At 70.5% G+C, this 114507-nt stretch carries 97 protein-coding genes, 2 tRNA genes and 1 riboswitch (2 of these 100 running past the window's edge); of the genes, 53 read left to right on the plus strand and 46 right to left on the minus strand.

The window, feature by feature from the left end; genetic code table 11:
• Positions 1–49: the start of a TetR/AcrR family transcriptional regulator gene (locus tag Acy02nite_RS11445; protein ID WP_203739938.1), read on the minus strand. The gene continues 521 nt to the left of window position 1, outside the view; 49 of the gene's 570 nt are visible here — the first part of the coding sequence; the start codon lies at positions 47–49; the stop codon falls past the left edge of the window.
• 66 nt (positions 50–115) lie between these two features.
• On the opposite strand from Acy02nite_RS11445, the gene Acy02nite_RS11450 reads away from it, so the two are divergent.
• Complete coding sequence (locus Acy02nite_RS11450) at positions 116–646, plus strand: hypothetical protein (protein ID WP_203739939.1); 531 nt, start codon at positions 116–118, stop codon at positions 644–646.
• Positions 647–722: 76 nt separating this feature from the next.
• Here Acy02nite_RS11450 and Acy02nite_RS11455 read toward each other — a convergent pair whose 3' ends face one another.
• Together Acy02nite_RS11455 and Acy02nite_RS11460 are read right to left on the minus strand one after the other, a co-directional pair.
• Positions 723–1994, minus strand: a complete 1272-nt coding sequence (locus tag Acy02nite_RS11455) for a L,D-transpeptidase (protein WP_203739940.1) — start codon at positions 1992–1994, stop codon at positions 723–725.
• 144 nt (positions 1995–2138) lie between these two features.
• Entirely contained in the window at positions 2139–3371 is a 1233-nt protein-coding gene (locus Acy02nite_RS11460) for a L,D-transpeptidase (protein ID WP_203739941.1), read from the minus strand.
• A 133-nt stretch (positions 3372–3504) separates the two neighbouring features.
• Here Acy02nite_RS11460 and Acy02nite_RS11465 point away from each other — a divergent pair.
• From Acy02nite_RS11465 to Acy02nite_RS11485, 5 genes are all read left to right on the plus strand, one after another.
• A tRNA-Lys gene (locus Acy02nite_RS11465) sits at positions 3505–3580 on the plus strand.
• Positions 3581–3735: 155 nt separating this feature from the next.
• Positions 3736–4689, plus strand: coding sequence for a helix-turn-helix domain-containing protein (locus Acy02nite_RS11470; protein ID WP_203739942.1), 954 nt, complete (start codon positions 3736–3738; stop codon positions 4687–4689).
• A 2-nt stretch (positions 4690–4691) separates the two neighbouring features.
• On the plus strand, positions 4692–5165 hold the full coding sequence (locus Acy02nite_RS11475; RefSeq protein ID WP_239174582.1) for a cupin domain-containing protein: 474 nt from the start codon (positions 4692–4694) through the stop codon (positions 5163–5165).
• A 102-nt stretch (positions 5166–5267) separates the two neighbouring features.
• The gene (locus Acy02nite_RS11480) at positions 5268–6236 is read left to right on the plus strand and encodes an SEC-C domain-containing protein (RefSeq protein WP_203739943.1); all 969 of its coding nucleotides are present in this window, start codon (positions 5268–5270) and stop codon (positions 6234–6236) included.
• A gap of 53 nt (positions 6237–6289) precedes the next feature.
• Positions 6290–6362 (plus strand) — tRNA-Lys (locus Acy02nite_RS11485).
• A 42-nt stretch (positions 6363–6404) separates the two neighbouring features.
• On the opposite strand, the gene Acy02nite_RS11490 is transcribed toward Acy02nite_RS11485, so the two are convergent.
• The gene (locus Acy02nite_RS11490; protein ID WP_203739944.1) at positions 6405–6605 is read right to left on the minus strand and encodes a hypothetical protein; all 201 of its coding nucleotides are present in this window, start codon (positions 6603–6605) and stop codon (positions 6405–6407) included.
• 197 nt (positions 6606–6802) lie between these two features.
• Positions 6803–8608, minus strand: coding sequence for a glycoside hydrolase family 9 protein (locus tag Acy02nite_RS11495; RefSeq protein WP_203739945.1), 1806 nt, complete (start codon positions 8606–8608; stop codon positions 6803–6805).
• 159 nt (positions 8609–8767) lie between these two features.
• Between Acy02nite_RS11495 and Acy02nite_RS11500 the strand changes: the two genes are divergently transcribed.
• The 3 genes from Acy02nite_RS11500 to Acy02nite_RS11510 all read left to right on the plus strand — a co-directional run bounded on the left by Acy02nite_RS11500 (position 8768) and on the right by Acy02nite_RS11510 (position 11675).
• On the plus strand, positions 8768–9397 hold the full coding sequence (locus tag Acy02nite_RS11500) for an NADPH-dependent FMN reductase (RefSeq protein WP_203739946.1): 630 nt from the start codon (positions 8768–8770) through the stop codon (positions 9395–9397).
• A gap of 432 nt (positions 9398–9829) precedes the next feature.
• On the plus strand, positions 9830–11053 hold the full coding sequence (locus Acy02nite_RS11505; RefSeq protein WP_203739947.1) for a cytochrome P450 family protein: 1224 nt from the start codon (positions 9830–9832) through the stop codon (positions 11051–11053).
• Between the two features lie 28 nt (positions 11054–11081).
• Positions 11082–11675: an FIMAH domain-containing protein gene (locus tag Acy02nite_RS11510; protein ID WP_425548134.1), complete on the plus strand. Its 594-nt coding sequence runs from the start codon at positions 11082–11084 to the stop codon at positions 11673–11675.
• Positions 11676–11741: 66 nt separating this feature from the next.
• Here the strand turns inward: Acy02nite_RS11510 and Acy02nite_RS11515 are convergent, their stop codons facing one another.
• From Acy02nite_RS11515 to Acy02nite_RS11525, 3 genes are read right to left on the minus strand one after another with little or no spacing between them, the layout of a single operon-like run.
• On the minus strand, positions 11742–16625 hold the full coding sequence (locus Acy02nite_RS11515) for a DNA repair ATPase (RefSeq protein WP_203739949.1): 4884 nt from the start codon (positions 16623–16625) through the stop codon (positions 11742–11744).
• Complete coding sequence (locus tag Acy02nite_RS11520) at positions 16622–18577, minus strand: SPFH domain-containing protein (protein WP_203739950.1); 1956 nt, start codon at positions 18575–18577, stop codon at positions 16622–16624. The genes Acy02nite_RS11515 and Acy02nite_RS11520 overlap by 4 nt, the downstream gene beginning before the upstream one ends.
• Positions 18577–19140, minus strand: a complete 564-nt coding sequence (locus tag Acy02nite_RS11525) for an OB-fold-containig protein (protein ID WP_203739951.1) — start codon at positions 19138–19140, stop codon at positions 18577–18579. The genes Acy02nite_RS11520 and Acy02nite_RS11525 overlap by 1 nt, the downstream gene beginning before the upstream one ends.
• A gap of 135 nt (positions 19141–19275) precedes the next feature.
• Here Acy02nite_RS11525 and Acy02nite_RS11530 point away from each other — a divergent pair, with 135 nt between their 5' ends.
• Complete coding sequence (locus Acy02nite_RS11530) at positions 19276–20094, plus strand: helix-turn-helix transcriptional regulator (protein WP_203739952.1); 819 nt, start codon at positions 19276–19278, stop codon at positions 20092–20094.
• A 31-nt stretch (positions 20095–20125) separates the two neighbouring features.
• The gene (locus Acy02nite_RS11535; protein WP_203739953.1) at positions 20126–20848 is read left to right on the plus strand and encodes an SDR family NAD(P)-dependent oxidoreductase; all 723 of its coding nucleotides are present in this window, start codon (positions 20126–20128) and stop codon (positions 20846–20848) included.
• Between the two features lie 295 nt (positions 20849–21143).
• On the opposite strand, the gene Acy02nite_RS11540 is transcribed toward Acy02nite_RS11535, so the two are convergent.
• Positions 21144–21794, minus strand: coding sequence for a DUF305 domain-containing protein (locus Acy02nite_RS11540; RefSeq protein WP_203739954.1), 651 nt, complete (start codon positions 21792–21794; stop codon positions 21144–21146).
• Between the two features lie 106 nt (positions 21795–21900).
• On the opposite strand from Acy02nite_RS11540, the gene Acy02nite_RS11545 reads away from it, so the two are divergent.
• Entirely contained in the window at positions 21901–23319 is a 1419-nt protein-coding gene (locus tag Acy02nite_RS11545; RefSeq protein WP_203739955.1) for an LVIVD repeat-containing protein, read from the plus strand.
• Between the two features lie 93 nt (positions 23320–23412).
• On the opposite strand, the gene Acy02nite_RS11550 is transcribed toward Acy02nite_RS11545, so the two are convergent.
• Positions 23413–25227, minus strand: coding sequence for a sensor domain-containing diguanylate cyclase (locus Acy02nite_RS11550; protein ID WP_239174630.1), 1815 nt, complete (start codon positions 25225–25227; stop codon positions 23413–23415).
• 229 nt (positions 25228–25456) lie between these two features.
• Between Acy02nite_RS11550 and Acy02nite_RS11555 the strand changes: the two genes are divergently transcribed.
• Together Acy02nite_RS11555 and Acy02nite_RS11560 are read left to right on the plus strand one after the other, a co-directional pair.
• Positions 25457–25786 (plus strand): hypothetical protein, encoded by a 330-nt coding sequence (locus tag Acy02nite_RS11555; protein ID WP_203739957.1) that lies wholly within the window; start codon positions 25457–25459, stop codon positions 25784–25786.
• A 90-nt stretch (positions 25787–25876) separates the two neighbouring features.
• On the plus strand, positions 25877–27145 hold the full coding sequence (locus Acy02nite_RS11560) for a hypothetical protein (RefSeq protein ID WP_203739958.1): 1269 nt from the start codon (positions 25877–25879) through the stop codon (positions 27143–27145).
• A 339-nt stretch (positions 27146–27484) separates the two neighbouring features.
• Here the strand turns inward: Acy02nite_RS11560 and Acy02nite_RS11565 are convergent, their stop codons facing one another.
• The 3 genes from Acy02nite_RS11565 to Acy02nite_RS11575 form a co-directional block, all read right to left on the minus strand.
• Complete coding sequence (locus Acy02nite_RS11565) at positions 27485–28309, minus strand: S1 family peptidase (protein WP_203739959.1); 825 nt, start codon at positions 28307–28309, stop codon at positions 27485–27487.
• Between the two features lie 244 nt (positions 28310–28553).
• A complete protein-coding gene (locus Acy02nite_RS11570) occupies positions 28554–28769 on the minus strand; it encodes a DUF397 domain-containing protein (RefSeq protein ID WP_203740113.1) in 216 nt (71 codons plus the stop codon).
• A gap of 41 nt (positions 28770–28810) precedes the next feature.
• Entirely contained in the window at positions 28811–29659 is an 849-nt protein-coding gene (locus Acy02nite_RS11575; protein ID WP_203739960.1) for a helix-turn-helix domain-containing protein, read from the minus strand.
• Between the two features lie 242 nt (positions 29660–29901).
• Here Acy02nite_RS11575 and Acy02nite_RS11580 point away from each other — a divergent pair, with 242 nt between their 5' ends.
• The 3 genes from Acy02nite_RS11580 to Acy02nite_RS11590 are packed head-to-tail and all read left to right on the plus strand — an operon-like array spanning position 29902 to position 32788.
• A complete protein-coding gene (locus Acy02nite_RS11580) occupies positions 29902–30552 on the plus strand; it encodes a GOLPH3/VPS74 family protein (protein ID WP_239174584.1) in 651 nt (216 codons plus the stop codon).
• A 59-nt stretch (positions 30553–30611) separates the two neighbouring features.
• Positions 30612–32156, plus strand: a complete 1545-nt coding sequence (locus Acy02nite_RS11585) for an APC family permease (RefSeq protein WP_203740115.1) — start codon at positions 30612–30614, stop codon at positions 32154–32156.
• Positions 32157–32167: 11 nt separating this feature from the next.
• Complete coding sequence (locus Acy02nite_RS11590) at positions 32168–32788, plus strand: GNAT family N-acetyltransferase (protein WP_203739961.1); 621 nt, start codon at positions 32168–32170, stop codon at positions 32786–32788.
• Positions 32789–32792: 4 nt separating this feature from the next.
• Here Acy02nite_RS11590 and Acy02nite_RS11595 read toward each other — a convergent pair whose 3' ends face one another.
• The 4 genes from Acy02nite_RS11595 to Acy02nite_RS11610 all read right to left on the minus strand — a co-directional run bounded on the left by Acy02nite_RS11595 (position 32793) and on the right by Acy02nite_RS11610 (position 38668).
• Positions 32793–33347, minus strand: a complete 555-nt coding sequence (locus Acy02nite_RS11595; RefSeq protein WP_203739962.1) for a hypothetical protein — start codon at positions 33345–33347, stop codon at positions 32793–32795.
• A 558-nt stretch (positions 33348–33905) separates the two neighbouring features.
• Positions 33906–34316, minus strand: a complete 411-nt coding sequence (locus tag Acy02nite_RS11600) for a hypothetical protein (protein ID WP_203739963.1) — start codon at positions 34314–34316, stop codon at positions 33906–33908.
• 177 nt (positions 34317–34493) lie between these two features.
• Positions 34494–37403: a glycoside hydrolase family 3 protein gene (locus tag Acy02nite_RS11605; RefSeq protein ID WP_203739964.1), complete on the minus strand. Its 2910-nt coding sequence runs from the start codon at positions 37401–37403 to the stop codon at positions 34494–34496.
• Between the two features lie 203 nt (positions 37404–37606).
• The gene (locus Acy02nite_RS11610; protein WP_239174586.1) at positions 37607–38668 is read right to left on the minus strand and encodes an ROK family transcriptional regulator; all 1062 of its coding nucleotides are present in this window, start codon (positions 38666–38668) and stop codon (positions 37607–37609) included.
• Between the two features lie 238 nt (positions 38669–38906).
• Between Acy02nite_RS11610 and Acy02nite_RS11615 the strand changes: the two genes are divergently transcribed.
• From Acy02nite_RS11615 to Acy02nite_RS11625, 3 genes are all read left to right on the plus strand, one after another.
• Positions 38907–40565 carry an extracellular solute-binding protein gene (locus Acy02nite_RS11615; protein WP_203739966.1) on the plus strand — a complete coding sequence of 553 codons (1659 nt, stop codon included), beginning with the start codon at positions 38907–38909 and terminating at the stop codon, positions 40563–40565.
• A 62-nt stretch (positions 40566–40627) separates the two neighbouring features.
• Positions 40628–41554: an ABC transporter permease gene (locus tag Acy02nite_RS11620; protein WP_239174588.1), complete on the plus strand. Its 927-nt coding sequence runs from the start codon at positions 40628–40630 to the stop codon at positions 41552–41554.
• Complete coding sequence (locus Acy02nite_RS11625; protein ID WP_203739968.1) at positions 41551–42492, plus strand: carbohydrate ABC transporter permease; 942 nt, start codon at positions 41551–41553, stop codon at positions 42490–42492. The genes Acy02nite_RS11620 and Acy02nite_RS11625 overlap by 4 nt, the downstream gene beginning before the upstream one ends.
• 374 nt (positions 42493–42866) lie before the next feature.
• On the opposite strand, the gene Acy02nite_RS11630 is transcribed toward Acy02nite_RS11625, so the two are convergent.
• A complete protein-coding gene (locus Acy02nite_RS11630; protein WP_203739969.1) occupies positions 42867–45077 on the minus strand; it encodes a glycosyl hydrolase family 95 catalytic domain-containing protein in 2211 nt (736 codons plus the stop codon).
• A gap of 45 nt (positions 45078–45122) precedes the next feature.
• Between Acy02nite_RS11630 and Acy02nite_RS11635 the strand changes: the two genes are divergently transcribed.
• Positions 45123–47141: a beta-galactosidase gene (locus Acy02nite_RS11635; RefSeq protein ID WP_203739970.1), complete on the plus strand. Its 2019-nt coding sequence runs from the start codon at positions 45123–45125 to the stop codon at positions 47139–47141.
• A gap of 10 nt (positions 47142–47151) precedes the next feature.
• The gene (locus Acy02nite_RS11640; RefSeq protein ID WP_203739971.1) at positions 47152–47709 is read left to right on the plus strand and encodes a hypothetical protein; all 558 of its coding nucleotides are present in this window, start codon (positions 47152–47154) and stop codon (positions 47707–47709) included.
• Here the strand turns inward: Acy02nite_RS11640 and ftrA are convergent.
• Complete coding sequence (ftrA, locus tag Acy02nite_RS11645; RefSeq protein WP_203739972.1) at positions 47676–48653, minus strand: transcriptional regulator FtrA; 978 nt, start codon at positions 48651–48653, stop codon at positions 47676–47678. The two genes, Acy02nite_RS11640 and ftrA, sit on opposite strands and share 34 nt — an antisense overlap.
• Positions 48654–48724: 71 nt before the next feature.
• Here ftrA and Acy02nite_RS11650 point away from each other — a divergent pair, with 71 nt between their 5' ends.
• Complete coding sequence (locus tag Acy02nite_RS11650; RefSeq protein ID WP_203739973.1) at positions 48725–49147, plus strand: rhodanese-like domain-containing protein; 423 nt, start codon at positions 48725–48727, stop codon at positions 49145–49147.
• A 65-nt stretch (positions 49148–49212) separates the two neighbouring features.
• On the opposite strand, the gene Acy02nite_RS11655 is transcribed toward Acy02nite_RS11650, so the two are convergent.
• Positions 49213–50436, minus strand: a complete 1224-nt coding sequence (locus Acy02nite_RS11655; protein ID WP_203739974.1) for an FAD-binding protein — start codon at positions 50434–50436, stop codon at positions 49213–49215.
• Between the two features lie 105 nt (positions 50437–50541).
• On the opposite strand from Acy02nite_RS11655, the gene Acy02nite_RS11660 reads away from it, so the two are divergent.
• From Acy02nite_RS11660 to Acy02nite_RS11670, 3 genes are all read left to right on the plus strand, one after another.
• Complete coding sequence (locus Acy02nite_RS11660) at positions 50542–51090, plus strand: PadR family transcriptional regulator (protein ID WP_203739975.1); 549 nt, start codon at positions 50542–50544, stop codon at positions 51088–51090.
• A gap of 89 nt (positions 51091–51179) precedes the next feature.
• Positions 51180–52055, plus strand: coding sequence for a response regulator (locus Acy02nite_RS11665; RefSeq protein ID WP_203739976.1), 876 nt, complete (start codon positions 51180–51182; stop codon positions 52053–52055).
• 286 nt (positions 52056–52341) lie between these two features.
• Positions 52342–53211: an MHYT domain-containing protein gene (locus tag Acy02nite_RS11670; RefSeq protein WP_203739977.1), complete on the plus strand. Its 870-nt coding sequence runs from the start codon at positions 52342–52344 to the stop codon at positions 53209–53211.
• A gap of 31 nt (positions 53212–53242) precedes the next feature.
• On the opposite strand, the gene Acy02nite_RS11675 is transcribed toward Acy02nite_RS11670, so the two are convergent.
• Positions 53243–53575, minus strand: a complete 333-nt coding sequence (locus Acy02nite_RS11675; RefSeq protein ID WP_203739978.1) for a PRC-barrel domain-containing protein — start codon at positions 53573–53575, stop codon at positions 53243–53245.
• A 213-nt stretch (positions 53576–53788) separates the two neighbouring features.
• On the opposite strand from Acy02nite_RS11675, the gene Acy02nite_RS11680 reads away from it, so the two are divergent.
• Positions 53789–54427, plus strand: coding sequence for a hypothetical protein (locus Acy02nite_RS11680; protein ID WP_203739979.1), 639 nt, complete (start codon positions 53789–53791; stop codon positions 54425–54427).
• Positions 54428–54512: 85 nt separating this feature from the next.
• Here the strand turns inward: Acy02nite_RS11680 and Acy02nite_RS11685 are convergent, their stop codons facing one another.
• The 4 genes from Acy02nite_RS11685 to Acy02nite_RS11700 all read right to left on the minus strand — a co-directional run bounded on the left by Acy02nite_RS11685 (position 54513) and on the right by Acy02nite_RS11700 (position 58898).
• Positions 54513–55757, minus strand: coding sequence for a hypothetical protein (locus Acy02nite_RS11685; RefSeq protein ID WP_203739980.1), 1245 nt, complete (start codon positions 55755–55757; stop codon positions 54513–54515).
• 192 nt (positions 55758–55949) lie between these two features.
• Complete coding sequence (locus tag Acy02nite_RS11690) at positions 55950–57164, minus strand: magnesium and cobalt transport protein CorA (protein ID WP_203739981.1); 1215 nt, start codon at positions 57162–57164, stop codon at positions 55950–55952.
• A gap of 88 nt (positions 57165–57252) precedes the next feature.
• Entirely contained in the window at positions 57253–57990 is a 738-nt protein-coding gene (locus Acy02nite_RS11695) for an ABC transporter permease (RefSeq protein WP_203739982.1), read from the minus strand.
• A 2-nt stretch (positions 57991–57992) separates the two neighbouring features.
• Positions 57993–58898, minus strand: a complete 906-nt coding sequence (locus Acy02nite_RS11700; RefSeq protein WP_239174590.1) for an ABC transporter ATP-binding protein — start codon at positions 58896–58898, stop codon at positions 57993–57995.
• A 61-nt stretch (positions 58899–58959) separates the two neighbouring features.
• Between Acy02nite_RS11700 and Acy02nite_RS11705 the strand changes: the two genes are divergently transcribed.
• From Acy02nite_RS11705 to Acy02nite_RS11720, 4 genes are all read left to right on the plus strand, one after another.
• The gene (locus Acy02nite_RS11705; protein WP_239174592.1) at positions 58960–59916 is read left to right on the plus strand and encodes a helix-turn-helix transcriptional regulator; all 957 of its coding nucleotides are present in this window, start codon (positions 58960–58962) and stop codon (positions 59914–59916) included.
• A gap of 155 nt (positions 59917–60071) precedes the next feature.
• Positions 60072–60914 (plus strand): LLM class flavin-dependent oxidoreductase, encoded by an 843-nt coding sequence (locus tag Acy02nite_RS11710; protein WP_203739983.1) that lies wholly within the window; start codon positions 60072–60074, stop codon positions 60912–60914.
• Between the two features lie 52 nt (positions 60915–60966).
• Complete coding sequence (locus Acy02nite_RS11715) at positions 60967–61464, plus strand: sigma-70 family RNA polymerase sigma factor (RefSeq protein WP_203739984.1); 498 nt, start codon at positions 60967–60969, stop codon at positions 61462–61464.
• 5 nt (positions 61465–61469) lie between these two features.
• On the plus strand, positions 61470–62078 hold the full coding sequence (locus tag Acy02nite_RS11720; RefSeq protein WP_203739985.1) for a hypothetical protein: 609 nt from the start codon (positions 61470–61472) through the stop codon (positions 62076–62078).
• A gap of 15 nt (positions 62079–62093) precedes the next feature.
• Here the strand turns inward: Acy02nite_RS11720 and Acy02nite_RS11725 are convergent, their stop codons facing one another.
• Complete coding sequence (locus Acy02nite_RS11725; protein ID WP_203739986.1) at positions 62094–62627, minus strand: GNAT family N-acetyltransferase; 534 nt, start codon at positions 62625–62627, stop codon at positions 62094–62096.
• A gap of 25 nt (positions 62628–62652) precedes the next feature.
• Here Acy02nite_RS11725 and Acy02nite_RS11730 point away from each other — a divergent pair, with 25 nt between their 5' ends.
• The 3 genes from Acy02nite_RS11730 to Acy02nite_RS11740 all read left to right on the plus strand — a co-directional run bounded on the left by Acy02nite_RS11730 (position 62653) and on the right by Acy02nite_RS11740 (position 67090).
• Positions 62653–64044, plus strand: coding sequence for a beta-N-acetylhexosaminidase (locus Acy02nite_RS11730; RefSeq protein ID WP_203739987.1), 1392 nt, complete (start codon positions 62653–62655; stop codon positions 64042–64044).
• A 92-nt stretch (positions 64045–64136) separates the two neighbouring features.
• Entirely contained in the window at positions 64137–66323 is a 2187-nt protein-coding gene (locus tag Acy02nite_RS47185) for a M48 family metallopeptidase (RefSeq protein ID WP_203739988.1), read from the plus strand.
• A 272-nt stretch (positions 66324–66595) separates the two neighbouring features.
• Positions 66596–67090 (plus strand): hypothetical protein, encoded by a 495-nt coding sequence (locus Acy02nite_RS11740; RefSeq protein ID WP_203739989.1) that lies wholly within the window; start codon positions 66596–66598, stop codon positions 67088–67090.
• Positions 67091–67215: 125 nt separating this feature from the next.
• Here the strand turns inward: Acy02nite_RS11740 and Acy02nite_RS11745 are convergent, their stop codons facing one another.
• Positions 67216–68367: a hypothetical protein gene (locus Acy02nite_RS11745; RefSeq protein ID WP_203739990.1), complete on the minus strand. Its 1152-nt coding sequence runs from the start codon at positions 68365–68367 to the stop codon at positions 67216–67218.
• A gap of 12 nt (positions 68368–68379) precedes the next feature.
• Positions 68380–69069 carry a hypothetical protein gene (locus Acy02nite_RS11750; protein ID WP_203739991.1) on the minus strand — a complete coding sequence of 230 codons (690 nt, stop codon included), beginning with the start codon at positions 69067–69069 and terminating at the stop codon, positions 68380–68382.
• A 343-nt stretch (positions 69070–69412) separates the two neighbouring features.
• On the opposite strand from Acy02nite_RS11750, the gene Acy02nite_RS11755 reads away from it, so the two are divergent.
• The 7 genes from Acy02nite_RS11755 to Acy02nite_RS11785 all read left to right on the plus strand — a co-directional run bounded on the left by Acy02nite_RS11755 (position 69413) and on the right by Acy02nite_RS11785 (position 85777).
• Positions 69413–72193 carry a sensor histidine kinase gene (locus Acy02nite_RS11755; RefSeq protein WP_203739992.1) on the plus strand — a complete coding sequence of 927 codons (2781 nt, stop codon included), beginning with the start codon at positions 69413–69415 and terminating at the stop codon, positions 72191–72193.
• The gene (locus tag Acy02nite_RS11760) at positions 72190–72609 is read left to right on the plus strand and encodes a roadblock/LC7 domain-containing protein (RefSeq protein ID WP_203740118.1); all 420 of its coding nucleotides are present in this window, start codon (positions 72190–72192) and stop codon (positions 72607–72609) included. The genes Acy02nite_RS11755 and Acy02nite_RS11760 overlap by 4 nt, the downstream gene beginning before the upstream one ends.
• A 22-nt stretch (positions 72610–72631) precedes the next feature.
• Positions 72632–72982: a DUF742 domain-containing protein gene (locus tag Acy02nite_RS11765; protein WP_203740119.1), complete on the plus strand. Its 351-nt coding sequence runs from the start codon at positions 72632–72634 to the stop codon at positions 72980–72982.
• Entirely contained in the window at positions 72963–73556 is a 594-nt protein-coding gene (locus Acy02nite_RS11770) for a GTP-binding protein (RefSeq protein ID WP_203739993.1), read from the plus strand. Before Acy02nite_RS11765 ends, Acy02nite_RS11770 begins: the two co-directional genes overlap by 20 nt.
• Before the next feature lie 36 nt (positions 73557–73592).
• The gene (locus Acy02nite_RS11775) at positions 73593–74165 is read left to right on the plus strand and encodes a type 1 periplasmic-binding domain-containing protein (protein ID WP_203739994.1); all 573 of its coding nucleotides are present in this window, start codon (positions 73593–73595) and stop codon (positions 74163–74165) included.
• A 102-nt stretch (positions 74166–74267) separates the two neighbouring features.
• Positions 74268–85163 carry a LamG-like jellyroll fold domain-containing protein gene (locus Acy02nite_RS11780; RefSeq protein WP_203739995.1) on the plus strand — a complete coding sequence of 3632 codons (10896 nt, stop codon included), beginning with the start codon at positions 74268–74270 and terminating at the stop codon, positions 85161–85163.
• Entirely contained in the window at positions 85163–85777 is a 615-nt protein-coding gene (locus Acy02nite_RS11785; protein ID WP_203739996.1) for a DUF416 family protein, read from the plus strand. The genes Acy02nite_RS11780 and Acy02nite_RS11785 overlap by 1 nt, the downstream gene beginning before the upstream one ends.
• A 27-nt stretch (positions 85778–85804) precedes the next feature.
• Here the strand turns inward: Acy02nite_RS11785 and Acy02nite_RS11790 are convergent, their stop codons facing one another.
• Complete coding sequence (locus tag Acy02nite_RS11790; protein WP_239174597.1) at positions 85805–86866, minus strand: LacI family DNA-binding transcriptional regulator; 1062 nt, start codon at positions 86864–86866, stop codon at positions 85805–85807.
• 195 nt (positions 86867–87061) lie between these two features.
• Positions 87062–87259 (minus strand): hypothetical protein, encoded by a 198-nt coding sequence (locus Acy02nite_RS11795; RefSeq protein WP_203739997.1) that lies wholly within the window; start codon positions 87257–87259, stop codon positions 87062–87064.
• Positions 87260–87367: 108 nt separating this feature from the next.
• Between Acy02nite_RS11795 and Acy02nite_RS11800 the strand changes: the two genes are divergently transcribed.
• Together Acy02nite_RS11800 and Acy02nite_RS11805 are read left to right on the plus strand one after the other, a co-directional pair.
• A complete protein-coding gene (locus tag Acy02nite_RS11800; protein WP_203739998.1) occupies positions 87368–88423 on the plus strand; it encodes a lactonase family protein in 1056 nt (351 codons plus the stop codon).
• 296 nt (positions 88424–88719) lie between these two features.
• Complete coding sequence (locus Acy02nite_RS11805) at positions 88720–90387, plus strand: VWA domain-containing protein (RefSeq protein ID WP_239174599.1); 1668 nt, start codon at positions 88720–88722, stop codon at positions 90385–90387.
• A gap of 97 nt (positions 90388–90484) precedes the next feature.
• Here Acy02nite_RS11805 and Acy02nite_RS11810 read toward each other — a convergent pair whose 3' ends face one another.
• On the minus strand, positions 90485–91564 hold the full coding sequence (locus tag Acy02nite_RS11810) for an ROK family transcriptional regulator (RefSeq protein ID WP_425548133.1): 1080 nt from the start codon (positions 91562–91564) through the stop codon (positions 90485–90487).
• A gap of 125 nt (positions 91565–91689) precedes the next feature.
• On the opposite strand from Acy02nite_RS11810, the gene xylA reads away from it, so the two are divergent.
• The 4 genes from xylA to Acy02nite_RS11830 all read left to right on the plus strand — a co-directional run bounded on the left by xylA (position 91690) and on the right by Acy02nite_RS11830 (position 97290).
• The gene (xylA, locus tag Acy02nite_RS11815) at positions 91690–92874 is read left to right on the plus strand and encodes a xylose isomerase (RefSeq protein WP_203740000.1); all 1185 of its coding nucleotides are present in this window, start codon (positions 91690–91692) and stop codon (positions 92872–92874) included.
• Positions 92875–92876: 2 nt separating this feature from the next.
• Positions 92877–94277, plus strand: a complete 1401-nt coding sequence (gene xylB, locus Acy02nite_RS11820; protein WP_203740001.1) for a xylulokinase — start codon at positions 92877–92879, stop codon at positions 94275–94277.
• Between the two features lie 140 nt (positions 94278–94417).
• Positions 94418–95845: a pectinesterase family protein gene (locus tag Acy02nite_RS11825; protein ID WP_203740002.1), complete on the plus strand. Its 1428-nt coding sequence runs from the start codon at positions 94418–94420 to the stop codon at positions 95843–95845.
• Between the two features lie 2 nt (positions 95846–95847).
• On the plus strand, positions 95848–97290 hold the full coding sequence (locus Acy02nite_RS11830; RefSeq protein ID WP_203740003.1) for an RICIN domain-containing protein: 1443 nt from the start codon (positions 95848–95850) through the stop codon (positions 97288–97290).
• Position 97291: 1 nt separating this feature from the next.
• Here Acy02nite_RS11830 and Acy02nite_RS11835 read toward each other — a convergent pair whose 3' ends face one another.
• The gene (locus Acy02nite_RS11835; RefSeq protein ID WP_203740004.1) at positions 97292–98449 is read right to left on the minus strand and encodes a glycosyltransferase; all 1158 of its coding nucleotides are present in this window, start codon (positions 98447–98449) and stop codon (positions 97292–97294) included.
• 84 nt (positions 98450–98533) lie between these two features.
• Between Acy02nite_RS11835 and Acy02nite_RS11840 the strand changes: the two genes are divergently transcribed.
• Complete coding sequence (locus tag Acy02nite_RS11840; RefSeq protein ID WP_203740122.1) at positions 98534–99994, plus strand: MFS transporter; 1461 nt, start codon at positions 98534–98536, stop codon at positions 99992–99994.
• Here Acy02nite_RS11840 and Acy02nite_RS11845 read toward each other — a convergent pair.
• The 7 genes from Acy02nite_RS11845 to Acy02nite_RS11875 form a co-directional block, all read right to left on the minus strand.
• Complete coding sequence (locus Acy02nite_RS11845) at positions 99908–101512, minus strand: glycoside hydrolase family 13 protein (RefSeq protein WP_203740005.1); 1605 nt, start codon at positions 101510–101512, stop codon at positions 99908–99910. The two genes, Acy02nite_RS11840 and Acy02nite_RS11845, sit on opposite strands and share 87 nt — an antisense overlap.
• 69 nt (positions 101513–101581) lie before the next feature.
• The gene (locus Acy02nite_RS11850) at positions 101582–102322 is read right to left on the minus strand and encodes an HD domain-containing protein (RefSeq protein ID WP_203740006.1); all 741 of its coding nucleotides are present in this window, start codon (positions 102320–102322) and stop codon (positions 101582–101584) included.
• Positions 102323–102364: 42 nt separating this feature from the next.
• Complete coding sequence (locus Acy02nite_RS11855; RefSeq protein WP_239174601.1) at positions 102365–103741, minus strand: MHYT domain-containing protein; 1377 nt, start codon at positions 103739–103741, stop codon at positions 102365–102367.
• A gap of 175 nt (positions 103742–103916) precedes the next feature.
• A complete protein-coding gene (locus Acy02nite_RS11860; RefSeq protein ID WP_014688232.1) occupies positions 103917–104060 on the minus strand; it encodes a GPGG-motif small membrane protein in 144 nt (47 codons plus the stop codon).
• 48 nt (positions 104061–104108) lie between these two features.
• Positions 104109–104861, minus strand: a complete 753-nt coding sequence (locus tag Acy02nite_RS11865) for a metallophosphoesterase family protein (protein WP_203740007.1) — start codon at positions 104859–104861, stop codon at positions 104109–104111.
• Positions 104858–105106 carry a hypothetical protein gene (locus tag Acy02nite_RS11870; protein ID WP_203740008.1) on the minus strand — a complete coding sequence of 83 codons (249 nt, stop codon included), beginning with the start codon at positions 105104–105106 and terminating at the stop codon, positions 104858–104860. Before Acy02nite_RS11870 ends, Acy02nite_RS11865 begins: the two co-directional genes overlap by 4 nt.
• A 1-nt stretch (position 105107) precedes the next feature.
• Positions 105108–105686: a nucleotidyltransferase gene (locus Acy02nite_RS11875; protein ID WP_203740009.1), complete on the minus strand. Its 579-nt coding sequence runs from the start codon at positions 105684–105686 to the stop codon at positions 105108–105110.
• 196 nt (positions 105687–105882) lie between these two features.
• On the opposite strand from Acy02nite_RS11875, the gene Acy02nite_RS11880 reads away from it, so the two are divergent.
• Positions 105883–106602, plus strand: a complete 720-nt coding sequence (locus tag Acy02nite_RS11880) for a dTMP kinase (RefSeq protein WP_203740010.1) — start codon at positions 105883–105885, stop codon at positions 106600–106602.
• Between the two features lie 99 nt (positions 106603–106701).
• Here the strand turns inward: Acy02nite_RS11880 and Acy02nite_RS11885 are convergent, their stop codons facing one another.
• Positions 106702–107385, minus strand: coding sequence for an SDR family NAD(P)-dependent oxidoreductase (locus tag Acy02nite_RS11885; RefSeq protein ID WP_203740011.1), 684 nt, complete (start codon positions 107383–107385; stop codon positions 106702–106704).
• Positions 107386–107946: 561 nt separating this feature from the next.
• On the opposite strand from Acy02nite_RS11885, the gene Acy02nite_RS11890 reads away from it, so the two are divergent.
• Positions 107947–108948 (plus strand): sigma-70 family RNA polymerase sigma factor, encoded by a 1002-nt coding sequence (locus Acy02nite_RS11890; RefSeq protein WP_203740012.1) that lies wholly within the window; start codon positions 107947–107949, stop codon positions 108946–108948.
• Between the two features lie 91 nt (positions 108949–109039).
• Here Acy02nite_RS11890 and Acy02nite_RS11895 read toward each other — a convergent pair whose 3' ends face one another.
• The 3 genes from Acy02nite_RS11895 to Acy02nite_RS11905 all read right to left on the minus strand — a co-directional run bounded on the left by Acy02nite_RS11895 (position 109040) and on the right by Acy02nite_RS11905 (position 111147).
• Entirely contained in the window at positions 109040–110011 is a 972-nt protein-coding gene (locus tag Acy02nite_RS11895) for a C40 family peptidase (protein WP_239174603.1), read from the minus strand.
• A 14-nt stretch (positions 110012–110025) separates the two neighbouring features.
• Positions 110026–110157, minus strand: a riboswitch (cyclic di-AMP (ydaO/yuaA leader).
• 199 nt (positions 110158–110356) lie between these two features.
• Positions 110357–110698: a DUF3817 domain-containing protein gene (locus Acy02nite_RS11900; RefSeq protein ID WP_203740013.1), complete on the minus strand. Its 342-nt coding sequence runs from the start codon at positions 110696–110698 to the stop codon at positions 110357–110359.
• A 17-nt stretch (positions 110699–110715) separates the two neighbouring features.
• Complete coding sequence (locus Acy02nite_RS11905) at positions 110716–111147, minus strand: hypothetical protein (protein ID WP_203740014.1); 432 nt, start codon at positions 111145–111147, stop codon at positions 110716–110718.
• An 86-nt stretch (positions 111148–111233) separates the two neighbouring features.
• Here Acy02nite_RS11905 and Acy02nite_RS11910 point away from each other — a divergent pair, with 86 nt between their 5' ends.
• The gene (locus Acy02nite_RS11910) at positions 111234–111479 is read left to right on the plus strand and encodes a DUF6158 family protein (protein ID WP_203740015.1); all 246 of its coding nucleotides are present in this window, start codon (positions 111234–111236) and stop codon (positions 111477–111479) included.
• A gap of 34 nt (positions 111480–111513) precedes the next feature.
• Positions 111514–112029, plus strand: a complete 516-nt coding sequence (locus Acy02nite_RS11915) for a DUF1360 domain-containing protein (RefSeq protein WP_203740016.1) — start codon at positions 111514–111516, stop codon at positions 112027–112029.
• A 4-nt stretch (positions 112030–112033) separates the two neighbouring features.
• Here Acy02nite_RS11915 and Acy02nite_RS11920 read toward each other — a convergent pair whose 3' ends face one another.
• Positions 112034–112225, minus strand: a complete 192-nt coding sequence (locus Acy02nite_RS11920; protein WP_239174605.1) for a hypothetical protein — start codon at positions 112223–112225, stop codon at positions 112034–112036.
• 505 nt (positions 112226–112730) lie between these two features.
• Between Acy02nite_RS11920 and Acy02nite_RS11925 the strand changes: the two genes are divergently transcribed.
• Positions 112731–113567: a GAF and ANTAR domain-containing protein gene (locus tag Acy02nite_RS11925; protein ID WP_203740018.1), complete on the plus strand. Its 837-nt coding sequence runs from the start codon at positions 112731–112733 to the stop codon at positions 113565–113567.
• 306 nt (positions 113568–113873) lie between these two features.
• On the opposite strand, the gene Acy02nite_RS11930 is transcribed toward Acy02nite_RS11925, so the two are convergent.
• On the minus strand, positions 113874–114176 hold the full coding sequence (locus tag Acy02nite_RS11930; protein WP_203740019.1) for an antibiotic biosynthesis monooxygenase family protein: 303 nt from the start codon (positions 114174–114176) through the stop codon (positions 113874–113876).
• 216 nt (positions 114177–114392) lie between these two features.
• On the minus strand, positions 114393–114507 hold the 3' portion of the coding sequence (locus Acy02nite_RS11935; RefSeq protein WP_203740020.1) for an MDR family MFS transporter. The gene runs 1547 nt beyond the window's last position; 115 of the gene's 1662 nt are visible here — the last part of the coding sequence; its start codon lies beyond the right edge, outside the window — the gene reads right to left on this strand; the stop codon is at positions 114393–114395.

The raw sequence follows: 114507 nt of genomic DNA on the forward strand, positions 1-114507 counted from the left end.
CTGCCGCCAGTTCGCGGCGGCGCTGGTCATGGTCGACGGTCTTCGGCACCCGGCCATCATCGCACAGTCGTGTTATAAAAGATAAAACACGATCGTGCGAAAACGGGGAGTGATCATGATCGGTCTGATCGTCGCGTGTGAGATCGGCTTCTGGGTCTTCCTGCTCGCCGGGCTGGCCACCCGCTATCTGCTGCGCCGCCGCCGAGCCGGTGCGATCCTGCTGATCGGCGCGCCGGTGCTCGACGTCGTCCTGCTGGCCGCCGCGGCCATCGACCTGCGCCGCGGGGGAGAGGCGAGCCTCGCGCACGGGCTGGCCGCGATCTATCTCGCCGTGACCGTCGTCTCCGGCCACTCACTGATGCGCTGGGCAGACGTCCGGTTCGCGCACCGGTTCGCCGGTGGGCCCGCGCCGGTCCGGCCGCCGCGCGCCGGTCGGGCCCACGCCGCCCACGAGCGCCGTCAGTGGCTCCTGCACCTCCTGACGTACGTCGTGGCCGGCGCCCTGCTGCTCGTCTTCACCCCACTGGCCGGCGGATTCCAGGCGGCCGCCCCGCTCTGGCAGGTGATGGTGCCGTGGACCATCGTCCTCGTGGTCGACTTGGTGATCTCGTTCAGCTACACGTTCGCCCCGCGCGCCGAGCGCTGACCATCGGCGTACGGGAAAAGAAAACGCGGGCCCGGTCGTGAAAGACCGGGCCCGCGCCGAGCGGGGAGATCGACCGTCAGGACAGGGCACTCAGCTGCTTGAACGCGGAGTAGCTCATGTTCCAGTCGGTCCAGCCGTTGCCGTTCTTCAACTTCTCCTCGGTGCCGGAGACGGTGATCACGTCACCCATCATGGTGCGGGAGAAGAGCCAGGCGCCCATCGCCTCGGAGACGTTGACGCAGCCGTGCGAGACGTTGCGCTTGCCCTGCTGGCCCTCGGACCACGGGGCGGCGTGGATGAACTGGCCGCTCCAGGTGATCCGCTGCGCGAAGTCGATGTTGGTCTTGTAACCGCCGGTGGGGTCGGTGTCGGTGGTGTCGAAGACGGTGTGCTCCTTCTTCTCGATCACCACCATCGTCCCGCTGGAGGACGGCGTGCTCGCCTTGCCCAGGCTGACCGGGAGCGTCTTGACGACCTTGCCGTCCTGGGTGACCGTCATCTTCTTGGTCTTGTTCGAGACCGTCATGATCAGCGAGCGGCCGGTCTTCAGGTTGACGGAGAGGTCGGACTTGCCATACCACCCGTCACCCAGCTTCACGCCCTTGAGCTGGACCTTGTAGTCGATCTTCGAGTTGGCCTTCCAGTACACCTTCGGCCGGAAGTGCACCTCGGTCGGGCTGATCCAGCCCCACGTGCCCTCCTGCGCGGGGGTGGCGGTGACCACCATGTTCTTCTCGACTGTCGCCCGGTACTTCTCCGGGATCGAGCGGCCGAACTTGATGATCAGCGGCATGCCGACGCCGACCACGTTGCCGTCGCCGAGGAAGCTCGTGACCCGCACCAGGTTCGCCGGCTTCTTCATCACGGTGAAGTCGCTGGAGGTCTGGTTGTTCTTGCCGTCGACCGCCGGGGTGCTGACGGTCACGGTGTACTTCGAGCCCCAGTCCATCGACTCGGCCGGGTGCCAGACCTTCGCGTCCTTGTCGACGGTGCCCTTGACCTCGGTGCCCTTGGAGTCGGTCACCTTGACGGTGGTGTTCTCCGGGTCCTCGCTGGTGAACTTCACGTCCGACCAGGCCTCGACGCCGGTGGCGGCGGCCAGCGGCGAGGTCACCGCGACGGTGCTCAGCGTGGGCTCGGGCGAGGGGGTGGCGGACTCGGCGGTGCCCGCGGCGCCGTTGCTGCCGCTGCCGTTGCCCCCGCCCTGCCAGCTCGGTGACTTGCTGTCGCTGCAGGCGGCCGTGAACAGCAGACTGCCCGCGAGCAGCGCGACCAGCGTCGCGCGCACCCGGCGTCCGCCGCCGGCCGGCTGACTCAGCCCTGCCTGCCGAACTCGAAAAATCTCCATGGTCCCCTCACGGCGTCATTTCTCCCCGGCGCCCAATACTGCCCCTGAAAAGCCAGTTGACCAATCCCGGATTCGTGCCGCGAACGCCACACCGGACCTATCGGTGTGTCGCGGCGAACCCTGACACGCCGGCCGGGCACGGTCTCAGCCGAGTTCCGCGGGCACCGGGAGCGCGCTGCCCTCGGCGAACTTCTTCCAGCTCACGTCCCATGGCGTCCACCCGTTGCCGTAGTCGAGGGCGTCGCCGGTGCCCTTCACCGTGACCGGGTCGCCGACGAGCGTCTTGGCGAACAACCAGCTGGCGTTCGACGGGCCGACGTTGACACATCCGTGGGACACGTTCGTGCGGCCCTGCGAGCCGGTGGACCACGGCGCCGAGTGGATGTACTGACCGCTCCAGGTGAGCCGCTGCGCGTACTGGATGTTGGTGCGGTAGCCGCCGGCGCCGTCGGTGTCGGTGGTGTCGAAGACGGTCGACTCCATCTTCTCCATGACGACCATGTGCCCGCTCGACGAAGGGGTGCTCTTCTTGCCGAGGCTCACCGGCATCGTCTTGATCGTCTTGCCGTCCTGCACCACCGTCATCTTCTTGGTGGCGTTGTCGACGTTCATCTCGAACTTCCGCCCGATCTTCGAGGTTGCCGAGCGATCCCTGTCGCCGTAGATCCCCTTGCCGGTGGGCAGGCCGCCGACCGCGATCCGCACCTTGATCGTGGTGCCGGTCTGCCAGTACTCCGGGGCGCGGTAGTACGCCTGCGTGCCGCTCGACGTCCACGACCAGGTGCCCGGCTGCGACGGGGTGGTCTCGACGAACATGCGCTTCTGCACGGCGGCGCGGTCGGCCTTCTTGATGCCCGGGTTGAACTCGACGACGACGGGCATGGCCACGCCGTACGTCTGATTGTCGAAGAGGTAGAGCCCGGTGCCGGTCCGCCTGCCGGGGGCGCCCATCGTCGTGAAACTGGTCTTCGCCGTGGTGGTGGTGCCGTTCTCCGCGGTGGCGGTCACCTCGGCGGTGTAGGTCTGCTCGGTGGCCAGCGTCCTACCCGGCACCCAGGACGAGTTGTCGTCGCGGAACTCTCCGGCGACCGCTTTGCCCTTGGCGTCGGTGAGCTTGACCGACGTCACCTTGCCGTTGCTGACCTGCAGGCCGATCTCGGTGCTGACCGGCACGCCCTTCTTCCCGGCGGCCGGGGTCAGCGACAGGGTGGCCGGCAGTGCGGCGGTGGTGCTCTCCGGCACCGCGGAGGTGGCGGGGGCGGCGGAGGCCGCTTCGGCCGGGCCGGTGAGGGCCGGCTTGTCGTCGCTGCAGGCGGCGAGCGGCACCGTCACCGCCAGCGCGAGCAGCATCGCCACACAGCGGCGCAGGTCAACCATCGTCGGGCCCCGTTCTGGAGTTCTCGGCGCAGCCATCCTTGCGCATGAAAGCAAATCCAGGGTCCCCCTTACGGAGGTACGGAGGCGATTTCGAGGATCTTCCGAGGCCGTGCTAACGTTTTCTCGTTGCCGGGCGCCGCTAGCTCAACTGGCAGAGCAGCGGACTCTTAATCCGCGGGTTGTAGGTTCAAGTCCTACGCGGCGCACCATGCATCACAAGGGCGTATAGCTTCCGGGCTATACGCCCTTTGGTCTTGTGGGACGTCGGCCGCCGGTGCGACCGAGCGTCCACCGCCTGGAAGCGCCGCTGCGACCCCGGCCGAACGCCGTGCCCGTGCAGAAAGTGCCGCCGTATCGTTGGTCGATGATCGGCAACCTCGAGACGTTCCAGGACGAGCTGGCCGCCAGCGGATTCCCGCCGCTGGTCAACAAGCTTGCCGGGGCCGGCTTCCGGGGCCGGATCGCCACCCGTGACCTCGGGCCGCTGCGGCTGGTCTCCCTCGAAACGCCCGCGAGCGTCTGCACGGGGCGGGAGCGCGACGCCACCGACGGCGAGAACCTGGCGGTCAAGGTCATGACCCGGGGCCGGACCCGGATCGAGCAGGGGCGCGGCGACGCCGATCTCGGGCCGGCCGACCTGGTGCTGCTCGATCCTGCCCGTACCTTCCGGTTCGAGAGCACCGCCGCGGCGCACGTCACCATCCTGGTTCCGCGCCGGGAGCTCCGGATCCGGCCCGCGCAGCTCGACCGGCTCATCGGCGTACGCGTCGACGGCAGCCACGGCCCCGGCGCTCTCGTCTCCGTGCTGGCCCGGGAGTCGGCGCGATCGGCGACCGGGTTCCGCGAGGCGGAGGCGCTGCGGTCGGCGGCGGCCGTCATCGAGCTGATCGCGGTCGCGCTGGAGGCCCGGCTCGGCGACGAACAACCGGCCCCGGACGAAGGGCTGCGGAACCGGATCACCGGCTACATCGAGGCCCGGCTGGCCGATCCCGATCTGTCCCCGACCGGCATCGCCGCCGCCCACCACATCTCCGTACGCCGGCTGCACAAGCTGTTCGAGGACCAGCCGCTCACCGTCGCGGCTCTGATCCGCCGTCGCCGCCTGGAGCGCTGCCGGGCCGAGCTGACCGGAAGCGGACGTACGGTCACCGCCGTGGCCGCCCGGTGGGGATTCTCCGATCCCACCCATTTCAGCAAGCTGTTCAAGGCGACGTACGGCTACAACGCGCGTGCGCTGACAACCAGCAACCGTGCGCGGACGACCAGGACGCGCACTGCCGGCCCGGAACAGGATGGTGGTCGTCAAGGCAGGCAATGAGCATGGGAGAAGTCGTGGCGAAGGTGAACATCGTCCGGCCCGGTGAGGGCGAGATCCTCGGCAGCGGGGCGCACCGGATCCGGATCCTGGAGAGCGGCGAGCACACCGACCACCGGCTGGGGTTCGCCGAGGTCACCATTCCGCCGGGCACCCCGAGCCCGTTGCAGCACCGCCACGCCCAGCACGACGAGGGCTTCTACGTGCTGGCGGGAACGTTCCGGTTCACCGTCGGCGAGGAGCAGTACGACGCCGGGCCGGGCACCTGGGTCATCGTGCCGACCGGGGCGCCGCACACGTTCGCCAACATCGGCGACGAGAACGCGGTCATGCTGAACACGTTCACGCCGGACCTGTACGTGCAGTACTTCCGCGACTTCAAGGCCATGATCGATTCCGGGCAGCCGGTCAACGCCGAGACCATGGAACCGCTCTGGAAGAACTACGCCACCGAGATCTCGGACGAATACGCCTCGTGAGCCGGCGTCGAACCGGTCGTCCTGCGCGCCGTACCGGACACGAGGGCCGCACACCGTTCCGCCTGTGCGACCCTCGCCGTTCTGTCCGCGTTAAGGTGGCGCGTGCCTTCTGAGACTCTGCTCACCATCGACGACATCGACGCCATGGCTTATCCGGCTCAGGCCCTCGACGACCCGTCGCCGGTCGTCGCCGAGCTGGTCGCCGCGGTCGAGCAGGGCCGGGTCGCCGACGACGAGACCGCCGCCCACGCCTATCTGCTGTCGGCCGAGATCACCGAGCGGGCCGGCGACCTCGCCGGTGCGCTCGCCTACGCGGAGAAGGCCGCCACCGTTCCGGGTGAGGACGGCCTGTCCCGTGCCTGCTATGCGGAGCTTCTGGTCAAGTCGGGACGCGAGGAGGAGGGGCGAGCGGTCTTCGAGGCGCTCCGGCCCGAGCTTCTGGAAGATCCACATGCTTGCTCGTACGTCGGTGAGGCGCTCGAAGCCTGCGGGCTGGCCACGGTGGCGCAGGAGTGGCTCGCCGAGGCCGCGCGCACGCTCGCCGAGCGGACCGCGAAGGGCGACGACGACTTCACCGCGGTCGACACGCTCTTCGCGGTGCTCACCGAGCGGCACCGCATCCGCGAGGACCTGGAGCTTCCGCACGACGATCTGGACGGCCTCTACCACGAGATGGAGGCGGTGGCGGACGCCCCGGAGCTGCAGGGTCAGGCGCTTCTCTACTGGCCGGAGGCGGAGCTGGCGCAGGTCCTGCAGCGCTGGCCCGAGCGCGCCGACATCTACGGCCTGGACTGGCTGGACCACCGGACGAACGTGGAGCGCACCCTGGCCGGCTGGTCGTCCTCCGGGGTGATTCACATCGCCCTGATCCCGGGGTCGATGGCGGGCCTGCTGGCCTTCGCCACGGCCGAGGAGCTGGACCCGGCCGACCCGGAGACCCACGCCGACTACGCGGAGCAGGTCGGCGAGACGACCGACGGCGTGGAGTGGCCGCCGCAGCGCAACGCGCCCTGCTGGTGCGCCTCCGGCGTCAAGTACAAGAAGTGCTGTCTGCCCCGCTCCCGGGCCTGACCCGCGGTTCGGGGACGCCCCGCGGGTGTGCTAACGTTCTTCCTCGTTGGCAAGCGCTGCTAGCTCAACTGGCAGAGCAGCGGACTCTTAATCCGCGGGTTGTAGGTTCAAGTCCTACGCGGCGCACAACACCCGGAAGGGCCCCGTTCGCGGGGCCCTTTCCGCATGTCAACCCTTGATCAGGACGCGGTCGAGCGGGTTCAGGCAGACCACCGCCACCCGGCTGCAGTAGTCGTCGCACTCGGCGTCGTGCCGGGCCAGCCACGCCGTGCCGGCCAGGGTCTCGCCGCACATCGCCGCGGTGTAATCGACGGTGCGGGCCGGTTCGCCCCGCCCGTCGATCTCCACGGTGAGTTCTGATGGCGCCATTGCGGATCACACTCCCGAACGTCGGTCAGCCGCCGCTCGCATCGACGGCACACCCGGGGATACGCCTACGGTCGGTAATCGGTTCACCGAACCGGCCACTGTGGCATGTCGCCGGGATGCTGGGCGGATCCACAAGCAGCCGGTTGACGAGTGACTACACACTGCGACCGAAGATCAGCTCGCGGGGTCGGCTCCGATCAGCCGGCGGCGGCCAGCGCGAAGGCCAGCATCCCGGTCGCGGTGAAGTCCAGGGACGGCTCGTTCGTCGCGGAGACCCGCATGTCGTCGAGGTACTGCGCGTCCTCGCGGTCGAACTCCGTGTAGGACCCCTCGGAGCAGAACGAGTCCGTCGTCTCCCCCTCCAGCGACTCGACCCGGTCCGCCACGTTCGGGCCGTTGACCACGGCACCGGTCATCGACGTGCGGGTCAGAGTCCCGATCTGGTCGTGCGGGCACCTCGGGTACTGCGCACCGGCGCCGATCACCATCGACACGCCCCAGCCGTTCGCGCCGAGGGTCACGCCGCGCTGGGCGGTGGCGAACGCGTCGTACCGGCCGTCGCCGGTCATCCGCCGGTAGAGCGACGCGGTCGCCGCCCAGCCGAGCTGCCGCGCCGCGTAGTCCGCCCCGCCGGCGCCGGACGTCGCGCGCATCGGGTCGCCGGCCGCGGCCTTCACCGCGCTGTCCAGGCGGGTCCGCAGGTCCTGGACGAGCGCGTTGGCCGGCGCCAGCCGGTACATCTCGGCGTCGGCGAGCGCGTCGACGTCGTAGATGGTCAGCCCGTCGTCGCCGCCCTCGGTCTCGTCCGCCCAGCGCCGCGCCTGGTCGGTCCAGGCCGCGGTTCGCTGATCGCCGAGCGCCTTCCCGGCCAGCGCGAGCTCGGCCCAGCCCAGCGCCAGGTCGTCGGCGAAACTCTCCTCCGGGTAGAAGGACCGCGGGACCGTGGTGACCAGCTCGTCGCCGCTCATGCCGGTGTCGGCCTGCTCCAGCAGCCGCGTGGCACTGTCCAGATGCGACCTCGCGCGCGCCGGGTCGGTGTGCGCCTCCAGCTGCGCGCCCAGGGCGAAGGCGGCCGCGACCCGCCCGGCCAGGTTGGGGCTGATCGGATCACCCGGGTCGGCGGCCCGGAACACCGGCCGGTACCGCTGGTAGTAACGGCGGTCGCCGGGCTGCACGTCCAGCCCGTCGTCGGCCTGCGGCAGCCGCCAGGCGTCATGATCGCCGAGGTACTGATCGTTCCCGGCCACGCCGACCTGGGTGTAGAGGACACCGTCGTGGTACATCCGGGTCAGCCAGTCCAGCCCGTGCCGGATCTCGGCGGGCAGTGCGGCCGGCGCCGGGCCGTCCCGCTGCACGAGCTGCATGACGATCAGCGCGTACGCCGTGGTGTGCGTGAACTTGAGGTAGTCGCCCGCGTCGTACCAGCCGCCCTCGACGTCGAGCCGGGTGCCGGTGGACTCCAGCGCGCTGTCGTCGTCAGCGGGCGTGCGGTGCACCGTCGCCGTGCGGTCGTCCAGGTGGGCGGGGCTGCGCCGCCACGTGCCGCCGACCTGGTCGGCGCCGTCACGGTGGGCCTGGAAGTACTGAACCGTGTCGGCCACCACCGGGGTGTAGAGCTTTCCGGCGGCGTCGATGCGGAACGCCGGGGACTCGGCGCTGATCCGGTCGTGGATCCGTACTCGATAAGTGCCCGGTGTGCGCAGGGCCGTCAGATCCAGCGGGTTGACCGCGCGGTAACGCGTGTTCCACTCGCCCCGGCTGGGCCCGGCGGTGATCGTGAGCACCGGATCGTCGTGGCCGTCGACCACTGTCGCCGTCACACCGGCCGCGTCGGAGGGGGCCATCAGCAGCGCGACCTTCGTCTCGCCGGGGGTCCAGCCGACCTGGTCGACCCGGATCCGCGCGGCCGGCAGCGCGGGCCGGGGCGCTGGGCGCGGCGCGGTGCACGAGGTGGTGAGGAGGATCAGCAGGATCAACGGTACGCAGTGCGGGCGGTGCTTCACGATGCGCAAGCTTCACCGGGCGTGGTCGTGTCCGGACGTACCCGGTGTGCGGCAAAGATCTGACAGTTCGCTGTGAACGAGCGACGAGCGGGCCCGTTCCGCACCGCGCCGCGGCCCTCGCGACCCACGAGCCGGGGCCCGACACCGTATGGTCTCGGCATGACCTGCGTCCTGCTGATCTCGGGCAGCACTCGCGACGGCTCCCTGCACTCCGCCGCCCTGCGCACCGCGAGCCGGCTCGCCCCGCCGGAGGTCGACGCGACCCTCTACACCGGACTGCGTGACCTGCCGGCCTTCGTGCCGGGCGACCCGGCCCCGCCGCCATCGGTCGTCGACCTGCGCACCCGGGTCGCCAGAGCGGACGCGGTGCTGTTCAGCACCCCGGAGTACATGGGCTCGCTCCCCGGCAGCCTGAAGAACCTGCTCGAATGGCTCATCGACGGCGGCGTGCTGAACGGCAAGGCGGCCGCGTGGCTGTCGGTGGCCGCGGCAGGGCAGGACGAGGATGCCCGGGCCGGTCTCGAGTCGGCGCTCGGGCACGGCGGCGCACGCCTGCTGCGGGCCGCCTGCGTGCGGATCCCGCTGGACATGCGGGCCGTCGACGAGCAGGGGCTGGTCACCGATCCGCAGCTGCACCAGGCGTTGCAGGACATGCTGCGGGCGCTGGTCCGCACGATCGCGATGGCCCGGCCCGCGCCGTCGTGGCAGGTGCACTCCAGTGTCTACCCGGTGATCACCCGGTCCGACGCGCCGACCTTCGGCCACCGGCCCGACTTCGACACCCGTTAGGCGTACGGCATCGGCCACCTCGCCGCCCGCAGTGGCAGCGGCGAGGATTCGGATCCTCGCTCACAGTGATGATCTTTAAAAGAACTTCAAGTCTGGGTCACTTCCGGCATCGGTGACGCATAGTGGACACCCGACCCGCTCCCTCCGGAAGGGATCATCGCCGTGGCCAGCACAGACCCGTTGCACCCCCGTATCATCGTGGTCACCGTGTGTGACTGCTCCTCAGTGGAGCCTGTCGTCCGCCCGGCCACCCGGCGACGCCGCCTCCCGGTTCGCCCGCCCCGCTTCTCCCGCCGTCACGGCGGTTGAGACTCGAGCCCTCAGGCCCGGCGCCGCGCCCCCCGCGGGTGGAGATCCGTGCCCGAGTGACTGATATGTCCACCCGAGCGCCGGTATTGTCGGTAGTCGATTCCGGCATTCGGGGGAGGACCCATGACGCAGGAGACAGTCGACCTGGGCGGCACGACGTTCCAGGACGACCCGCACGCGGCCTATGCGGACTGGCGCCGCACCGGGCCGGTCCGGCGCGCTGTCCTGCCCAGCGGGGCGCACGCCTGGATCGTCACCCGCTACGAGGACTCCCGCCGGGCCCTCACCGATCCACGCCTGTCGAAGCAGGCCACCCCGGCGCCGGAGGGCCAGTCCGCCGGCGGGTCGCGGACGGCGGGCGCGGCCCCGACCTCCCCGGGCATCGGCGCGGCCATCTCCCGGCACATGCTGGCGGTCGACCCGCCGGACCACACCCGCCTGCGCCGCCTGGTCTCGGCGGCCTTCACCGCCCGCCGGATCGAGGCGCTGCGCCCGCGGATCGAGCAGATCGCCACCGAGCTGCTGGACGGTTTCGACGGCCGGGACCGGGCCGACCTGATCGACGAGTTCGCGTTCCCGCTGCCCATCCAGGTCATCTGTGAGCTGCTCGGCCTGCCCCAGGAGGACCGTGACGACTTCCGCGAGTGGTCGGACGCGGTGGTCGCCGGCGCGGCGGCCGGCCCGAGACTGGCGCCGGCGATCGAGGCGATGGTCACCTACATCCACGCCCTGCTCGCCGAGCGCCGCAAGTCACCCGGCGACGACCTGCTCTCCGGCCTGATCCAGGTCCGTGACGCCGAGGACCGGCTGACCGAGGACGAGCTCTCCTCGATGGTTTTCCTGCTCCTGGTGGCCGGCCACGAGACCACCGTCAACCTGATCGGCAACGGCGCCTACCTGCTGCTGCGGGACCGCACGGCGTGGGAGCGGGTGCGCGCCGACCGTGCGCTGCTGCCGAGCGCCATCGAGGAGTTCCTGCGGTACGAGGGTCCGCTCAAGACCTCCACGTTCCGCATCGCCACCGAGGACGTGGAGCTCGGCGGGGTGACCATCCCGGCCGGCGATGCCGTGATCATCGGCCTGCTGTCGGCGAACCGTGACGACGAGCGGTTCCCCGACGCCGGCGAGCTGCGCCTGGACCGCGTGCAGAGCCCCGGGCACCTCGCCTTCGGGCACGGCATCCACTACTGTCTGGGCGCCCCGCTGGCCCGGCTGGAGGCGCAGGTCGCGTTCACCGCGCTCTTCGATCGGCATCCCGGCCTGCGGCTCGCCGTTCCGGCCGGCGACCTGACCTGGCGCCCCGGCCTGCTGCTGCGTGGCCTGCAGGGATTGCCGGTCTTTCTCTGAAGGGGGCATGATGTCGGCCGTGTCCGACATGCATGATCCCCGGCCGTCGTCGCCGCACTGGCCGACGACGGTTCTGCCGACCGTGCCCGAGCCCGACAAGTACCGGCGGGCCGGCCGCATCCGTCTGATCGTGCTCGGCTCGGCCGGCGCGTTCCTCGCGATCGCCGTCGGTTACTGGGCGCTCGCCGACCCGGGCGCCGACGACAGCCAGGTGCCGGTGGCCGTCGCCAGCACTCCCGTCCAGGTGCTCAAGACGCAGAGCATCGAGCCGCTGGAGGAGTCGAGCACGACGCCGCTCACCACGCCGCCGACGAGCAAGCCGGCCACCAAGCCGGCCGCCGCGCCGGTCAAGGTCGGTCAGGTGCTCGGCGCGATGCAGCGCGAGCTCGTGGTGCTGGTGCGCACCCGGCAGCTGGAGCGCGACGAGGCCCGTTCGCTGAGCCAGCGGCTGCGCAAGATCTCCGAGTCGGTGCGCAAGGACGACGAGGACAAGGCGCAGGACCGGCTGGAGGACTTCACCGACAAGCTGGACGACCTGCGCGACGACGAGAAGATCAGCGAGGCCGGCTTCAACGCCCTGACCGGTCGGGCCGCCCAGATCGACGCCGCCCTCGACGAGTAGATCGACCGGTTCTGAGGGGGCCCGCGTCAGCCACCACCTGGACCTCGCCTCGCTCCCGGGACAGAACTAGTCGCTCTGCCTGGTGAGCCGGCCGATCGCCGCCTCGATCCCGGCGATCCGGTCGGCCACCAGCGTGACCGCCCCGGCCGCCCGGATCATCGGGTCGGCCTCGCTGCCGCCGAGCGCCTGCTCCCGCAGGAAACCGGCCTTGACCTCGGCCCACCGCCGCTCCCGTGCCGGGTCGAGCCGCCCGCGCAGCTCGGCGAGTTTGAGCAGGTTCGCCTCGGCGCCCCCGGTGAGGGTCTGTGCCTCACCGAGGTAGTGGTCGTCGAGCACCTGCTCCAGCTCGTCGTCGTTCATGGCCGGCACGATCCGCTCGGCCAGCTTGTTCATGTTGCGGTAGGACCCCTGCAGCTTGAACGGCGGTTCGGTCCGGCTCGAGTCGGCCTGCGCCGCGGAGGCGATGTAGGCCTGGTTGACCCGCAGCACCACCCGTTGCGCCTGTCGCATCCGGCGCAGCACGGCCAGGATCTGGTCGAGCTCGGCCGCGGAATAGGGGTACGACAGCCGGTCCGCCCGGGCGCCCTCGTCGCCTTCGGCCAGCCGCAGCAGCAGCGGCAGGTCGGCGGTGTCCCGCGCGGCGAGCGGCGCCAGCACGGGGTTCGCGGTCAGCGCGTTCTCCAGATAGGAGAGCTCGAACAGGTCCTCACGACCGGCGAGCACATCGCCGAGGTTCCACACGTCAGCGCGGTTGGCGAGCATGTCCGGCACCCGGAACAGACGACCGCTCTCCGTGTACGGGTTCCCGGCCATACAGACCGCGAACCGCTTGCCCCGCAGGTCGTACGTCCGGGTCCGGCCGTTCCAGACGCCCTCCATCCGGCGCTGCGCGTCGCAGAGGGAGATGAACTTCTGCAGCAGCTCAGGGTTCGTGTGCTGGATGTCGTCGAGGTAGAGCAGCACGTTGTTGCCCATCTCGAGGGCGAGCGAGATCTTCTCCACCTCCTGCCGCGCGGTGGCGTCCGGCGCGTCGGCGGGATCGAGCGAGGTCACACCGTGTCCCAGCGCCGGCCCGTTGACCTTGACGAAGACCAGGCCGAGCCGGTCGGCGACGTACTCCATGAGGGTGGTCTTGCCGTAGCCGGGCGGCGAGATCAGCAGCAGCAGCCCGGAGCGGTCGGTCCGCTTGCCGTCGCCGGTCGCGCCGATCTGGCGGGCCAGGTTGTCGCCGATCAACGGCAGGTAGACGTCGTCGAGCAGCCGGTTGCGGACAAACGTGGTCATCACCCGTGGCGTGAACTCGTCCAGGCGTAGCCGGTCCCGCTCGGCGGCGGCGAGGGCGGCCCGCTGCTTCTGGTAGTCCCGGTACGCGGGCATCCGCTTCTCCCGGAAGTGCCGGGCGCTGGACAGCAGCAGGTCGAGGCGGACCACCAGTTGTCCGTCCTTGATCCGCGGATGCGTGCCGAGCAGCCCGGTGACCGTCTCGCTGACGGCGGCGGCCACGTCGTAACGGGTCAGCTCGCTCCCGGTCAGCTCGACCCCGACCGCCTCCAGCATGTCGTTGAGGTCTCCGGCGTCCGGCTTGGCGTGCTGGAACGCCTCGAGCCAGGCGTACACCAGTTGCTGCCGCAGGGCCGGTTCGCCGGCGAGGGCGTGCAGGTCGTCGGTGTACTGCCGGGCCGCGGGCGACTGCGCGCCGCCCAGTTCCCGGTGGAAGCGGTCCAGGAACGTCCGTGCGCCGGCGCTGGTGACGAAACCGGCGGGAGTGCCGGCCAACTCCTCGATCAGGTACTCGCCGATCTCCGGTTCGCCGGTGGCCACCCCCGGGACGGAGAGGCCGGCCGCGATCAGGTAATCGGTGGCCGTGCCGGTCAGTTCGCTCCGCAGGTCGTCGAGGGCCTGACCGGCCGAGCCGAACGTGGCCCGGACCCGGACCAGCGACGCCGCCCGCAACTGCCACTCCCGGCGCTGCCCGGCGGTGGCGCCGTACGCCCAGAACAGCTGGGCGGCCACCCGGATCCGGGGCTGGTAGCGCAGCAGGCCGGCGGTGGCGTACTGGCGCAGCAGCGCGTCCAGGATCGCCGCGGCGTCAGCGTCGTGCACGCCCCGTTCGTACCCCTCGTCGTACCGTTCCTCGGCGGCCCGGCGCACCAGATCCCGCAGCGTGCCCTCGGTCAGTGCGGCCGCCGCGGCCGCGGGATCCGCGTCGAGGATCGTCGCGGCCAGATGCTCGGCCCGGTAGAGATGCCGGTATTCGGAGATCAGCGGCTGATTCCAGAAGTCCCTGGTCAGCTCGAAGGCCGGGTCGGTGATCGGCGCGCGGTAGTCAGTGCCGGTGATCGCGTACGCCAAGCCGCCGTCGTGCGGCACGAGCGTCAGGTCGACCGCCTGCCCGTTGACCGCGAACGTGTGCCGGCCGAGCCGGATGCCACCGTCGCCGAACAGGTCGAGCCGGTCCCGCAGCGCCCGCCCGGCTTCCTGGCGAGCGGCCTTGAGCTGCCCCTCCAACTCCTCGGCGCGCACCGTGTCACCGGTCGCGCGCAGCTCGCCGGCGACCGTCCGGACCTTGGCCACCATCGGGTCGGTGGCGAAGTACGTGTTGACCTCGTCCGGATCCGCGAGGGTCGTGATCCGCCGGTGCACCGCGTCCAGGATCCGGCGGGCGGAATCGGCCAGCCGGTCGGCGCGGCGGGCCCGCTCGTCGAGCAGAGCCTGTCGCCGCCCGGCGATCGCCTCGTAGACCTCGGTGCGTCTGGTGGCCAGCCGCTCGCCGAAGTCGTCGACGTCGCCGAACCGGGTCTCCAGGGTCTCCACCTGCGCCATCAGCCGGGCCAGGTGCTCGTCGCAGCGTTCCGGGGTGTCCGCGGCGGCGAGCGCGGCCGACACCGACTGGCCGAGGAGCGCGAACTCGGCGGCGAACGCGGCCCGACCCTCCACAGCGGACAGCTCGCGCCGTTTCGCGTCCAGGGTGGCGCGGGCCCGGTTGAGCCCGCCGAGCACCGTGCCGATCCGCTCCAGAATGGACACCCGGACGGTCGCGTCGGCGATCTCCAGGCCGCCGACCACTTCGGTGACCACCTGCAACCCGTCGGACTGCTCGGTTATCCGCGCGGCGACCGGCTCCGCCGCGGCGACCGTGGCGATGCCCGCGGCCTGGGCGGCCAGCTCCTGCACGCCGGTCTGGTAGTCGGCGAACGCGTCCGGCCGGCGCAGGAACTCCACCGCGCGCCGGGCCGTCTCGTCGGTCGCCGCGACCAGGGACCCGGCGATCTCGTCGAGCCGGGCGACGTCGGCGTAACGCATCTCCCGCAGCCCGGCCAGCTTGCCGCGTTCCCGGCGCAGCTCGGCGAGCCGGCTCACCCAGCCGTCAGTGGTCGTCGGCGCCTCCGCCTCGGCCCTGCGGATCAGCGAGACCGCGGCGGCCTCCGCCTCGGCGAGCGCCTGCGCGGCCTGCCCGGTGAGCGCCTGCACCGACGCGAACTCGTCGAGCACCTGCTTGGCGGCGGCCCGCACCTCGGCCAGCGGCTCGGCGAGGTTCTCCAGCTCCTCCTCACCCAGCCAGTGGTAGGTGTCGAAGGCCCGGGTGCAGGCCGCGATGATCGCCTCGAAGACCGGCCCGGCCGCTGACATCTCGTCGACCATCCGGGTCACCGACAGTGCGTCGGCGATGCCCCGCACCAGGTCGGCGTTGCCGACCCGATCGAGCGGTCCGGTTCCGGCGGGCTGGGCCGCGGCGTGGGCGTCCGAGACGTACGACGTCTGCCACACCTGCACCGGATGCACGCGCGCCGGCTCCTCGCCGGGACTGCGCAGCACGACGAGGGTGCCGTCGTCGAAGATCGCGTAGCCGTGGCCCGTGATCGGCGTCGCGACCTCCTTGCGGATCACGTTGTAGGGCAGCAGCAGATAGCGCCCCGACCCCGCGTCGTGGAAGACGTGCAGCACGTCCTCGCCGTTGACCGATCTCACCACCCGCTCGAACGCCAGCCCGGTGGTGTCCTGGTCGAACGTCTTCGCGACCCCGGTGGCCAGGTAGTACCCGCCGGGGAAGATGACGCCCTGGTCCTCCGGCAGCCGACGGCACGCCTGACCGATCCCGTCCAGGCGCCGCACGTCCCGGGTGCGGGTGTTGAAGACCAGATGACGATGCGTCGTCTCCTGGTAGGGCAGGACCCGGAGCAGGATCAGAGGCCCGACCCGCGCGTACGCGATCTCGGCATCCGCCAAACTCTGCAGCGGCTCGTCGACGGGCTCGGACCAGATGCCCTCCCCGTCCTCGGTGTTGTCCTCCACCTTGACCGTCAGCGTGCCGCCGACCGCCTCGACGAACACCTCGTCCTCGATCGAGACGTGCGGGTGCCGCCCGAGCACATGCTGCTCGCGGGTGGTGACCGTCCAGGTGAAGTCGTGCGTCGGCGGCAGCACGTGATCGCGCTCGCCCCGCGCGTCCTGGTACGCGATGGTCCCGTCCACGCCGATCCGCCAGCGCAGCACCTTCAGGTCGTCGGCCCGTGCCCCGGTCTGGAAGACCGCCAGCAGCAGCCCCTCGACCCGGCGCAACTGCCGCAGGCGGGTCTCCTTGTAGTACCGGTACAGCTCGGCGAAGTCCCGCCGGAAGCCCGGGTCGTCCAGCAGCCCGGGCACCTGGGCCGGCTGGAACTGCCGGTCGACCACGGTGAACACGTCGTCCACCGCGGTCTCGGCCTTCATCCCGAGGAACGCGTTCGCGCCGAAGAGCAGCGCGTCCCCGGCCGGGGCGACGTCGGCCGGCACGCAGTTGTTGCCGGTCCGGATCCGCTCGGTGCCCAGCAGTTCGGTCTGCTGGGCGCCGAAGACCCCGACCCGGCGCTCGTTCAGCGCTTCAGCACGGTCGGCCAGCTCGCGGGCCTTGGCGCCGAGCCGGGCCCGCAGCACCTCGTAGGTGCCGGCGTCGATGGTGGACGCGGTCACTCAGCCTGGTCCTTCTTCAGCTGGCTCGCGACGGCGGCGGCCACGCTCAGGTTCGCCACGTCCGCCGTCGACACCGAGCTCGCCAGCTTGTGCAGGTCGTCGGCGATGTCTGCCTCGCCGTTGAGGTAACGGGCGCCCAGACCCTGGACGACCGAGCTGTGCTCGACGAAGCTGTCGATCCCCTTGCCCAGCGTGATCGAGCCGATCAGCTTGTCGAAGAAGACCGAGTCGCCGCCGACGATGTCGATGTCCGCCTTCTCCAGGCCGGCCGCGACCACCATGGCCTGCGACTCGGCGATCTCCTTGTGCACGTTGATGCCGGCCAGCCGGATCTCCTTCTCCATCTCCAGCCGCAGGCGGTACTCCTCGTGCGCGCGGGTGACGTCGTCGAGCGTGGCCATCGCGCCGGCCTTCTGCTCCAGGCCCTCGGCCTCACCCTTCAGCTTCTCCTTGATCGCCTCGGCGGCGACCAGCGCCTTCTGCCGCTCGACGGCGGCCTCGGCCAGCCCGGTCTTCTCGATCACCTCGGCCTCGGCGCGGCCGGTCTTCGCGATCACCTCGGCGTTGCGCTCGCGGACCTGCACCTCGGCCAGCCCGAACGCGGCCGACTCGGCCTGCTGACCCTCGGCGAGCCGGATCTTCGCGCGGGCGTCCAGCTCGGCGGCCTGCTGCCGGGCCTCGGCCAGCAGCAGCTGCTCGCGGGCCTTGAACTTGGCCGCCGCCTCCGATGCCTCGGCCGCCTTGATGTCCTTGACCAGCGCCTCCTGCGCCTCCGCCTCGGCGTTGATGATCACCGCCTGGCGGGTCCGCTCGGCCTCCTCGACGGTGCGCAGGCGCTTGATGTTCTCCTCCTGCTCGGCGACCGTCTTCTCCACCGCGATCCGCTCCCGGATCACCTCGGCCATCGACCGCTTCTCCGTCTCGACCTCCTTGTCCTTGGAGATGGTGGACAACTCGGTCTCACGCTGGCGGCCGATCACCTCGAGCATCCGGTCCTTCTCGATGCGCTCGGTCTCGATCGCGATGACCCGCTCGCGGTTCTTCTCGGCGACCGCGATCTCCCGGCTCTTGTTCTCGGCCTGCACGCCGAGCTGCTGTTCGGTCTTGATCCGGGCGGTCTCGGAGCGGAGCGTCTCCTCGGCCCGAGCCAGCGCGATCTCGGCTTCCTCGCGGGCCCGGATGGTCTCGATCTCCCGGCGCTGCTTGATCTCCGCGTCCGTCCGGCGGCGCTCCAGCTCGAGGATCGCCTCGCGGGCGTCCACGTCCTGGCGGGTGATCTCCTTCTCCTCGTTGCGCCGGAAGTCGTTGGTGCGCACCGACTCGATCGCGGTCAGCTCGGTGATCTTCCGGATGCCCTGCGCGTCCAGGATGTTCTTGGGGTCGAGCGAGGTGAGCGGGGTCTGCTCGAGGAAGTCGATGGCCGCGTCCTCCAGGCTGTAGCCGTTGAGGTCGGTGCCGATCACCTCGATGATCTGATCCCGGAAGTGGTTGCGCTTGGTGTAGAGGTCGACGAAGTCGAGCTGCTTGCCGACGGTCTTCAGGGCCTCGGAGAACTTCGCGTTGAACAGCTCCTGCAACGTGCTCTCACTGCTGGCCCGGGTGGTGCCGATCGCCTGGGCGACCTTGATGACGTCCTCGGTGGTCTTGTTGACCCGTACGAAGAACGTGATCCGGATGTCGGCGCGGATGTTGTCCTGACAGATCAGGCCCTCACGCCCCGTACGGGAAATCTCGATGGTCTTGACCGAGATGTCCATGATCTCGGCCTTGTGAAGAACGGGAAGCACCACCGCGCCGGTGAAGGTGACGTCCACACGGCGCACCTTGGAGACGATCAACGCCTTGCCCTGTTCGACTTTCCGGAACATCCGGCTGAGGAAGAACAACACGCCGAGCGCGATGAGTGCGACAACGGCGACAAGGACACCGAAACCGGTGGAGACAACGTCCATCAAAGGCCTTTCTTGGCGATATCGGCGGGGACGACCCAGAAGAACTCGCCTTCGGAGTCGACGTCGTAGATGAGGGCGATCGTGCCGGCGGAGAGCTGATCCGCGCCGGCCTGACGGACCTGGATGATCGCCGACGACCCGTCCGCGGCGTGCACCTCGGCCTGACCGAACGTGCCGGTCACCCGCCCGGTGCGGATGACGCAGGTCAGGCCCACGAAGTCGGCGCGGGACGCGTCCGGCCCGTCCGGCAGCAGCCTGCGCAGCGGAATCGCGATCAGGCGGGTCACGACGGCGGCGGCGAGCAGGGCGGCGATCGGGACGATCCAGAGCGGCAACCGGGCGTGCCATTCGCTGCCGGCCAGGGTGCCGAACCAGGCGAGCGCCACCAGCAGCGACACGAACAACGGCAGCGGAACACCGAGCAGTGCGGTGTCGCCGGGACCGTGTTCCGGATCGGCGCCGCCGGCGATCACGACGATCCAGTAACCGATCACGAGAATGAGCAGGGGAGTGAGGAGAACGGTGGGGAAGCTCAACGCGGCTTCGATGAATCCGTCCCCCATGAATTGACCCGTCCCCCGTTGTTCGTCAGCGGTCAACAGGGTGACAGCCCGCGTCAAACGGCTCTGTCCCCGGATAAGTGATCCCTGGATGAAGACGCCCTTCATCCGGAGATCCGGGCACGGCAGACTTGGCTCATGGATCGGGAACAACTGGCCCATTTCCTTCGGACCCGGCGTGAGGCGCTGCAACCGGAGGACGTCGGTCTGCCGCGTGGCCCGCGGCGGCGCACCGGCGGGCTGCGGCGGGAGGAGGTGGCGGCGCTGGCCGGCATGTCGGCCGACTACTACGGGCGGATCGAGCAGCAGCGCGGCCCGCTGCCGTCCGACCAGATGCTCGCGGCGCTGGCCCGGGCACTGCACCTGAGCCTGGCCGAGCGGGACCACCTGTTCCAGCTGGCCGGGCACCCGGCGCCACGGCGATCACTGCGCGACGACCACATCAGCCCCGGCATGATGCGCGTCCTCGACCGGCTGAGCGACACCCCAGCCATGATCCTGTCGCGGTACGGCGACACGCTGCGCCAGACCGCGATGGCCGTCGCCCTGTTCGGCGACGAGACGCGGCACACCGGGCTGGCCCGGTCCACGGTCTACCGCTGGTTCACCGACCCGTCCAGCCGCAACGTCTATCCCGAGCGGGACCATCCCCGGCACGCGCGGTACTTCACGGCGAGCCTGCGGCGGGCCTACGCCGCCGACCCGGGGAGCCGGGCCGGCGAGATCGTCAGCGCGCTGCTGGCGATCAGCCCCGAGTTCGCCGCGATCTGGGACGAGCACCAGGTCGGCCTGACCCACACCGACCGCAAGACGCTCGTCCACCCGCAGCTCGGTGAGCTCGAGCTGTGGTGCCAGAACCTCTACGACCCCGAGCAGGAACAGGCCCTGCTCGTCTTCACCGCGGCGCCCGGCTCCGAGAGCTACGAGAAGCTGCACCTGCTGGCCGCCGTCAGCTGACCCCCACCAGAAGTCGTTGAAAGGGATCACCATGCCCAGAATCGCCCTGATCACCGGCGGCAACCGCGGACTCGGCCGGGCCACCGCCCTGGCCCTGATCGACGCCGGTGTCGAAGTCGTCTACACCCACCGCGGCGACCCCGGCGAGAAGATCGACGCGGTTCCGCTGGAGCTCACCGTCGGCGCGCTCGACACGTACGACGCCTTCGCCGGCGAGCTGCGGCGGGTGCTGCGCGACCGGTTCGGCCGCGACGACTTCGACTTCCTGGTCAACAACGCCGGCGTCGGCGTGCACGCCTCGATCGCCGACACCACCGTCGACGCGTTCGACCAGTTGCTGAACGTGCACTTCCGCGGCGTGTACTTCCTCACCCAGAAGCTGCTGCCGCTGATCGCCGACGGCGGCCGGATCATCAACATCTCCACCGGGCTGGCCCGGTTCACCGGCGACGGCTACGCGGCCTACGCCGCGATGAAGGGCGCCGTCGAGGTCTTCACCCGTTACCTGGCCAAGGAGGTCGCCCCGCGCGGCATCACCGCCAACGTGGTCGCGCCCGGCCCGTCCGCCACCGACTTCGCCGGCGGGCTGCTCCGTGACGACGAGCAGGTCCGGGCGCACCTGGCACAGGTCATCGCGCTGGGCCGGGTCGGCGAGCCGGAGGAGATCGCCGGCGTCATCACGGCCATGCTCGCCGACAACACGCGCTGGATCACCGGCCAGCGCATCGAGGCCTCCGGCGGCATGCACCTCTGACCCCCGACCCCCACCCCGCTTTCCCGTACGGCCATGGCCCGCGCCCGTCCGCACCCGCCGCGACGTCGCCTCTACGGCCATGGCCCGCGCCCGTCCGCACCCGCCGCGAGGCCGCCCCCACTCGAGCCCGCAGCGCGCTCCAGCCCCCGGCTGGTTCTCAGGGGTGCTTCGCAACCCCTGAGGCACCCCGCAGAGCCAGCCGGCCCAGCCGGCGGCGCGCAGCGGCCCGGAGGGGCGGTGGCCTCGCGCCGGGCACGGGCGGGGCATTGCCGTGGTCGTACAGGAGCAGGGGTCTTCAGGCGAGGCCGAGGGCGTCGAGGCGGTTGATCTCGCTGCCCTGCTCGACCGCCGTCTCATTGGCCATCTCGGACAGACGCTGGTCCGCCCCGCCGCGGAGCAGGTCACCGGCCATCTGCTGGGCGCCGCGGTGGTGGGCGATCATCATGGTCACGAAGCGGCGGTCGAAATCGGCGCCCTGGGCCGCTGCCAGCTCGTCCAGAGCGGCGGCGGACTGCATTCCGGGCATCCCGGAGTGGTCGTGCCCGGGCTCGGTCTCGGGCTTGCCGCGGTCCCGCAGCCAGGAGCGGAGCACGTCGACCTCGGGTTGCTGTGCGGCGCTGATCCGGCCGGCGAGAGCGCGCAGCTCGGCACTGGAGGACCGGCTCGGGGCCAGCCCGGCCATCGCGATCGCCTGGGCGTGGTGGGCGATCATCATCTGGGCGTAGGCCACGTCGATCGCGTTGTACGTCGACCCGTCTCGCGCCCGGACCTGATCGGAATCGGACACTGCGGCGGATTCGCCGGGGCGGCCGGGCAGCACCACCCGCACCGGCGGCGGCCCGGGTGGTGGCCCCGACGCCTCGTCCGGTGCCGGTCGCAGGCCCACGATCAACGCCGTGGCGATCAGCGCCACCCCCGTGAGCCCCATCCACGATTGCCGATTCATCTATCCCCCTCCGGCGGCTATCGTAACCAAAACCATCGATGTCGTCGGCGGTGCGCACACGTTCACATGTGGTGCTCGCCGGTGGCTCGCAGCCGGAAGGATCTCCATGAAGCACCTGGCCTCACGAGGGCTGGCCGCGATAGTGATCATGGTCGGCCTGGTGATCGCCTCTCCCGCCCGCGCCGGCACGACGGCCGCGGCGGCCGTGCCCGGGGTGGACGAGATCGTCAGCAGCCCGAACATCGCCCAGGTCGGCCACCTGGACAAGACCGGACCGTTCGCCGCCGAGAACTCCTACAACACCGACTGGGCGTTCCGCGGCACGTACGCGTTCGGCGGCAACTACAACGGCTTCACCGTCTACGACATCAGCAACCCGCGCGCTCCGAAGATCGCCACCCAGGTGGTCTGCCCGGGCTCGCAGAACGATCTGTCGATCCACGGTGACCTGCTCTTCCTCGCCACCGACTCGCAGCGCACCGACGACTCCTGCAACTCGGCGTCGGTCCCCGGCAGCGCGCCGGCCGAGACCCCGCGCTGGGAGGGGATCAAGGTCTTCGACGTCAGCGACCCGCTGAACCCGCGATACGTGGCCGCTGTCAAGACCGACTGCGGATCGCACACCGAGACGCTGGTCCCCGGCAAGGGCAGGGACAAATCGGTTTATCTGTACGTGTCGTCGTACAACCTGTCGGGCGCGAGCGTGCCGAACTGCGCGCTGCCGCACGACAAGATCTCGATCGTCAAGGTGCCGCTGAAGAACCCGGCCGCGGCCGCCGTCGTGGCGACCCCGGTGCTCTTCCCGGACGGCGGCTTCGGCGGTGACGAGGACAGCTCGCCCACCACCGGATGCCACGACATCACGGCGTACCCGCAGCGCGACATCGCGGCCGGCGCGTGCATGGGCGACGGCGCGCTGTTCGACATCTCGAACCCGGTGGCGCCGAAGGTGATCACCACGGTCCGGGACACCGCGAACTTCGCGTTCTGGCACTCGGCGACGTTCAACAACGCCGGCACCAAGGTCGTCTTCACCGACGAGCTCGGCGGCGGAGGCGGCGCGACCTGCAACCCGACGGTCGGGCCGAACCGCGGCGCCGACGCGATCTACGACATCACCGGCCGCGGGAAGCACCTCACGCTGAAGTTCCGCAGCTACTTCAAGATCCCGCGGGAGAACGCCTCGACCGAGAACTGCGTGGCGCACAACGGCTCGCTGATCCCGGTGCCCGGCCGCGACATCATGGTGCAGGCCTGGTACCAGGGCGGCATCTCGGTCTGGGACTTCACGAACTCCGCGAAGCCGGTCGAGATCGCCTACTGGGAGCGCGGCCCGCTGAGCACCGAGCGGATGATTCTCGGCGGTTCGTGGTCGGCGTACTGGTACAACGGCTACGTCTACTCCAGCGACATCCAGAAGGGCCTGGACGTCCTGAAGATCGACGACCGCCGGATCCGTGGCGCCGAATGGTTCCGCACCCGGCAGTTCAACGCGCAGACCCAGGAGAACTTCTACACCTGGTGACCGCCGGTGCGAGGCCGGGCCGCAGCGCGCGGGCCGGCCTCCCTACCGGGCCGCGACACGGTGCTGGTCCCCCGTCGGGTCGTGGGGCGCGGGTCAGGGAAGCGTGGCTTTACGGCGGTGCTTGCGTTGGTACATCGCGGCGTCCGCCTCCCGCAGCAACCGGTCGCCCTCGCCGGCTCCGCCGGAGGCGACGCCGACGCTGGCGCCCACGGTCAGCCACCGATCGCCGATCATCATGGGCTCGGCGATGACCGCGGTGATCCGCTCGGCGAGCGTCGCGGCCTCCTGGGGGCCGGTCCCGGGCAGCAGCACCGCGAACTCGTCCCCGCCGAGCCGGGCCGCCACCTCGCCGGCGCCGAGCAGCCCGGTCAGCCGGTCCGCGACCATCACCAGCACCTGATCGCCGGTGTGGTGCCCGTACCGGTCGTTGATCGCCTTGAACCCGTCCAGATCGATCAGCAGCATGCCGATCGTGCCCCGGTCCGCGCCCGCCGCCTCGTCGATCCGGCGCTGCAGAAGGACCCGGTTCGCCAGCCCGGTCAGCGCGTCGTGCGTCGCCTGCCGCCGCAACTCGTCGTGCAGGGCGCGGGTCTCGCCGGCGTCGCGGACGTTCAGCACGAAGCCACGGATGCTCGGGTTGTGATGCATGTCGGTGCTGACCACGTCCAGCCACCGGTACGTCCCGTCGGCATGCCGCCACCGCACCTGGATCGGCACCCCGGTGCCCGGGCTGGCCAGCAGCAACTCGGTGTGCAGGTGCACCTCCGGCAGGTCGTCGGGGTGCGTGCGGTCCGGCAGCGACGTGCCGATCAGCTCCGCCGGGTCGACGCCGAGAATCTGCCGGGCGGCCGGGCCGGCGTACTTCACGACGCCGTCGCTGTGCAGCACGACGGTCAGGTCGGACGTGTTCTGCACCAGCGCCTGGAACCACTCCCGCTGCTGATCCAACTCGGTCATCAGGCGCTCGTTGTCGCGCACCGCGGAGAGCTGCCGGGCCAGCACCAGCGCCGTGATCACCACCGCACCGATCGCCACCCCCCAGGTACGCAGGTCGGGCGCGCCGGTGCGCAGCGCGTACATCACCAGCAGCTGGGTCGCCATCACCGCGACGTACGGCAGGACACTCGGCCGTTGCGCGACCCGCCGGGTCCGATCGGGGTCCACGGGCCGGGTCTGCACCAGCTGCAGCCGCAACGTGGCCAGGATGATCACGCACGGGACGAGCTGCACCACGTACATCAGCTGCGGGTCGGCATCGGCGCCGATCAGCACCCCGGCGACCGCCGCGCCCAGCGCCGTTCCGGCCAGGCCGAAGCAGCCGAGCACCCCGGCAAACCGGGCGAACGGCGCCGTCCCGCTGAAGATCAGCTTGAGCACGCCGAACGCGATCAGCAGCATCACCACGGCGGTCGCGGCGGCACCCCAGCGATCGATCGCCTGCTGCCCGCTCAACTGGTTCGCCAGCAGGAAGTACCAGAGGAACGCGGCCAGGCCGGTGAGCACGGTCGCGGCGTCCAGCCACAGCCGCAACCGTTGCCGGCCCTCGCCGCCGAGCGGATGGCGCAGCGTGGCGACGACGACGATCATCATGCCCGTCACCACGAAGGCGGTCTGGACGACACTCACCTGGGAACCGGCTCCGGCGTACGTCGTCACGGTCTGGAAGCCGTCACCGATCGCGCACGCCGAGCAGGCGGCGACCACCGCGCGCCAGAACCGCCGCCCGGCCGGCGGGACGTCCGGATGCTTCGCCAACTGCCAGGCGAAACAGACGTCCAGTACGTCGATGACCGTCTGTGCCGTCCACGACGTCGCGTTGCCGCCCAGCCCGGTCAGGAACAGCGGAACCAGGAGCAGGCCACCGAGCACGACGGCGAGCAGCACGGGGTCGCCGGCCTGTCTGCGCATGCTCACTCCCGCTCCTCCTGGAAGTCTCCAGGTCCGAACGGTCCCATCGGCGCGCGGCGGCCGGACGTGAGCAACTCCTCCAACTGGGTCTCAGCACCTGTTCCGAGCCGGCCGGAAATCCCCCGCACTGTCCCGAACCGCGCCCGTGGGCCGCCACCTGCGGGTGAACCCGGGCGCTCGGCGCGCCGCGTCCCGCGGCCGGCCGAGGCGGGCGATTACCTTGACAGCCATGACGACGACCGCGCACCGCACCTCGGTGTTCCGGTCGTTGCCCGCGCTCCTGGCGCTGCTGCTGGCCTTCTTCGCGGCTCCCGCGAGCCCGGCCGGTTTCGCACCCGTCGCCCACAGCGCCTCCGTTTCCGCCGCGGCCGCCGTCTCCAGCGCGTCCGCCACCTCCGCCGCGCCGGCCGCCACCCAGGCCCCCGCCCCGGCCGAGGTCACCGCACGGCCCGTCGAGCCGGTCTCCGGCAGCCCCGTCACCGACCGCACGCGCGTGGAGTTCGCGCAGCGCTCGGCCGGGGTCACGGGTTCACGCGCACCGCCCCGCACCGCCGCCTGAACCCTGGAGAACGGCCGTCCGTCGGTCGTTCCGGGGTCGCGTGCACGTGCCCGGCCAGCGGAATCCCAGACGAGCGGAGCGGAACATCTCATGAACATGGTTGCCGAAATGCTGCTGCACGAGCCGGCCCCGGTAGCGATCTGGGCCGTCCTGTGGCTCGCCACCGTACCGGCCATGGTGGTCCTCGCCAGCCCGGCCGGCGTCCGCAACCCGGGCCGTGCGCTCCTCGACGCATGTACGTTTTTGATCGGCCGCCCGCTCCGCCGCCGACCGCTCCCGGAGCCGGCCTTCGCCGACTTCTTCGCCACGGATCCCGCCTCCGCGACCGGCATCTCCTACACCGCCTTCGCCGCCGAGATCGCCGATGAGGGCAGCCCTTGCGCCGCCACCGCTCCGGCCGGCGGAGTCCCCGCCACGCCGGCCACCTCCATTTCCCGGGCCGCTCCCGTTCCGGCGGTGGCTCCCGGCTCGGCGTCCGCCGCCACTTCCGCGGATCGGGCTCCGCTCACGAATCCTTTTCCCGCCGTCTCCGGCCCCATTTCCGCGAATCCCTCGTCGTCCGTCGAATCGATTTCCGGCCGGCTCGACGCCGTTTCTGCTCCGGCGGGTGCTGCTGCGGACGGTGCTGCCGCAGCAGGTCCGGCCGCGGACGGCGAGTGGGCGGACCGGCGTACGCCGGAAGGCGCCGACCACGAGGCCGGCCGGCGCTCGCGGCTGGGCCGACTCCTGTACCGGGCCGCGAAGCGCCGGGAAGAACGTCTGCGCCGCGAGGCCGAGGCGATCCGGTCGGTCCGCTACGCCGACGAGGTGCGGATCGCGGCGGAGAGCGCCGGGTACGCCGCCGACCGCTGGCAGGAGCACTGGGAAGCCGCCGCCGAACGTGTCGACGCCACGTTCCGCGCCTGGCAGGCGGCCGACTCGCGGGCGCGGCGCAGCCGGCAGGCGGCCGCGTTCCACACGCCGGTCACCGAGCAGAGCCCGGCCGAGTACGCCGATCGCGAGCGCTTCCTGCACCTGGCCGTCCGCGCCGCCGCCGAACGCGGTGAGCTGCCGACCAGCGCCGTGGCCGACGCCCTCACCGGCCGCGGCGGCTGGGACGCCCGCCTGCACCCGGTCGACCAGGAGCTGATCATCCAGCGGGCTTCCGCCGCCCATCTGGAAGCCGTCTGGAACCGCGCGGTGGAGGAGGAGGCGAGGGCCTGGCACGACTGCCAGACGTCCCGCCGGAACTGGCAGAGCCTCTGCCAGGAGGCCATCCTGGCCGAGGCCCACGCCGCGACGGTCCACCACCTGCTGCCGCCCGAGCCGGTCACCGCGCCGCCCGCACCCCACCCCGTGGTCGTCGCCCAGATCGCCTGACCCCTTTTCTGCTCGCTGCTCGCTGCTCGCTCGCTGCTCGCTACGGCCGGCGCGTTTCTGATCGGCACGGCGTACACCCGCTACCGGAGCGCCCGCGACGCCGCGCGATGACGATTCGTGTGCCGCATCGACCGGCTGCCGCCGTACGCACATGAATGTCCGAATGTCGATGACCGTGAGCGGCATTCCGGGCCGGGTCTCCGGGAATCGATGAATGTGCGGCGCGCCCCGCACCGGCCCGCGATTTCTCCGCTCGGAAAGCGGGTCGCGGTCGGCGGTGCGGGGCGCGCCGGGGTCCTCGTGCCCGGCCGGGGGACCTCCGGCCGGGCACGAAGGGGGCTACGGCTTGGTCAGCAGGCAGCCCGATTTGGTGAGATCGATGGTCCGGGTGCTGGTCAGACAGGTGGTGAACCAGTACGTCTGCTCGCCGTAGCTCTGGCCCTGGTACACGTGCGTGGTGCCGTTCGCGTCGACCTCGCACGGGTTGTTCAGGGTGCACCTCTCGCCGTCGTCGTTGCCGGTGTTGTTGATGCCGATGATCTGTCCGCTGTTCGCGTCGACGATCGGGGAGCCGGACGTGCCGTGAATGGTGTCGCAGTCGGCGTTGTAACGGATCGAGTCACGCCAGGTCCACTCGTCCTCGCGGAGGGTGGGTACGAAGCTGTCGATCTTGCAGTTCCAGATCCGCTTCCAGTAGCTCGACGGGATGCTCATGCTGGCGCCCGCGGCCGGGTGGCTCGCCGAGATGGTCAGCGGGGCCGCGCCGTAGCTGCTGGACAGCGTCGCGTACGTGCTGGTCAGCCGATACAGCGTGACATCGGTGCCGGTCATCGTCGCGTAGAGGATGCGGTCGGCGCGGACCGTGGCGAGCGCGCGGCCGCTGCTGTTGAGCAGAGTGCCGGAGCGGCTGCTGGTGCGGTTCTGCAGAACGGTGCCGGCGGGGATCAGGCCACCCTCGTAGCAGTGTCCGTTCGTGAGCATCATGGCCCGGTCGGTGCTGACCGAGGTGGGGTAGCGGACCAGCGAGGCGGAGCAGTTGCTCAGGGCGATCGTGTTGGCGAGGGTCACCGCGCTGACGGCCTGGGCCGGGGTGGGGCCGGCGAGGGCTGCGGTGGTGGCCGCGACGGCGGCGGCCATGACGGCGACTGCGCGACGTAGGCGCATGCGGGGGTCGTCCCTTCCTGTGAGGTGACGGAGCCCAGCCGAGTGGGCGGGGATCGTCACCGCGGGTCTGACGGTGCCCGTACCCTCGCATCGGCTTACTTCTATGTCAACGGTCATGAATCCTGACCGGGAACGACCATGCAGAAAGCCGCAACACCCGGATGGGTGTTGCGGCTTCCCTTTCAGATCATGCACCGAAGAAGTTCAGCGGGACCCTTCCGTCGGTGCGAGCCTATCGGTAGGCTCACGGGGCGATATCGAATTCGCCGTCCTTGGCAGAGTCCACGAAGGCGGTCCACTCCGCCTGCGTGAACATGAGAGCTGGGCCTGTCCGGTTCTTACTGTCACGGACGGCGATTCCCTCATCGAGCATTGCGACTTCGACGCAATTGTTGCCGCCGTTGCCGTTGCTGCGACTGCCTTTTCTCCAGACGGCACCCTTGAGCTGGTGCGCGAGCAACTCGTGCACCTCCCTCCAATATGAGAGCGTTTCGGGAGTCGCTAAGCGCCGAGCAGAGTCTCGATCATCTTAATGGTGGTGCGATGGTCGAGCGCTCTCGTGCTCAATCGCTCGAACTCCTGCCTGTACCGGGCAACCTCATTCGGCTGCTCCTCGTAGTAGTCTCCCGCAATGCCTTCGAGGTAGACAACATCCAAATGGGTGGTATCCCGGTATTCCAAAAGGGTGACGGCGCCGCCCAGGAACGAATGTTCACCGGCGCCGAACGGCAAGATCTGCAATGAGATATTTGGCAATTTAGCTATCTCAATCAAATGCTCGAGCTGGGCGTTCATCACATCTTCGCCACCGATCACGCGGCGCACCGTCGCCTCGTCGATGATCAGGGCCAGCTCCAGCGGGTGCTCGCCGCGCAGCCGGCTCTGCCGCGTCAGTCGCAGCGAGATACGCCGGTCGATGCGCTGCGGGGGGTCGGCCGAACGACCGGTACTGATCAGTGCCCGCATGTACGCCTCGGTCTGCAACAGGCCGGGCAGGATGATCGGTTCCCAGCACCGCATCGACGTCGCGGCCGCCTCCATGCCCACGAAGTTCCCCGGGCGCATGATGTCCTTGTAGTCGGTCCACCAGCTGCGCTCCCGCGAGGAGCGGGCCAGCTCGACCAGAGCCTCCCGGTACTCCTCGTCCTCGACCCGGTAGAGGGTCAGTAGATCTCGGACATCGCGCGGCGTCACGGCGACCCGGGCCGTCTCGATCCGGGTGACCTTCGCGGAATGCCACTCGAAATGCCGTGACACGTCCTGCTGGGTCAGATGGGCCGCCTCGCGGCATCGCTTGAGTTCCACCCCGAGTCGGCGGCGGCGCAGTGTCGGACCCTCAATATCGGACACCTAAGACTCCCTAAAGGTGCTGAGGAGGCTGATATTACGAGTGTTCCTCATGATCCGGTAACCCTCATTCATGATCGACAATTGATGATCACCGAAGGAGGGTGCTGAGCAGCGGGGCCTGAATAAGAAGTCTAGTACTTCTTGCATTGACCTTGCTGTTGGGGACATGATGCCGAAGACATCGAGTTCTGTCTTGTTCAAGACATAGGCGAAGTGATCATTGGAACTGGCGTCTAAGGGGCGTGGCGCAAGTGTTGGCTGACCAGTACTACCTGATCGCACACGAGGACCGTACCGGGCGGTCCAGGCTACATCCCCGTGCGACCGGCCTGGGGCTGGCCGCCGCATTACTCTCCGAGCTGGTCCTCGAAGGCCGCATCGGCGTCACCGACGGCGACCTGTTCGTCATTGATCAGCATCCGCCGCGCGATGCGCTGTCGCACGACATTCTCGATCTCCTTTGTGCGCAATCGCAGCATCGTGACGTGCATACCTGGCTGGCATTCCTCGCGCAGGATTCGGCGTTGCGGGTCGCCGAGCGGCTGATCCGGGTCGGTGCTGTCGAGGCGATCACCCGGCGCCGGATGCTCGGGGGCACACAGACGCTCTACATGCCCAACACGGCCCGCCAGCGCAACGCCGCGGCCTGGGCCTCGACCCGGATCGCCAACATGCTGGTACGAGGCATGGAATTGAGTGTCGCCGACCGGATCCTTGTCGGCATCGTGGTCGCCACCGGGCTCACCCGGCACGTGATGTACGGGTTCGAGATGTACCCGCACATCTACCACGCTCTGCCCAGCATGATCGCCTCATTGCCCGACGACCTGCGGGAATTGGTCGAGTGCACTGAGTCGTCGGTGGGCTCCGCACTTGCGGTGGGGCGCAGGTGAGCCGGGGCAGGCATCAGCGCCGCCGCGACAACTACGAACAGTGGGCCGGCCGCGTCCTGATGGAGCAGCGCCGTTCCACCGTGGCGGGACCCGATCTGATCAGCAGCGCCCTGGCTCGCAACCGGCTCGGCATCCCCTCGGTGGTGTTCTTCGGGGTGGCCGGCGCGGCGCCGCTCACCGTGGTCATCGGCGGCATCTCGACCGTCTACGCGGTGATCAGCGGCTCGGTCGCGGCACCGGTGGTGTACCTGGTGGTCGCCGCGATCCTGTCGCTGTTCACCGTGGGCTTCGTGGCGATGAGCCGGCACATAGTCAACTCCGGCGCGTTCTACTCCTACATCAGCCAGGGTTTCGGCCGGGTGCTGGGCGTCGCGGCCGCGTTCGTCGCACTTCCCGCGTACTCGATGATGCAGATCGGCCTGTTCGGGCTCTTCGGGGTGGTCACCTCGAGTGTGCTGGCAGGCCTGGGCATACAAACATCCTGGGTGCCGTGCGCCCTGGTGGGCTGGGCCCTGGTCGCGGTGCTCGGCGTGCTCTGGGTCGATCTCAGCGGCAAGGTGCTCGGCGTGCTGCTCGCACTCGAGATAGCCGTTGTCGTCATCTACGACTCGGTGATGATCGGCAACCCGGCCGGCGGTTCGGTCAGCTTCACCACACTCAATCCGGTGCAGCTGCTGACGCCCGAGGTCGCCGCCATGCTGGTGCTGGCGATCGCAGGATTCGTCGGCTTCGAGGCGACCGTGGTGCTCTCCGAGGAGGCGAAGGACCCGAAGCAGACCATCGCCCGGGCGACGCACATCTCGGTCATCATCGCGGGCCTGCTCCTCGGCATCTCAGCCTGGGCGATGTCGGTCAGCACCGGTCCGGCCCGGATCGTCGCGGTGGCTCAGCAGGAGAAGACGAACCTGGTTTTCGCGCTGGTCGGGCCACACGTACCAGAGATCCTGGTGTCCATCGGCTACGTGCTCTTCATCACCAGTATCTTCGCCGCGCTGCTGGCCTTCCATGCCGCCGTCGCGCGGTACCAGTTCTCGCTGGGCCGGGAAGGCGTGCTGCCGAGCGTGTGGGGATACACCCATCCGCGGACCGGAGCTCCCGTGGTCGGCTCGATCGCGCAGAGCGTGCTGGCTCTCGGCGTGATCGTCCTCTACTCGTTCATCAACGCTGACCCGCTGGTGTACCTGTTCGCCTGGCTGACGACCATCGGCGGCCTGGGCGTGCTGATCCTGATGTGGGCGGCGTCCGCGGCGGTCATCGCGTTCTTCTTCAAGAACCCGGGCAGGGAGAACATCTGGCGATCGAAGGTCGCGCCGGTGCTCGCGTTCTTCATGCTCAGCCTGGTGCTGGACGCGACCGTGATCGGGCTCGGCGACATCCTGCAGGTGCCGGTGGGCTCCACCTTCCGCTGGATCTTCCCGGTGGGTTACGCCGTGGCCGCGGTGCTCGGCATGGGGTGGGCGCTCATCATGCGCCGTACCAGGCCGCATGCCTACGCGGTGATCGGGCGTGGCGGTGACGGCCGTGCGCTCATCGAGCTTCCCGAGCCGGCCCGCCCGCACTCGCATTCCGTTCCTGTCAACAGTCAGATGCCGTCGATCAGGTAGGGACAACTTCCATGACGTACGCCATCCAGGATCTTGTGATCAGGCATGTGTCGCCACTGGACACCGCCGAGATCACCGAGCTCGTGGCCGACGCGATGTGGGACGGGCCGGTCGCCCGTTGGCTCCACCCGGACCCGATGATGCGGCGCCGGAACGCGTCCCGATACTTCGAGATCTTCGTCGACTACGCGGTTCAGTACGGCGAGGTGTACAGCACCTCGGATGCGGAGACCGGGCGGATGGCCGGCGTAGCGCTGTGGTTCCCGCTGACGTCGCTGATCCCGCCACCGGCCGACTATGACCGGCGGGTCAAGGAGGCGAGCGAGGACGCACACGACCGCGTGCTGAAACTGGATGCTGCGCTCGAAGCCCACCATCCGCTCGATCCGCATCACTACCTGGCGTTCCTGGCCGTGCGTCCGAGCCGGCAGAACCGCGGCATCGGTGGCGCGCTTCTGGACCGGCATCACGCCCGGCTCGACAGTGCGGGCATCCCCGCCTACCTGGAGGCGAACGACCCGCGTAACCGGGATCTCTACCTTCGTCACGGCTACCAGGTCCGGACCGTGATCGACCTACCGGACGGCCCCCCGCTCTGGGCTATGTGGAGGCAGCCTATGGCCCGAATCTGAGAGCTCAGGCGGCAGCTGGGAACTCGTAGGACCAGAACTGCTCCTCGTCCATCCGTTCGACGCGAATCACCCCGCGTGCGAATCGGCTGAGGATCCGTTCGGTGGCCTTGCCCATGTTCCGCTTGCTGTCGTTGTATCGGCAGAAGTCGAGAGCGATCATGCCGTTGTTGGCGGAAGCGGTGTGGTACATCGCCTCCATCAGCTCGAGCAGGGCGCGGGATCCACGGGCCGCACGGTCGACCGCTACAAAGCCGGCGTACCAGATCCTTCGACCCTGATAGAGCTCGGGCCAGCGGCGCTCGAAGTACTCCGGTGAGATGAGAGGCATCGCCCGCAGGTCGCTGCTGAAGGTGGACAACCCGCAGAGCGTGCCGTCGTCGTCGTAGCAGAGGTACTTGTCGATCCGCAGGTCGCGCATGACCTCGTCGAATTCGGATCGGTACATGAGGTGTCGTTGTACCGCAAGGGAGCGCATCTCTCCGAGTGCTCGCTCGTAGAGTTCCCACGCGGCCACGTGCATCTCTTCATCGGTGATCTCGTCGATGACCTTGATCTGCATGGCTGCCCCGCTTCATCGCACTTATGTCGATCGATGACAGTTGACCAACAGAGTACGAAGTTCGATAGCCCCGGGACAATGCGTTCCCGGTAAATCAGTGTGCCAAATTCCAGAAAGGAGGGTCATTAGCGGAACGGTATGCAACTTGCAAATCAGCAGGTTGAAGGCCATGTCGAACCCGATCGATCTCCCGCCCGAATGGTTCCAGGAAAGGTTCGGTATTCCGTGGATCGGCCTTTTTGCGGAATACTCCGAGTACTGGACTCCGTGCGCTGAACGCGGAGTGTTCACCTATGTGCGACCTGGCGGGATTCCTTCGACGACGGAACGGGTCCGGCGCGGCTGGACACTGCGGGCCATCCCGGCAAGGCGTTAGTCCCCCCGCCGCCGAGATGGTCCGCATCCATGTCCGCCGCTTGATGTGGTCGGGCGGGCAGCCGAGATCCGTCCCCTACGCCGACGCGCCCCTCCGAGAAGTACGACGCCACGTCTCCCGGACCGCACACGCCCGTCCGTGGCTGGGTACCGCGGCCGGTGGGGCCACGGCAGGGCCACCGATCAGAGGACGGATGCGCGGCGGTTCCGGATCGCCGTGGCGATCACGGACGCGATCAGCGTGGCCAGGCCGAGACCGAGGAACAGCAGGACCGTGCCGACGCCATAGAGCCCCGTGTCGTCCTGAGAGGCCGCGGTCACGGTCCAGGCCGCGGTGAACGCCACGGTCAGCGCGACCGAGACGAACACCGGCCGGACACCAAACGCCACCGCACCCGCGAAGACCGCCAGCAGGGTCAGGGCGCAACCGATCACCTGCCAGGCCTCGTAGGGCCCACTAACGGTCGCGGTGTCCGAATCCGTCTGATACTGCACGTCCCAGCCCATCCAGCCGAACCAGCTGAGCGCGGCGAGGACGGCGACCGCGACGGTGCCGCCGGCCTGCGTCAGTGGCCGAGTGCCAGCAGACGTCATCGTTGCCTCCCCGGGATCGGCTTGCGCCACGACTATGTCAGACGAACGACCCTGCCGTCGGCAGTCTTTCTCCGGCTGTGGACAACGCGACGGCTGTGGACAACGCGACGGCTGTGGACAACGCGACGGCTGTGGACGACAAGGGCGGGACGGCCTGTGGAAAACTCCGGCGGCGCGTCAGGAGAAGGCTAGGGTTGCCACCGCGATGCCGGGCTGGTCGAAGACGACGAAGACATCGTGAACGCCACCGACCGGGCCGATCGGCGCCCGTGCGGAGGCGACGTCGAGACGGCCTTCGGCCCGCGGAATCGTGAGGATCGCCAGGACAGGTCCGGTGAGCGGATCGTCCAGGCGCAGGGTGACGGTGGCACTGTCGCCGGCGGAATCAGTGAACGACACCACCTCGGACGGCATGACCGGCAGATCAGTGGAGGGAGTGGATCCCATGGAGGCCAGCGCGGAGACCTGCTGAAGGCCGCCGTCCAGATCGACGTCGGCGAAGACGGCCCAGGCGCCCGGGGCGACGCTGCGCAGCGCTTCGCCGGGGTCCAGGCTGATCGCGACGGGCGTCGTCCCGGCGTACGCATCGTTGTCGATCAGCCGCAAGCCGGAGCGGGCCGTGCGTGGCGGGATCACCTCGCCGCGGACGCGCAGCGTCGTGGTCAACGCCCAGTCGAGGCTGGAACGGCCGACGGCGATGGTGTGCGCCGCCTGCTCGACCACCCAGCGGGAACGCGTGACGTCCCAGAACGCCAGCTCGGCGACGTCCAGGGTGAACGAGACGCGGGTCCGTTCGCCGGGGGCCAGATGCACGCGCCGATGATCGCGCAGGCGGCGTAACGGCTGCTTGACGCGGGAGTGCTGCTGCCGGGTGTAGAGCTGCACGACCTCGTCGCCGGGGCGCGTGCCGGCGTTGACGACGTCGACGCTGACCGTGACCGCGGCGGCCGGGCCCACCGCGAGCCCGCTCGCAACGGAGGTGGGAGGGGAGGGGGAGGGCCCCGAAGTGGTGAGCCGGAGATCGGCGTACCGGAACTCGGTGTAACTGAGTCCGTGACCGAACGGGAACAGCGGAGTCCCGCGGTAGTACAGATAGGTGGCGTCCGTCGCGATGATGTCGTAGTCGAGCAGCTCCGGCAGTTCGCTGTCGTCGGTGTACCAGGTCTGCGTCAGCCGCCCGGACGGCTCGGCCCCGAGCAGCACGTCAGCGAGCGCCGCCCCGTGCTCCTGCCCACCGTGCGCGGACCACACGATGGCCGGCAGGTGCTGCTCGGCCCAGCCGATCGCGAAGGGATAACTACTGGTCAGCACCAGGACGGTACGAGGATTGGCCGCCTGAACCGCCCGCATCAGCTCGTCCTGGGCGCCGGGCAGGTCCAGGTCCCGGCGGTCGATCGTCTCCCGCCCGCAGACCATCGGGTGGCTGCCCAGCGCCAGCACCACGACGTCGGCGGAGGCCGCCACCGCCGCGGCCGCGGTCACGCCGTCGATCAGCACGTCGACGGTGAACACGGTGGCGTCCGTGAGGTCCGGGGCGCCGGGTCGCACCAGCCCGTCCGTGCCGGCCCGCAGGAAGCGCCCGGTCTGCAGGTGCCGCAGGGCCACCCCGCCGCCGACCGGCTCGAACGTGAAGGTCTCCTTGACCTCCCAGCCGTTCGGCCCGGGCTGGTCGTTGCGCAGCACCTGCCCGTCGAAGCCGACGCACAGCCCGTTGGCGACGGCACGCAGCGAGATCGTCTCCTGCCCCCAGTCGAGGACGTCGAAGAGCGCGGCGTCCGGTGTGCCGTCGACCGCGTCCACTCGCAGCCCGTCGCCGGAGACGACCAGGGTGCCGCCCGCGCCGCGCAACACGATCCGGTCGACGCCCTCGTGGAACAGGACGTCACCGAGGGAGGAGCGCAGGGTCCGGCGGTACGGCGGGGTCCCGCTGTACCAGTCGTCGAAGACGGCGTCGCCGAGCGGCCCGATCACCGCGATCCGCCCGGCTGTGGCCCGGTCCAGCGGCAGGATGCCGTCGTTGCTGAGCAGCACGATCGAGGCGCGCGCCGCTTCCCGGGCGAGCCGGCGGTGCTCCGCGCAGTCGATAACTTCGGGGCCGGTGGCGCGGTAGGGGTCTTCCGCGGGGTTGAACTCGCCGAGCCGGATCCGCACGGACAGGATGTGCCGCACCGCCGCGTCCACGTCGGACTCGCTGATCAGCCCGCGTTCCAGCGCCGAGGTGAGCCGGGCGATCGTCGGTGCGGCGTCGTCGCCGTTCTCGGTCACGCAGTCGATGCCGGCTCGCAGCGCGGCCGCGAACCCGGCCACGTGGTCGTCCTCCCAGTGCTGGTCACCGGCGATGTTGTGGACCGCGTACGCGTCACCGACCACCATCAGGTCGTCCGGGGACCACCCGCGCAGCACGTCGTCGACGAGCGGGCTCAGATGGGCAGGCCGCCCGTTGATCAGGTTGTAGGACGCCATCACCGCGACCGCGGCGCCCGCCTCGATCGCCGGGCGGAAGGCCGGCAGCTCGTATTCGTGCAGCACCCGTGGGGGCAGGTTACTGCTGGTCAGGCACCGGTCGGTCTCGTTGTTGTAGGCCAGGAAGTGTTTGAGGGTCGGCGCGGTCCGCAGCCACTGCGGGTGGTCGCCGCGCAGCCCGCCCGCGTACGCGGTGCTCAGCACCCCGGTCAGCCACGGGTCCTCGGAGAAACCCTCCTCGTTGCGGCCCCACCGGGGGTCACGCAGGAGGTTCACGACGGGCGCCCAGACGTTGAGGCCGACGCGTTCCGGGTCGGCGTGGTGCATGGCGCGCACCTCGGTGCCGACCGCTTCGCCGACGCGGCGGAGCAGGTCCGGGTTCCAGCTGCTGGCGAGGCCGATCGGCTGGGGGAAGACGGTGGCCGTGCCGAGCCAGGCGACGCCGTGCAGCGCTTCGGTGCCGGTGCGGAAGCCGGCCATGCCGAGCGCGGGGACGGGCGCCTGGTGCTGGTGGAGCAGGGCGATCTTCTCGGCCGTGCTGAGCCGGGCGAGCAGGTCGCCGACCCGGGTGTCGAGCTTCTGCTGCGGGTCGCGAAAGACGACGCGAGAGGGGGATTCGGTCATCACAACGTGTTCCTTCGGGGCCGTGCCCGATCGTTGGAGCGCTCCCAGGGGCAGGTGTCGAAGCGCTTCGACGATGGGGCGAAGAGATCCACGCGAGTGGTTTCGCGAATGTTTCGGACGAAGTTCCCTGAGGCTCGCACCCTCGTCAGGACTAGGTCAAGGTGCGGCACACATGTTTGGTCATCGATCGTTACATCGATGAATCAGCCGACCGGCTGCGGGATCCGTCCGATGTCGACCTGATCAAGATGGGCCACGGCGCCGCCCAGGGCGGCCGCGTGCAGGCCCAGGGTGGACGCCACCACGCGTACCGCCGAGGCCTTGCCGTGCCGGCTCAGCTCGGCGCGGGCGGCGGGGATCAGCCACTCGGCCAGGGTGGCGAAATGGTCACCGAGAATCATCACTTCCGGGTTGATCAGGTTCGTCAGTACGGCCAGGCCCTGGCCGAGGTAACTGCCGGTGTGCGCCAGGGTGGCCAGGGCCACGGCGTCACCGGCGCGGGCACGGGCGGCGACCTGCTCCACCGCCGGCCCGAGGTCGATCAGCGCGGACGGATCAAAATCGGGCAGCGCGCGCTTGACCAGGGTCTCGATCCCGGCCTGGTCCTGCAACGTGGGGGAGCCGGCCGGGCCCAGCGTGAAACCACCGAGCCGGCCGCCGCGCCGGACATGGCCGTCCAGGATCAGGCCGGCCTCCAGACCGGCGGCGCCCGAGATGTAGGCGAGATCGCCACCGGGCCGGCCGGCCTGTCGTTGTTCGGCGACGGCGGCCAGCACCGCGTGGTGGGCGACGGTGACGACCAGGTCCTTCTGCCGCAGCGAGCCGGCGATCAGGTCGCGCAGGTCGGGCGAGGGCACCGCCACGGTGAGTCCCAGCAGATGGCGGCCGTGCTGGCGCACCCGCGACGCGGCCCGCTGGGCGAGCGCCACGATCTCGCTGTTCATCCGGCGGGGCTCGAACGCGCGGTGCCACAACAGCAGTTGATCACCCGCGTAGTCCACGGCCAGGGCTGTCAGCTGCCCCGGCGAGACCTGGATGCCGATCGCCGCGTACGCCGAACCGTCCAGCGTCAGCGCGGTCGCCGGTCGCCCGATCCGGTTCCCGCTCAACCCGGTCTCGCGCAGCAGCCGATGGGCGATCAGGTCGCCGGTCAGGCTGGAGACGGTCGCCTTGGTCAAGCCGGTCGACGCCGCGATCGCGGCCCGGGAGCTGGGCCCGTGCGCACGCAGATGACGCAGCACCACGGCGAGATTGGTGGTGCGCACGTCAGCGAAATCTGCCGGCTGGGGTTCCGCCCGGGTGGTGGTCAAGTCAAGCTCCGCTCTCCGGTCGCCGGCTCCGTGCTGTGAACAATCTTGCCGTATCCCGTCGTGGGTGCGCTCCCAGCGGCATCTTGTCGCGCCGGACCGCGTCAGTTAGCTTGTCTTCGATGCACTTAGTTTAGAGCTTGGACAAACTAAAGCCTAGAAAGACTGTCAAGTCACATAGGAAGGCAGGTGCGCCGTGGGCGCGTCTACGAGCAGGCGTACTTTCCTGGGTCTGGCCGGTCTGGGCGCGGCCTCGATCGCGGGACTGGGAGCACTGGAGGGCTGCAGCAAGAAGCCCGGCTCCACGGGCACCGCCACCAACGCCGACCAGGCCGCCGGCGTCGTCCCGACGTTCAAGGACTCCACCCTGGTCGCGCCGGACATCAAGGGCATCCGCCCGATGGCCGACGGCTACGTGAAGTACCCGGCGACCCTCGTCGACGCGGTCACCGAGAAGGCGATCACCAGCGGCAAGCCGGTCACCGCGACCACCCCGTGGTGGGGTCCGGCCCCGCCGGCCTCGAACAAGTACGTCGAAGCGGTCGGCGCCGACCTGGGCGGGACGATCACGTTCAGCGTGCAGGACGGCACCACGTACGGCGACAAGCTGAACACCATGCTCGGCGCCCGTGACGTGCCCGACCTGACCTGCATCCCGGGCTGGGAGATCAACAAGCTGGCGCGGTTCTCGGACGGCGTGCACGTGCTGTTCGAGGACCTGACGCCCTACCTGGCCGGGGACAAGGCGAACGCGTACCCGCTGCTGGCCGGCCTGGACACGGCCGCCTGGAAGGACTCGGTCTGGGGCGGCAAGCTGATGGGCGTCCCGTTCCCCACCGACTCGCCCTACCCGACCGCGCTCTACATCCGGCAGGACGTCGCCGACCAGCGCGGCATCGCCGCCCCGACCGACCTCGACTCGCTCTACGAGTTCGGCAAGAAGTTCACCAACCCGGACAAGGGCGAGTGGGCGTTCGGCGACATCTTCCAGGAGGTCCTGCAGATCACCGGGAACCCCGGCTCGCAGAACGGCTGGTTCAAGACCGCCGACGGCAAGGTCCAGCACCGCTACGAGACCCCGCAGTACAAGCGCGCGGTCGAGTGGATGGCCCGGATCTACTCCGAGAAGCTGATCCACCCCGACCTGGCCAGCAGCAAGGGCGCTGACGTGACCACGCTCTTCAAGGGCGGCAAGATCTTCTCGTACGCCACGGGTCTGGGCTCCTGGAAGGAGACGCAGCGCGAGAAGACCCGGGAGGGCAAGGGCTTCAACATGCAGGCGGTCAAGGTGTTCGGGGCGGACGCGAGCACGCCGCCGGTGCGCTGGGGCGGCACGCCGTCGATCATGTGGACCTTCATCAAGAAGGGGCAGGGCGAGGAGCGGACCAAGGAACTGCTGCGCGTGCTCAACTACACCGCGGCGCCGTTCGGCACCAAGGAGTGGGAGCTGCAGAACTACGGCGTCGAGGGCACGCACTTCACCCGGGACGCGAGCGGCGCGCCGAAGACCAACGAGACCTTCACCAAGGAGTTCGCCAACCAGTTCATCTTCATCGGCGGCCGTCCCGCCGTGGTGGTCAGCGACCCCGACCTGCCGAACTACGCGAAGGACATGGTCGGCTGGGGCAACGACGCGACCAAGTACCTGGAGAAGAACCCGTGGGAGGGCATCAAGGTCGAGGTGCCGACCGAACAGGCGGCGATCGAGCAGCCCACCCAGGACAAGGTCACCGACATCATGCGCGGCCGGCGCCCGCTGTCCGACTTCGACAAGGTCGTCCAGGAGTGGAAGGCCGCCGGCGGTGACAAGGCGCGCGACTTCTACGCCAAGGTGCTGGCGGACAACGGCCGATGAGCTCGCCCTCAGTGGTGGGGACCGCGGTCACACCCCGTACCAAGGAAGCGGTCTCTTCCCGGATGTCAGTCGCGGCGCGTTTGCGTCGCGACTGGCCGCTCATCCTGATGTGCATCCCGGCGATGCTGCTGCTGGCGGTCTTCCACTACCTGCCCGCCCTCGGCAACGTCATCGCGTTCCAGGACTACAACCCGTTCGCCGGTGATTCGCCGGTGCAGGCGTTCCTCCACAGCGAGTGGATCGGTTTCGGGAACTTCCAGTATCTGTTCGAGACCCCGGCGTTCTGGGACTCGGTCCGCAACACGCTCGGGATCACCGCGTTCCAGCTGGTGTTCTACTTCCCGATCCCGATCCTGCTGGCGATGCTGCTGAACAGCATCATGTCGCCGCGGATCCGCTCGCTGGTGCAGAGCGTCGTCTACCTGCCGCACTTCTTCAGCTGGGTGCTGGTCGTCTCGCTGTTCCAGATGATGCTGGGCGGCGCCGGCCTGATCGCGCAGACCGCGCGGGAGGCCGGCTTCACCGCGCCCGATTTCATGACGAACCCGGACACGTTCTACTTCCTGATCACCTCCCAGGCGATCTGGAAGGACGCCGGCTGGGGCATGATCGTCTTCCTGGCCGCGCTCGCCGCGATCGACCCGAACCTCTACGAGGCGGCCGCGGCCGACGGGGCCGGGCGCGGGCGGCGGTTCTGGCACGTCACCCTGCCCGGCCTGCGCCCGGTCATCGTGCTGCTGCTGATCCTGCGGCTCGGCGACGCGCTCAACGTCGGCTTCGAGCAGTTCTACCTGCAACGCGAGGCGGTCGGGCGGGACGCCTCCGAGGTGCTCGACACCTTCGTCTACTACCAGGGCATCTCGGTCCAGCAGTGGGGCGTCGGTGCGGCCGCGGGCCTGTTCAAGGCCCTGGTCGGGCTGCTGCTCATCGTGGGCGCCAACAAGGTCGCCCACAAGCTCGGCGAGCAAGGGATCTACGCGAAGAAATGACCACTCTGGCGCAACTGAAACCGCGGCGGCCCAGCGGACGGCCGGTGTGGGAGGAGAAACCGTCCCGGCTCGGCCAGCTCGGCAAGGGCACGGTCATCGCGATCATCATCGCGGTCGTCGTCGTGCCGCTCTGGGTCGTCGTCGTCACCAGCCTGTCCTCGACCGAGACGATCAACAGCGCCGGCGGGTACGTCTTCCTCCCGCGCGAGTTCAATCCCTCCGCGTACATCGTGATCTTCCAGGGCGGCCAGGTGACCGACGCGGTCCTGGTCAGCACGATCGTGACGGTGATCGGCACGGCGGTGAGCCTGAGCGTGACGGTGCTCGCGGCGTACGGGCTCTCCCGCACCGGCACGCTGCTGCACCGGCCGATCCTGTTCTACTTCCTGCTCACCTTCCTGATCTATCCCGGCATGATCCCGAGCTACCTCGTGGTGACCGGTCTCGGACTCAAGGACAACCTGCTCGCCCTGGTCCTGCCCGCCGCGGTGAGCGCCTTCAACCTGGTCGTGCTGCGCGCGTTCTTCATGGGCATCCCGACCGAGCTGCTGGACAGCGCGCGCATCGACGGCGCCGGCGAGTTCCGCATCCTGTTCCGCATCGTGCTGCCGCTGTCGAAAGCGGTCACCGCGGTCGTCGGGCTGTTCTACGCGGTCGGTTACTGGAACACGTTCTTCAACGCGGTGCTCTACCTCGACCGCAACGATCTCCAGCCGGTCCAGCGGGTGCTCCAGATGTTCATCCTCGCCGGCCAGTCACCCACCAACGCGGGCGCCGGAACGGTCGTCCACCTGCCCGGCATCGGCTACACCGCGCCGCCGAACCTCGCGATCAAGATGGCCGTCGTGGTGGTGACGCTGGTGCCCGCGCTGATCATCTACCCCTTCGTGCAGCGGCACTTCACCAAGGGCGTGATCGTCGGGGCGATCAAAGGCTGACGCCTGCGGCGCCGAGACTGCCGCCGGGTGGTTCCGGATCCCAGCTCCGGTTCCGCCCGGGCGGTTCTCGTCCTTCCTGATTTGCCCGTACGGCGTGAGATGCCGCCCGCCGTGGGGCCGCGCGGGGCCGCGGATTGCTCACGGTCGTGGCGCGGCGCCAAGCTGCGGCCGGGCAGAGTTGATCGGGGCGGAGCCGATCGGGGCAGAGCGATCCGGGCAGAGCCCACCCTCCCTGGGGGATAGCCACCACTTCCCATTCTCGCAGGTCAGGCGAAGATCATGTCGGCGGCCTGTGGACAACCGCCCACTGTGGATAACTCAGATCGGGCCGCCGGAACCGGGATGATGGGCAGGCGCGATCGGCCGGCAGCAACTCACCGGTCGAGGCGCAACCGACGCGGTGCTCCGGGTGAAAGGGAGATCGACATGGTGCCGGCAGGCCACGTGACGACGACGGTTCTGGCGAGTGCCGAGGTCAGGGTGACCTCCAGCGAGCCGGGGCCCCAGGTGAGATCGACCCGGACCGGGCCGCGGGCGATCAGGCCGCGGATGCCCCCGGCCGGCCACGCCGCGGGCAGGGCGGGCAGCAGTTGCAGACGCGCCACACCGTCCGGTCCGACGTCCCTGCTGGCCAGCAGCATCGCGGCGACCAGGGCCGGAAACGCGCCGGCCAGGTCCACGTTGAACATGTGGTCGCGGTTGTGGGTGGGCACCAGGTTCGGCCGCCAATACGCGTCGGACAACCGGGTCAGCGCGGCGTGTGCCTCCGCGGCGAGGCCCAGGCGGGCGGCGGCCACGCCGAGCAGCCCCAGGCCGTACCCCATCTCGTCGGAAGCCTCGCTCAACCACCACCGCAGGCGTCTGCGCACCGTCGTCACCGCGGCGGCGTGCAGCTCCGGGTCGTCGAGGAGCTCCGGGTCGCCGCCGTAGTACAGCGGGTAGAGGTGGCTGCAGTGCCGATGCTCGTGGTTGTCGCCGAAGCGCGGGTCGAGCCATTCGGCCAGCTCACCGGCGTCCGTGACCCGGTAGGGCGGTAACGCGTCCAGCAGCGCTCGCCACCGGTGCGCCAGCGGGTTCTGCCCGTCGAGGCTGAGCAGCGCGCGCAGCACGTCACCCGCAGCCCGCACGTCCAGTGTCGCATCCACAGTGGCCTGCGAGCCGGTGGTGGACGGATGGTTCTCCGGCGAGTAGGACGGGCTGAACCTGGCCCGGCCGTCGACGATCTCCGCGAAGGCGAGGTGGAACTCGGCGACCTCGCGCAGGTAGGGCAGGGCGCGGTCGCGCAGGAAGGAGACGTCCGCCGTGTGCTGCCAGTGTTCCAGGTGGAGCCGGCCGAGCCAGGCGGCGCCGGCCGTCCAGAACGTCAGGCACCAGATCGGGCCGAAATGGTTCTGCCGCCCGTGCGTGCCGAGATGGGCGGGCGCGTAGAGGCCGGGCAGTCCGTAGAGGCGGCGGGCGTTCTCGCGCAGGTCCGCACGAAGGGAGTCGAGCAGGTCGAAGAGCGCCGGCATGAGCTCGGGCGTGCCGGTGGTGTGCACCGCGAGCAGTGCGGCTTGAAGGTTTCCGTCGATGGTCCAGCCGCTGCGCCACGGCGGTGAGTACGTGCCGCTCCAGACGCCCTGCAGTGTCGGCGGGCGGGATCCGGTGCTGCTGATGATCGCGTAACGGCCGGCGTCGAAGAGCTCCTCGGTGCGCTGATCGGGAAGGGAGAGGTGGACCCGGTCGTACAGCCGGCCGTGGATCCTGACGTGCTCGGCGAGCACGGTGTCGAAGTCCGGCATCTCGCGCAATGCCGAAGAGTCCAGACCGGGGGTGGTCCGAGCCGCGATCACCACCCCGTTCGCGGTACGCCAGGAGCGCGCCGTGACGGTGTATCCGTCGAGCGCGCCCGGCCAGTGCGCGTCGCGGAACCGCGCGGTCAGCGTGAGAGCGTCGCCGGACCCGGTCACGGTGACGTCGATCGGGCGCTCCGGAGTTCCGGCGATCGGGGTCAGGGACAGCGTGCCGTGGCATCCGGTGACCCGGATGAACAGCGTGTCGGCCGCACGGGAGAGGAACGACTCGCAGGTGACCCCGGTCCACTGCTGAAGGACCACGCCGGTGCGGAAATCGGTGCGACGTGCCCACCCGGCGCCGGGGCGGTCCGGGGTGAACGTCAAGGTCGCCGTGCCGATCAGCGGATCGATCCAGCGCGTCCCGGCGTAGCCCGGATGCTCAGCGATCGCGAGGTCGCAGACCTCGGTGGCGGCTCGGGCGTAGTGGCCGTCCGCCAGTAACCGGCGTAGCCGGGGCAGAGCGGCGGCGGTCGCCGGTGCGGGGAGCGGCTCGGTGATCGGCTGGAAGACGTCCTCGTGGGCGAGGGTGAACCGGAGTGCCGCCGGGGAGCCGTAACAGAGCGCGCCCTGACGGCCGTTGCCGGTGATCAGCGCGTGCTCCCAGTCCTCGGTCATGAGCGCGGAGCCGAGGTCCGGATCGGGGCCGGGGCCGCAGTTCCGGCCCGGGTCGGAGCTCAGGCCGCAGGCGGAGGCGGTGGGGGAGGGGAGGGGGCCCCTGAGCGAGACGAGCGGATTGACGGCGCTGGGCACGGTGCCTACTTTGTTCAGGGACAAAACTAAAGTCAAGGCGGTGCGATGCTGTTCTTCGGTGGCGACTACAACCCCGAGCAGTGGCCGGAGCAGCTCTGGGCCGAGGACGTCGCACTGATGCGTCAGGCCGGCGTCACGATGGTCTCGCTCGGCGTCTTCGCCTGGTCGCACCTGGAGCCGTCGGAGGGCCGCTTCGAGTTCGGATGGCTCGACCGGATCATGGACCGCCTGCACGACGGCGGGATCCGGGTCGCGCTCGCCACCCCGACCGCCTCCCCGCCGCCGTGGTTCTCGCTGGCGCACCCGGAGGGGCTGCCGGTGACCGCGGACGGTGTCCGGCTGACGCACGGGAGCCGGGACACGTACTGCGTCTCCGCGCCGGCCTATCGCGAGGCGGCCCGCCGCATCGCCGCTGAGCTGGCCGGTCGCTATGCGCGGCATCCGGCGCTGGCGCTCTGGCACGTGCACAACGAGTACGGGACGGACTGCCGTTGCGATCTGACCGCGGCGGCGTTCCGGTCGTGGTTGCAGAAGAGGCACGGCGGCCTGGACGCGCTGAACGAGGCGTGGACCACGGCGTTCTGGAGTCAGCGCTACTCGGACTGGGCGCAGATCCTGCCGCCGCGGGCCACCCAGTACCTGCCGAATCCGGCGCACGTGCTGGATTTCCGGCGTTTCCTGTCGGACGAGTTGCTGGGGGCGTTCGTCGAGCAACGGGACCTGCTGCGGCAGGCGTGTCCGGAGGTGCCGATCACGACGAACTTCGTGCAGGGCGGCTGGGTGAGCGTGGACCACGCGCGCTGGGCGGCCGAGGTGGATGTCGTCGCGGTCGATCACTATCCGGCCGGGGCCGACGGCGGGGGTGAGGCGGAGACGGCGTTCGGCGGAGACCTGGCGCGCGGCTGGGCCGCCGGCCGGGGTGAGGCGGAGACGACGTCCGGGGACCTGGCGCGCGGCTGGGCCGGCGGAGAGTGGCTGCTGATGGAGACCGCGCCGAACCTGATCTACACGCCGGGGCGGATGCACGCCAAGGAGCCCGGACGGCTGACCAGGCACAGCCTCAGCTATGTGGCTCGCGGGTCGCGCGGGGCGATGTACTTCCAGTGGCGGCAGCCGCGCGGCGGGGCGGAGCTGTTCCACTCGGCGCTGGTGCCGCATGCCGGCCCGGACAGTCCGGTGTTCCGGGAGGCGGTGGGGCTGGGCCGGGCGTTGCAGTCGCTGGCGCCCCAGGCCGGTGGTGCGGTGCCGGCGCGCACGGCGGTGAGCTGGGACGCGCCGTCGTGGTGGGCGCTGCAGGGCGGCGGGTTGCCTGCCGCGGACATCGACTACCTGGCGGCCGTGCAGCAGGTGCACCGGGCGCTGTACCGGTCGGGCGTCGCCACCGACTTCGTGTTCCCGGGGCAGGACGGCTTCGGCGCGCGGCTCACGGCGTACACAATCGTGTTCTTGCCGCATCTGTTCCTGGTCTCGGACGAGAGCGCGGCGGCGTTGCGGGAGTTCGTCGCGGGTGGCGGGCATCTGGTGGTGGGGCATCTGAGTGGGATCGCGGACCCGGCGGGGCGGGTGCGGCTCGGTGGCTATCCCGGCGCGTTCCGCGACTTCCTGGGGGTACGGGTGGTGGAGTGGCGTCCGCTCGCCCCCGGCACGACCATCGCGCTGGACAACGGTGACCAGGGTGTCTGCTGGAGCGAGCGGGTGGAGACGGCCGGCGCCGAGACGGTCGTCCGGTATGCCGGGGATGTGCTGGCGGGCGCGCCGGCGATCACCCGGAACCGGTTCGGCAGGGGCGTGGCCTGGTACGTCTCGCCCGGGCTCGGCGACGACGCGCTGCGCCGGCTGGTGGACCGGGTGACCGCCGAGGCAGGGGTGACGCCGGTGCTGCCCGGGCTGCCGCCGGAGATGGAGGCGGTCCGGCGGGGTGACCTGTTGTTCCTGTTCAACCATGGTGAGGCGCCGGGGACGGTCCCGTTGCCCGGGCCGGGAACGAACGCGCTGACCGGGCGTGCGCTGCCGGGCCCGGTGACGGTGCAGCCCGGCGGGGTGATCGTGTGGCGAGGTGAGTGACACTGGGCGGGTGACCGAGACAAGCCCCGCCCAGCCGCTCACCGCCCCGCGCCGCCGGCGGCCGATCGTCGTCGCGCTCGGGGTGCTGCTCGTCGTCGTGGTCGCGCTGGCCGCCTGGATCTGGGCCCGGCCGCCGTCGCCCACCGCGGAGCGGGACCTGGCGTTGCGGGGCGCGCTGGCCTCCGGCGGGCCGTCCGGCTGGGAGCTGGTCGCCGACCCGGGGCTGGACACGTCCGACGACGCCGAGTGGACGCAGCAGGACGGGCGCCCGGTGCTGCTCGGCGGCAACGGTTTCACCCTGGTCTGGGCCATGTCGCCGGCCGGCCCGCAGGCCTGTGCCGCGCTGGCGGACTGGGCCGCGCGACGGTTCGCCGCCGAGGCCGGGAAGGGGGTCACGGACTCCTGCCCGGCGGCCCTGGCGTCGAAGTCGGACGACGACAAGGTCTTCACCGATTACGGCACCGAGCCCGGCCCGCACGGACGGTACCTGTTCTCCGCCCGGACCAGGGCCGGCGCGATCTTCGCCGGCCTGACCTACGAGGGGCCTGCCCGGAACGCCCTGCGGTAGGCCGACGGCGACGTCCGCATCGTCTGCGTGAAGTGGTGCCGGAACGTCACCGGCGAGTCGAAACCGACAGTGGACGCCACCTCCTCGATCGGGCTGGCGGTCGTCTCGAGCAGGGCGAGGCTGGCGTGCACCCGCTGCCCGATCAGCCAGCGGATCGGCGTGGTGCCGGTCGCCCGCGCGAAATGCCGCAGGTAGGTGCGTGCGGACATGTGCGCGCGCCGGGCCAGGACCTCGACGGTGATCGGGGCGGCGAGGTTGCGCAGCGCCCACTCCATGCTCCGGGTCAGGCGGTCGTCGGCCGGGTCCTCGGTCACCGGGGCCTCGATGAACTGCGCCTGGCCGCCGTCCCGGTGCGGCTGGACGACGAGACGGCGGGCGACCGCGTTGGCGATCGCCGGGCCGTGGTCGCGGCGGATCACGTGCAGGCACAGGTCCAGGCCGGCGGCGCTCCCGGCGCTGGTCAGGACGTTGCCGTCGTCGAGGTAGAGGACGTCCGCGTCGACCTCGACGGACGGGTGGCGGTCGCGCAGCAGCTCCGCGTACCGCCAGTGCGTCGTGGCCCGGCGGCCGTCCAGCAGACCCGCGCCGGCCAGCGCGAACGCGCCCGAGCAGATCGACATGATCCGGGCACCCCGGTCGTGAGCCGCGCGCAACGCCGTGACCAGGGCCGGCGACGAGTCGGCGTGGACGTCCGGCACGCCGGGGACGATGACGGTCTCGCCGGCTGCGAACGTGTCCAGCCCGTACGGCGTGTGCAGCGACGCTCCGCCGATCACCCGCACCGGGCCGGGAGTCTCGGCGCAGACGGTCAACTCGTACCAGGGACGGTCGAACTCCGGGCGGGGCAGGCCGAAGACCTCGGTGACGATGCCGAGCTCGAAGACGGACATGCCGTCGAAGGCGAGGACCGTTACCGAGGGGCCGCGTTTGCCGATCCGGAGCATGGCGCGATGTTAGCGGTGGATGGCATCAGCGCCACTGGGCCGGACGGCCGAGCGGCGGCACGATCGAGCTCATGAACAGCGCGATCGATCACTTCAGCAACCGTCTCCGCTTCGAGACCGACGTCAGCGACGTCCACGCCGGCCTGGAGGCGGGCACAACCGGCGTGATCGTCGTCGACTCACGCAGCGACGAGGCGTGGCGGCAGGGACATCTTCCGCACGCGGTGCACCTGCCGACCCGCGACATCGCCGCGCGGGCGGCCGAGCTGATCCCGGCCGGGACAGCGGTGGTCACCTACTGCTGGGGGCCGGGATGCAACGGGGCGACGCGGGCGGCGCTCGAGTTCGCCAGGCTCGGCTACGACGTCAAGGAGATGATCGGCGGGTACGAGTACTGGGTGCGCGAGGGCTTCCCGGTGCGTGACGAGCGGGGCGAGTGGTCGCGCCCCGCCGATGAGCTGACCGCCCCGGCCGGCGCCGCCTGCGGCTGCTGAGGGCGAGCCCGAGCTGGCGCTGGTGGCTGTCCCGGGGCTGTTTGTCAGCCGTGAGCGCCGGCCGGTCAGCCGAGGAGACGGTCGAGGAAGTCGTTGCGGAACTTGCCGGCCGGGTCGAAGCGCCGCACCAGCGCCGCGAAGTCGGCCGACCGCGGCAGCGACGGCGCGCTCGTGAAGATCTTGCCGAGGTGCGGCCGGGGATCGAGCGGGGCGAGCACCTTCTCGACGTCGGCGACGACCGGCAGCACCGCCTCGGTGTCGGCGATCCAGGTGAAGTGCAGCGCCAGGCTGTCCCGCCGGTAGTTCGGCGACATCCACAGCTCGTCGGCGGCGATCGTCCGTACCTCGGAGACCTGCAGCACGTCCGCGACGCGCTCGCGGACCTGGGCCACCGCGTCGATGGCGTCGCCGGCGCGCGACAGCGGGACGTGCCACTCGGACTGCAGCTCCTCGCCGCTGCTGGGGGTGAACTCCATCCGGAAGTGCGGCAGGCGCTCGTGCCAGGGCCCGGGCACGCCGCCCTGCTCGGTGCAGTTCCCGGCCGGCATGCCGGGCACCGGGTGGCGCGGCCCGTCGGCCAGGGTCGCGCCGTGGAAGTCGGCGCCGCTCATCGGCTCGAGTCGTTTGAGCCAGACCTGGTCGACGTCCGCACTGGTCCAGCGCGTGAAGAGGCTCACACTGTAGCCGTCGGCGAGAATCAGGGGCAGCTCCGCGCGTACGGACGTGGCCGGCAGCCCCTCGTAGACGTACTGCCGCAGCTCGAACGCCGGCTGCACGTCCAGGGTCAGCGCGACCACCGCGCCGAGCGCCCCGAGCGCCGCCACCGAGCCGGGGAAGTCCGCGTCGCCGCGGGTCAGCGTGACCAGCTCGCCGTCGGCGCGGATGATCTCGACGCCGGCGACAGCGGTGGCCAGGTTGCCGTTGCCGACCCCGGATCCGTGCGTGGCGGTGGCGACCGCGCCCGCCACCGAGATGTGCGGCAGCGACGCCATGTTGTGCAGGGCGAGGCCCTCGGCGTGCAGGCGGGCGGCGAGGTCGCCGTACCGGATGCCGCCGTCGACGCGGACGGTCGCGCGGTCCGGCGCGATCTGCACGGTCCGGGGCAGCCCGGCCAGCGAGATCAGGTCCCCGTCGGTGTCGGCGAGCCGGTTGAACGAGTGTCCGCTGCCCAGCACGCGCAGTTTCGTGGCGGCCGCGATCTGCTCGCGTGCCTCGTCGAGCGAGCGCGGGCGCAGGACTTGCCGCGCGCCGAAGGTGATGTTGCCGGCCCAGTTAGTCAGTGGTTCCACCCTAATCACCCTACGGGGGTACGCCGGTACGCCGTCGGGGGCCGAATCGGAGATCGAGGTCGATATTGGGTTGTCTCTAGGTGTATACGCCCATACCGTTGGCCCATGCCGCTGGATGCCTCACGGAACAGTCTGGTGCTGCCCATCCTCGGGTTTCTCGGGGAGCGGCCGGCGCACGCCTACGACCTGGCCACCCGCCTGCAGGAGCGGTATGCGCAGCTGCGGGCGACCCGCAGCACGGTGACCACGCTGCTCAAGTCGCTGCACCGGGCCGGCCTGGTCAAGGCCCGCGAGCCCGGTCAGGTCGGCAACCGGCCGCCGCGGACGGTGTTCGAGCTGACCGAGCCGGGCTTCGCCTGCTTCCGGGAGAAGGTCGAGTCCGGCCTGCGCGACACCCCGGTCGCCTCGGTCGACTTCGCGCTGGCCGTGGCGTATCTGGGGAGTCTTCCCGCGGATCGGGCGGTGGCGCTGCTGTCGGAGCGGGCCGAGCGGCTGGCGGGGGAGCAGGCGGCGCTGCCGGGCGGCTCGTCGGCGATGACCGGGCTGGACACCCTGGAGCACGGTTACTGGCACGGCCTGGTGGGCGCCGAGCGGGCCTGGATCGCGGACCTGCTCACCAGGATCCGGTCGGCGGATCTGGCCTGGGCGGCCTGACCCGCCGACATTTCCCGTTCCGGGGACCGGCCGGTCACGCCGGGATTATGGTCGGAACGATTCTGGCGGCCGACCGAGGGGAACGAGCCATGGCGTCCATCGTGATCGCGGAGGACGACCGGGACATCGCCGAACTGCTCGCGACGGTGCTGAGCAACGCCGGCCACGCGGTGCAGACCGCCCCGAGCGGTGCGGCAGCGCTGGACCTGATCGGCCGCGCCACTCCGGACCTGGTGATCCTCGACCATCACATGCCCGGCATGACCGGGCTCGAGGTGGCCGACCGGTTGCGCGCCGAGGAGAGCACCTCGGCCATCCCGGTGATCATGTTGTCCGCCGCCACGCCGGCCGCGGCCCGGCATCTCTGCGACGTGACGATCTCCAAGCCGGTCCGCCCGAAGCACCTGCTGGAGGCGACCGAGGAACTGCTCGCCGCGCGGGACGTGCACCCGGGCACCGCCGCCCAACTGGCCGACGTGCCACGGCTGCTGGCCGTCTCGGACTTCCTGACCCGGCCCGCGCACGCCGGTGGCGGGCTGGACACGTTCGCCGAGCGGCTGGCCGTGCTGACCGGGGTGCCGACCGCGGCGATCACGCTGGTGCTCAACGACAGCGTCGTGGTGGCCGGGTCCCACGGGTTGCCGAAGTGGGTCCGGGAGGCGGGCGGGGTGCCGGCCGAGTGGTCGCCGGACGCGATCGTGGTGGCCGAGGACGTGCCGGTGCTGATCGCGGATAGCCGGGAGAGCGAGGAGTACGCGGACACGCCGCTGTTCGCGGTGAGCGGCGTCCGGTCGTACGCCAGCGTGCCCTTGCATTCTTCGGAGGGTCACATCGTGGGCACACTCTGTGTCATGGACGAGAAGCCCGGCACCTGTACCGAGGACACCGTGCAGATTCTCCACTCGCAACGGTCCGCGGCGCTCAGCCTGCTGTCGCCGGCCGGTCAGGCGCCCGCCGGAGCCTGAGCCCCGCATTTCGCGTGGGTTACCGAAAGTGATCCTTACGGGCGTCGATAACAGCTTCGTCCTTTTTGTAGTCGCTTCGTAACGGAAAGCGGTCTATATCGCTTCTACGAGGCAAAACGGATGTCCGAAATCGGCGGTTCAGTGGATACGCCATCAACCGTGACCCAAATTGAGATCATCCGCTGGTGTGCTCGTAACGAAAGGTGGATCACAATCGGTGACGACTGCGACGGGGCTGCGGCAGGATGCAGCGCGGTAAAAGTCTTCAGCGAGGGAGCGCGGCACCATGGCGGAGATCCATCACTTTGACCACGGATGGGTGACCCCGGCGTTCAGCTACTTGCTGTCCGTGCTCGGCTCGTTGCTCGGGCTGATCGGTGCGGTGCGGCTGCGCTCGGCGCACACCGGCGCCGAGAAGGGGTGGTGGCTGGTCCTCTCGACGCTGGCGATCGGCGCCACCGGCATCTGGACCATGCACTTCGTCGCCATGCTCGGTTTCGAGGTGGTCGGCTCCCAGGTCCGCTACGACGTGGGCCTCACCGCCGCCAGCGTGCTGATCGCGATCGTGGCGGTCGGCGCCGGCCTGGCCATCGCGCTGCTCGGCAACGGCGCGCGCAACCTGCGGATCCTCGTCGGCGGCGTGCTGGCCGGCCTGGGGGTCGCCGCGATGCACTACACCGGCATGGCCGCGATGCGCCTGGACGGCGAGATCCACTACGCCGGCTCGCGGGTCACGCTCTCCATCGTGATCGCCGTGGTCGCCGCCACCGTCGCGCTCTGGCTCACCCTGGTGGTCCGCAAGCCGGCCGTCATCTTCATCTCCGCCCTGGTCATGGGCATCGCGGTCAACGGCATGCACTTCACCGGCATGTCCGCGATGTCAGTGACCGAGGAGCAGCACTTCGGCGCGATCAAGGGCGCCAGCGCGGGCTCGCTGCTGGTCCCGATCGGGGTCACCGTCGTCTTCGCGATCCTCGGCATGGTCTACGCGCTGATGGCCGCGCCCAGCGAGGAGGACCGCGCCGCCAGCGAGTTCCTGAAGGCCCGCATCGACGCCCGGATGGCGCAGCAGGCCCGGCAGGCGGCCCAGCAGGCGAGCAGTCGTGGCACCCTCGGCAACGGCAACTGGACCTACCGCGACCGCGGTCAGCAGTAAGGACCAGATCCGAGAGCTTTGCGCGTACGCGTCAGCGGGGCTGGATCAGCCAGTCCCACGCCCGTTTGAGCCCGCTGTCCCCGCCGCGTGCCTCCGGCAGGTCCGCGCTCGGCCGGGGCAGCCGGTCGGCCGTCTCGGTGACGATCGCGCCCCGCTCGTAGAGGCCGCTGACCTGATCGCCCGAGGCGAAGCGGTGCCCGTCCGGCGTCTTGATCAGGAGCCCGTGGAACACGTCCTCGCGTTCGTCGGCGAGGACGTGGTCGACCGTGCCGACCGTGTCGCCGTTGAGCGCGTAGACCGGCACGCCCTCCCGGAGGATCAGATAGGCGACCGGTTCGCCGAGGTCTTCCGCGTTCTCCGCCATGGTCGTGGGTTACCCCGCGGCCCGCGGTTCAGTCCCGTGGCGGCATCGTCTTTTCGTATGACTGGATAATGGCGCTTTGTCCATATCGCGTTTCTCCTCCGAAAACGCGGGCAAATTCGGACAGTCCGCTACTTCATTCCCATAGTGTCCTTTTCGCCGGACCGCTGTTGACGGGCCGGTCGGACAGAGGGCATCGGAGGATTCGTAATGCACGTGAGTCGGCGAATCGGAGCAACGGTCGCGCTGGTCACCGCCGCGGCCGGGCTGGTCACGGCGGCGTCGCCCGCCCTCGCGGCGCCCCGCGGCCCCCAGCCGGTCACCACCTGGCTCAAGCCGGTCCGGGCCGGAGTGCCCACCTGGATCGACATCGCCTGGCGTACCGACCGCCCGGTCTGCGACGCGCAGGTCCAGGTCCGTGGCGAGCACGTCCGGATCCAGTACCCGGGCAACCGCCGCACGGCGAACTTCCTGAAGGGCAGCGTGCTCACCCCGCGGCGCGCCGAGATCACCCGCGTCCGGGTCACCCCGGACAACGGGCCCGGCGGCACCGCGAAGCTCTGGGCGACCATGTCCTACAACGACTGCGGCCTGCGGGCACCCACTCAGATGCGCACCGTCACGCTCACGCTGCCGGTCGTGCGCACGACTCCGCCGGGGGGTCATGGTGGTCCGGGCGGTCCCGGAGCCGGCCACCCCGGCGGACCCACCGGCCCGGGCGCGCCCGGCCACAACCCGCCCCCGCAGCAGGGCGGCGGCGCCCACCCCGGCGGCTCGCAGCCCGGCAGCCCGGGCGGGCACCAGCAGGGCGACCACGGCCACGGTGGGCCGGGGCAGGGCGGCGGTCACCACTGACCTGATCCCGGAAGGAGGGCGCACGGCCGGCTTCCCCCCGGCCGTGCGCCCTCGGCGTTCGTCGAGGTGCCGGACGCGCCAAGCCTCAGCGGGCGCCGGCCATGATCAGGCCGGCCGGGTCGCTGCAGACCAGATCCAGGGCCCGCTGCACGACCACCGGGTCGTAGGTCGTGGAGTGGAACGTCGCGTCCAGGTGCAGGACGCCGTCCAGCTCGCCGATCGTCAGCACCACGTCCTCCGGCTCGCAGCGCGCCGGCGGGCTCTGGTCGATCCGGCCGGCCGGCTCGGCACCCCACGGCAGGTCGGCCAGCAGATCGTGGCTTCCCTGATCGTCGAGGACCAGCCGGGGACGCGGCTCGATCGCGATCTCCTCCGGGTACGGCGCCGGGGTGCGCGGCGCGCGGGTCACCAGCAGCCGCCCCGAGCGCAGCAGCATCGACGTCAGGATCCGGCCGCCGGCCAGCTCCGCGGTGAACGTCTCGTCGATCGGCGCGGGGTCGATCAGGCTCTGCGGCGACAGGTACGACCCGATGCTGAAGTTGCCGTCGACGCCGGTGGCCTGCCCCAGCCGCCGGCGTGCGTCGGCGAGGAACACGCCACCGGACAGGTCCGGGTCCAGCCCCAGCTCCACCAGGGCGGCGGCGAACGCGGCGAGCGCGATCGCCGGCGTGGTCGCACCCACGCCGTGCCGATCCCGCCACGTGCGCATCTCACCGAGCACCCGGGTCGAGCGGACCGAGGACGTGACCGGGCTCGCCTTCCACGGGCGGGTCGCCGCGGCGGGTCGCCGCGGGGGCCGCGGGGTGCTCAGCCCGTCCCGCCACCGGCTCGGGCGCAGGCCGACCTGCTTGAGCCAGGCCTTCGGCAGCGCCCAGGACTGCGGGGTGCCGGGGGCCAGGCTCACGGCCCGTCCGGCGTGCGCGGCGCAGACCAGTTCCCGGAGCAGGGCGTTGACCGGCTCGGTGTCACCGTAGGCACGGGACACCCGCAGCGCGACATATCCCCCGCCGACCAGGACGCGCACCGGGAGCGCCGAGACCGGCTCGTCCTGCAACTGCCGGGTCATCGCCGCGAAGTCCAGCGGCCCCGGCCCGAGGTCGGTGACCGCCTCCCGCACGTGGGCCGCGAAGCCGTCGGCGTCCAGGTGCTCCCAGGCCGCGGCGGGCCGGTCCAGCCGGGAGACCGCCCGGTGCTCCGGATCGGCCCGGTGCAGGCCGGTCAGCGCGTCCCGCACCCGGGCCGCGGTGATCCCGGTCAGCGGGCCGATCGTGCGGATCTGCTCCAGCGGCAGCCAGGCACGCTCGCGCAGGGTCAGGCTGGTGCTGGACATGACTCTCCCCCAAAGATCAACGCAATCGGGAACCTAATCACTCGCCGTGGTCGCGTGCCAGGGCGAACGAGGCGGGTCCGGGTCACCGTCCGGTGTGGAGACCGGCCCGATCGGCTGAAACTGAGAGTATCCAGCGCAGTTGGTTCCTAAATGGAGTGCGACTGTGACGTTGGTCGCGATCACCGCCGGTGATCAGAGCCAGCCGGTCCGCTTCAGCCGCCAGTAGAGGCCACCGCAGAGCAACCCCATCGCGGCGATCGTGCCGTCGAACCCGTACGGCGAGTCGAGTCCCGGAATGACGTCGAAGTTCATCCCGTAGATCCCGGCGATGACCGTCGGCACCGCGGCGATCGCGGCCCACGCGGCAATCTTGCGCATGTCGTCGTTCTGGTCGATCGAGATCTGCGCGAGCCGGGCCTGCAGGATCGAGTTGAGCAGGTCGTCGAAGCCGGCCACCCGGTCCACGGCCCGGCTCAGCCGTCCCCGCACGTCGACCAGGTACGGCCGCAGCGCGGCCGGCAGGGTGCCCGACTCCAGCAACCGGGCCAGCGGCTCGGCGAGCGGCAGCACTGCCCGCTTGAACTCCACCATCTCCCGTTTCAGCTGGTAGATGTGGGCGATCCCGGTGCTGCGGACGGCCGCGAAGGACTCCTCCTCCAGCCGTTCCAGGTCCCGCTCGACGTGACCTGCCACGTCGAGGTAGCTGTCGACCAGGCGGCTGCCGACCGCGTAGGCCACCGCCCACGGCCCGTGCCGCAGCACCTCCGGCCGTTTCTCCAGCTCCTGCCGCACCTGCCGGAGCGGGCCGACCGGGCCGTGCCGCACGGTGATCGCGAACCAGGGGCCGACCAGCACCGTGATGTCGCCGGTCTCGACCACCTCGGAGGTGTCGGTGAGCCGGTCGTGCTCGACGTAGCGCGCGGCCCGCAGCACCAGCCGGGTCACGTCGCCGGCCGTCTCGACGCCGGGCCGGTGCCCGCCGCTCGTGGCCTGGTCGGCGACCAGCTCGTGCAGGCCGAAGACCTCCGCGACCGCGGACATCGTGAGCTGGTCCGGCTCGTGCAGGCCGAGCCAGACGAACGCGTTGCGGCGCCGTCTCGCCAGCCGGGCGGCCTCCGCGTACGGCATCTGGCGCGCCTGTCCGGGCTCGGCACGGCGCGCGCCACCGGCGTAGACCGCGCAGTCCACGACGGCGTCCGGATTCCCCCGGCGTGGCGCCTCGGCGGTGTGCGGCGGGCGGATCAGCCCGTCCAGCAGCTGACGGAACGACCCGGGCAGGACGCGCCGGTGGGCCCGCCCGCGCAAGACCGACCGGAGGCCGGTGCCGGAGGGCTCGCGCTGCCAGCCGTTCTCCTCGAAGTCGGGGGAGACGAACTCGTCGTCGCCCCGACGCTGCCGACCGAGCATGCGCCTGCCCGCCACCTTCCCGCCTCGCTGATTCGCCTGGCCGGCCCACCTCGCCGGCCCGCGAGTTAAGAAGGTAGCGGGCGGCGTGTCAATCGGAGCGCCGCATCGCCCGCACTCCGGTGAGCAGGCCGAGCAGCGCCACCGCGAGGGCGGCGATCAGGCCGTAGCCCGCCGCCCGCGACCAGACGTCACCGTCGAACAGGGCGCGTTCGGCGTTCACGACGTACGTCATCGGATTGATCTTGGAAAGGAAGCGCAGCCAGGCGGGACCGTCGTCGATCGGCAGCAGCACCCCGGCCAGCAGCAGCAACGGGAAGAGCAGAGTCTGCTGCACGGTCCAGAACAGCCACTCCTGATTCTTCGAGGCCAGGGCCAGCGTGTACGACAGAGCGCCCAGCCCCACGCAGAATCCCGCCAGGATCAGCAGGCCGAGCACCGCCCCGAGCGGGTGCAGCCGGAACCCGAACGGCAGGCAGGCCAGCACGATCAGCACCGCCTGCACCAGCATCGGGACGATCTCCTTGAGCGCCCGCCCGATCAGCAGCGCCGGCCGTCGCAGCGGAGTGACCAGCATCCGCTCGTGCGAGCCGGTCTGGATCTCGTAGAGCAGGTTCGAGCCGGTCATCGACGTGCCGAACAGGCACGACATCACGATGATGCCGGGCACGAACCACTGCAGCGACGTGTCGTCGGGCAACAACGGCGCGAACAGCGCCAGGAAGAACAGCGGCTGCACCATCGAGAAGACGATCGAGAACGGGCTGCGCAGCACCGGGCGCAACTCGCGGCTGAAGACCACCCGGGTGTCGGTGACGAGTGAGCTCATGGTCAGGCCTCCGGGGTCTGGTCGCGCAGGCTGCGGCCGGTCAGGGTGAGGAAGACGTCGTCGAGCGTCGGCCGGATCACCTCGACGGTGAGCGGCCGCAGGTCCAGCAGACTCGGCGCCAGTCGCGGCCCGTCCTCCGTGGTGATCACCACGCGGTTGCCCTCGCGGGTCCCCTCGGTGACCCGGGCCGCCTCCGCCTCCGAGCCGAAACCGAGGATCACCCGGTCACCCACGTGCTTGGCCTTGAGCCGCTGCGGGCTGTCGTCGGCGATGATCCGGCCGTGGTCGATCACGATCACCCGCTCGGCCATCGAGTCGGCCTCCTCCAGATAGTGCGTGGTCAGCACGATCGTCGTGCCGTGCTCGCGGCGCAGCGCGACGATGTGCTCCTGCAGGTTCGCCCGGTTCTGCGGGTCCAGCCCGGTCGACGGCTCGTCGAGGAAGAGCAGCTCAGGGGAGTGGATCAGGCCCATCGCGATGTCCAGGCGACGGCGCTGGCCGCCGGAGAGGGTGGAAACCGTGCGGTCGGCGACCTCGCCCAGCCCGAGCGAGTCGATCAGCTCGGCGGCACGGGTGCGGGCCTGGCGCACGCCGAGCCCGTACGCCCGGCCCTGGCTGATCAGCTCGTCGCGGCCGCGCTGGCTGTGCCCGGCGCCGTTGCCCTGCCCGATGTATCCGATCCGGCGGCGCACGTCGCGCTGCCGGGTGACCACGTCCAGCCCGGCCACCTCGGCGCTGCCGGCGGTGGGCGGGATCAGCGTGGTGAGCATGCGCAGCGTGGTGGACTTGCCGGCGCCGTTCGGGCCGAGCAGGGCGACCAGTTCGCCGTCCGCCACGTCCAGGGTGATGCCGTCGACCGCGGTAACGCTCTTGAACCGCTTCGTCAGTTCTCGCGTCGCAATCATCATGGCCCGACGCTAGGGTTCGTTGCGGTCAGCTCCTGACCGCAATAGGGGAGAAGCTGGTGCCATGGCGAACACGAGTGCCCGGATGCTGCGGCTGCTGTCGCTGCTGCAGACCCACCGTTACTGGCCCGGCGCCGAGCTGGCCGACCGCCTGGAAGTCTCCCCGCGGACGCTCCGGCGCGACGTCGACCGGCTGCGGGAGCTGGGCTATCCGGTCGACGCCAGCCGCGGGGTCGCCGGTGGCTACCAGCTGCAGGCCGGCGCCGCGGTGCCACCGCTGCTGCTCGACGACGAGGAGGCCGTGGCGATCGCGGTCGGCCTGCGCACCGCCGCGGCCGGCGCGGTCGCCGGGTTCGAGGAAACCTCGGTGCGGGCCCTCGCCAAGGTGATCCAGTTGCTCCCGCCCCGGCTGCGCCGCCGGATCGACGCGCTGCAGGCGGTGACCAGCCCCGGAGTCCTCGGTAGCGGGCCGGTGCTGGACGCCGGGGTGCTGACCACGATCGCGATGGCGACCCGGGCACAGGAACGGCTGCGCTTCGACTACACCCCGCGGGAGGGCGCGCTCTCCCGCCGGCACGTCGAACCGCACCGGCTGGTGCCGCTCGGCCGCAAGTGGTACCTCCTGGCCTGGGACCTCGACCGCGCCGACTGGCGGAACTTCCGGGTCGACCGGATCTCCGGCCCGGACCTGACCGGCGCCCGCTTCCGCCCGCGGGAGATCCCCGGCGGCGACCCGGTCGCCTGGTTGCGCTCACGGATAAAGGCCATCCCCAGCCGGTACGAGGTTTCCGTGCTGATCCAGGCGACACCGGAGACGATCCGCGGCTTCGTCGGGCACTGGGGTGACTGCCAGGAGGTGCGCGAGGGCGTCTGCCGCCTGCGGATGAACGTGGACGACCTCGGCTGGCCCGCTCTCGTGCTCGGCGTGCTGGGCGCTCCGTTCACCATCGAGTCGCCCCCTGAACTGCGCGAACGTGTCCGCGCGGCGGGGGAGAACCTGCTCCGCGAGACGACCCTCTGATCTGGACGGACCGGCGCCCCCGTGGCGCCGGTCCGCATCGATGAACCTAGTAGGTAGGTGCGACACTTCCGCGTCCCGTTTAAGGCGTCGCTTATATCAAACGCCGATTGCCCGTTCAGCCGTTCTTGTCGGTGGGTGCGATCAGAATGGCGGCCATGACGACACTCGGAGCGATCTACGTCCCGCACAACCCGCCCGAGCGGCTGCCCGCCGTGGCCCGGGCCGCCGACGAGGCGGGGCTGGCCGAGCTCTGGCTGTGGGAGGACTGTTTCCTGAGCAGCGGCATCGCGGCCGCCTCCGCCGCGCTCGCCGTGACCGGGCGGCTCAGGGTCGGCATCGGGATCCTGCCGGTGCCGTTCCGCAACGTGGCGCTCTGTGCCATGGAGATCGCGACGCTGGGGCGGCTCTTCGGCGATCGCGCGATCACCGGCATCGGGCACGGCGTGCAGGACTGGATGGCCCAGGTCGGCGCCCGCCCGGCCTCGCCGCTGACGCTGCTGCGGGAATATGCGACGGCTCTGCGTGCCCTGCTGCACGGCGAGACCGTCAGCGCCGACGGCCGCTACGTGCGGCTCGACAAGGTGACGCTGGACTGGCCGCCCGCGCCGGCGCCGCCGCTGCTGATCGGCGCGACCGGGCCGAAGACCCTGGCCCTGGCCGGGCAGGTGGCCGACGGGACGATCCTGACCGGGGCGACCACGCCGGCCGGGGTCGCCGAGGCGAAACGGCTGATCGCCGCGGACGGGCCGCACGAGATCGTGGTGTTCATGGCGGCGGCGTTCGGGCCGGGCGCGCGGGAGCGTCTGCGGATCCACCGCGAGCACGCCGGGCCGGACGAGCCGGGCGTGGCCGGGGACGCGGCGGAGATCGCGGCGGCGGTGCGGGCCTACGCCGAGGCCGGCGCCACCAAGGTCATCCTCCAGCCGATGTACGGCGAGCCGGACCCGGAGGGCTACGTTCGCTTCGCCGCCGAGCAGGTGCAGCCGCTGATCGCCTGACGGATCTGCGCACTGAGGTAAGTGGCGAGCGGCAGTCAGGCGTAATACGGGTATGGAACGTCGGTCGGCGGACTTCGCCAGCTTCTACGAGAGCACCCGGGACGACTGTCTGCGAGCCGTGGCGGCGGTGGTGGGAAACCGGCAGACGGCTGAGGAGTTGGTCGCCGAGGCCTTCGCCCGCGCCTGGGCCTCGTGGGCCAAGCTCGCGCGGCACCCGGCACCCCAGGCGTGGGTCGTTCGCACCGCGCTCAACTTCCACGTGTCCTGGTGGCGCCGCCATCGCCGGGAAGCGCCGGTGACGGAGTGGTCCGACCATCCCGACCCGGGCGCCGACCCCGGCATGGGTGTGCCCGACCGCCGGCTCGTGGCGGCTCTCGAGTCGCTGCCCGCCAGGCAGCGGCAGGTCGTCGTGCTGCGGATCTTCCTCGATCTGGACAGTGAGACCACCGCGCGGACGCTGGGGATCGCCTCCGGCACCGTCACCGCCCATCTCGCCCGGGCGACCCGCGCGCTGCGCGCCTGCCTGACCCCCCTCACCGAGAAGGAGTGACCGCCATGAGCAGTGATGATCTGTACAGCCTGGTCCGCGACGAGTTCGAGCCGATGCGCCTGCGGCACCCGCTGGAGGACATCGCCGCCCGCGGCCGGAAGCTGCGCCGGCGGCGCCGGGCGGCCACGGCGGTCGCCGCGGTGGGCCTGACGGCGGCCCTCGCGGCCGGGGTGGTGCCGGCCCTGCGCACCGGGCCGGCGTCGAAGCCCCCGGCCCCGATGGAACTGGCGGCCTGGTCCGTCGACACCCTTCCGGGCGGCTCGGTCGTCCTGACGATCCGGCAGCTGACCCACCCGGAGGAGTTGAGTGCCGCGCTGAAGAAGGCCGGCGTCCCGGCGCTGGTCGAGTTCAAGTCGGTCGGCGCGAACGCCCGGGTGGTGGGCTGCGAGGACGACCAGCCCGCGCTTCCCCAGCTCACCAAGGTGATGCCTCTCGGGGGGCAACGGTCGGACGGTTCCGGGCGCGTCTTCACCATCCACCCGGCGGCGATGCCCCCGGGCACCAGCCTGCACTTCGTCATCTTCGAGGAGGTCAGCGACAGCGGCACCACGGACCGGTCCGTCCACACGGGCCTGGTTCAGGGTGATCCCGTCCCCTGCCGGCAGCTCGAGTGATCCGCCAGGCAGGCCCTAGGACAGCTTGCGCCGGCGGATGTGGTCGTCGTGCCACTCCGCGCCGACCAGGAAGCGTTTCACGCCGATGACCTCGAAGTCGTGCTTGGCGTAGAACCGGGCCGCCCTGACGTTCTGCTGGTTCACGCCCAGCCAGCACGTCTGGGCGCCGGTCGCCGCCGCCTCGTCCAGCGTGGCCGCCATCAGGGTGTGCGCCGTGCCCGAGCCGTGCCGATCGGGGAGGACATAGAACTTGCTCAGCTCGATGCTGGTCTCCGCGTCCACGACGGCGGCCACGTCCGGGTCGGCGATCGGGCCGCGGACCAGCATCGAATAGCCCACCGGCTGATCGTTCTCGGACGCCAGCAGCACGACCCGGCCCGGGTCGGCGAGGTAGTCGGCGAACCGCTCCACGGACAGGTTCGTGGCGATGAAGGCGTCGATGTCCGCCTTTGTCGTCCCCGGTGGGCAGGCCAGCCCGAAGGTAAGTGTCGCCAGGGCGTGCAAAGGTTGCTCGTCGCCAAGGGTGGCGTGACGCACAGTTATCGCCATAGCGAAACAGTTTAGAGTCTTCAGAGTGCGCCCCCACGCGAAGCGGCTCAGCGATGTCATCCCGGCCCCCGTCCTGGTCGTTCCGGAACCGGACGTGACCTTCACCGTCACCCCGGATGCCCTGGCGCGTGCCGAGGCCGGCGAGTCGCCGGCCGGCGGCGGGATCAGTCTGGAGCTGTCCGGCCCCGAGGAGCTCGGCGCCGAGGGCTACCGGCTGGAGATCACCGCGAGTGGCGTGACCCTGCGCGCCGCGCAGCGGGCCGGGCTGTTCTGGGGCGTGCAGACGCTGCGCCAGCTGGCCGCCGGGGACGGCGTGCTCCCGGGCGGGGTGATCGAGGACCGGCCCCGCTTCGCGTACCGCGGGGCCATGCTCGATCTCGCCCGGCACTTCTTCACCGTGGACGAGATCAAGGCGCACCTGGACCTGCTCGTCCAGTTCAAGATCAACCACTTGCACCTGCACCTCACCGACGACCAGGGCTGGCGTCTGGAGATCCCGGGCTGGCCGCGGCTCACCGAGATCGGCGGCGGCCCCGGCACCGGGTGCGACGGCGCGGGGCCGGGGTTCCTGACCCTGGCCGACTACGCGGACGTGGTGGCCTACGCCGCCGAGCGGTTCGTCACCGTGGTCCCCGAGATCGACATGCCCGGGCACGTGAACGCCGCGCTGGTGGCATACCCGGAGCTGACCGCGGACGGGCAACCGGTCGCGCCGCGCACCGACGCCGAGGTCGGCTACAGCTCGCTGGCGGCCGGCAAGGAGGAGACGTACGCCTTCGTCGAGACCGTGATCAAGACGCTGGCCGACGCGACGCCGGGGCCCTACCTGCACCTCGGCGGCGACGAGTGCCTCTCCATGCCGGCCGAGGACTACCGCGCGTTCCTGTCGCGGGTGCTGCCGCTGCCGGGGAAGTACGGCAAGCGCGCGATCGGCTGGCACGAGATCGCCGCGGCCGGCCTGCCCGAGGGCACCGTCGTGCAGTACTGGCGACCCGAGCAGCAGGACGCGGGCGTGGACGCGGCGGTGACCGCCGGGCGAGCCGTGATCATGTCGCCCGCGGACCGGGTCTATCTGGACATGAAGTACGACGCGGACACCCGCCTCGGGCTCGACTGGGCCGGCCTGGTGCCGGTGCGGCGGGCGTACGACTGGGACCCCGCCCTGCGCCTGCCCGGCGTCACCGAGGACGCGTTGCTCGGGGTCGCCGCGCCCCTCTGGTCGGAGACCCTGCGCAGCGTCGCCGACGTGCAGTTCCTGACCTTCCCGCGGCTGCCGGCGGTGGCCGAGGTCGGCTGGACCCCGCAGGCCGGGCGGGACTGGGAGTCGTTCCGGGAACGGGTCGCCCTGTTCGCGCCGCGCTGGGAGGCGGCCGGGGTGTCCTACTTCCGCTCGCCGGAGATCTGGGCCGCGGACTGATCGGCTCCCGCCCCGGAACCGTACTTATGGCCGGTGTCGCCTGATGGGCAGGGTCCTAGGCTGGGGCCCGTTCCGGTGGAGGGGAGAGCGGCTTGAGCAACGACGCACGAGCAGCGGCGAGATCGGCGGCTGCCCTGGCCGGCTTCCTGATCGTGGCGGGGCTGCAACTGATCGTGGTCCTCGGTGCACTGTGGACCGTGCTGAAACTGCTGCCCGCCGACTTCGCCCTGCGGGCCGGGGTGCCGTTGAGCCTGGCCACCTTCGGCGCGCTGGGCTATGCGACCTGGCGCGCGCTGCACAGCCGTCGGCGGGTCCCGGCCGGGGTCGCCGTGACCAGGTCCGACGCGCCGCAACTGTGGGAGCTGGTCGACGGTGCTTCGGCAGCCGCCGGGGTTCCGTCGCCGGCCGGGCTGACCGTGGTGGCCGACGCGACGGTGGTCGTCGGTGAGCGGACCCGCGCGCTCGGGCTGCTCGGCGGCCGGCGGGATCTCTACCTGGGGCTGCCGCTGCTGCAGGCGTGGGACAGCGGGCGGCTGCGCGCGGCGGTGGCGCACGAGCTGGCGCACGGCTCGGCCCGGCTGGGAAGGTGGGCTCCCCTGGCGTACCGGGGGAGGGTGGCGATCGGTCGTCTGATCCCGCGCTGGAGTCGTGGCCGCAATCCGGCCGGTGCGATCTTCCGGGCCTACGCCGAGGTCTACCACCGGTGGGACGCGCCCTTCAGCCGGGCGCAGGAAGTCGCCGCGGACCGGGTGGCGGCCGAGTTCGCCGGGGCCGCCGCAGCCGCCGGCGCGTTGCGGGACCTGCCGGTGCTGGCCGGGATGCAGCGGCTGTTCCACGCGGAATACGTGGGGCCGGGCTGGCAGGCGGGACATGTCCCGGACGACGTGTTCGGCGGGTTCCTGCGGGTGCTCGCGGCCCGGGGCGAGGACGTGGCGATCCTGCGGGCCCGCGGTGCGGAGCCGGCCGGGGCCTGGGACACGCATCCGCCGCTGGCGGAGAGGCTGGCGGCGCTGACGCCGGCAGGTGCGGGCTCTGCGCAGGCGGTGAGCGGTGACGCCGCCGGCGGTGCGGGTTCCGCGCAGGCGGTGAGCGGCGCTGGCGCCGGTGTTGCGGGCGATGGCGTGACCGCCGCAGTGCAGCAGCCGGGCGATGCCGCCGGCGCCGGTCCGATCGGCGGTGCCGGCGAAGCGGGAGCCGCGAGCGCCGCCGCCGATCCGGACGTCACCGTGACCGGGGAGGACGACCAGGCGGCCGGTGAGCTTGTTCCCGACCTGCCCGGGCTCGGCCGGGCGTTGCAGGCCGTGGCGTTCCCGTCCCGCGGTCGCACCGAGGTGGGCTGGGACGACTTCCTCAGCGTGGCTCGCACGGCGGAGATGGAACGCGAGGCGGAGGCCGCGCTCGCGACGGTGTCCCGGGCCGTGGGAGTCGCCGTCCCGGATGCCGGCAGCATCCTGGCGCTGGCGGCGGACGGCCGCCTCCGGACAGCCGCGGCCACGATCTTCCCCGGCCTCACGCCCGAGGAGACGGCCGATCGGATCGTCGACCTGCTCTCGCTGATGCTGGCGCTGGCCGCGCTGCGCAGCGACGTGGCGCGGTGGCGGCACAGCTGGACGGGGACGGCCGAGTTGGTCGCCGCGGACGGCGCCTACCTGAACCTGACCGACGTCGCGGCCGCCGCCGCGGATCCGGAGCAGGCCGAGGCGGTCCGGGCGTACCTCGACAGGATCGGTGTGGATCTGGCCGCGCCGGGCGGTGATCGGCCGGCGGCCCGGGCGCAGGCGCTGGGTGGCCTGATCAACCTGTCGGCGGACGGGGCGCGCACCGATCTGCTCGTCACGGATCTGGGGTTCCTGCTGGTGCCGGGCATGTCCCGCGGCAAAGCGCCGGAGGCCAAGCGCCGCCTCAACCAGATCGCGGCCGGTGGCGTGTCGGTCCCCGGGCGGAATGCTCTCCCGGACAGCGCGGTGGCGGCGAATGCCGGTGCGGGCGGCGCCACGGGCGAGGCAGCGGGTGTCGGCGGCACGGAAAGCGGCAGAACGCGGGAAACCGCTCAGGGCGGCGCGGTGGCGACGATGGAGGCGCCCGCCGACGGCCGGCGCTTCGTTCCGTTCGTCGACGTCGCCGCGGTGACCACGCTTCCCGGCCGCCGGCGCGGCTGGGTGATCGGCCTGCGTGACGGCGGCACCCTCACGCTGCGCCCCTCGCTGGACACCGACGAGTTGCCCGGCGGCTGGGCTGCCTGGGAGGACGCGGTCACCTTCCTGACCGGCACGCGCTGATCGGCGGGCGCCCCGGGGAAGGGCTGCCGACACCACCCCGAATTGCCGGAATCCGCTGATAGCGCGCCTTCCGGCCACCTCGAGGTGAACCGCGTGCGTGCCGGATCCGTGTCCCCGAGTAATCGGAGTCTCGTCCGCGACGAATGAGGACCTCTGGGGTTGCCTCAGGTCACAATGACCTCAGCGGTTGTTGGCTTCGTGTACGCCCGAATTGGGTAGCACAGGCCCGGGGCGACGCGAGACGATCGCGGGGAACCGTAGGGGAGGCGCTGATGGAGCGGGGGCCGACGGCGCTGTTCGGGGCCATCGTCGCGGTCGGGGTCGGCCCGGCATTGTGGCTGGGCGCGCAGCTCGGCACGGACGACGCGCCGGTGCGCAAGCCACCTGCCACCATTCGTCAGCAGTTGCCGGCCGCCGCCGAGACGCCGGATCAGGGCGGCATCGGCGCGGGCGAGGAGTCCGACGAGGACGCCGGGCCCGCCGCCGACGCGATCGAGCCGGCCTCGGTCACGTCCGTCACCGCCACCACGGTCCCGTCCCGGTCGGCCACCGCCTCACCCTCGCCGTCCGCGTCGACGAGCCCGTCGGCCCCGGCCTCGATCGAGCCGTCCGGGCCGGTGCAGCCGAGCATCCCGTCGACCGGTCCCAGCACCGATCCGTCAGCCGAGGATTCCGGGTCGCCGGCGCCGTCGACGACGCCGACCGGCAGCACCAGCGCGTCGAGCGCCCCGGCCGCCGACACGATCGACGAGACGCCGGTCTTCTGAGCGACGCGGCCGCCGACGCGATCGACGAGACGCCGGTCTTCTGAGCGACGCGGAAAAGGGAGCCCCTCAGGGCTCCCTTTTCCGATCAGGATCACAACGCGATTGCTTCGGTACGCCGGGAAGTCTCAGAGCCCGAGCAACCGGTCCAGGATGTCCCGGTAGGACCGCAGTTCCACGCGCAGCGCCTCCGTGTCGTCACCGCCCCCGGCCAGCGATCCGCGGTGTTCGCGCAGCGCCGTGGTCAGCTTCTCGATCGTCTCGTCGACCAGCGAGGCCGCCTCGGCGGTGCTGGCCTTCGGGTCGTCGACGAAGCGCAACTGGATGTCGCGCCAGCGGTCCCGCAGCGGCTGGGTCTCCGCGTCCGGGAAGAGCGTCGCCGACCCGGCACCGCCGGCCGTGGTCGCCGACCCGGCACCGCCGGCCGTGGTCGCCGGCCCGGCAGCGGCCGTGGTCACCGGCTCGGGAACGGCCGCGACCGCCACGACGGGCTCGGCCTCCGCTTCCCGCGCGCGCTCCTGCTCCGTGACGGCCACCGGCGCGACCACGACGGGCTCGGCCACGACCGGCTCGAGAGCTTCGGCGTGCCCCGCCGTCCCGGGCTTGTCCCCGTCCGTGACCTGCGGATCCTCGAAGGTGCCCCGATCCTCCAGCGCCGCGTCAACCTCGGCGTCGTCGATCCGGTCGCCGTCGGCCCGGTCCTCGTCCCGGTCGTTGCGAAGCCCGTCGTTGTCGAGGCGGTCGCTGTCGAGACCGTCGTTGCCGGGACGGCCGGCGTCGATGTCGTCGGTGGCCCGGTGCCCGGCCACGTGCGATTCACCGGCGGTGTCCCGGCCCTCGTCGACCCCGTCCTCCGGGTGGTCGTCCAGCGGCACGTCGACAAGCGGGTCCCGGTCGTCATTGTCCCGGTCCACCGGGGCCTGCCCGGCCGGCCACGCCACCGTGTCGTCGTTGGCCCGGTCCCGATCCGCGTCCTCGTCGATCACACCGTCACCGGGCGCCACCGTGCGGTCGTCGGCCACCCCGGACGCCGCGTCGGTGCTCCGGTGGGTGTCGTGGTCCACGTCGTCGTACGGGCCGGCCATGGCGGAGGCGGCCACCGCGCCGCCCGGGGTGGCCGCTCCGAAGGCGGTCGGCTGGGGCGCCGGGTCGTGCTCGGCGTTCGCGCCGGGCCGGTCGTCCCACGGCGAGCCGGGTCGCTGCTGCGGCACGGCTTCCGTGCGTACGTCCTGATCCTGGTCTTCGGTGTTGTCCTTGGCCTCGTTGGAGAAGAAGCGCATCGTGGGTGCTCCTCAGCGGCTGGTGGCGTCGGGCCGGGAGGGTGCGACGCCGGGATCGGTGGCGGGTTTCTCGGTCGCGGAGCGCTCGGCGGTCGTGGTGCCCGTCGTGGTGGTGGTGTCCTCCGTGGCCGATCGCGGTGCGGGTGCGGGTGCGGTGCCGGCGCCGGCCACCGGGTCCTCGCCGAGCAGGTCGGCGAAGAGCGCCCGGTAGTGGACCAGCGCCTGGCGCAGGTCCTCGGTGCCCGCTTCGTCATTCTTACTGCGCAGACTGATCTCGTGGGCGTCCCGGTAGTGCTCCAGCGTGGCGGCGTGTTCGACGGAGAGGTTCGCGAGTCGCTCGTCGTAGTCGCCGGTGGGGTAACCGCGGTCGGCGATCAGGCGGGTGACCAGCTCGTCCGCCGTCTCCACCGCCTCCTTCGGACTGTCGACGAACCGGATCTGGACCTCTTCCCAGGCGGCGGAGTACTTCGCCCGGGCCTCGGCGGTGAGCGGTTTCAACTCCAGCTGCGCGTGCCGCTTGGTGCGCTCCAGCAGTTCACGCTCGGCCTCGGTGCGGTTGCCGGTGTCGGCGACGACCCGGTCGTACTCGGGGCCGAAGGTCTGCTGCAGCCGGCGGCGCCGCATGGCCTGGACCCCGAACGCGATCGCGGCCAGCACGAGCAGGACGACGACGATCAGGACGATGGTGGCGGTGGCGGACATCAGGTTCCTCCTTCTTCCGTCGGAGGTATTCCCACTCGCACCCGTCCATCAATCCCGTTCCGGAGAACGGGATCGTGCCGTGCCGTGAGCACGTCATTACCGAGGAGTGATCTCGATTGTCGCAACTCCGACGGCGAGGAAGCGGAGGTCAGCGCCGTCCGCGGTGGACAAACGTAATGGAAGGTAAGTTTTCGATGGATGGGGAGCTAGCTGTGACGGACGTCTTTACGTATTCTTCCGGGGCGCATCCAACCCGGTGCGCCGCCGTCCACTTCTGATCGGCCGGCCGCCGGGCCCGGCGGTGTGCCGCCGTTGTCTGCCGAACCCCTCCGGGCGGAGCTTGATGAGAAGCCGCAACTGGTCGATCAGATCGAAGATCATCGCGATGGTCGCGGTGCCGCTGGTGGCGCTGCTGGCGCTCTGGATCTTCGCGACCGCCGCCACCGCCGGGCCGGCGAAAGACCTGCTCGACGCCCGTGACGCGGTGCATCGCCTGGGTGACCCGGGCCTGCAGCTGATCGCGCAGCTCCAGCGTGAGCGGCACTTCTCCGCGGTCTACCTCTCCGCGGGCAAAGCCGGCCCGGACACCGACCTCAAGGCCCAGCGCGCCGCCACGGACCAGGCGGCCACCGGGTTCCGGTCGGCCATCCAGGGCCTGGACATGAGCGACGACCTCAGCGCGCGCTCCGATGCCCTGCTCGCCGATCTCGGCGTGGCGGGGAACATCCGGAACCGGGTCGACGGCCACGACGTGGACGTGCTCAACATGATGACCGCTTACAACGATGCGGTGGACGCCGGTTTCGACGTCTCCGCGACGGCCGCGGTCTTCTTCCACGAGAAGGTCGACCGTGAGGTTCGCGGCCTGATCACCGGCTACCGCGGCCAGGAGTATCTGAGCCGGGTCGACGCCCTGCTGGCCGCGGCGAACGCGGCCGGCCGGATCGACCAGAAGAGCCGCGGCATCCTGATCGAGAACGTCGCCACCTCGCGGTACCTGTTGAGGACCGGTGTGCAGGACATGCCGCAGCAGGCGCAGGGCGACTACGCCCGGCTGATCACCGGCTCCTCGTTCATCCAGCTCGACATCATGCAGAACCAGCTGATCGACCAGAGCTACAGCGGTGGCGCGCCGCCGGTCTCCGGCACCGAGTGGCAGGCGACGTACGACGAGGTCTCCGCCGGTCTGCGCGCGTTCGAGCTGAGCGCTGTCGACGAGGTGGCCTCCGACGCCACCCCGCTCGCCGTGAACGTCTTCGCCTGGCTGGGTCTGGCCGCCGTGGTCGGCCTGATCGCCTTCGCGCTGGCCATCTGGGTGTCGGTGCGGGTCGGCCGGTCGATCGTGGGCCGCCTGATCAAGCTGCGCCGCGAGGCCCTGGAGATGGCCGCGGATCGGCTGCCCACCGTGGTCCGGCGCCTGCAGCGCGGCGAGGCCGTCGACGTGGACGCCGAGACGCCCCCGCTGGAGTACGGGCGGGACGAGATCGGCCAGCTCGGCCACGCCTTCAACGACGTGCAGCGCACCGCCGTGCAGTCCGCCGTCGACGAGGCGAACGTCCGCCGCGGCATCAACGAGGTCTTCCTCAACATCGCCCGGCGCAGCCAGACGCTGCTGCACCGCCAGCTCTCGCTGCTGGACAGGATGGAGCGGCGCGAGACCGAGCCGCAGGAGCTCGAGGACCTGTACCGGGTCGACCACCTGGCCACCCGGATGCGCCGCCACGCCGAGGACCTGGTCATCCTGGCCGGCGCGGCGCCCGGCCGGGGCTGGCGCAACCCGGTCCCGGTGATCGACGTGATCCGTGGCGCGATCAGTGAGGTGGAGGATTACAAGCGGGTCGACATCCGCGCGGTGGCCCCCGCGGCGCTGCTCGGCCGTTCGGTCGGTGACGTCATCCACCTGCTCGCCGAGCTGATCGAGAACGCCGCGTCGTTCTCCCCGCCGCACACCCGGGTGCAGGTTTCCGGCCAGGCTCTGCCGGACGGTTACGTGATCGAGGTCGAGGACCGTGGCCTGGGCATGACCCCGGCGGGCCTCGAGGTCGCCAACCGGCGGTTGGCCGAGCCGCCCGAGTTCGACCCTGCGGACAGCGCCCGTCTCGGCCTGTTCGTCGTGGCTCAGCTGGCGACCCGGCACGGGATCCGGGTGTCGCTCTCCGCTTCGCCGTACGGCGGGATCACCGCGATCGTGATGGTCCCCGCCGACCTGGTCACGACCGCGCCCGGCCCCGCGACGCCGGGGAAGGGCCGGGGCGAGACCTCCGGCAGCTTCGGCCTCCCGCAGGCGGGTTCCGCGGCTTCGGGCCAGAGCTCGCTGGCCGCCCTGCAGTGGGCCGGCAAGAGCGGCAGCGAGCTGCAGCAGGTCCCGGCGATCCCGGCGCAGCGGGTCAACGGCTCGGCCGCGCCCGCGGTCGCCGGCGAGACGCGCAACGGCCGGCACCGTCCGGCCGATGCCGTCGGCGGCCCGGCGCCCAGCTCGGTCGCGTCCGGCCTCACCCCCGACGGCTTGGTGCAGCGCAAACGGGTCCGGCGCACGCCGGAGACGCCGGCCGAGCTGCCGCCGGAGGCGACCGCGAGCCGCCTGGACGACGTGGCCGACGCCCTTGGCACGCCGCGCGCGGTGCCGCGCAACTCGGCACCGGTGGCCCCGGCCCCGGCGTTCACCACTCCGGAGCCGTCGGCGACGGTCACGCCGCCCGCGCCACCCTCGGCTGCGCCGACGCCGGTTGCGCCGGTCGGTGGCCGGCCCGGCGTGTCCGATGGGGACGGCCGGGACGAGATCACCGCGCAGTTCGGCCCGGACGGCCTGCCCAAGCGGGTCCGGCAGGCCAGCCTGGCGCCGCAGCTGCGCAACCCGGTCGTCGAGCCGGAGCGGTCCACCGCGCCGGAACGGACCCCGGAACAGGTACGTACGCTGATGAGCGCGCTGCAGCTGGGCACGACCCGAGGCCGCATCCAGGCCTCCAGGACGCCGGTGCACGGCGACGGAACGAAGAACGGCGACTCCCCGTCGCAGGCGAGTGCCGGGGAGAAGGCAGCATCCGGGGGCGACGGTGATGCGGCCGGCGACCGCGCCGACGTGCCCCGCGGTAATGAAGTGAACAGGCCGGAGAAGGACGCATAGTGGCAACGACGAAGCAGAGCGCGAACCTCACCTGGCTCCTCGACGACCTCGTCGAGCGGGTGCCGACCGCACAGCAGGCCGTGGTGCTTTCCGCGGACGGCCTGATGCTGGGCGCCTCGGCCGGCATGGACCGGGAGGACGCCGAGCACCTCTCGGCGATGGCGGCCGGATTCCAGAGCCTGGCCAAGGGCGCGAGCCGGCATTTCGGGGCCGGTGCGGTGCGCCAGACGGTGGTGGAGATGGAGGACGCGTTCCTCTTCGTCACCGCCGCGGGGCAGGGTGCCTGCCTGGCCGTTCTCGCGTCGGCCGACGCCGACCTGGGCCTGATCGCCTACGAGATGGCGATGCTGGTGACCCGGGTCGGTCAGACGATGAGCGCCCCGGAGCGCGACATCATGAAGCCTGAGTTGCGATGAGCCGCCGGTGAACCACGACTGGATGGATCAGGACGCGGGTCCGGTGGTCCGGCCGTACGCGATGACCCAGGGCCGTGTCGCGCCGTCCGGCGGCGACTTCGACCTGGTCGCGTTCGTGGTCGCGACCGTGCCGGACCTGGCGTCCGGCATCCAGTTGCAGCCGGAGCACCATGCCATCGTGGCCGCCGCCTGGGAGCCGATCTCCGTGGTGGAGCTCGCGTCCCATCTCGACCTGTCGATCGGCGTGATCCGGGTGCTCCTCGGTGATCTACGCTCTGCGGGTCTCATCTCGCTGTACGAACCTCCCGCGGCCACTCAGCCGCACGACGTCGACGTACTCAAGGCGGTTGTCAATGGACTCCGTGCGCTCTGACCGCGCCAGCGGTTCGCGCATCCCGGTCGCGCTGAAGATTCTCATCGCGGGCGGCTTCGGCGTGGGCAAGACGACGATGGTCGGCTCGGTCAGCGAGATCAGGCCGTTGCAGACCGAGGAGATCCTCACCGGGGCCGAGGGCGCCGACGACGTGTCCGGTGTGGAGGGTAAGACCACCACCACGGTGACCATGGACTTCGGCCGGATCACCATCACCGAGGACCTGCAGCTGTACCTGTTCGGCACGCCGGGGCAGGACAGGTTCTGGTTCCTCTGGGACGAGCTGTCGCAGGGCGCGCTCGGCGCGGTGGTGCTCGCCGACACCCGCCGGCTGGCCGACTGCTTTCCGTCGATCGACTACTTCGAGCAGCGCGGCACCCCGTTCGTCGTCGCCGTGAACACCTTCGACGCGGAGAACCGCTTCGGGCCGGACGCGGTTGCCCGGGCGCTCGATCTGGACCCCGGCGTCCCGGTTGTCTCCTTTGACGCCCGGGATCAGGTTGCCGCGCGCAATGTCCTGATCGAGCTGGTGGAGTACGTTGCCCGTCGGCAATATGCCGGGGCCAGCGCTTGATCGTCTGAGTACGCTCTGCCCGTGCTGGGTGGACGTATGGACAAGCGATTGCAGGGGTCGGCGGCGACCGGCCGGGATGCGGGACGGCGACTGCCGGGCCGGCCGTCGTGGTGGCTGGGTGGCGCCGCCGCGGTGCTGGTGGCGGCCGGGCTGGCCACGTGGGCGCTCTGGCCCGGCGACGAGCGCCCGGATCCGCGCTCCCGGGTCTACACCGAGGCGTCAGCGTGCCTGCTGACCCCGGCTCAGGGCACCACCGACGCGAGTGCCGCCCCGGTCTGGGCGGGCATGCAGCAGGCTTCCACCGAGACCCGCGGCAAGGTCAGCTTTCTCGAGGTCGACGGTGCCCAAACGGCTCAGAACGCCTCCACCTTTCTGGCAACCCTGGTCAACGGCGGATGTGATGTTGTTCTCGCCGCCGGCGAGGCGCCCAATGGCGCGGTGCTCCAGGGGGCCGGCCAGTTCCCCCAGGCCAAGTTCATCGCCGTGACCACTGTCGATGACGGAAAGTCGCTGGCCAATGTGGTGAGGGTGACCGATTCCGATCCGGCCCGCGTGACGTCGCGCGTCCACGACCTGGTGGCGGAGGTCCTCTCCGCGAAGGGAGATTGACGCTTCCGCAAATGAAGTTGATCTTACCGGGGATCTTGTACTTCTAGATCAGGCGATGCACACTCTCCCAGCATTTTGACAGCTTCGGGGGAAGGACGGCCGATGCGCCGTGGGCTGGGCCAGATCGCGATCGTTTGCGCGGTCTTTCTTGGATTGACGGTGGCCGCTCCGGTCGGTGCCGTCCGAGACCCGGAGTTACCGGTCTCGTGGTTGTGGTCGTGGTGGTCACAGCGGCCGGCGTGGGCGTTCGGGACTCCGGACGTTCCCCGGCAGGGACACGGCGACGGCGGCCCGGACGACGCGGGATACGCCGACACCAAGGCGCGGGGCGGAACCGGGCGGCCGTTCAAGCAGGCCCCCGGGACGCTGGGCGCGTACCAGCCGCACGACCCGGCCACCAGGGCCGGCGGCACGGGACCGGCCGAGGAGGGCTTCGACCCGAAGACCAGCGTCCGTGACGAGGACCGGTCGACGCAGCTCTCGGACGTGTTCACCAACGCCGACGGCACGGTGACCACGAAGACGTACCCGCGGCCGGTCAACTTCCGGGACGAGTCCGGTGACTGGCAGAAGATCGACGTCAACCTGAAGCGTGAGCCGGACGGCCGGTTGCACGCCGCCGCCAACGCGATGGACACCTCGGTCGCGGCGCAGGCTCCGGTCCGGACGAAGGCCACGCCGCAACGGGTCGCGCCCAGCGCCACGCCGAGCGCGGGCGTGTCCGCTCCGGCCGCGTCGGCTCCCGCCACGCCGGCTGCGTCGACGCCGGCCACGCCGGCCGCCGCCACGACCGCGCCGGCCACGCTGGCCAACCTCGAGCTGCCCACCGGTGAGAGCGTCGGTTACTCGCTGCTCGGCGCGAACCCGGTGACCGCGACGGTGAGCGGCAACGTCGCCACCTACCCGGGCATCCTGCCGGAGACCGACCTCGAGCTGGAGACGTTCGACGCCGGCATCAAGGAGACGATGGTCCTGCGCTCGCCGCAGGCGTCCAACGTCTGGACCTACCCGCTGACCCTGAAGGGCCTGACCCCGCGGGTCGACGCCACCGGCGGGATCGAGCTGCTGGACAAGGCCGACAAGGCCGTGGCCTGGCTGCCCAAGGGCTCGATGCAGGACTCGAAGGTCGATCCGCACTCCGGCGCCCCGGCCGAGTCGACGAAGGTCGCGTTCTCGCTGGTGCAGCAGGACGGCGGGATCGCGCTGCGGGTCGAGGCCGACCGCGCGTGGCTGAACGACCCGGCGCGGGTCTACCCGGTCCGGGTCGACCCGACCGCGACCACCGGCACCACCGGTGACGTGATGGTCGACAACGACTCGGACACCAACAACAACGGTGACAACCTGGCGGTCGGCACCTACAACGGCGGCACCACCAAGTCGCGCTCGTTCATCCACCTGGACGACTTCGACACCGACATCAAGGGCAAGCACGTCACGGCGGCGACGCTCAAGCTGTACCTGACCTGGACCTACAGCTGTGACACCGACCGGATCTTCTACGTGCGCACGGCCTCCTCGAAGTGGACCGTCGCTGACCTGACCGCGTTGAACTCGTTCACCGGCACGCCGGGGTACTCCGCCGCGATCGGCTCGCTGACCGTCACCGACCCGGGTGCGGCCTGCACCAACAGCGGCGGCGACCGGAGCAAGGGCAAGTGGATCTCGGTGCCGCTGGACGCGGCCGCGATCGACGCCTGGTCCAAGGGCGACGCGAACAACGGCCTCGCGCTGACCGCGTCGGAGACCGACAGCGCCGCGTGGAAGCGGTTCACCGCCGCGAACTTCTCCTCGGGCGCCTACAAACCGGAGCTCTCGGTCACCTACAGCACCAACGTGCTGCCGCAGGTCGACGTCCGCTACCCGGCCAACAACTCGGTCAGCTCCACGCTGACCCCGGAGCTGCTGGTCAAGGGCCACGACTCGGACAACTGGCCGGGCAAGGGCCTGACCTACGTCTTCACCGTGCTCAGCGCCGACGGCAAGACCACCGTCGCGACCTCCCCGGCGGTCGCCTCGTCCTGGACGGTGCCGGCCGGCAAGCTGGCCTGGAACACCACGTACCTGTACACGGTCCGGCCGTACGACCAGTCCGCCTACGGCGCCACCTCGGCCGCGTACGCGTTCACCACGAACGTCGCGCAACCGGCGGTGACCAGCGGCCTGGCGCAGAACGGCGGCAAGGGCTTCGACTCCAGCATCGGCAACTACACGACGTCGGCGACCGACGCGAACATCAGCACGGTCGGCCCGTCGCTGGCGATCAACCGTAGCTACAACAGCCTGGACACCCGGACCGACACGGCGTTCGGCACCGGCTGGTCGAGCATCCTCGACGCCAAGGCGACGCAGACCCTGGACGCGGCGAACACGCTGCAGTCGGTGCGGGTCACCTACCCGACCGGCGAGGAGGTCGCCTTCGGCCGCACCTCGGCCGGCGCGTTCATCCCGCCGTCCGGCCGGTTCTCGACCTTCGAGGAGGTCAAGTCCGGCACCACGCTGACCGGTTACAAGCTGACCGACAAGGACGCGACCGCGTACGTCTTCGGCCGCGACACCGGCGTGACCGGCGCCAAGGTGTTCCGGCTGACCTCGGTCACCGACGCCAACGGGCGTGCGCTGACCATCGCGTACGGCACGGACGGCAACCCGTCGACGGTGACCGGCGCGTCCGGCCGCAAGCTGACTGTCGCCTGGACCAAGCCGGCGAGCGCGACCGCGTTCCACGTGTCGACGGTGGCCACCGACCGCGTCGACGCGAACGACGCGAACAGCGCCAACACCTGGCAGTACGGCTACACCGGTGACCGCCTGGCCCAGGTCTGCCAGCCCAACGACTACCAGCACTGCTGGGCGTACGGCTACGACCAGACCGCCCAGCACGGGACCACCGTCCTGAACCTGGACCCGGAGGCGTACTGGCCGTTCAACGAGGCGGCCGGCGCGAGCGTGGCGAAGAGCCGGGTGCTCTCCAACGCCGGCGTCGACGCCGCCCAGTACCGCAACGTGAACCTCGGTCAGGCCGGTCCGCTGGCCGCCGCCGGTCCGACCACCGCGGGCTTCAACGGCACCAGTTCGTACGTGCAGATGCCGGCCAACCTGATCGCCGCGGGCCAGTACCAGTCGATCAGCATGTGGTTCAACACCTCCACCCCGAACGGCGTGCTGTTCAGCTACAACGCGGACCCGATCAGCAAGGGCAGCACCGCCGCCAGCTACACGCCGGCGCTCTACATCGACAAGAACGGCAAGCTCCGCGGTGAGCTGTGGATGGGCAACGCCACCCTGGCGATGAAGTCCACTACCACGGTGACCGACGCCAAGTGGCACCACGTGGTGCTGGCCGGCGCCGGCAACACCCAGACGCTCTACGTCGACGGCAAGGCCGAGGCGACCCTGGCCGGCACGATCTACACGATCGAGAACCTCGCCGCGAACATCAACGTCGGTTCCGGGTACGTCGGTGGCGGCTGGCCCGACCACAACAACACCGGTGTGGCCACCGCGACCCCGGCCTGGTTCTCCGGCTCGATCGCGGACGTGGCGTTCTACAACCAGACGCTGACCGCCGACTCGGTGACCAAGCTCAACACGTCCGGCCGGGTCACCCAGCCGGTGCTGTCCACGGTCACCCGCCCGAGCGGCGGCGTGACGGCCAAGGCCGGCTACGACAAGAACACCGGCCGGGTCTCCTCGGTCGTCGACGAGAACGGCGGCAGCTGGGACCTGGCCGAGCCGACCGTGGCCGGCAGCAGCCTGGTCTACGCCGGTGCGGTGCTCGGGGCGAAGCCGAAGGACTACTGGCGTCTCGGTGACGACCAGAACGCGGCCGACCCGGTCAACGAGGTCGCCGGCGGCACCGCCGTCTACAACGCGGTGACGGTCGGCCAGGCCGGTCCGTTCACCGACGCGACCGCGGCGACGTTCGACGGCGCCACCTCGTACCTCGAACTGCCGGCCGACGACATCCCGACGACCGGCCCGAACAGCGTCGAGATGTGGTTCAAGATGCCGAAGAGCAGCGCCAAGGGTGGCGTGCTGTTCGGTTATCAGACCGACCCGGTCGGCGCGGCCTCGACCGCCAGCTGGACGCCGGCGCTGTACGTCGGCACCGACGGCAAGCTGCGCGGCGGCCTCTGGTCCGGCTCGTCCGCCAACGTGATGACCAGCACCGCGCTGGTCAACGACGGCAACTGGCACCATGTCGCGCTGGTGGCCGCGACCACCGCCCAGGCCCTTTACCTCGACGGAACCCCGATCGCGACGCTCGCCAAGGCGCCCGTCGCGACCGGCGCGCTGCACGCGTACGTCGGCGCGGGTCGCTGGTCCGGTGGCTGGGCCGCGCACGGCACCGCCGACTTCGGCTGGTGGCCGGGCTCGATCTCCGAGGTCGCGTACTACGACAGCGTGCTCACCCCGGCCCAGGTCGCCGACCACGTGGTCAAGGCGAAGCAGACCGCGCCGGTGTCGATGACCATGGTGGCCGGCAACAAGACGCCGATCGCCATGCCGGTCTCGCAGGTCACGGTGACCACGCCGGCCGACGCGGACGGCAAGCGGGCCACCCAGGTCTCCTACTTCGACCTGGTCAACGGCAACCGCATCGTGGCGCAGACCGACGAGCGCAACAAGACGACGCAGTACGGGTACGACGTCGGCGGTTACTCCAGCATGGTCTGGGACCCCAACGGCGTGCTGACCCAGACGTTCCAGGACGCGCGGGGCAACACCAAGCAGTCGGTCACGTGTCAGGACCAGTCGGCGAAGAAGTGCTCGTCGGTCTACTACACGTACTACCCGGACGCGACGACCACCACGCTGGCCCCGAACCCGAAGAACGACCTGCTGCTCACGATTCGCGGCGCGGGTTCGACCAGCGAGACGGACAACCGCTACCTCACCACCAACGAGTACGACGTCAAGGGCAACCTGATCACGGTCACCGAGCCCGAGGGGCGGGTCACCAGGACCGCGTTCACGGACGCGACCACGGTCGCCGCGGACGGCGGGACGCCACCGGCGGGCCTGCCGACGAAGGTGACGATGCCGGGCGGCGGGTTCCAGACCGTCACGTACTTCAAATCCGGTGACGTCGCCCAGGTGACCGAGCCGGCCGGCAAGATCACCAAGTTCACCTACGACGCGCTCGGCCGGGTGCTCACCGAGATCGAGATCTCCAGCTCCAGCCCGGACGGCGTGACCACCACGCACACCTACGACCGGCTGGACCGGGAGGTGACGGAGAAGGCTCCGGCGGTCACCAACCGGATCACCGGCGCCGTGCACACCGAGCTCACCTCGACCGTCTACGACCTCGACGGCAACATCACCGAGGTACGGCAGGAGGACACGACCGGCGGTGACACCGCGCGTGTCGAGAAGCACGGGTACAACCAGTACGGCCAGGAGGTCAGCTCGACCTCACCGGGCGGGGCGACGACCACGTTCACGTACGACAGCCTGGGCCGGGTGGTCAACCAGACCAGCCCGGACGGCACGGTCACCAAGAGCGTGTACGACGAGGCCGGCAACCTGACCGAGACCTGGCTGCTCGGCTGGACCGGCGACCCGAACAAGCCGCAGAGCGCCACCGACCTGCGGGTCGCCCGCAACGTCTACGACGACGCCGGGCGCCTGGCCGCCGAGGTGGACGCGCAGGACTGGACGACCAAGCACCTCTACACGGACAACGGTCTCGAGCGCGAGGTCGTCCGCACCGACGGGACGACGTCGTTCGTCGTCGAGCGCAACGAGTACGACGACGCCGGCAACCTGACCACCGAGTACACCAACAACCTCACCACCAAGACGACCCACACGTACGACTTCGCGGGTCGTGAGACGTCGTCGACCGCCGACCCGGACGGGCTCAAGCGGACCACCAGCGTCGCCTACGACAAGGACGACAACGCGCTGACCACGACGCAGAGCGATGCGTCCGGCTCGGTGCTGAGCAAGATCGAGGCGCTGTACGACAGGGCCGGTCGCGCCGTGGCGCAGACCCAGTACGTCTCCGGCTCGGTCAGCCCGGTCGCCCGGTGGAAGCTCAACGACGGCACCGGCACCCGGGCCGCCGACAGCGCCGGCAACAGCCCGGCCGACGTCACCACGGGCACCGTGGGCTGGAGCACCGACGGCGGCGGATCCGCCGTCCTGTCCGGCAACGGGTACCTGACCAGCAACAACGCGGTCGTCGACACGCGCCGGGCGTTCACCGTCTCGGCCTGGGTGAAGATCGCTGACAAGAACCAGCTCTACCGGGTGGTGTCCGGCGGTGGCGGCAAGCAGCAGTCGCCGTACGACCTCGCGTACGACCAGGAGAGCGGCCGCTGGCGCTTCATCGTGGTGAGCGACGACGCCGCCGACACCAACTCGGGCACCGAGGCGCTCTCCACCAGCACGCCGGCCGCGAACACGTGGACGCACCTCACCGGCGTCTACGACCCGGCCGACAGCTCGGTCAAGCTCTACGTGGGCGGCACCCTGGAGAGCACCTCCACCGGTGCGGTCTTCGGGACGACCGGGCCGGTCTACCTCGGCACCGGCATGTGGAACAACGAGCTGGGCAACAACCTCAACGGTGGCCTGCGCGACGTGCAGGTGTACCAGCAGGCGCTGTCCGCCACGGACGTCAAGGCGCTGGCCGGCGGCACCCTCGCGGCGGCCAACAGCAAGATCACGCGGACTGCCTACACGTACGACGAGGAGGACAACGTCACCTCGGTGACCGACCCGCGTGGCTACACCAGCTACACCTCGTACGACGAGGACGGCAACGCGGTGAAGTCGACCGCGCCGGCGGCCAAGGCCGAGTCGGTGGCGACCGGGGAGGTGACGGCGAACGCTGTCTCGTGGACCGGTTACAACACGTTCGGCGAGGTCACCGACTCCAAGGACGCGCTGGGCAACTGGTCGGTGACGTACTACGACGCGGACGGCAAGCCGACGCTGCAGCGCAGCCCGAGCTACACGCCGCCGGGCGAGACGACGCCGATCACGCCGGAGACCACCACGACCTACACCGACTCCGGTGAGGTCAAGACGATCACCGACCCGTACGGCAACGTCACCCGGTACGAGTACGACCAGCTCGACCGGATGACGAAGATGATCACCGCCGACGGCGGGGAGACGACGTACACGTACGACAAGATCGGCGATGTGCTCAGCGTGGCCGACCCGACCGGGGCCGTCTCCGCGACGACCTGGGACTTCCTGGGCCGGCAGGAGAAGAGCACGCAGATCGTCCGGGCGCCGTCGCCGGCGTCGTACGAGACCAAGTTCGAGTACGACACCAACGGCCAGGTGTCGAAGGTGACGTCGCCGACCGGGGTGGCCCGGAGCGTGAAGTACAACGCGCTCGGCGAGACCGTCGAGTCGTACGACGGGGCCGGCAACAAGACGACCATGACGTACGACGGTCTGGGCCGCCCGACGAGGACGACCCTGGCCGACAACACCTACAGCACCGCCACGTACGACATGGCCGGTCAGACGGTGTCGTCGAGCGAGTACAACTCGGCGGGTGCGCTGCTGACCACCCAGTCCAGCCAGTACGACGCGGCCGGCAACCTGGTCGCGGTGATCGACGCCCGTAAGCACACGACCACGTACGAGTACGACCCGACCGGCATGCTGATCAAGGAACGGCAGCCGATCAACGACTCGGACGCGATCGAGACGAGCTTCGGGTACGACCTGGAGGGCAACCGGACCCGGTTCACCGACGGCCGGAACAACGCGTTCTGGACCACGTACAACTCGTGGGGCCTGCCCGAGTCGCAGATCGAGCCGTCGACGGCGGCGCACCCGAACCCGGCCGACCGCACCTTCACGGTCGCCTACGACAAGGGTGGCCGGGCGGTCAAGCAGCTGCTCCCGGGCGGTGTCTCGGTCAGCAACACCTATGACCTGATGGGTCAGCTGACCAAGCAGTCCGGCGCCGGCGCCGAGGCCGCCACGGTCGACCGCACCTTCGGGTACGACAAGGACGGCCGGATCACCAAGTTCTCCGGGGTCGGCGGCGACAACACCGTCTCGTACGACGACCGGGGCCTGGCCACCTCGATCAGCGGTCCGTCCGGGAACTCGTCGTTCACCTACAACGGCGACGGCGCGATGACCTCGCGTACCGACGCCGCGGGCACGACGAACTACGGGTACGACACCGCGGGCCGGCTGCAGAAGCTGACCAACAGCGGCAAGGGCGTCGACGCGACGTACAGCTACGACGTCACCAACAGCGTCAAGAAGATCGCGTACGGGACCGGCAACAGCCGCAACTTCACCTACGACGACGCGCACCGGCTCAAGACCGACGACCTCACCTCGTCGGCCGGGACGTCGATCGCGAAGGTCGATTACGGCTGGAACGAGAACGACGACCTGACGTCGAAGAAGACCACCGGGTTCGGCGGTCAGACGATCAGCAACACCTACACGTACGACTACGCCGACCGGCTGACCTCGTGGAACAACGGGACCGCCACGACGGTGTACGCGTACGACAAGTCCGGCAACCGGGTGCAGAACGGCAGCAAGCTGTTCACCTACGACGCCCGTAACCGGCTGCTGACCGCGGACGGGGCGAACTACAACTACACCGCCCGCGGAACGCTGAGCTTCGCCGGCACGACGCAGACCAAGGCCGACGCGTTCGGCCAGGTCATCTCGCAGGGCGACCGCAACGGCGGGACGCAGACGTACCAGTACGACGGGCTGGGCCGGTCCATCAAGGACGGCTTCTCCTACACCGGGTCGGACAACGACCTGGCCGCGGACAGCCAGGCGACGTACGTGCGGGGTCTCGGCAACGAGGTGATCGCCGAGACCGCCACCAGCGGCGGCAGCACCAAGCTGGCCTGGACCGACCTGCACAACGACGTGATCGCGCAGTTCACCGCGACCGGCACGGCGCTGGACGGCTCGACGGTCTACGACCCGCTGGGCAAGGTCGTCGCCAACGCCGGGCAGATGGTCGGCAGCCTCGGCTACCAGTCGGAGTGGACCGACACCGCGACCAGCCGGGTCAACATGATGGCCCGCTGGTACAACACCGACACCGGACAGTTCGACACCCGTGACACGGTCTCGAACAGCCCGATCGGTGACTCGGTCAACGCCAACCGCTACCAGTACGGCGACGCGAACCCGCTCACGGTGACCGACCCGACCGGCCACTTCGGCTTCGGCTCGGTCTTCAAGAAGGCGACGAGCTTCGTCAGCAACACGTACCACGCGGCTACGTCGTACGTCTCCCACTCGGTGTCGTCGGCCTACTCGTACGCCGCGGCGACTTACCACCGCTCGGTGAGCGCGGTCAAGGCCACGTACCACCGCACCGTCAAGGCCGTGAAGAAGGTCGCCCACCGCGTCATCAAGAAGGTCAAGCATTACGCCTCGAAGGTGAAGCGGTACGTCAAGAAGCAGGTCGCCAAGGTCAAGAAGAAGGTCAAGAAGTTCGTGAAGGCGGCTGTCCACAAGGCAGCCAAGATCACGAAGGCCGTCGTCAAGAAGGCCAAGGCGGCGGGTAAAGCAGTCACCGCGGCCGCGAAACGGGTAGCCAAGAACCCGGTCGCGGCGATCAAGGACGCTGCCAAAGCCACCAAGAAGTTCGTCGTCGAACACAAGGACGCGATCATCGAGGTCGCGGCCATCGGCGTCGGAATCCTGGCCGGCATGGCCTGTACCGCCGCCACCGCCGGCGCCGGTGCGGTCGCCTGTATGGTCGGCGCGTCCGCCCTGGTCAACCTGGCCAAGGACGCCGCGCAGGGCAACATCCACTCGTTCGGTGACGCGCTCGGCTCGCTGGGCACCGGCGCCCTGACCGGCCTCGTCGGCGGCGCCGGCGGCGCCATCGCCGGCAAGGTCGGCACCCTGGTCGCCGGCAAGGTCGGCACCGGCTTCATCGGCCGGATGGCCACCGAGGCCGTCGAGAACGGCGTCGACGAGGTCTTCAACCAGGCCGTCACCACCGGCCGGGTCGACCCCCGCGCCGCGGCGATGAGCATGATCCCAGGCCTCGGCGCCTTCGCCGGCGGCAAGAAGGGCGGCAGCCGGACGGGTGGTTCCCCGGTCGGCGGCGGCAGCCGCGCTTCGTCGGGCGGCGGCGGTGGCCTGCCGATGGCCACCGGGCTGATCACCGGCATCTCCGGCGGGGCGAGCTGCCACAGCTTCGACCCGGACACCAAGGTCCTGATGGCCGACGGATCGGAACGCCCGATCCAGGACGTCAACGTCGGCGACACGGTCGTGGCGACCGACCCGGAGACGGGTAAGTCCTACGAGCAGCCGGTCACCCAGCTGCACCGCAACACCGACCACGAGTTCTCCGACGTCACGGTCAAGGACGAGGACGGCAAGTCCGCCACCCTGAACACGACCCAGAACCACCCGTTCTGGGACGAGACCACCAAGGCGTGGACCGAGGCGAAGGACCTCAAGCCGGGCGACCACCTCAAGGTCGAGGGCAAGGGCGACGTCGTCGTCAACGAGGTCCGCAGCTACGACGACACCAAGGAGATGCGCGACCTCACGGTCGCCAACACCCACACGTACTACGTCTTTGCCAGCCAAAACCCGGTTCTCGTTCACAACAACGACCCCGGGTTCGCGAGGAGGGCATGCGATGTTCCTCGGCTGGAACGTAGTGCTCAGCGGATCAATGGTGCACTCGACCCCATTGCTCGGACGCAGCGGGACACGGTTGTCATGAGCACTGAGAATGGTCCCGACCTCGTCGCCTCCGGCGTCCGTGACATCGACCCACGCCAGCGCGCTGTGTTGGGTGGATCCGAGCTGGAAGCACGGCTTCCGGGTCAGCACGCGGAAGTAACTGCCAATGAGCGAGCGAAAGACCTTGGCCTCAGTCCACGGGCGCTCTCCAGTTATCCGCACGAAATCTGCCGACCCTGTCGCCAGTATCTGGAAGAAGAAGGCTATAGAATCTCGCCTGATCGGATGAGCGCAGTTAAGCGTACCTTTGGAAAGGAGAACTGATGGTGGTCCCGGTACGCTTTGACTCGGAACAGCTACGAGAAGATCTCGCTGGCCTCGCCCAGTGGCAACGTGTCGCTTTCGCGGCTGGCTGCGTTGAGGTGCTGGTACCCGCTTACTCGAAGTTCAGCGAGCTGGAGGAAATCGGCGATCCGGCCCTAGTCCGTTCCTGTGTGGACGTGATCTGGTCAGGGCTGGAGGGGCTTGATTTGAGCGGCACCGCCGCGGGGCTCCCCTCGCCGGAGTCGATCAAGGAAATGTTGCCGGGAGAAGAAGACTGGAACGAGTGGGCCCCGCAGGCGGAAGACGCTATTGCCGCGCTTGTTTATCTCTTGGAGATTCTGCGCGACGACAACGTTGACCTTGCTGTATACGTTGCTGAGCGAGCGTATGCAGCTGCAGACGATTACGAAGCGCGGGAACAGGGTTTAGAGGTTCTTGGAAGTGAGGAGAGTGAGGCGCTGTTGCGGGCGTCATCGATCCAAACTGAACTGCTGCGGCAGGCCGACGCTCTGAACGCCTTGCGGGATCCCGCGGCTGATTTCTCCGTGATCGCCAGTCTGCGGGTCGCTGCAATGCAGGCGCCCGTCGGCGGCTTGGCGGGATCTGCTGGATAGTCCGGCGATGCGGCCGAAGACAGCGAGTTAGGAGTCGGGTGCCGTGCCGGTACTGTTTCGGGCGGTCAATGCAGTCGGCAACAAGATGTGAGATGTAGGGGACGGTTTGCCGTCCCGGGTGGATTGCAGGGCAGCGGTCAGGGCACTGGCCGCTGCCCTTCCCTTTTCCTCCACGTCCTGGCGGACCGTCGTCAGAGCCGGCCGCAACTGGGACGCGGTCGGGCCGTCGTCGAAGCCTGTCACCGACAGGTCGTCCGGGATGCGCAGGCCCAGATCCTCGGCGGCCTGATAGACGCCGACCGCGGTCACGTCGGAGAAGCAGAGGAACGCCGTCGGCCGGTCCGGGCGGGACAACAACTCACGGGCGTCGCGACGGATGGCGTCGACCCGCTCGAACGGCTCGCGGATGATGACCGGGGTCAGGCCGGCCTCGTCGAGCACGTCGTCCCAGCCGAGGCGGCGCTGGACGGACGCCCAGCCCTCGGTCAGCACCGAGCGGTCGGTGACCAGGCCGTGCTGCCCATGGGCGCCGGCCAGCGCGTACGCGATCCGGGTGTGTCCAAGTTCCAGCAGGTACCGCGCGGTGTCCCGGGCGCCCTCCCGGTCGGCGACGTTGACGCAGGCGTAGCCCTCGACCGGGGCCTGGTCGACGAAGACCATCGGCAGTTTGCGCCGGCGCAGCCAGGCGACGGCGGGCGACGTCGGGTCGCAGGAGTAGACGAGCGCACCGTCCATCGCCACGTCCCGCGCCGGGATCAGGTCTTCGGTGCCGGCCGAGGTGAGCAGGGTGATGGACAGGCCGGTCGGGGCGAGTTCCTCGGCGATCGCGCCGAGGAAGCTGCCGGCGACCAGGTCGGTGAAGGCGTAGCGCAGCGAGTCGGTAAGCAGGATGCCGATCGCGCCGGTGGTGCCCTTGGCCAGCGCGCGGGCGGTCGGGTCGGGGCCGGCGTATCCGAGGTCCTGCGCCGCGTCGAGGATGCGTTTGCGCAGCGTGGGAGAGAGCTGGTCAGGGCGTGAGAACGCGTTGGAGACCGTCATCCGGCTCACGCCGACCCGGTCCGCGATCGTCTGCAAGGTCACCCGAGGCACCCGGTCACCGTTCCTTTCCGCTGCCCACACGGTAACGCCGGGCCCGGCGGGAAGCGGAACGGCTGCGCGCCCCGGCGGGAAGCAGGGCGGTGGCGGGAAGCGGAATGGCTGCGCGCCCCGGCGGGAAGCAGGGCGGTGGCGTGCCGAGTCCGAGGCGGCGTGCCCCGGCCGGACGGTGGCCGGGACACGCCGCGGTTACCGGGTGATGGCCTCGGGGCGATATCCGGCGGGCGCGACGGCCACGGACACCTTGTAGATGACGCGGGACAACGACCTGCGCAGACGCGGCTCGCGACGCGGCGGCTCGGGCACGACCGGGGCGTCGGGCCGGGCGCTGAACACCTCCCGGTTCACGTCGTGCAGTCCTCGGAGGTAGGCGGTGGGCAGTTCCATGACGTCCTCCTCATCAGTTCTGTACCGGTACAGTAAGCCGATCCTTCTGTACCGGTCAAGAAGGGGAGCCTGCCAAGTTTCTCCGGCGGTCTGTGGTGGGATCGGAGCATGGGCGCGAATGCTGAGTACGTCTTCGTCGGTTGCTACACCGGTGACAAGGGAGGCGAGGGTGACGGCATCACGCTGCTGCGGCGTGACCTCGCCACCGGGGAACTGACCCGGCTGGGGCTGGCCGCGCGCACCCCGTCCCCCTCGTTCCTGGTCCAGCACCCGACCCTCCCGGTCCTCTATGCCGTCAACGAACTGGAGGAGGGCACGGTCTCCGCGTTCTCGGTCGCTCCGGACTGCGCGCTGACCCCGCTCGCCACGCGCCCGACCGGTGGGGCCGACCCGTGCCACCTGGCGGTCACCGCGGACGGCCGGCACCTGGTCGTGGCCAACTACGGCAGCGGGTCGGTGTCCGTGCATCCGCTCGACGCCGAGGGTGCCCCGGGGGAGCGCACCGATCTGCTCACCCTGAGCGGCTCGGGGGCGGACCCGGAGCGCCAGGCGAGCCCGCACGCGCACATGGTGGTGCCCGACCGGAACGGCCCCGACGTGCTGATCTCCGACCTCGGGTCGGACCGGGTGTGGCGTTCCCGGCTGGACCCGGTCTCCGGCCGGCTCGGCGCGCCGGAGCCGGCGGTGGAGGCGAATCCGGGCACCGGCCCGCGGCACCTGGCCCGGTCGGCCGACGGCGTGCTGTTCCTGGCCGGCGAGCTGAGCGGCACGCTGAGCTGGTACCGGGCGGCCGGTCCGACGTGGGAGTTGCGGGGCGAGACCGCCGCGTCCGCCGCGACCGGGGCGGTCCAGCCGTCCGAGGTGGCCGCCGGGCGCGACGGCCGTTTCGTCTACCTCGCGAACCGCGGGCCGGACACCGTGACGACCTTCGCGTGGGACGGCGAGAACGCCTCGGTGGTGGGGGAGACGTCGACCGGCGGCGTATGGCCACGGCACTTGATCTTGATTGGTGATCACCTCTACGTAGCCAATGAGCGTTCACACAACGTGACGATTTTCCGGATCGATCCGGACACCGGAATTCCGGCGGTGCAAGGTGAGCCGACCGCCGAGCCGAGCCCTACCTGTCTGCTCCGCTGGACGTCTCCGATGATCAGGCCATAGGTCAGATGGGGCACCCGGGTAGATCAACGACCTATGCCGCCAAAACCGGCACCCGGGTGCCCCAAGTTGACACCCATCGAGACGGCTTCGTCACTCTCGGTGTCATCTAGATCGGCAAGCGCCAATCTGAGTAAGTTTCGGCCGAACGTATATGGCATTCAGCTCCTGAGGTGCGCAGTATGGAGCGCGTGTCTGGCCGCCATCGTAGAAACTTCAACTTAAAAGGGGCGACGGTCGTCGGAGGAGCGATGGCGATCGTTGTCGTTGTCGCGGGGACGTGGTTTGGATACAGCCAGATGGCTGATTCCAAGTGCACCGGTTCCGTCCGGCTCAGCGTCGCCGCCGCCCCGGAAATCGCACCCGCTGTGACGAGTGCCGCTGACGCCTGGTCGAAGGACGGGGGGAATGTCAACGGCACCTGCGTCTCGGTGGCGGTGTCCCCGGTCGCTCCGAGCGAGGTCGCCAGCGTGATCGCGCGCGATCACGGCGTCACACTGGCGGGCGTCGGGCAGCCCTCGGGCACCGTTCAGGTGCCCGACGTCTGGATCCCGGACTCGTCGACCTGGCAGTTGCGCCTGCGCAACGAGGCGTCCGGCTTCCAGCCCAACAACGTCACCTCGGTGGCGCAGAGCCCGCTGGTCGTCGCCATGCCGAAGCCGATCGCGCAGAGTCAGAAGTTGGAGGGGCAGAAGGTCCCGCTGGCGTCCCTGCTGACCGCCAAGGCGCTCGGCTCGGCCGACGCGCCGAAGTTCGGCATCGTCAACCCGGGCACCGACGCCTCCGGCCTGATCGCGCTGATGGCGATCGGTCAGGCGGTCGGCACGGGTGCTGACGCGGTCAAGAGTCAGGTCCAGGCCCTCACCTACCTCTCGAAGAACCGGTCGGCGCTGCGCGACGAGCTGCTCGAGCGGTTCCCGAAGTCGGCCGACGCCGCCACCATCGCGGAGGGGCTGGGCGCTGCCCCGCTCTCCGAGGAGGACGTGATCTCGTACAACGCGAAGCGTCCGCCGGTGGAGCTCAGCGCGGTGTACCTGAGCGGTGCGAACGTGCCTCTGGACTACCCATTCACGGTGCTTCCGCAAGTCGTCGACGGTGACAAGATCAGCGCTGCGGCCGGTCTGCTCAAGCAGCTGACCACGGGCGGGTTCAAGGAGCAGCTCTCCACGGCCGGCCTGCGCGCCCCGGACGGGACATATGGTTCCGGCTTCGTGGCCCCGGCCGGCGCCCCTCAGGCGTCCCCGGCGATCACGGCCGCGGCCGGTGGCGGCGACAACACCGGTGGCACCGCGGCCGCCGGGGTGGACGCGGCCTCGGTCAGCAAGGTGGTCGGCACCTGGAACGCGACCACTCAGGCCGGCCGGGTGCTGGCGGTCTTCGACGTCTCCGGCTCGATGGGCGACCCGGTGCCGACGGCGAACAACCTGAGCCGGGCAGTGGTCACGCAGAAGGCGGCCGCGACCGGTCTCGAGCTGTTCAGCGACGAGTGGGCGGTCGGCGTGTGGGCGTTCTCCACGGACATGAACGGTAAGAAGCCGTGGAAGGAACTCATCAAGATCACCCCGCTGTCCACCGGGCGGCAGGACGTCAGAGCCACGATCCCGCAGCTCAACCCGAAGTCGGACGGCAACACCGGTCTCTACGACACGGTGCTGGACGCCTACAACGCGGCCAAGGCCAACTGGAAGCCCGGCAAGGTCAACTCGGTCATCCTGTTCACCGACGGTGAGAACGACAACCCGGACGGCATCAAGCAGGACGAGCTGATCAACAAGCTGAAGGCCGCACAGGACTCGAGCAAGTTCGTCCGGCTCGTGCTGATCGGTATCGGTAACGAGGTCAACAAGGCCGAGCTGCAGACGATCTCGAAGACGGTCAAGGGCAGCGGCCTGTTCATCGCCGAGGACCCGACCAAGATCACCGACATCTTCCTGCAGGCGATCGGCTCCCGCACCGGGGTCGAGTAACCTCCGTCAACGTACGCGGCCGTCATCCCCCGGGGTGGCGGCCGCTTCCGTTCCCGCCCGCCGTGGCGAGGTCAGAGGCACAGATCAAGAGCGCGGATCATGACGTACGGCGGAGCCAGCCGGCCGGATCCTCCCGGACCTCCCGGATGACCGCGTCGGCAGCCCCGCGCACCGCCGCCTCCGCGCCCAGGCTGGCCGCCCGCAGCGTGACCGGCGCGAGCCCCGCGGTCAGCACCCGCCGCCGCAGCTCCGCCTCGATCCCGTCGCGCAACCGCTCGAAGTGCGGGACGAACGCGCCGCCCAGCACGATCACCGGCACGTCCAGCAGGTTCACCACCGCGGACAGCGCGATGCCGAGCGCCGCTGCGGCCAGGGGCTCGTCCGCGGCGAGTGCCTCCTGCCCGGCGTACTGCTCCAGGCACCCGTTCGCCCCGCAGCGGCAGGGACGACCGTCGGGATAGACGGTGACGTGGCCGATCTCGCCGCTCCACCCCCGTACGCCCCGGTAGAGCTCCCCGTCGATGACCACGCCGGCGCCGATGCCGATCTCGCCGCTCACGTACAGGAAGTCGGGGTTCGCCCCGGCGACGCGCAGCTCGCCGAGGGCCGCGAGGTTCGCCTCGTTGTCGACGGCGACGGGCAGGTCGGCGAGCTCGGGGACGCCGCGCAGCAGGGCCGCCGCGTCCGTGTTCTGCCATCCCAGGTTCGGCGCGACCCGGACGAGATCGCCGGAGACCAGGCCGGGCACGGCGAGCGCGACTCCGGCGATCACCAGGCCGTCGGCCTCGGCTGCCAGCCGGGCGCGCGCGCCGAGGCGGCCCAGTGCGGCCAGTGCCCCGGCGGCCCCGGCCGGGCGCTGGTCGGCGTGCTCGGTGAAACGCTGCCGGACCGCGCCGGTCAGGTCGACCACGCAGGCGGCCAGATAGTCGACGTTGATCTCCAGGCCCAGCCCGGCCGGCCCGGCCGCGGTGAGCGCGAGCCCGGCCGCGGGGCGCCCGGCGCCGGTTCGCGGAGGCGGGTCCAGCTCGGTGACCAGACCGCCCGCGATCAGGTCGTCGACGAGCGCCGAGACGGTGGCCCGGGTGAGCCCGGTGGCGGCCGAGACGGCTGCCCGGGACGGCGGATCCGCGCTGTTCGCCACGGTGTTGAGGACCAGCGCGAGATTATGGGCTCGCACGCTCGACTGCCGGACGGGGGCGCTGGATCTCGTCGTCATCCGGGCCGTCACGCCCTTGACAATGCCATAGTCCCGCCAAATAATTCAACCACTAAACAAATCGACCGTGTTTCCCGGAGGTAACCGTGTCGCTCCAAGCCACACCCGCGGACAAGTTCTCCTTCGGTCTCTGGACCGTCGGCTGGCAGGCGCGTGACGCGTTCGGTGACGCCACCCGCCCGGTGCTCGACCCGATCGAGGCCGTGCACAAGCTCGCCGAGATCGGCGCCTACGGCATCACCTTCCACGACGACGACCTGGTGCCGTTCGGCGCCGACGCCGCCACCCGCGACGGCATCATCGCCGGGTTCAAGAAGGCGCTCGACGAGACCGGCCTGATCGTCCCGATGGTCACCACCAACCTGTTCACCCACCCGGTGTTCAAGGACGGCGGCTTCACCAGCAACGACCGCAGCGTCCGGCGCTACGCGATCCGCAAGGTGCTGCGCCAGATGGACCTCGGCGCCGAGCTGGGTGCCAAGACCCTGGTGCTGTGGGGCGGTCGCGAGGGCGCTGAGTACGACTCGGCCAAGGACGTCGGCGCCGCCCTCGACCGTTACCGCGAGGCCCTCAACCTGCTCGCGCAGTATTCCGAGGAGCAGGGTTACGGCCTGCGCTTCGCCATCGAGCCGAAGCCGAACGAGCCCCGCGGCGACATCCTGCTCCCGACGGCCGGCCACGCCATCGCGTTCGTGCAGGAGCTGGAGCGCTCCGAGCTGTTCGGCATCAACCCGGAGACGGGCCACGAGCAGATGTCGAACCTGAACTTCACCCAGGGCATCGCCCAGGCGCTGTGGCACAAGAAGCTCTTCCACATCGACCTGAACGGCCAGCACGGCCCCAAGTTCGACCAGGACCTGGTCTTCGGCCACGGTGACCTGCTCAACGCGTTCTCCCTGGTCGACCTCCTGGAGAACGGCCCCGACGGCGGCCCCGCCTACGACGGCCCGCGCCACTTCGACTACAAGCCCTCGCGCACCGAGGACTTCGACGGCGTCTGGGAGTCGGCCAAGGACAACATCCGGATGTACCTGCTGCTCAAGGAGCGGGCCAAGGCGTTCCGCGCCGACCCCGAGGTGCAGGCCGCGCTGGCCGAGTCCAAGGTCGACGAGCTGCGCACCCCGACCCTGAACCCGGGCGAGACCTACACCGACCTGCTGGCCGACCGCAGCGCGTTCGAGGACTACGACGCCGACGCGGTCGGTGCCAAGGGCTACGGCTTCGTCAAGCTCAACCAGCTCGCCATCGACCACCTGCTCGGGGCCCGCTAATCATGGCGCTCGTCGCCGGGATCGACAGCTCGACGCAGTCCTGCAAGGTCGTGATCCGTGACGCCGAGACCGGCAAGCTGGTCCGGCAGGGCCGCGCCGCGCACCCGGACGGCACCGAGGTGCACCCGGACGCGTGGTGGGCCGCACTCCAGCAGGCGATCGAGGAGGCCGGCGGCCTGGACGACGTCGCCGCCGCCTCGGTGGCCGGTCAGCAGCACGGCATGGTGGTGCTGGACGAGAACGGTGACGTGGTCCGCCCGGCGCTGCTGTGGAACGACACCCGCAGCGCCGGCGCGGCCACCGAGCTGATCGAGGAGCTGGGCGGGGGCGCCGCGTGGGCCGAGGCGGTCGGGATCGTGCCGGTCGCCAGCTTCACGCTCACGAAGCTGCGCTGGCTGGCCCGCAACGAGCCGGCCAACGCCGCGAAGGTGGCCGCGGTCTGCCTGCCGCACGACTGGCTGACCTGGAAACTGTCCGGCTCGACGGACCTCGCCGACCTCCGCACCGACCGCAGCGACGCCAGCGGCACGCTCTACTGGTCCGCCAGGACCAACGAGTACCGTCCGGACCTGCTGGAGCTCGGCTTCGGCAGGGCGCTGCGGACCCCGGTGGTCCTCGGCCCGACCGGGGTCGCCGGGCACCTGCCCAACGGCGCGCCGCTGGGCCCGGGCGCCGGGGACAACGCGGCGGCCGCGCTCGGCGCCGGCGCGCTGCCCGGCGACGTGATCGTCTCGATCGGCACGTCCGGCACGGTGTTCGTCTCGTCCGACGCGGCGCCGGTCGACCCGACCGGAACGGTGGCCGGGTTCGCCGACACCACCGGGCGGTTCCTGCCGATCGTGGTCACGCTGAACGCGGCCCGGGTGCTCGACGCGGCCGCGAAGCTGCTCGGCGTCTCGCACGACGAGCTGTCCCGGCTGGCGCTCTCCGCTCCGGCCGGCGCCGACGGGCTGGTCCTGGTGCCGTACCTGGAGGGGGAGCGGACCCCGAACCGGCCGGACGCCACCGGCGCGATCCACGGGCTGACCCTGAAGACGTCCGACCCGGCGCACCTGGCCCGGGCCGCCGTCGAGGGGATGCTGTGCGCCCTCGCCGACGGTCTGGACGCCCTGGTCGGTCAGGGCGCGCAGGCCAACCGGATCGTGCTGGTCGGTGGCGGGGCCCGGAGCGAGGCGGTCCGCCGCGTCGCGCCCGCGCTCTTCGGCAAGCCGGTGCTGGTCCCGCCGCCCGGTGAGTACGTCGCCGACGGCGCGGCCCGCCAGGCCGCCTGGGTCACGGCGGGCAGCGACGTCCCGCCGGCCTGGTCCGCGGAGACCCCCGAGGTGTACGAGGACGACCCCGTCCCGTTGATCCGCGAGCAGTACGCGGCCGCCCAGCACGCGGTGCTGGACCGGACCCGCTGAACCGTCGGTGATCGCGGGGGTGCGGCGCTCACGCCGTACCCCCGCAATTCTTTTCTGAAGTTTCTGTTGTCGCTCGTCCTCCTGCGCATCTACGGATCGGCCGCATCCCCGGCGGCCCATCCCCGTAGGAAGGATCCGCAGTGGCAACTCGCAAGCGGAAACTGCTCGGCGCGGCGGCCGTCCTCGCCGTCCCGGCCGGCTTGATCGGGTGGGCGGTGCTGCCCTCCGAGGCCGCGGCCGCCCCGGTCGCCGGCAGCACGTACACCCTGGCCGTGAAGAAGAGCGGCCTGTGCGTCGACGTGCCGTCGGCGTCGAAGGACGACAAGGCGCTGCTCCAGCAGTGGGGCTGCACGGCGGGTGCGGCCTGGCAGCAGTTCCAGGTGGTGGCGCAGGGCTCCTACTACCTGCTGAAGAACGTCAACAGCGGCAAGTGCGTCGACGTGCCGTCCGCCTCGACGGCCTCCGGCACGCGGCTGTGGCAGTACACGTGCGGTACCGGCACGAACCAGCAGTGGAAGTTCGTGGCGTCGGGCACCGGCACCTACCAGATCGTCAGCGTGAGCAGTGGGCTCTGCGTCTCCGACCAGGGCGCCTCGACCTCCTCGGGCGCGGCGATCATCCAGGAGACGTGCACCGCCAACTCGAACAAGCAGTGGGCGTTCACCCCGGTCACCACGTCGTCCGGGACGGCGACCGTGGCCAAGGACGGCAGCGGCAGGTACACGACCGTGCAGGCGGCGATCGACGCGGTGCCGGCGAACAACACCGGCCGGGTGACGATCACGATCGCGCCGGGCACCTACCGCGAAGTGGTCACGGTGCCGGCCGACAAGCCGTTCATCACGCTGCGGGGCACCGGCTCGTCGGCGTCGCAGACCGTGCTCGTCTACAACAACTCGGCGCACACCAGCGGCACGTCGGGCAGCGCGTCGGTGGCGGTCAGCGGCAAGGACTTCGTCGCCACCAACCTGACGATCTCCAACGACTACGACGAGAACACCTACGCCGACGGCGACCAGGCGGTCGCGCTGAAACTGGACGGCGACCGGGCGACGCTGGACAACGTCAGGCTGCTCGGCGACCAGGACACGTTCCTGCTCAACCGGGGCCGCTCGTACATCAAGAACTCCTATGTCGAGGGAACCGTCGACTTCGTCTTCGGCGGCGGCGTCGGGGTCTTCACCGCGACCCAGGTCTACGAGAAGCGGACCACCGGCGGCCCGATCACGGCCGCCAAGACCGATGCCTCGAGCACGTACGGCTTCCTCTTCCACAAGTGCACGATCACCGGCGCGACGACCAACACCACGCAGCTGGGCCGCCCGTGGGGCCCGGCCGCGCAGGTCCTGTTCCGCGAGTCGTCACTGAGCGCCACGATCAGGACCGCCGAGCCGTGGACCGACATGTCCGGCAACGTCTGGGAGAACGCCCGTTTCCTGGAATACAAGAACACGGGTTCCGGCGCGACGGCCAACAGCAACCGGCCGCAGCTCAGTGACGCCCAGGCCGCCAACTACACCCCGCAGAAGTACCTGGCGGGGACCGACAACTGGAACCCGGTGGGCTGACCATGAAGAAGAAGCGGATCCTCCTGACCGCGGCCGTTCTGGCCGTCCCGACCGCGATCGTCGGCTGGGCGGTGCTGCCGTCCGAGGCCGCGACCGCGCCGGCCGCCGGTGGCACCTACACCCTGGCCGTGAAGAAGAGCGGCATGTGCCTCGACGTGCCGGGCGCGTCGAAGGACAACGCCGCGCTGCTCCAGCAATGGGGCTGCACGGCAGGCGCCACCTGGCAGCAGTTCCAGCTGGTCACGGCCGGTTCCGGGTACCTGTTGAAGAACGTGAACAGCGGCCGCTGCGTCGACGTGCCGTCCAGTTCCACCACGAGCGGGACGCGGCTGCAGCAGTGGGCGTGCAAGGCCGGGCAGACCAACCAGCAGTTCACGCTGGCCGCGTCGGGCACCGGCACGTACCAGATCGTCAACGTCGGCAACGGACTGTGCGTCACTGACGAGGGCGCCTCGACGGCCTCGGGCGCGGCGATCGTCCAGGAGACGTGCAGCGCCAACTCGAACAAGCAGTGGGCGTTCACCGCGGTCAGCGGCTCCGGCGACCGGACCTGGTCGAACACCGCGGACGGCTTCGCCTCGACCGGCGGGGGCACCACCGGTGGCGCGGCCGGCCCGACGGTCACGGTCACGACCCTGGCCGACCTGCAGAAGTACGTGACGGCGACCGAGCCGTACGTGATCAAGGTCGCCGCGGCGATCACCGTCACGCCGAAGGGCACCGAGCTCAAGGTGCAGTCGAACAAGACCATCGTCGGGGCCGGCACCAGCGGCCAGATCCTGCAGGGCGGGTTCTTCCTGGGCGCCGGGGTGAAGAACGTGATCATCCGGAACCTGACGATCAAGGACGCCGCGATGCCGGAGGACGACCCGGACGACAAGGTCTACGACTACGACGGCATCCAGATGGACACCGCCGACCACATCTGGATCGACCACAACCGCATCACCAACATGAACGACGGGCTGATCGACAGCCGTAAGGACACCTCGTACCTGACCGTGTCGTGGAACGAGCTGTCGAACGAGAACAAGGCGTTCGGCATCGGCTGGACCGACAACGTGACCGCACGGATGACGATCCACCACAACTGGATCCACGACACCAACCAGCGCAACCCGAGCGTGGACAACGTCGCGCTGGCGCACCTCTACAACAACTACATGCAGAACATCACCGCGTACGGGAACCTCTCCCGTGGCTCGACGAAGCTGGTGCTGGAGAACAGCTACTTCGACAGTGTGGTGAACCCGTACTACAACGACACGTCCGCCGCCCAGCTCAAGCAGAGCGGCAGCATCGTCGTCAACTCCAGCGGCAAGCAGCAGACCAACGGGTCCGCGTTCACGCCGTCCAGCTACTACCCGTACACCCTGGACCCGGCCGCCGACGTGCCCGCGCTGCTGAAGAAGTACACCGGCCCCCAGGCGAACATCGGCAACTGAGTCAGTGCGAGACGGCCGGGTCCGCGTCGTGGGCCCGGCCGCTCCGCACCCGGGTCAGGCCGTGCACCGCCAGGAACCCGTCGACCGCGCCGGCCCACGGGAACCGCTCGGCCTGCGCGCGGGCCGCGGCGCGCCGGGCGGCGGCCGGGCGGTCCAGCAGGGTGCGGATCGCCGCCGCGTACGCCGTCCCGGTCCCGTCCGCCGCGATCCCGGCGTCGCCGATCACCTCGGGCAGCGCGCTCGACGCCCGCGCCACCACCGGCGTGCCGCTGGCCAGGGTTTCCAGCGCGGCCAGCCCGAACGTCTCGATCGGCCCGGGCGCGACCCCCACGTCGGCACTCGCGAGCAGCGCGTCGAGCAGCGCCCGGTCGGCGACGTGCCCGAGGAACGTGGCGGGCAGCTTCCGGTCGAGCGCCTCCTGCTCCAGCGCGGTGCGCAGCGGCCCGTCCCCGGCGACGACCAGCCGCGCGTCCACCCCGGCGGCGCGCAGCTCGGCGAGCGCGGCCAGCGACAGCCGGGGCTCCTTCTCCGCCGACAGGCGTCCGCAGTGCAGCAGGAGCACCTGGTCCGGCTCGGCGAACCGGGAGCGCACCCCGGGGTTCCGGTTGGCGGGGGCGAACCGGGCCAGATCGACCCCCAGCGGTACGCGGATCGGCGTCGCCCCGAGCCGGGTGAACTCCCGTTCGGCCCAGCCGGTCGTGCAGACGATCGCGTCGAAGGCCCGGGCGGATCGCGCGTTGAGCCGGTCGGCCGCGCGCAGCCCCAGTGACCGGCCCGGGCCGAAGAGCCGCAGCAGCCCGTCGAGGCTCTCGTGGGACACCATCATCGACGGCACCCCGGCGCGCCGGGCCCAGGCGCCGAGCCAGCGCAGTGTCGACCGGTCGTGCACCTCGAGCCGGTCGGGGCGCAGCCGGTCGAGCAGCTTGGTGACGGCGAGCCGGTTCAGCAGGACGCGGTATCCGCCGAGCCCGGGGACGACCGGACCCGGCAGGGTGACGACCCGGCCGTACGGCGTCTGCTCGTCGGTCGCCCGCGGACCGGGAGTGATCAGCACAGCTTGATGTCCCGCGGCCTGATATCCCTGGCCGAGCTCGCGCAGCGCCGTGCGCAGGCCGCCGGAGGTCGAGTGGACGAAGTTGGCGATCCGCACGATCAGCATGGGTTCAGGATCATCGAAAGTGGTGGTACCGGGAGCAACGCTCCCCTGTCCGCGGGCCGAACTCTCGCTAACCTCTACCCCGTGATGCTCAGGGGCGGGACCGCGCACCGCGCGTACAGCGTGGTCGTCTTCGTGATCCTGGCGTCACTGGACAACGTCGCGATCGGCATCGTCCCGCCGCTCTACGGGAGCATCGGCGACGATTTCGGGGTGGGCGAGGGCCACATCGCGCTGGCCACCACGATCATGTTCCTGATCAGCGCGGTCGCCGCGATCGGCTGGGCGTATGCGGGTGACCGCACCGACCGCAAACCGGTGCTGATCATCGGCACGGTGATCTGGATCGGCGGCACCACCTGGTCCGGGCTGGCCGGCGGTTACGTGTCGTTCCTGCTCGCCCAGGTGCTTGCCGCGTTCGGCCTGGGCGCTGTCGCGTCGGTCAGCTTCTCGGTGGTCAGCGATCTGATCTCGCCGAGGCGCCGCGGCCTGGTGATGAGCTTCTGGGGGCTGTCGCAGGGTGTCGGGACGCTCGCCGGCACTCTGGCCGGTGGCATCCTCGGGCACGCCGACTGGCGGCGGCCGTTCCTGGTCACCGCGGCCGCCGGGGTCGTCGCGACGCTGCTCTACCTGCTCACCTACGACGTGCCGCGCGGCGACAGCCAGCCGGAGCTCGCGGGCATCGACTACGACGAGCGGATCCACCACGACCACCTGCCGATCATCCTGCGCCGGCGTACCAACGTCTGGCTGATCCTGCAGGGCGGCACGGCGCAGATCGCGTTCGGCTCGCTGGTCTGGCTGCCGGTGCTGTTCCGGGCGCGCGCCGAGGACCAGGGCTACTCGACGGAGACCGCGGTCCTGGTCGGCAGCGTGTTCGCGACGATCTTCCAGCTCGGCGCGGCGCTGTCGATCCTGGGCGGGCTGGCCGGCGACCGGCTGCAACGCCGGACACCGCGCGGGCGTGCGCTGGTCGCAGCCGTGGGGGTGCTCGCCGCCGTGCCGTTCTACGTCGTGCTGTTCTTCGTCCCGATGCGGATCACCGTGCCGGACGGCGCCGGCACCGCCGAGGTGATCCGCGGGGTGCTGGACAACGTGGTGACCGAGCCGACCGTCGCCGCCTGCCTGGCCACGGCGGTCTTCGCGCTGATGCTGACGTCGGCGAACTCGCCGAACTGGTTCGCGATGATCTCCGACGTCAACCCGCCGGAGCACCGCGGCACCGTCTACAGCCTCGGCAACCTGGTCAACGGCTTCGGCCGGGCGGGCGGCAACGCGCTGGTCGGGGTGGCCTTCCAGCGCCTGTCCGGGGCGTTCCCGCCGCCGCTGAACTACGCGGTGGGGCTCGCCTCGTTCCAGTTCTTCTTCATCCCGACCGGGATCATGTACTGGCTGGCCAGCAGGACGGTGGCGGACGACATGGCCGCCACGCACGCCGCCCTGCTGGCTCTCTCCCGACGGTCAGACGGCGGCCCAGACGGTGACGTCGGCGGGGACACGCCCGTCGTCGCCGAGCGGCTCACTGCTCAGCAGGACCCGGGCGTCTGACGGCAGGGCGACCGGTTCCTGACCGAAGTTGGTCAGCACCAGGATGCCGCCGTTGCGGAACGCCAGCACGTCACCCTCGGTCGACGACCAGATCAGCGAGCCGCCACCGAGGTGGTGCTCCCGCCGGGTGGCGAGCGCCGAGCGGTAGAGCTCGTAGGTGGAGCCGGGCACGTCCACCTGGCGGTCCAGCGCGTACTCCGCCCAGCTCGTGGGCTGCGGCAGCCAGCTGTCGTCGCCCGGCCCGAAGCCGTACGACGGCGCGTCCGCCTCCCACGGGATCGGCACCCGGCACCCGTCCCGGCCCCGCTCGGCGTGCCCGGAACGCTCCCACGCCGGGTCCTGGCGGAACTCGTCGGCGAGCGTGGTGTGCTCCGGTAGACCCAGCTCCTCGCCCTGGTAGAGGTAGGCCGAGCCGGGCAGCCCGAGCATCAGCAGGGTGGCCGCCCGCGCGCGGCGCAGGCCCAGCCCGGTGTCCGGCTGGGGGTCGCCGATCCCGATCCCCGGCTTCCGTCCGGTGCCGGCCGGGAACCCGAGCCGGGACGCGTGCCGCACCACGTCGTGATTGGAGAGCACCCAGGTGGTGGTCGCGCCGACCGAGCCGGTGGCGGCCAGCGAGGAGTCGATCACCTCGCGCAGCTCGCCCGCCTTCCAGGGCGCCTCCAGGTACGGGAAGTTGAACGCCTGGTGCATCTCGTCGGGCCGGACGTACCGGGCGAGCCGTTCCTCGGGCTGCACCCAGGCCTCGGCCACCATGATCCGCGCGGGCGAGTAACCGTCCAGCACGGCCCGCCACTGCCGGTAGATCTCGTGCACGCCCTCCTGATCCCACATCGGCGGCGGGGGACCGGCCGGCTCCAGGCCGCCGAGCACCACCGACGGCGCCGTCCAGTCGGTCAGCTGGGCGTCCTTGACCAGGCCGTGCGCCACGTCCACGCGGAAACCGTCGACCCCGCGGTCCAGCCAGAACCGCAGGATGTCCAGGAACTCGGCGCGGACCTCCGGGTGGTCCCAGTTGAGGTCGGGCTGGGAGACGTCGAACAGGTGCAGGTACCACTGGCCGTCGTCGACCTGCTGCCAGGCCGGGCCGCCGAAGACGCTCTTCCAGTTGTTCGGCGGCTCGTCGCGGAAGATGTACCGCTCCCGCTCGGGGCTGCCGGGCCCGGCGGCGAGCGCGGCCTTGAACCAGGCGTGCTCGCTGGACGTGTGGTTCGGCACCAGATCGACGATGAGCTTGAGACCCAGGTCGTGTGCCGTCGCGATCAGCTTGTCGGCGTCGCCGAGCGAGCCGAACCGCGGGTCGACGTCGCGGTAGTCGGCGACGTCGTAGCCCGCGTCGTGCTGCGGGCTGACGTAGAACGGGGAGAGCCAGACGGCGTCGATGCCGAGCTCCCGGAGACGGGGCAGGCGCGCGGTGATGCCCGGCAGGTCGCCCATGCCGTCGCCGTTGCCGTCCGCGAACGAGCGTGGGTAGATCTGGTAGATGACGGCGTCGCGCCACCAGGCGTCAGTGGAGGGCATGAACCCCAGCGTAGGCGGCCGGGCAGTGTTCCGTAGCGCGACCTGGACCGCGCCTCGCACGCGGGCGGACTACGAGCCGCCGCCCGTTCCTCCGTCGTCGAGGATGGCCGCGAAACGCTCCTCGGCGAGGTCGAGCTGGTCCAGGATGTGCTCCTTGGCCTGCGTGGAGAGCGGCGTGTCCGGCCGCCCGATCAGCTCGCGCAGCTTCGGGACCAGCGGGCGGTACTTCGTGGCCGAGCTGTGCGCCTTGTCGAGCGTGGTGTGGATCACCCCGACGCCGTTGTCGGTGAAGTCCGAGATCTTGATGACCCGCGCCCAGGGATCGCGCTCCAGGCTGTCGGCGACGTGCTCGCGGTACTGCTCGTGGCGGTCGCGCGCCGGGTCGTACGCCGGATTGGTCACCGACCGGACCAGATCGGCGACCCGGGGATTGAAGCGAACGGCGAGAACGGCCAGGGCCGCTTCGGTGCTCTTCTCGTACGCCGTGTCGGGCGCGAGCCCGGCCAGCTCCGCCGGATGGTCCTCGACCGCGTCGTGCAGCAGCGCCGCGACCAGCACGTCCACGTCGCGGATCCCGTAGTAGCGGATGATCCGGATCGCCACCCGGAGCAGATGGTTGAGGTAGGGCTCGCGGACCCGCCGGTCGTGCGCGTGCAACCGCGCGGCCAGCTCCAGCGCCTCGGTCAGCCGGTCGCGTTCCGCCTCGGGGAACGACTCCAGCTCCAACCCGAACCGTTGCCGCAGACCCGCCTCGCCGTACACCTCGGTGATCGCGTGCAGCGGCATCGAGAGCAGCATCCTTGGCGCCATGCGGATCAGGTATACCGGAACAACGGCCGCGACGGGGATCGATCACGCACCGGATGTTGCCGGACCCGCCGCCGGACCGGTCGTCGCGCCGCCCGGATCCGTACCCGGCCCGGGCGTGTCGGCTGCCCCGATCGGGGTCACCGGAACGGTCGGCTCGGAGTGACGTGCGGCGGTGACCGGAGCTGCCGGCGGCATCGTGGGCTCGGCATGGGGTGAACCGGCCGGTGCGACCACCGGCCCCGGCTGCCGGGGCGGGGTGACCGGGACGGTCGGCTCACCCCTCAGGGCGGGGGAGACCGGCGCCACGGGCGGGACCGCGGCCACGGACGGCACCGGGACTGTCGGCGGCACCTGCACCGGCGGCGACGCATGTCCCGGCGGGGGAGCCGGCGCCGGGGCATGCACCCGCGGGGACAGGTGTCCCGGCGCGGGCATGGGCACCGGCGACATCGGGACCATCGGCGGGGCCCCGGCCACCGACGGGTCGAAGGTCGGCGGCCGCGGCGAGGGCCGCGGGCCGGGTGACGGCCGGCCGGCCCCGGCGGCCCGCCCGGCCGCCACCGCGCGGGCCGCGGGGGAGAGCCGGATGGCCGCCCCGAACTGCGAGGCCTGCCGCAACGTCCACGGCTGCGGGGTCTCGGCGTGCGCGCCGCGTTTCGGGGCGCCGGCCCCGTCGGTGAACTCCTCCTCGGTCATCGCCTGCAGCGCGCTGAGCGCCACCCCGACGATGGTGGCCGCGGTCAGGATGGTGATCGGCACGATCAGTGCGAGCGGCCGGATCCCGGCGACGATCGGGTCGGCGTCCGGGACCAGCACCACGGAGATCGCCGCCATCCCGGTGTAGTGCATGCCGCAGACCGCGATGGCCATGACCACTGCCGCGCCGGCGATCCGTCGCAGCCCGCGCACCGAGATCGCGAACCACAGCGCCGTCGTGCAGGCCGCGACCGCGATCAGGGCGGACGCCGCGACCAGCAGCGCGTCGTAGCGCACCACCGCGCCGTACAGCCGCATGCCCTCCATGCCGGTGTAGTGCATGGCCAGGACCCCGCCACCGGTCAGCATGCCGGCCGCGACCGTCTTGGCCGGGCTGGGCTTGCCGTGACCGACGACCATCAGCCCGATGCCGACCGTGGCGACCGAGAACAGCATGCTGAGCAGGGTGAGCGACAGGTCGTAGCGGACCGGGCTGTCCGGCACGTCGAAGCCGAGCATCGCGGAGAAGTGCATCAGCCAGATGCCGCCCCCGCCGATCGCGAACGCCGCGATCACCAGCCACCGGTTGCGCCGGGTGCGGCTGTGCACACCGCGCGCCCGTTCGGTGCAGAGCAGACCGAGGAAGGATCCGAGGTAGGCCAGCAGGCTCGCGGCGATCGGGTTGAAGGCGCCATAGGTGAAGTGGTGAACGTGAGCAGACACTGCTTTACCTCGCGAAACGTCGGCGATCGTCCGCGAGGTAGTGAGTCAGAAATACGCAGTCGTCCAGCGCACCCGCTGTGCGTCGGCGCACCAAAGAGAACCGGGATCGTTCCGCTCGGGGAACGATCCCGGTACCGATACCGACGGGATGAGATGCGGGGGGAGAGAATGCCGATCAGGTGAAGATGCTGACGCCGCCGGGGCCGACGAGCAGGCCAACGATGATCAGCACGACACCCCAGAGAATCTGCCGCCGGAAGAGCGCGAGGATACCGGCGACCACGAGGATAACGGCGAGAATCCAGAGCAGTAGGTCCATGTCACTGCTGGTACCCGGTGTCCGAAAATCGGAAACCTGCGCCCTGGATCACACGTTCGCGAGTTCCGGGTCCTTCGTGTCCACGGCGTCGGTCAGCAGCTGGTACACGTTGTACGCCTGCTTGATGACCGGGTGCGCCACGTTGCGCACCGGCACCCCACCGGGCGTACGGCCGCGTTCCGAGCCGTGGTGCGCGTGCCCGTGCAGGGCCAGCGCGGTCGGTGCGTCGTCGATCGCCTGGCCCAGCTGGTAACAGCCGAGGAACGCGAAGATCTCCGGTGGCTCGCCGGCCAGCGTCTCCGGGACCGGGGCGTAATGGGTGAGCGCCACCAGCGCGTCCGCCTCGACCGAGCGCAGCGCGTCGCGCAGGGCGTCCGCGTACCGCTCGGTGGTGGCGACGAAGTCCTTCATCTCCCGCTCGCCGAAGTTGCTCGCGCAGGCGCCCTTGAAGCCGCCGCCGAACCCCTTGGTCCCGGCGATGCCGAGCCGATGACCACCGATCTCCAGCACGGTCGCGGTGCCCTCCAGCACGGTGATGCCGGAGTCGGTGAGCACCTTCGTCACGTCGTCCTGCCGGTCGCTCTGGTGATCGTGGTTGCCGAGCACCACGACGACCGGCACGTCCAGCCCGCCGAACTCGGTGGCGAAGCACTTCGCCTCGTCCACCGTGCCGTGCCGGGTCAGGTCGCCGGCGATCAGCAGCGCGTCGGCGCGGCCGGGCAGTTCCTCGAGGGCCGGCCGGTACCGGCCCACCACGTCCTTGTCCACGTGGACGTCGCCCACGGCGGCGATCCGGATCATGAAATCTCCTCCACCTCGTCCGGCGCGTGGGTCCGGGTGATGCCGATGTCGCAGGCGATCTCCAGGTCGGGGTAGCGCGCGGTGATCTGCCGGCAGATCTCGTCCCGCCGGTGCTCGCTCTCCACCTCACCGCTGAGCACCAGCACGTTCTCCCGGCGCTGGACGGTGACCCCCTGCTCGGCGACCCGGTCGTGCTCGGCCAGCAGTCGCTGGATCTCGGCTTCCAGGTCGATCTGTTTGGTCATCTCAAACCTCACCCTCGTCGGATGGGAGCGTCACGACGTCGAGCCGATCCAGCAGAACCAGGAACGCCTCGGCGTACGGGGATTTGGCGGTCTCGCGCTGGACCCGCTCCCAGTCGATCTGCTCGCGCAGCGACCGTGCCACCGGCAGACCGTGGGCGAAATCGCAGTGGTGCTGGCTGAAGCTCAACAGCTTGTGAATCATCAGCTGGGTGGCCGAGAGCACCGGCATGTAGATCGCCTCGACCGAAATCCGCTCGGTGTCGGCGAGCGTCTCGTCGGTGACCGGCGTCTCCACCGGGCGGTAGATCAGATCTGCCATCCGGCCCTCTTCGTCGAAGACCTTGACCAGCCAGTCCTCCGGGGGCTCCTCGGTCCGGAAACCGACCTCGGCCAGCTCCCGCAAGGCGTGTTCCTTGTCCTGCTCGCGGATCAGAAAGTCCACGTCGTGATCGCTGGAGTGCCCGCCGTGGGCGTACACGGCGAAGCTGCCGCCCAGCGCGAAAGGGATCTCCGCCGTCTTCAGAGCTGCGGCGACACGCTTCATCGTGCCGGCCAGCCCCTCGTCGACGCGGTGCGGCATGGTGACCTCCTGTTCCCCTGTCCGGTTGATGACGACTACCCCGGGTAGCCACACCTTGAACCCTTTGGCGATCATTCTGGCCCGCTGGGTGCGTCTTCCGGGCCTGTCTCGTGGATCGCGCCGCCGCTCTCCCGGTCCACGAGGCACGCTTCGAGCCAGAAACCCAGCGTGCGGGGCCCGGCTACCGTCGGTGGGTATGTCCTCCCCCGTTCGCACCATCGCGCTGATCGGCATCGACGGCTCCGGCAAGACGACGCAGGCCCGCCTGCTCGCCGCGGCGCTCGCCGGGGAGGGCCGGCCCGCGAAGTACCGGCAGAACGCCGGCGGCCGGGCCTGGTTCGGCCATCTGGCCACCCGGTTCGGCCGCCGCGACGCCGAGGATCTGCTCGGCCGCCGGCTGATGCTGACGACCGAGTCGGTGCTGCGCTGGCTCGCCATCGCCCGGACGCTGCTGCGGCGCGGGGTCCGCCGCGAGATCGCGGTCATGGACCGCTTCGCCTTCTGCCAGTACGCGAGCCTGCGCGCCCACGGCGCCGGCCCGGCGGTCGAGCGTCTCGCCCGGCTCGCCTACCGGCTGTTCCCGCGCCCGGACGTGACGTTCTTCCTGGCCGTCGACCCGGCGGTCGCGCAGGAACGGATCGACCGCCGCGGCACCGACCACGAGTCCATGGACTACCTCACGGCCGCCGACCGGGCGTACCGATCCCTGCCGGAGTTCCGTGATTTCGTGACGATCGACGCGAATCGCACCCCTGACGAGATCCAGACCGAGATCAAGACCGAGATCAAGAGCCGCTTCGCCCGTACGGCCGTGCCGGCGCAGCGCCGGGTCCGGGTGCGGACCCTGGTGCTGGCCGGCGTGCCGGTCGTCGCGGGAGCCGCCGTGCTGGGCTGGCAACTCGCGGAGTCCTTCTGAGCGGCCCTGAGTGGATCTCGCCCGAGCGCCGTCCTGCTGAGCGAACGTGAGTGGATCTCGTCCGGGCGGAGTCCTTCGGAGTGGAGTCCTGCTGAACGGTCAGCCCTGGCCGTAGACGGGGATCCGGGCGCCGCTGATCGGCCCGGACGCGTCCGAGGCCAGGAACAGGATCGTCTCGGCGATCGTGGCCGGGCTCACCCAGCGGCTCCGGTCGGCGTCCGCCATGGACACCCGGTTCGCCGGCGTGTCGATGACGCCGGGCAGCACCGTGTTGCAGCGCACGTGCTGCTTCTTGTACTCGACCGCCACCGTGTCGGCGAACGCCAGCACCGCCGCCTTCGCCGCGACGTAACCGGCCGCGCCCGGGAACGGGGCGACAGCGGCCCGGGACGAGACGCAGACCACCGAGCCGCCCCCGGCCGCCACCAGGTGCGGCAGCGCCGCCGCGGTGGTCAGGTACGTCGGGCGGAGGTTGGCGGTGAACATCGCCTCGAACTCCTCGACCGGGGTGTCCGCGATCAGCCCGCCACCGCCGTACCCGCCGACGAGGTTGACCACGGCCCTCAGCGGGGCGCCGGGATCACCGGCCGCGGCCGTGGCCGCGGCGGAGGCGCCGGCCGGGTCGGTCAGATCGGCGGGGACGGCGACGACCCCGGCGGGCAGCCGGTCGACGGAGCCGGGACGGGCCGGGGCCACCACCCGCCATCCCGCGGCCAGGAACGCCGTGATGGTGGCGGAGCCGAGCCCGCCGGTGCCACCCGTCACAAGAGCAGTGTTGGTCATGAGGAAGATCGGAACAGGTCGTCACCCGCTCGGGGGTGTGCTTTTGCTCACTTCGTCGTGCCGCACCGGGGGTGCGCGGGAATCTCACGCCATCGGGGAACGTCATCCCTGCGGGCGACTGAAGTGTGGCGTGGCGTGCCGCATCGTGGCCGATGGTCCCGTTCGGCCGGCACCACCGGGTCGTACGCGATCAATTTGATGTTCGCGTTTGTTTCAGGCTGGTCGGCGACCGGTCGATGCTGCACGTGAACCCCACGGGCCAGCAACCCGTATTACCGGGTGCCAGGCACCACGGTGACGAGCGTCGCGGCGTCCGGGTGATGCCCGTCGCTGTGGACGATGAGAGGCCGATGGTGTTATGAGGCGCGGTAAGGGTAACCGTCTATCCGCAAGACGGTCGCAGAGAGATCGCGCTCAGCATCCGCGCACTGGGCTCTCAGGTAAGACCCAGGCATTCGTGACACTTTCGATCAGCCGGCCGGAATCAGCGCAGGCAGCCATTTGTTGTGTAGATGTCAGCAACCGCAATGCACGAGCTGCGGACGTTACGGGAGAGGGCTGATGGACGCAGGTAATGCCCGTAACAGGGTTAGTGACGGCAATGAGGGGACCGTGGGCAACGTGGAGAAGAACACCGTGATGCGTACCGATCAGGTCGCCGAGGAGCGCGACCTCGTCGGAGTCTACCTGCACGAGATCTCCCGGACGCCGCTGCTGGACGCCGCGCGTGAGGTCGAGCTGTCCAAGTCGATCGAGGCGGGCCTCTACGCCGAGCACCTGCTCGAGCAGGGCGAGGCGCGCCGCGGGGTCAGCCGGGAAGAGCTCGAGCGGATCGTCGCCGAGGGCAGCAAGGCAAAAGACCTGTTCATCCGAGCCAACCTCCGCCTGGTCGTCTCCATCGCCCGCCGCTACGTTCGCTCCGGCATGCCGATGCTCGACCTGATCCAGGAGGGCAACACCGGCCTGGTCCGCGCGGTCGAGAAGTTCGACTACGAGCGCGGCTACAAGTTCTCGACGTATGCGACGTGGTGGGTCCGCCAGGCCATCAGCCGCGCCATCGCCCAGCAGGAGCGCACCGTGCGCCTCCCGGTGCACCTCGTCGAGGACGTCAACCGGATGCGCAACGTCACCCGCCAGCTCGTCCGTGAGCTCGGCGGCGACCCGGAGCCGGAGCAGATCGCCGCGGCCCTGGGCGTGACCGTGGAACGCGTCAACGAGCTGACCCGCTGGGCCCAGGACACCGTGTCCCTGGACACCCCGGTCGGCGACGACGGCGACACCAACCTGGGTGACCTGGTCGCCGACAGCGACGCGCCGTCGCCCGAGGAGATCGTGCTGAGCGCACTGGAGCGCCAGCGCATCGAGGGCCTGCTCAACCACCTGGACGACCGTTCGGCCGGCATCATGCGGGCGCGGTACGGGCTGGAGGACGGGCGGGAGCACTCGCTGACCGAGGTGGCCTCGCGCTTCTCGCTCAGCCGGGAGCGGATCCGCCAGCTGGAGATCCAGGCGCTCGGCCGGCTGCGTGAGCTGGCCAGGGCCGAGGGCCTGCAGGCCGCCTGACCCTTGCGACGGTCTCTCCGGTCCCTCCGGTGATGAACGACGAAGGCCGGCACCCCGTTCGGGGCGCCGGCCTTCTGCCTGTTCGCGGTTGTTACAGAACCCGGCCGTAGCCGTCCGGGGTCATGATGTTGATGCTGCGGTGCAGGACGTCCCGCCCGGCCGACGGCGCGTCGATGATCATGCCGTCGCCGACGTAGATCGCCACGTGCCCACCGCTGCGGTAGTACACCAGGTCACCGGGCTGCAGCTTGCTCTTGTCGGTGAAGAACTGGGCGTACGGCTTGTTCTTCTGCTGCGCGGCGCTGTGCGGCAGGTTGTGGCCCGCCTTGGCCCACGCGGCCATGGTCAGACCCGAGCAGTCGTACGAGTTCGGGCCGGCGTCGCCGAAACCGTACGGCTTGCCGATCTGCTTGAACGCGAACGTCACCGCGACACCCGCGTCACCGGAGATGCTCGGAATCTTGCCGGTGTACGAACCGGTGTTCTCGGTCGCGCTGCCGTAGGCGTCCTCACGCATGTCGTACAGCTTCTGAAGATCCTTCTTGATCTTCTTCGTCTGCGCGTCGAGCTCCTGGGACTGCACGGTCTGCTTGGTCTGCTGAGCCTTGAGAGCGGCCTGCCTGTCGGCGAAGGTCTGCGTGGTCTCGGTGAAGTTGTCGATCTCCTGCTGGTTCGACTGGCTGAGCTGCTCGAGGTAGCCCATCCGCGCCAGGAGATCGCTCTGGTTGCTGCTGAGCAGCACCTCCGCCGGGCCGACCCGCCCCGTCATGTACGACGAGGTCGCGATCTTCTGCATCCGGTCGGTGGCGGTGACGAGCGCCGCCTTGGCGGGCTTGAGGGAGGCGTTGAGCTTGGTGATGTCGTCCTGGGTCTTCTTCAGGTCGATCTTGCTCTTGTTGTACGCCTCGGTGACGTCCTCGAGCTTCTCGGAGGCAGCGGTGATCTGCTTCTCCAGGTCGGCCTTGGACGGGGCCGCGTGCGCGGCGGTAGCTCCCGACGTGGTGATCGCCAACGCGGTCAGCGCGACCACCAGCGCCCGGAGCCTGGTACGGGGGTGTGGCACTGGTCAGGGGCCTTTCTTCCGCTTCTTAGCCACCTACCGGGTTAGCTGACGGGTTCGGGCGGGAAGATGGCCCTACCGCGCGCGGGCGCGGATTCACCCCGAGATCGTGGTTCCCCGGTTCGCGGCGACGCCGGCCCGGGGACTGGGCCGGTCGCCACCGATGATTCGGCGGCGTTGGACGGCGCCACCGGAGGGTTTGTGGCTGCGGACCGAACCAACCGCATCAACTTATCGGTGCAGAAAACAAAATCAAGTCCTTGGCGGGTGAAATTTGGCAATAGCCGGTCTTGCGAACTTAATCCCGATAACCGGCTGTCATTCCATCCACGCTGAGCGTTATTCCGGCTATTCGTTCACGGTCGCGGTTTCTTTGAGTGCGGGCCCGGTCACCGCATTCGGAACCCAGTGCCGGGTCACCTGGCGCTCGGCCCAGAACGAGAAGAACGGGATCGTCCCGGCCAGCATCACCAGGATCATCCGGCCGAACGGCCACCGTGCCCGGCGGGACAGGTCGAACGTGAAGAGCAGATAGATCATGTAGAGGAAGCCGTGCAGCGGGCCGATCACCGCGACGACGGTGTCGTTGTCGCCGAGGTACTTCAGCGGCATGCCGACCAGCACGAGAACGACCAGGAACACGCCGACGATCCAGGCGATGATCCGGTAACGGGTGAGGGCACCCTGCACGGTGGGTCTCCTTCTGCTTACTTCTTGGCGGTGCGGTAGTCGGCGGGGCGGGCCCCGGGGTGCTCGGCCAGCCACGCCAGATAGTCGTTGTAGGCGTCCAGCTCCGGGTCGGTGCCGGTGCTCCCGGCGGCCGCCGGCGCGGCGGCGACCCGCACCGGGCGACCCAGCGTGACCGGGGCCTGCGGATCCCGGACCGGCTCGGCCACCGGCTCCTGGCCGGACTCGTCGGCGCCGGGCGCGGAGCGGCGCCGGAACAACTGGATCTCACGAATCCAGATGAAGACCACGAAGCCGGCGAAGACCGGCCACTCGAACATGTAGCCCCAGCTGAGCGAGTTGCCCCCGGTGGCGCGGCTGAACTGCCACCAGCCCAGCCCGAGGCAGCCCGCGGTCAGCACCAGCGCCAGCAGGTGCCGGGCGACCCAGGCCGGAGTCCACAGCCCTTTCATGCCCACGAGACTACCGGCGGGTTTGGTGATCGCCCGCGCGGGCAAGCGTCACGACACGAAGCTCGAACAGGAAACGGAGGTTCACCATGACGGACGCGCGACCCGGACACGGCACGACGGCCGGCACCGGCATCGACCCCGCGGGGCTGGCCGACGACGACCTCTTCCGCGAACTCGCCAGCCTCCACCGGACCCGGCTGGAGACCCTGCGTCACGGGCCGGAGGCGGCGCTGGAGAACCACTTCCGGCGCACCGCGGAGCTGGAGACCGAGTACATGGCGCGCTTCCCCGGGCGTGAGGTCGACCCCGAACGGCTCACCCAGTCGTTCTGAACCACCGCTCGCCCAGAACCTGGAAGGACCCCACATGACCAGCCTGCAGGACAAGGCCGCCGAGGTGGCCCGGGCCTACGCGCCGCACGAGCACCGGCCTCTGGGCGGATACCTCGCCGCGATGGGCTCGTTCGGTGCGCTCGCGGCCGGGCTGACCGCGGCCACCAAGCTCAGCGGCCGGCCTGTCCCGGAGCGCCCGGCCCTGGCCGACGTCGCGCTGATCTCCATCGCCACCCACAAGCTCAGCCGGCTGATCGCCAAGGACGCGGTGACCAGCCCGCTGCGTGCCCCGTTCACCCGTTACTCCGAGCCGGCCGGAGCCGCCGAGCTCAACGAGGAGGTCCGGGACTCCGGCAGCAGCCTCAAGCACGGCATCGGTGAGTTGATCACCTGTCCGTTCTGCCTGGCCATGTGGATCGCCACCGGCCTCACCGGCGGGCTGGTGCTGGCGCCCCGGCTGACCCGGCTGGCGGCGACCGCGCTGACCGCCACCGCCGTGTCGGACTTCCTGCAGATGGCCTACTCGGTGGCGAAGGAGAAGGCCGAGTAACGGCTCACGCCCGCAGCGCCTCTTCCGCCTCGTCCTGGAGGTACTCGCCCTCCGGCAGCGCGTCGATCTTGGTGAGCAGGGTGGCCGGAAGGTCCTCGGCGATCGCCCGGCGCTGCAGATCGCCGCTGGTCAAGCGCTCTTCGGCGCGGTAGGCCTCATCCAGGAACGTGCTCAGGCGCGAAGATTCGTCGGTCACGGCGGGACAGGTACCCGGGTCACTTCCGGGCAAACGCTCGACTGTTATCCAGGTCACAAGTGTTGCTGGAATCGTGGGCGGGTGCCGAAGGTTGTGAACGGATGCCGGTGTGCCCAGTGTCCCCGGGCCTCACCCATCGCCTGCATGGAATACCGTTCGGCTGGAGCCATGTTGAGCCACTCGCCGCGAGGCGACCTGCACACCGGCATCTACTTCGTCAGGCCCCCGGGTTCGCCCGGGGGCCTTTCCCGTGCCGCTCCCCGCGGCTCGCCGCGTCGGCCCACCCCCACGCCGCCGCCTCGTGCCCATTCCTCCCATGGGGCTCGTGCTCACCTCCGGCGGCCGGCCGTGCCTACCTCCGTAGGTGCGGCACAAGCCGGTTTCTGATTCCCGGATGCCCGGCCGGGTTCTGATTCCAGGCGCCGATCGGGTTTAAACGGACAACACCCCCCGATCGGGGCACCGAACCGCGCCGTCCCCGAATCGACGTGGCAGTATCCGTCGAGTGTCAGTACCGCAACGTCGCGTACCGGCCGCGCAGCGCGGCATCCGGACCCGCCGGCGCACCACCTCCGGCGAGGTGACCGGCCCCGCGCCCGCCCGCAGACTCGTCGCCGCGGGCCGTCCACGGCACCCCGGCGCCGCCGCGCTCGGTCTCCACGGGCCGCACCCGGTCGAGCTGGCCGGGCTGATGCACGAGGTCACGGCGCGTCTGCTGACCGCCGACACGGTCCAGCAGGCGCTCGAACGGCTCGCGACCCTGGCGGCCGGCGCGCTGCCCGGCACGGTTCGCTGCACGGTCGCGCTGATCACCGAGGGCGGGCCGGTCATCGTCGCCGCCGCAGGCTCCGCGGGGGAGACCGCCGACACCGTGCAGTACGCCGAGGGCAGCGGCCCCGCCCTCGAAGCCGCCCGCACCCGCACCCTGACCATCTCGCCCGACCTGGGCGCCGACGAGCGCTGGCCGGAGCTGGCCGCCGCGGCCCGGGCCGACGGGATCGCCGCGGTTGCCGCCGTCCCGCTCGACGTCCGGCGGCACGCGGTCGGCGCGCTCAGCGTCAGCCTGGCCGTGCCCGGCGAGATCGGGCCGGACGTGCTGCTCACCACGATGGCGATGGCCGGCCAGGCCGAGGTGCTGCTCGGCGAGTTGCACCGCCGCGAAGCCCTGACCGAGGGCGCCGCGGTCGACCGGGCGGTCGGCGTGATCATCGCGCAGCGTGGCTGTGGCGTGCAGGAGGCCTACCGCATCCTTCACGAGAGTGCCCAGCGCCTCGGCCTGGACCGCGTCTCCGTCGCCGAGCGACTGGTGGCCGCCGCCGCCCGCAACCGCGACGCCACCTGACCACCGTGCCGCTCACGCCCCTGACACCCAGCCGCCGAGCTTCAGCTGGACCTCAGAGGTGCTTCAAACCGCTGTGACACCCCTGACGGCCAGCCGGACGGCCTCGGCTGGGCCCGAGAAGCGCTTCGAGCCGGAGGCACTCCTGGCAGCCAGCCGGGCGGCTCGGCTGGACCTGAGGGGTGCTTCGAGCTGCTGAGGCACCCGTGATGGCCAGCCGGGCGGGCTCGGCTGTCGTTTAGGAGCTGGTCTGACGCTGGGAGGGACCGTAAGCCTCAGTCGGCGGATGTCGGGGAGCAGCGGGGCGGACTACTTGGTGACCTCCTGGATCACCTCGAACTCCAGGAGGCTGGCGCCGGTGGCGACGGGCTTGGCACGCTCGCCGGAGTGGGCGGCCTTGGCGCTGCCCTGGGACCAGTTCTGGAAGGCCTCCTCCGACTCCCACTTCGTGTAGACGAAGTAGCGGTTGTCGCCGGCGACCGGGCGCAACAGCTCGAAGGCGAGGAAGCCGGGCTCGTTCTCGACCGCACCGTGGCGGGCGGCGAAGCGCTTCTCCAACTCGGGGCCGGCGCCCTCGGGGACCTCAATCGCGTTGATCTTCACAACAGCCATGAGCTGAGCCTAATTGCTGGGTCCGATGGCCTCGCTCCGCTCGGCGGGCATTCCGCCCCGGGAGGTCGATGACGAGAGCCCCGAAAACGACCACGCTTCGCTGGCCGTTTTCGGGGCTCTCGTCATCGACGGGCGGAACGCACCCGGGAAGACCTTGAAGCGTGCGGGGGTACGCACGGCCGGGCGACCGTTCGTACCCCCGCAATCGTCTTTTGATCAGTGAGCGGAAGTCGCGTTGTCCGCCTGGTCTGCCGCCTTGGCCGCGTCGTCGGCGCGCTGCTGCTGGGCGGAGCGCATGGAGAGCGGGATCTCCGGCAGGAAGAGGACCGCG

The sequence above is a fragment of the Actinoplanes cyaneus genome, from assembly GCF_016862095.1.
GTDB lineage: Bacteria > Actinomycetota > Actinomycetes > Mycobacteriales > Micromonosporaceae > Actinoplanes > Actinoplanes cyaneus.

Excerpts from the sequence above, each read along its gene's own strand:
- Acy02nite_RS11510 (WP_425548134.1), top strand. The coding sequence starts at position 11,082 with ATGCATGATCCCCGGCCGTCGTCGCCGCACTGGCCGACGACGGTTCTG.
- Acy02nite_RS11860 (WP_014688232.1), bottom strand. The coding sequence starts at position 104,060 with ATGGACCTACTGCTCTGGATTCTCGCCGTTATCCTCGTGGTCGCCGGT.
- Acy02nite_RS11695 (WP_203739982.1), bottom strand. The coding sequence starts at position 57,990 with ATGAGCTCACTCGTCACCGACACCCGGGTGGTCTTCAGCCGCGAGTTG.
- Acy02nite_RS11675 (WP_203739978.1), bottom strand. The coding sequence starts at position 53,575 with ATGGCGGAGAACGCGGAAGACCTCGGCGAACCGGTCGCCTATCTGATC.
- Acy02nite_RS11770 (WP_203739993.1), top strand. The coding sequence starts at position 72,963 with ATGGACTCCGTGCGCTCTGACCGCGCCAGCGGTTCGCGCATCCCGGTC.
- Acy02nite_RS11870 (WP_203740008.1), bottom strand. The coding sequence starts at position 105,106 with ATGACCAAACAGATCGACCTGGAAGCCGAGATCCAGCGACTGCTGGCC.
- Acy02nite_RS11795 (WP_203739997.1), bottom strand. The coding sequence starts at position 87,259 with ATGGAACTGCCCACCGCCTACCTCCGAGGACTGCACGACGTGAACCGG.
- Acy02nite_RS11710 (WP_203739983.1), top strand. The coding sequence starts at position 60,072 with ATGACGACACTCGGAGCGATCTACGTCCCGCACAACCCGCCCGAGCGG.
- Acy02nite_RS11555 (WP_203739957.1), top strand. The coding sequence starts at position 25,457 with ATGACGACGACCGCGCACCGCACCTCGGTGTTCCGGTCGTTGCCCGCG.
- ftrA (WP_203739972.1), bottom strand. The coding sequence starts at position 48,653 with ATGCTCCGGATCGGCAAACGCGGCCCCTCGGTAACGGTCCTCGCCTTC.
- Acy02nite_RS11475 (WP_239174582.1), top strand. The coding sequence starts at position 4,692 with ATGGGAGAAGTCGTGGCGAAGGTGAACATCGTCCGGCCCGGTGAGGGC.
- Acy02nite_RS11830 (WP_203740003.1), top strand. The coding sequence starts at position 95,848 with ATGAAGAAGAAGCGGATCCTCCTGACCGCGGCCGTTCTGGCCGTCCCG.
- Acy02nite_RS11455 (WP_203739940.1), bottom strand. The coding sequence starts at position 1,994 with ATGGAGATTTTTCGAGTTCGGCAGGCAGGGCTGAGTCAGCCGGCCGGC.
- Acy02nite_RS11930 (WP_203740019.1), bottom strand. The coding sequence starts at position 114,176 with ATGGCTGTTGTGAAGATCAACGCGATTGAGGTCCCCGAGGGCGCCGGC.
- Acy02nite_RS11595 (WP_203739962.1), bottom strand. The coding sequence starts at position 33,347 with ATGCAGATCAAGGTCATCGACGAGATCACCGATGAAGAGATGCACGTG.
- Acy02nite_RS11740 (WP_203739989.1), top strand. The coding sequence starts at position 66,596 with ATGGAGCGGGGGCCGACGGCGCTGTTCGGGGCCATCGTCGCGGTCGGG.
- Acy02nite_RS11490 (WP_203739944.1), bottom strand. The coding sequence starts at position 6,605 with ATGGCGCCATCAGAACTCACCGTGGAGATCGACGGGCGGGGCGAACCG.
- Acy02nite_RS11650 (WP_203739973.1), top strand. The coding sequence starts at position 48,725 with ATGAACAGCGCGATCGATCACTTCAGCAACCGTCTCCGCTTCGAGACC.
- Acy02nite_RS11905 (WP_203740014.1), bottom strand. The coding sequence starts at position 111,147 with ATGAAAGGGCTGTGGACTCCGGCCTGGGTCGCCCGGCACCTGCTGGCG.
- Acy02nite_RS11550 (WP_239174630.1), bottom strand. The coding sequence starts at position 25,227 with ATGCGCAGACAGGCCGGCGACCCCGTGCTGCTCGCCGTCGTGCTCGGT.
- Acy02nite_RS11890 (WP_203740012.1), top strand. The coding sequence starts at position 107,947 with ATGGACGCAGGTAATGCCCGTAACAGGGTTAGTGACGGCAATGAGGGG.
- Acy02nite_RS11835 (WP_203740004.1), bottom strand. The coding sequence starts at position 98,449 with ATGCTGATCGTGCGGATCGCCAACTTCGTCCACTCGACCTCCGGCGGC.
- Acy02nite_RS11585 (WP_203740115.1), top strand. The coding sequence starts at position 30,612 with ATGGAGCAGCGCCGTTCCACCGTGGCGGGACCCGATCTGATCAGCAGC.
- Acy02nite_RS11880 (WP_203740010.1), top strand. The coding sequence starts at position 105,883 with ATGTCCTCCCCCGTTCGCACCATCGCGCTGATCGGCATCGACGGCTCC.
- Acy02nite_RS11560 (WP_203739958.1), top strand. The coding sequence starts at position 25,877 with ATGAACATGGTTGCCGAAATGCTGCTGCACGAGCCGGCCCCGGTAGCG.
- Acy02nite_RS11840 (WP_203740122.1), top strand. The coding sequence starts at position 98,534 with ATGCTCAGGGGCGGGACCGCGCACCGCGCGTACAGCGTGGTCGTCTTC.
- Acy02nite_RS11605 (WP_203739964.1), bottom strand. The coding sequence starts at position 37,403 with ATGACCGAATCCCCCTCTCGCGTCGTCTTTCGCGACCCGCAGCAGAAG.
- Acy02nite_RS11620 (WP_239174588.1), top strand. The coding sequence starts at position 40,628 with ATGTCAGTCGCGGCGCGTTTGCGTCGCGACTGGCCGCTCATCCTGATG.
- Acy02nite_RS11805 (WP_239174599.1), top strand. The coding sequence starts at position 88,720 with ATGGCTGATTCCAAGTGCACCGGTTCCGTCCGGCTCAGCGTCGCCGCC.
- Acy02nite_RS11720 (WP_203739985.1), top strand. The coding sequence starts at position 61,470 with ATGAGCAGTGATGATCTGTACAGCCTGGTCCGCGACGAGTTCGAGCCG.
- Acy02nite_RS11845 (WP_203740005.1), bottom strand. The coding sequence starts at position 101,512 with ATGCCCTCCACTGACGCCTGGTGGCGCGACGCCGTCATCTACCAGATC.
- Acy02nite_RS11910 (WP_203740015.1), top strand. The coding sequence starts at position 111,234 with ATGACGGACGCGCGACCCGGACACGGCACGACGGCCGGCACCGGCATC.
- Acy02nite_RS11660 (WP_203739975.1), top strand. The coding sequence starts at position 50,542 with ATGCCGCTGGATGCCTCACGGAACAGTCTGGTGCTGCCCATCCTCGGG.
- Acy02nite_RS11505 (WP_203739947.1), top strand. The coding sequence starts at position 9,830 with ATGACGCAGGAGACAGTCGACCTGGGCGGCACGACGTTCCAGGACGAC.
- Acy02nite_RS11780 (WP_203739995.1), top strand. The coding sequence starts at position 74,268 with ATGCGCCGTGGGCTGGGCCAGATCGCGATCGTTTGCGCGGTCTTTCTT.
- Acy02nite_RS11765 (WP_203740119.1), top strand. The coding sequence starts at position 72,632 with ATGGATCAGGACGCGGGTCCGGTGGTCCGGCCGTACGCGATGACCCAG.
- Acy02nite_RS11450 (WP_203739939.1), top strand. The coding sequence starts at position 116 with ATGATCGGTCTGATCGTCGCGTGTGAGATCGGCTTCTGGGTCTTCCTG.
- Acy02nite_RS11565 (WP_203739959.1), bottom strand. The coding sequence starts at position 28,309 with ATGCGCCTACGTCGCGCAGTCGCCGTCATGGCCGCCGCCGTCGCGGCC.
- Acy02nite_RS11590 (WP_203739961.1), top strand. The coding sequence starts at position 32,168 with ATGACGTACGCCATCCAGGATCTTGTGATCAGGCATGTGTCGCCACTG.
- Acy02nite_RS11520 (WP_203739950.1), bottom strand. The coding sequence starts at position 18,577 with ATGGACGTTGTCTCCACCGGTTTCGGTGTCCTTGTCGCCGTTGTCGCA.
- Acy02nite_RS11915 (WP_203740016.1), top strand. The coding sequence starts at position 111,514 with ATGACCAGCCTGCAGGACAAGGCCGCCGAGGTGGCCCGGGCCTACGCG.
- Acy02nite_RS11500 (WP_203739946.1), top strand. The coding sequence starts at position 8,768 with ATGACCTGCGTCCTGCTGATCTCGGGCAGCACTCGCGACGGCTCCCTG.
- Acy02nite_RS11750 (WP_203739991.1), bottom strand. The coding sequence starts at position 69,069 with ATGTCCGCCACCGCCACCATCGTCCTGATCGTCGTCGTCCTGCTCGTG.
- Acy02nite_RS11755 (WP_203739992.1), top strand. The coding sequence starts at position 69,413 with ATGAGAAGCCGCAACTGGTCGATCAGATCGAAGATCATCGCGATGGTC.
- Acy02nite_RS11535 (WP_203739953.1), top strand. The coding sequence starts at position 20,126 with ATGCCCAGAATCGCCCTGATCACCGGCGGCAACCGCGGACTCGGCCGG.
- Acy02nite_RS11525 (WP_203739951.1), bottom strand. The coding sequence starts at position 19,140 with ATGGGGGACGGATTCATCGAAGCCGCGTTGAGCTTCCCCACCGTTCTC.
- Acy02nite_RS11850 (WP_203740006.1), bottom strand. The coding sequence starts at position 102,322 with ATGGCGCCAAGGATGCTGCTCTCGATGCCGCTGCACGCGATCACCGAG.
- Acy02nite_RS11775 (WP_203739994.1), top strand. The coding sequence starts at position 73,593 with ATGGACAAGCGATTGCAGGGGTCGGCGGCGACCGGCCGGGATGCGGGA.
- Acy02nite_RS11690 (WP_203739981.1), bottom strand. The coding sequence starts at position 57,164 with ATGCTCGGTCGGCAGCGTCGGGGCGACGACGAGTTCGTCTCCCCCGAC.
- Acy02nite_RS11670 (WP_203739977.1), top strand. The coding sequence starts at position 52,342 with ATGGCGGAGATCCATCACTTTGACCACGGATGGGTGACCCCGGCGTTC.
- Acy02nite_RS11715 (WP_203739984.1), top strand. The coding sequence starts at position 60,967 with ATGGAACGTCGGTCGGCGGACTTCGCCAGCTTCTACGAGAGCACCCGG.
- Acy02nite_RS11530 (WP_203739952.1), top strand. The coding sequence starts at position 19,276 with ATGGATCGGGAACAACTGGCCCATTTCCTTCGGACCCGGCGTGAGGCG.
- Acy02nite_RS11785 (WP_203739996.1), top strand. The coding sequence starts at position 85,163 with ATGGTGGTCCCGGTACGCTTTGACTCGGAACAGCTACGAGAAGATCTC.
- Acy02nite_RS11685 (WP_203739980.1), bottom strand. The coding sequence starts at position 55,757 with ATGTCCAGCACCAGCCTGACCCTGCGCGAGCGTGCCTGGCTGCCGCTG.
- Acy02nite_RS11665 (WP_203739976.1), top strand. The coding sequence starts at position 51,180 with ATGGCGTCCATCGTGATCGCGGAGGACGACCGGGACATCGCCGAACTG.
- Acy02nite_RS11635 (WP_203739970.1), top strand. The coding sequence starts at position 45,123 with ATGCTGTTCTTCGGTGGCGACTACAACCCCGAGCAGTGGCCGGAGCAG.
- Acy02nite_RS11800 (WP_203739998.1), top strand. The coding sequence starts at position 87,368 with ATGGGCGCGAATGCTGAGTACGTCTTCGTCGGTTGCTACACCGGTGAC.
- Acy02nite_RS11745 (WP_203739990.1), bottom strand. The coding sequence starts at position 68,367 with ATGCGCTTCTTCTCCAACGAGGCCAAGGACAACACCGAAGACCAGGAT.
- Acy02nite_RS11625 (WP_203739968.1), top strand. The coding sequence starts at position 41,551 with ATGACCACTCTGGCGCAACTGAAACCGCGGCGGCCCAGCGGACGGCCG.
- Acy02nite_RS11540 (WP_203739954.1), bottom strand. The coding sequence starts at position 21,794 with ATGAATCGGCAATCGTGGATGGGGCTCACGGGGGTGGCGCTGATCGCC.
- Acy02nite_RS11700 (WP_239174590.1), bottom strand. The coding sequence starts at position 58,898 with ATGATGATTGCGACGCGAGAACTGACGAAGCGGTTCAAGAGCGTTACC.
- Acy02nite_RS11545 (WP_203739955.1), top strand. The coding sequence starts at position 21,901 with ATGAAGCACCTGGCCTCACGAGGGCTGGCCGCGATAGTGATCATGGTC.
- Acy02nite_RS11460 (WP_203739941.1), bottom strand. The coding sequence starts at position 3,371 with ATGGTTGACCTGCGCCGCTGTGTGGCGATGCTGCTCGCGCTGGCGGTG.
- xylB (WP_203740001.1), top strand. The coding sequence starts at position 92,877 with ATGGCGCTCGTCGCCGGGATCGACAGCTCGACGCAGTCCTGCAAGGTC.
- Acy02nite_RS11705 (WP_239174592.1), top strand. The coding sequence starts at position 58,960 with ATGGCGAACACGAGTGCCCGGATGCTGCGGCTGCTGTCGCTGCTGCAG.
- Acy02nite_RS11865 (WP_203740007.1), bottom strand. The coding sequence starts at position 104,861 with ATGATCCGGATCGCCGCCGTGGGCGACGTCCACGTGGACAAGGACGTG.
- Acy02nite_RS11725 (WP_203739986.1), bottom strand. The coding sequence starts at position 62,627 with ATGGCGATAACTGTGCGTCACGCCACCCTTGGCGACGAGCAACCTTTG.
- Acy02nite_RS11470 (WP_203739942.1), top strand. The coding sequence starts at position 3,736 with ATGATCGGCAACCTCGAGACGTTCCAGGACGAGCTGGCCGCCAGCGGA.
- Acy02nite_RS11885 (WP_203740011.1), bottom strand. The coding sequence starts at position 107,385 with ATGACCAACACTGCTCTTGTGACGGGTGGCACCGGCGGGCTCGGCTCC.
- Acy02nite_RS11600 (WP_203739963.1), bottom strand. The coding sequence starts at position 34,316 with ATGACGTCTGCTGGCACTCGGCCACTGACGCAGGCCGGCGGCACCGTC.
- Acy02nite_RS11875 (WP_203740009.1), bottom strand. The coding sequence starts at position 105,686 with ATGCCGCACCGCGTCGACGAGGGGCTGGCCGGCACGATGAAGCGTGTC.